At 63.0% G+C, this 113,418-nt stretch carries 104 protein-coding genes and 2 tRNA genes (2 of these 106 only partly in view); 66 read left to right on the top strand and 40 right to left on the bottom strand.

The genetic code is table 11. From position 1 onward, the window contains the following. Positions 1-72: the 3' portion of an acyl-CoA dehydrogenase FadE gene (fadE, locus tag AB5Y53_RS18080; protein ID WP_323943529.1), read on the top strand. Its footprint begins 2,385 nt before the window's first position; 72 of the gene's 2,457 nt are visible here — the last part of the coding sequence; its start codon lies off the left edge, out of view; the stop codon is at positions 70-72. 174 nt (positions 73-246) lie between these two features. Further along, on the top strand, positions 247-1,764 hold the full coding sequence (locus tag AB5Y53_RS18075; protein ID WP_039038835.1) for an HD domain-containing phosphohydrolase: 1,518 nt from the start codon (positions 247-249) through the stop codon (positions 1,762-1,764). Positions 1,765-1,839: 75 nt separating this feature from the next. On the opposite strand, the gene AB5Y53_RS18070 is transcribed toward AB5Y53_RS18075, so the two are convergent. Both AB5Y53_RS18070 and dnaQ read right to left on the bottom strand, forming a co-directional pair. Next, the gene (locus tag AB5Y53_RS18070) at positions 1,840-3,090 is read right to left on the bottom strand and encodes a TIGR03503 family protein (RefSeq protein ID WP_368182900.1); all 1,251 of its coding nucleotides are present in this window, start codon (positions 3,088-3,090) and stop codon (positions 1,840-1,842) included. After that, positions 3,087-3,821 (bottom strand): DNA polymerase III subunit epsilon, encoded by a 735-nt coding sequence (gene dnaQ, locus AB5Y53_RS18065; RefSeq protein WP_041212726.1) that lies wholly within the window; start codon positions 3,819-3,821, stop codon positions 3,087-3,089. The genes AB5Y53_RS18070 and dnaQ overlap by 4 nt, the downstream gene beginning before the upstream one ends. A 75-nt stretch (positions 3,822-3,896) precedes the next feature. Between dnaQ and rnhA the strand changes: the two genes are divergently transcribed. Next, positions 3,897-4,361, top strand: a complete 465-nt coding sequence (rnhA, locus tag AB5Y53_RS18060) for a ribonuclease HI (RefSeq protein WP_010674138.1) — start codon at positions 3,897-3,899, stop codon at positions 4,359-4,361. A 6-nt stretch (positions 4,362-4,367) separates the two neighbouring features. On the opposite strand, the gene AB5Y53_RS18055 is transcribed toward rnhA, so the two are convergent. Continuing rightward, a complete protein-coding gene (locus tag AB5Y53_RS18055; protein WP_368182765.1) occupies positions 4,368-5,090 on the bottom strand; it encodes a class I SAM-dependent methyltransferase in 723 nt (240 codons plus the stop codon). A gap of 79 nt (positions 5,091-5,169) precedes the next feature. Between AB5Y53_RS18055 and gloB the strand changes: the two genes are divergently transcribed. Then, positions 5,170-5,934: a hydroxyacylglutathione hydrolase gene (gene gloB / locus AB5Y53_RS18050; RefSeq protein WP_368182763.1), complete on the top strand. Its 765-nt coding sequence runs from the start codon at positions 5,170-5,172 to the stop codon at positions 5,932-5,934. Between the two features lie 87 nt (positions 5,935-6,021). On the opposite strand, the gene AB5Y53_RS18045 is transcribed toward gloB, so the two are convergent. Further along, positions 6,022-6,294 carry a hypothetical protein gene (locus tag AB5Y53_RS18045; RefSeq protein WP_010674135.1) on the bottom strand — a complete coding sequence of 91 codons (273 nt, stop codon included), beginning with the start codon at positions 6,292-6,294 and terminating at the stop codon, positions 6,022-6,024. Between AB5Y53_RS18045 and AB5Y53_RS18040 the strand changes: the two genes are divergently transcribed. Further along, positions 6,223-7,545, top strand: a complete 1,323-nt coding sequence (locus AB5Y53_RS18040; RefSeq protein ID WP_223302529.1) for a LysM peptidoglycan-binding domain-containing protein — start codon at positions 6,223-6,225, stop codon at positions 7,543-7,545. The genes AB5Y53_RS18045 and AB5Y53_RS18040 overlap by 72 nt on opposite strands. 95 nt (positions 7,546-7,640) lie before the next feature. Here the strand turns inward: AB5Y53_RS18040 and AB5Y53_RS18035 are convergent, their stop codons facing one another. Next, positions 7,641-8,486: an endonuclease/exonuclease/phosphatase family protein gene (locus AB5Y53_RS18035; protein WP_368182762.1), complete on the bottom strand. Its 846-nt coding sequence runs from the start codon at positions 8,484-8,486 to the stop codon at positions 7,641-7,643. A 111-nt stretch (positions 8,487-8,597) separates the two neighbouring features. Here AB5Y53_RS18035 and AB5Y53_RS18030 point away from each other — a divergent pair, with 111 nt between their 5' ends. Beyond that, on the top strand, positions 8,598-8,822 hold the full coding sequence (locus tag AB5Y53_RS18030) for a hypothetical protein (RefSeq protein WP_368182761.1): 225 nt from the start codon (positions 8,598-8,600) through the stop codon (positions 8,820-8,822). Between the two features lie 6 nt (positions 8,823-8,828). On the opposite strand, the gene yciA is transcribed toward AB5Y53_RS18030, so the two are convergent. The 5 genes from yciA to AB5Y53_RS18005 form a co-directional block, all read right to left on the bottom strand. After that, positions 8,829-9,227 (bottom strand): acyl-CoA thioester hydrolase YciA, encoded by a 399-nt coding sequence (gene yciA / locus AB5Y53_RS18025; RefSeq protein WP_029314261.1) that lies wholly within the window; start codon positions 9,225-9,227, stop codon positions 8,829-8,831. Positions 9,228-9,366: 139 nt separating this feature from the next. Beyond that, on the bottom strand, positions 9,367-10,179 hold the full coding sequence (locus AB5Y53_RS18020; RefSeq protein ID WP_368182759.1) for an NAD-dependent epimerase/dehydratase family protein: 813 nt from the start codon (positions 10,177-10,179) through the stop codon (positions 9,367-9,369). Between the two features lie 247 nt (positions 10,180-10,426). Then, positions 10,427-11,425 (bottom strand): LacI family DNA-binding transcriptional regulator, encoded by a 999-nt coding sequence (locus AB5Y53_RS18015; protein WP_029314259.1) that lies wholly within the window; start codon positions 11,423-11,425, stop codon positions 10,427-10,429. 177 nt (positions 11,426-11,602) lie between these two features. Then, positions 11,603-13,519, bottom strand: coding sequence for a transglycosylase SLT domain-containing protein (locus tag AB5Y53_RS18010; protein ID WP_219597001.1), 1,917 nt, complete (start codon positions 13,517-13,519; stop codon positions 11,603-11,605). Positions 13,520-13,602: 83 nt separating this feature from the next. Further along, entirely contained in the window at positions 13,603-16,122 is a 2,520-nt protein-coding gene (locus tag AB5Y53_RS18005) for a putative bifunctional diguanylate cyclase/phosphodiesterase (protein ID WP_368182757.1), read from the bottom strand. Positions 16,123-16,514: 392 nt separating this feature from the next. Here AB5Y53_RS18005 and raiA point away from each other — a divergent pair, with 392 nt between their 5' ends. Then, a complete protein-coding gene (gene raiA / locus AB5Y53_RS18000) occupies positions 16,515-16,847 on the top strand; it encodes a ribosome-associated translation inhibitor RaiA (protein WP_010674126.1) in 333 nt (110 codons plus the stop codon). A gap of 63 nt (positions 16,848-16,910) precedes the next feature. Here raiA and AB5Y53_RS17995 read toward each other — a convergent pair whose 3' ends face one another. Then, on the bottom strand, positions 16,911-17,423 hold the full coding sequence (locus AB5Y53_RS17995) for a VC2046/SO_2500 family protein (RefSeq protein ID WP_039038826.1): 513 nt from the start codon (positions 17,421-17,423) through the stop codon (positions 16,911-16,913). A gap of 126 nt (positions 17,424-17,549) precedes the next feature. Here AB5Y53_RS17995 and AB5Y53_RS17990 point away from each other — a divergent pair. Both AB5Y53_RS17990 and AB5Y53_RS17985 read left to right on the top strand, forming a co-directional pair. Further along, positions 17,550-17,634 (top strand) — tRNA-Tyr (locus AB5Y53_RS17990). A gap of 31 nt (positions 17,635-17,665) precedes the next feature. After that, positions 17,666-17,750 (top strand) — tRNA-Tyr (locus tag AB5Y53_RS17985). A gap of 206 nt (positions 17,751-17,956) precedes the next feature. Here the strand turns inward: AB5Y53_RS17985 and AB5Y53_RS17980 are convergent. Further along, a complete protein-coding gene (locus AB5Y53_RS17980) occupies positions 17,957-21,730 on the bottom strand; it encodes a translocation/assembly module TamB domain-containing protein (RefSeq protein ID WP_368182755.1) in 3,774 nt (1,257 codons plus the stop codon). Between the two features lie 76 nt (positions 21,731-21,806). Continuing rightward, positions 21,807-23,582, bottom strand: a complete 1,776-nt coding sequence (locus AB5Y53_RS17975) for an autotransporter assembly complex family protein (RefSeq protein ID WP_368182754.1) — start codon at positions 23,580-23,582, stop codon at positions 21,807-21,809. Positions 23,583-24,118: 536 nt separating this feature from the next. Here AB5Y53_RS17975 and AB5Y53_RS17970 point away from each other — a divergent pair. The 10 genes from AB5Y53_RS17970 (at position 24,119) to mltB (ending at position 33,695) form a co-directional block, all read left to right on the top strand. Further along, positions 24,119-24,514 carry a hypothetical protein gene (locus AB5Y53_RS17970; RefSeq protein WP_368182753.1) on the top strand — a complete coding sequence of 132 codons (396 nt, stop codon included), beginning with the start codon at positions 24,119-24,121 and terminating at the stop codon, positions 24,512-24,514. 59 nt (positions 24,515-24,573) lie between these two features. Then, the gene (locus tag AB5Y53_RS17965; protein ID WP_039039827.1) at positions 24,574-24,852 is read left to right on the top strand and encodes a peptidylprolyl isomerase; all 279 of its coding nucleotides are present in this window, start codon (positions 24,574-24,576) and stop codon (positions 24,850-24,852) included. A 127-nt stretch (positions 24,853-24,979) separates the two neighbouring features. Next, positions 24,980-25,690 carry a DUF1499 domain-containing protein gene (locus tag AB5Y53_RS17960; protein ID WP_368182751.1) on the top strand — a complete coding sequence of 237 codons (711 nt, stop codon included), beginning with the start codon at positions 24,980-24,982 and terminating at the stop codon, positions 25,688-25,690. Then, the gene (locus AB5Y53_RS17955) at positions 25,680-26,255 is read left to right on the top strand and encodes a carboxymuconolactone decarboxylase family protein (protein WP_039039829.1); all 576 of its coding nucleotides are present in this window, start codon (positions 25,680-25,682) and stop codon (positions 26,253-26,255) included. Before AB5Y53_RS17960 ends, AB5Y53_RS17955 begins: the two co-directional genes overlap by 11 nt. Continuing rightward, the gene (locus tag AB5Y53_RS17950; protein ID WP_368182749.1) at positions 26,252-28,408 is read left to right on the top strand and encodes an FAD-dependent oxidoreductase; all 2,157 of its coding nucleotides are present in this window, start codon (positions 26,252-26,254) and stop codon (positions 28,406-28,408) included. The genes AB5Y53_RS17955 and AB5Y53_RS17950 overlap by 4 nt, the downstream gene beginning before the upstream one ends. Before the next feature lie 58 nt (positions 28,409-28,466). After that, positions 28,467-29,597: an ABC transporter substrate-binding protein gene (locus AB5Y53_RS17945; protein ID WP_368182897.1), complete on the top strand. Its 1,131-nt coding sequence runs from the start codon at positions 28,467-28,469 to the stop codon at positions 29,595-29,597. A 6-nt stretch (positions 29,598-29,603) separates the two neighbouring features. Beyond that, a complete protein-coding gene (locus tag AB5Y53_RS17940; RefSeq protein ID WP_368182747.1) occupies positions 29,604-31,241 on the top strand; it encodes an ABC transporter permease in 1,638 nt (545 codons plus the stop codon). 4 nt (positions 31,242-31,245) lie between these two features. Then, positions 31,246-31,908: an ATP-binding cassette domain-containing protein gene (locus tag AB5Y53_RS17935; RefSeq protein WP_368182745.1), complete on the top strand. Its 663-nt coding sequence runs from the start codon at positions 31,246-31,248 to the stop codon at positions 31,906-31,908. After that, on the top strand, positions 31,901-32,503 hold the full coding sequence (locus AB5Y53_RS17930; protein WP_368182744.1) for a CDP-alcohol phosphatidyltransferase family protein: 603 nt from the start codon (positions 31,901-31,903) through the stop codon (positions 32,501-32,503). Before AB5Y53_RS17935 ends, AB5Y53_RS17930 begins: the two co-directional genes overlap by 8 nt. A 94-nt stretch (positions 32,504-32,597) precedes the next feature. Continuing rightward, a complete protein-coding gene (mltB, locus tag AB5Y53_RS17925; protein WP_041212714.1) occupies positions 32,598-33,695 on the top strand; it encodes a lytic murein transglycosylase B in 1,098 nt (365 codons plus the stop codon). 45 nt (positions 33,696-33,740) lie between these two features. Here the strand turns inward: mltB and AB5Y53_RS17920 are convergent, their stop codons facing one another. Beyond that, complete coding sequence (locus AB5Y53_RS17920; protein WP_201968756.1) at positions 33,741-34,223, bottom strand: MarR family winged helix-turn-helix transcriptional regulator; 483 nt, start codon at positions 34,221-34,223, stop codon at positions 33,741-33,743. Positions 34,224-34,317: 94 nt separating this feature from the next. Between AB5Y53_RS17920 and AB5Y53_RS17915 the strand changes: the two genes are divergently transcribed. After that, positions 34,318-35,199, top strand: a complete 882-nt coding sequence (locus AB5Y53_RS17915) for a DMT family transporter (protein WP_109112014.1) — start codon at positions 34,318-34,320, stop codon at positions 35,197-35,199. A 74-nt stretch (positions 35,200-35,273) separates the two neighbouring features. Here the strand turns inward: AB5Y53_RS17915 and pgm are convergent, their stop codons facing one another. Together pgm and seqA are read right to left on the bottom strand one after the other, a co-directional pair. Next, the gene (gene pgm / locus AB5Y53_RS17910) at positions 35,274-36,923 is read right to left on the bottom strand and encodes a phosphoglucomutase (alpha-D-glucose-1,6-bisphosphate-dependent) (RefSeq protein ID WP_010674109.1); all 1,650 of its coding nucleotides are present in this window, start codon (positions 36,921-36,923) and stop codon (positions 35,274-35,276) included. A gap of 53 nt (positions 36,924-36,976) precedes the next feature. Further along, on the bottom strand, positions 36,977-37,486 hold the full coding sequence (seqA, locus tag AB5Y53_RS17905) for a replication initiation negative regulator SeqA (protein ID WP_042017344.1): 510 nt from the start codon (positions 37,484-37,486) through the stop codon (positions 36,977-36,979). 290 nt (positions 37,487-37,776) lie between these two features. Between seqA and AB5Y53_RS17900 the strand changes: the two genes are divergently transcribed. The 4 genes from AB5Y53_RS17900 to fldA are packed head-to-tail and all read left to right on the top strand — an operon-like array spanning position 37,777 to position 39,700. Next, on the top strand, positions 37,777-38,541 hold the full coding sequence (locus tag AB5Y53_RS17900) for an alpha/beta fold hydrolase (protein WP_368182894.1): 765 nt from the start codon (positions 37,777-37,779) through the stop codon (positions 38,539-38,541). A 55-nt stretch (positions 38,542-38,596) separates the two neighbouring features. Continuing rightward, a complete protein-coding gene (locus AB5Y53_RS17895; RefSeq protein WP_010674106.1) occupies positions 38,597-38,818 on the top strand; it encodes a DUF2788 domain-containing protein in 222 nt (73 codons plus the stop codon). 20 nt (positions 38,819-38,838) lie between these two features. Further along, complete coding sequence (gene ybfE, locus AB5Y53_RS17890; protein WP_005325670.1) at positions 38,839-39,135, top strand: LexA regulated protein; 297 nt, start codon at positions 38,839-38,841, stop codon at positions 39,133-39,135. A gap of 40 nt (positions 39,136-39,175) precedes the next feature. Beyond that, entirely contained in the window at positions 39,176-39,700 is a 525-nt protein-coding gene (gene fldA / locus AB5Y53_RS17885) for a flavodoxin FldA (RefSeq protein ID WP_010674104.1), read from the top strand. A 68-nt stretch (positions 39,701-39,768) separates the two neighbouring features. Here the strand turns inward: fldA and AB5Y53_RS17880 are convergent, their stop codons facing one another. Beyond that, positions 39,769-40,242 carry a DUF4442 domain-containing protein gene (locus tag AB5Y53_RS17880; protein WP_010674103.1) on the bottom strand — a complete coding sequence of 158 codons (474 nt, stop codon included), beginning with the start codon at positions 40,240-40,242 and terminating at the stop codon, positions 39,769-39,771. 231 nt (positions 40,243-40,473) lie between these two features. Here AB5Y53_RS17880 and fur point away from each other — a divergent pair, with 231 nt between their 5' ends. Beyond that, positions 40,474-40,902, top strand: a complete 429-nt coding sequence (gene fur, locus AB5Y53_RS17875; RefSeq protein ID WP_010674102.1) for a ferric iron uptake transcriptional regulator — start codon at positions 40,474-40,476, stop codon at positions 40,900-40,902. A 99-nt stretch (positions 40,903-41,001) separates the two neighbouring features. On the opposite strand, the gene glnS is transcribed toward fur, so the two are convergent. The 3 genes from glnS to nagE all read right to left on the bottom strand — a co-directional run bounded on the left by glnS (position 41,002) and on the right by nagE (position 47,242). Next, positions 41,002-42,663: a glutamine--tRNA ligase gene (glnS, locus tag AB5Y53_RS17870; RefSeq protein WP_201968755.1), complete on the bottom strand. Its 1,662-nt coding sequence runs from the start codon at positions 42,661-42,663 to the stop codon at positions 41,002-41,004. Positions 42,664-43,001: 338 nt separating this feature from the next. Continuing rightward, positions 43,002-45,665, bottom strand: coding sequence for a beta-N-acetylhexosaminidase (locus tag AB5Y53_RS17865; protein ID WP_039039840.1), 2,664 nt, complete (start codon positions 45,663-45,665; stop codon positions 43,002-43,004). Positions 45,666-45,787: 122 nt separating this feature from the next. Beyond that, on the bottom strand, positions 45,788-47,242 hold the full coding sequence (nagE, locus tag AB5Y53_RS17860) for an N-acetylglucosamine-specific PTS transporter subunit IIBC (protein WP_039039841.1): 1,455 nt from the start codon (positions 47,240-47,242) through the stop codon (positions 45,788-45,790). 272 nt (positions 47,243-47,514) lie between these two features. Between nagE and nagB the strand changes: the two genes are divergently transcribed. Genes nagB through AB5Y53_RS17845 form a run of 3 tightly spaced genes read left to right on the top strand, consistent with a single transcriptional unit; the run spans position 47,515 to position 50,689 of the window. Next, complete coding sequence (gene nagB, locus AB5Y53_RS17855) at positions 47,515-48,315, top strand: glucosamine-6-phosphate deaminase (RefSeq protein WP_010674098.1); 801 nt, start codon at positions 47,515-47,517, stop codon at positions 48,313-48,315. Positions 48,316-48,324: 9 nt separating this feature from the next. Then, positions 48,325-49,470: an N-acetylglucosamine-6-phosphate deacetylase gene (nagA, locus tag AB5Y53_RS17850; RefSeq protein WP_368182743.1), complete on the top strand. Its 1,146-nt coding sequence runs from the start codon at positions 48,325-48,327 to the stop codon at positions 49,468-49,470. 4 nt (positions 49,471-49,474) lie between these two features. Further along, positions 49,475-50,689, top strand: coding sequence for an ROK family protein (locus AB5Y53_RS17845; protein WP_010674096.1), 1,215 nt, complete (start codon positions 49,475-49,477; stop codon positions 50,687-50,689). 193 nt (positions 50,690-50,882) lie between these two features. On the opposite strand, the gene AB5Y53_RS17840 is transcribed toward AB5Y53_RS17845, so the two are convergent. The 3 genes from AB5Y53_RS17840 to aspS all read right to left on the bottom strand — a co-directional run bounded on the left by AB5Y53_RS17840 (position 50,883) and on the right by aspS (position 55,463). Continuing rightward, complete coding sequence (locus tag AB5Y53_RS17840; RefSeq protein ID WP_041212708.1) at positions 50,883-52,508, bottom strand: phosphoethanolamine transferase; 1,626 nt, start codon at positions 52,506-52,508, stop codon at positions 50,883-50,885. A 347-nt stretch (positions 52,509-52,855) separates the two neighbouring features. After that, positions 52,856-53,596 (bottom strand): YebC/PmpR family DNA-binding transcriptional regulator, encoded by a 741-nt coding sequence (locus AB5Y53_RS17835; protein WP_010674094.1) that lies wholly within the window; start codon positions 53,594-53,596, stop codon positions 52,856-52,858. Between the two features lie 100 nt (positions 53,597-53,696). Continuing rightward, on the bottom strand, positions 53,697-55,463 hold the full coding sequence (aspS, locus tag AB5Y53_RS17830; RefSeq protein WP_010674093.1) for an aspartate--tRNA ligase: 1,767 nt from the start codon (positions 55,461-55,463) through the stop codon (positions 53,697-53,699). 428 nt (positions 55,464-55,891) lie between these two features. Here aspS and AB5Y53_RS17825 point away from each other — a divergent pair, with 428 nt between their 5' ends. The 8 genes from AB5Y53_RS17825 (at position 55,892) to AB5Y53_RS17790 (ending at position 63,912) form a co-directional block, all read left to right on the top strand. Continuing rightward, complete coding sequence (locus tag AB5Y53_RS17825; RefSeq protein ID WP_368182742.1) at positions 55,892-56,740, top strand: DUF72 domain-containing protein; 849 nt, start codon at positions 55,892-55,894, stop codon at positions 56,738-56,740. A 333-nt stretch (positions 56,741-57,073) separates the two neighbouring features. Next, positions 57,074-57,811, top strand: a complete 738-nt coding sequence (gene cmoA / locus AB5Y53_RS17820) for a carboxy-S-adenosyl-L-methionine synthase CmoA (protein WP_128345594.1) — start codon at positions 57,074-57,076, stop codon at positions 57,809-57,811. A gap of 3 nt (positions 57,812-57,814) precedes the next feature. Further along, positions 57,815-58,792: a tRNA 5-methoxyuridine(34)/uridine 5-oxyacetic acid(34) synthase CmoB gene (gene cmoB / locus AB5Y53_RS17815; RefSeq protein ID WP_368182741.1), complete on the top strand. Its 978-nt coding sequence runs from the start codon at positions 57,815-57,817 to the stop codon at positions 58,790-58,792. Positions 58,793-58,874: 82 nt separating this feature from the next. Then, on the top strand, positions 58,875-59,633 hold the full coding sequence (locus AB5Y53_RS17810; RefSeq protein WP_368182892.1) for an ATP-dependent zinc protease: 759 nt from the start codon (positions 58,875-58,877) through the stop codon (positions 59,631-59,633). 3 nt (positions 59,634-59,636) lie between these two features. Beyond that, entirely contained in the window at positions 59,637-61,175 is a 1,539-nt protein-coding gene (locus AB5Y53_RS17805; protein ID WP_010674088.1) for an inactive transglutaminase family protein, read from the top strand. A gap of 3 nt (positions 61,176-61,178) precedes the next feature. After that, positions 61,179-62,144, top strand: coding sequence for an alpha-L-glutamate ligase-like protein (locus AB5Y53_RS17800; RefSeq protein ID WP_039039849.1), 966 nt, complete (start codon positions 61,179-61,181; stop codon positions 62,142-62,144). Positions 62,145-62,441: 297 nt separating this feature from the next. Then, complete coding sequence (locus tag AB5Y53_RS17795; protein ID WP_010674086.1) at positions 62,442-63,356, top strand: hydrogen peroxide-inducible genes activator; 915 nt, start codon at positions 62,442-62,444, stop codon at positions 63,354-63,356. 106 nt (positions 63,357-63,462) lie between these two features. After that, positions 63,463-63,912 (top strand): C40 family peptidase, encoded by a 450-nt coding sequence (locus AB5Y53_RS17790; RefSeq protein ID WP_029314241.1) that lies wholly within the window; start codon positions 63,463-63,465, stop codon positions 63,910-63,912. A 54-nt stretch (positions 63,913-63,966) separates the two neighbouring features. Here AB5Y53_RS17790 and AB5Y53_RS17785 read toward each other — a convergent pair whose 3' ends face one another. Next, entirely contained in the window at positions 63,967-64,260 is a 294-nt protein-coding gene (locus tag AB5Y53_RS17785) for a hypothetical protein (RefSeq protein ID WP_041212706.1), read from the bottom strand. A 212-nt stretch (positions 64,261-64,472) separates the two neighbouring features. Here AB5Y53_RS17785 and AB5Y53_RS17780 point away from each other — a divergent pair, with 212 nt between their 5' ends. From AB5Y53_RS17780 to AB5Y53_RS17765, 4 genes are read left to right on the top strand one after another with little or no spacing between them, the layout of a single operon-like run. Then, complete coding sequence (locus tag AB5Y53_RS17780; protein ID WP_368182739.1) at positions 64,473-65,903, top strand: coniferyl aldehyde dehydrogenase; 1,431 nt, start codon at positions 64,473-64,475, stop codon at positions 65,901-65,903. A gap of 8 nt (positions 65,904-65,911) precedes the next feature. Beyond that, the gene (locus AB5Y53_RS17775; protein WP_368182737.1) at positions 65,912-66,502 is read left to right on the top strand and encodes a TetR/AcrR family transcriptional regulator; all 591 of its coding nucleotides are present in this window, start codon (positions 65,912-65,914) and stop codon (positions 66,500-66,502) included. After that, positions 66,492-67,019 carry a hypothetical protein gene (locus AB5Y53_RS17770; protein WP_041212703.1) on the top strand — a complete coding sequence of 176 codons (528 nt, stop codon included), beginning with the start codon at positions 66,492-66,494 and terminating at the stop codon, positions 67,017-67,019. The genes AB5Y53_RS17775 and AB5Y53_RS17770 overlap by 11 nt, the downstream gene beginning before the upstream one ends. Positions 67,020-67,035: 16 nt before the next feature. After that, complete coding sequence (locus AB5Y53_RS17765; RefSeq protein ID WP_368182736.1) at positions 67,036-68,220, top strand: iron-containing alcohol dehydrogenase; 1,185 nt, start codon at positions 67,036-67,038, stop codon at positions 68,218-68,220. Positions 68,221-68,234: 14 nt separating this feature from the next. On the opposite strand, the gene cysM is transcribed toward AB5Y53_RS17765, so the two are convergent. Beyond that, the gene (cysM, locus tag AB5Y53_RS17760) at positions 68,235-69,125 is read right to left on the bottom strand and encodes a cysteine synthase CysM (protein ID WP_104452665.1); all 891 of its coding nucleotides are present in this window, start codon (positions 69,123-69,125) and stop codon (positions 68,235-68,237) included. Between the two features lie 154 nt (positions 69,126-69,279). Here cysM and AB5Y53_RS17755 point away from each other — a divergent pair, with 154 nt between their 5' ends. From AB5Y53_RS17755 to AB5Y53_RS17730, 6 genes are all read left to right on the top strand, one after another. Continuing rightward, positions 69,280-69,537 (top strand): GNAT family N-acetyltransferase, encoded by a 258-nt coding sequence (locus tag AB5Y53_RS17755; protein ID WP_041212700.1) that lies wholly within the window; start codon positions 69,280-69,282, stop codon positions 69,535-69,537. Next, positions 69,527-70,111, top strand: a complete 585-nt coding sequence (locus AB5Y53_RS17750) for a nucleotidyltransferase family protein (RefSeq protein ID WP_253584578.1) — start codon at positions 69,527-69,529, stop codon at positions 70,109-70,111. The genes AB5Y53_RS17755 and AB5Y53_RS17750 overlap by 11 nt, the downstream gene beginning before the upstream one ends. Before the next feature lie 70 nt (positions 70,112-70,181). Continuing rightward, positions 70,182-72,005, top strand: a complete 1,824-nt coding sequence (locus AB5Y53_RS17745; protein WP_368182734.1) for a SulP family inorganic anion transporter — start codon at positions 70,182-70,184, stop codon at positions 72,003-72,005. Between the two features lie 122 nt (positions 72,006-72,127). Continuing rightward, a complete protein-coding gene (locus tag AB5Y53_RS17740; RefSeq protein ID WP_042882024.1) occupies positions 72,128-73,474 on the top strand; it encodes an MATE family efflux transporter in 1,347 nt (448 codons plus the stop codon). Positions 73,475-73,485: 11 nt separating this feature from the next. Continuing rightward, on the top strand, positions 73,486-74,076 hold the full coding sequence (locus AB5Y53_RS17735; RefSeq protein ID WP_039039859.1) for a hypothetical protein: 591 nt from the start codon (positions 73,486-73,488) through the stop codon (positions 74,074-74,076). A gap of 276 nt (positions 74,077-74,352) precedes the next feature. Beyond that, positions 74,353-74,568 carry a YdcH family protein gene (locus tag AB5Y53_RS17730; RefSeq protein WP_005313020.1) on the top strand — a complete coding sequence of 72 codons (216 nt, stop codon included), beginning with the start codon at positions 74,353-74,355 and terminating at the stop codon, positions 74,566-74,568. Between the two features lie 149 nt (positions 74,569-74,717). On the opposite strand, the gene AB5Y53_RS17725 is transcribed toward AB5Y53_RS17730, so the two are convergent. The 3 genes from AB5Y53_RS17725 to AB5Y53_RS17715 all read right to left on the bottom strand — a co-directional run bounded on the left by AB5Y53_RS17725 (position 74,718) and on the right by AB5Y53_RS17715 (position 81,062). Next, positions 74,718-75,581: a DUF2971 domain-containing protein gene (locus tag AB5Y53_RS17725; RefSeq protein ID WP_368182733.1), complete on the bottom strand. Its 864-nt coding sequence runs from the start codon at positions 75,579-75,581 to the stop codon at positions 74,718-74,720. 247 nt (positions 75,582-75,828) lie between these two features. Next, positions 75,829-79,404, bottom strand: a complete 3,576-nt coding sequence (gene nifJ / locus AB5Y53_RS17720) for a pyruvate:ferredoxin (flavodoxin) oxidoreductase (protein WP_368182732.1) — start codon at positions 79,402-79,404, stop codon at positions 75,829-75,831. Further along, the gene (locus AB5Y53_RS17715; RefSeq protein WP_368182731.1) at positions 79,401-81,062 is read right to left on the bottom strand and encodes an NAD(P)-binding protein; all 1,662 of its coding nucleotides are present in this window, start codon (positions 81,060-81,062) and stop codon (positions 79,401-79,403) included. The genes nifJ and AB5Y53_RS17715 overlap by 4 nt, the downstream gene beginning before the upstream one ends. Before the next feature lie 350 nt (positions 81,063-81,412). Between AB5Y53_RS17715 and AB5Y53_RS17710 the strand changes: the two genes are divergently transcribed. Continuing rightward, on the top strand, positions 81,413-83,215 hold the full coding sequence (locus tag AB5Y53_RS17710; RefSeq protein WP_368182730.1) for an MOSC N-terminal beta barrel domain-containing protein: 1,803 nt from the start codon (positions 81,413-81,415) through the stop codon (positions 83,213-83,215). 80 nt (positions 83,216-83,295) lie between these two features. On the opposite strand, the gene htpX is transcribed toward AB5Y53_RS17710, so the two are convergent. The 5 genes from htpX to bioB all read right to left on the bottom strand — a co-directional run bounded on the left by htpX (position 83,296) and on the right by bioB (position 88,145). After that, positions 83,296-84,168 (bottom strand): protease HtpX, encoded by an 873-nt coding sequence (gene htpX / locus AB5Y53_RS17705; protein ID WP_010674070.1) that lies wholly within the window; start codon positions 84,166-84,168, stop codon positions 83,296-83,298. A 113-nt stretch (positions 84,169-84,281) separates the two neighbouring features. Then, complete coding sequence (gene bioD, locus AB5Y53_RS17700) at positions 84,282-84,962, bottom strand: dethiobiotin synthase (protein ID WP_041212695.1); 681 nt, start codon at positions 84,960-84,962, stop codon at positions 84,282-84,284. A 108-nt stretch (positions 84,963-85,070) separates the two neighbouring features. After that, on the bottom strand, positions 85,071-85,874 hold the full coding sequence (bioC, locus tag AB5Y53_RS17695; protein WP_368182729.1) for a malonyl-ACP O-methyltransferase BioC: 804 nt from the start codon (positions 85,872-85,874) through the stop codon (positions 85,071-85,073). Then, on the bottom strand, positions 85,864-87,060 hold the full coding sequence (gene bioF, locus AB5Y53_RS17690) for an 8-amino-7-oxononanoate synthase (RefSeq protein ID WP_368182728.1): 1,197 nt from the start codon (positions 87,058-87,060) through the stop codon (positions 85,864-85,866). The genes bioC and bioF overlap by 11 nt, the downstream gene beginning before the upstream one ends. Then, positions 87,057-88,145: a biotin synthase BioB gene (gene bioB, locus AB5Y53_RS17685; RefSeq protein WP_043155235.1), complete on the bottom strand. Its 1,089-nt coding sequence runs from the start codon at positions 88,143-88,145 to the stop codon at positions 87,057-87,059. The genes bioF and bioB overlap by 4 nt, the downstream gene beginning before the upstream one ends. Before the next feature lie 193 nt (positions 88,146-88,338). On the opposite strand from bioB, the gene bioA reads away from it, so the two are divergent. Together bioA and AB5Y53_RS17675 are read left to right on the top strand one after the other, a co-directional pair. Beyond that, positions 88,339-89,613: an adenosylmethionine--8-amino-7-oxononanoate transaminase gene (gene bioA / locus AB5Y53_RS17680; RefSeq protein WP_368182726.1), complete on the top strand. Its 1,275-nt coding sequence runs from the start codon at positions 88,339-88,341 to the stop codon at positions 89,611-89,613. 135 nt (positions 89,614-89,748) lie between these two features. Beyond that, on the top strand, positions 89,749-90,570 hold the full coding sequence (locus tag AB5Y53_RS17675) for a HAMP domain-containing protein (protein ID WP_368182724.1): 822 nt from the start codon (positions 89,749-89,751) through the stop codon (positions 90,568-90,570). On the opposite strand, the gene AB5Y53_RS17670 is transcribed toward AB5Y53_RS17675, so the two are convergent. Beyond that, complete coding sequence (locus AB5Y53_RS17670) at positions 90,558-90,926, bottom strand: hypothetical protein (protein WP_368182891.1); 369 nt, start codon at positions 90,924-90,926, stop codon at positions 90,558-90,560. The two genes, AB5Y53_RS17675 and AB5Y53_RS17670, sit on opposite strands and share 13 nt — an antisense overlap. A 175-nt stretch (positions 90,927-91,101) precedes the next feature. Between AB5Y53_RS17670 and asnS the strand changes: the two genes are divergently transcribed. From asnS to AB5Y53_RS17655, 3 genes are all read left to right on the top strand, one after another. Then, a complete protein-coding gene (asnS, locus tag AB5Y53_RS17665; protein WP_039039869.1) occupies positions 91,102-92,502 on the top strand; it encodes an asparagine--tRNA ligase in 1,401 nt (466 codons plus the stop codon). Positions 92,503-92,854: 352 nt separating this feature from the next. Further along, positions 92,855-94,198, top strand: coding sequence for an anaerobic C4-dicarboxylate transporter (locus AB5Y53_RS17660; protein ID WP_368182721.1), 1,344 nt, complete (start codon positions 92,855-92,857; stop codon positions 94,196-94,198). A gap of 127 nt (positions 94,199-94,325) precedes the next feature. Further along, positions 94,326-94,982: a hypothetical protein gene (locus tag AB5Y53_RS17655; protein WP_368182719.1), complete on the top strand. Its 657-nt coding sequence runs from the start codon at positions 94,326-94,328 to the stop codon at positions 94,980-94,982. A 70-nt stretch (positions 94,983-95,052) separates the two neighbouring features. Here the strand turns inward: AB5Y53_RS17655 and AB5Y53_RS17650 are convergent, their stop codons facing one another. Further along, positions 95,053-96,192, bottom strand: coding sequence for a M20 family metallopeptidase (locus AB5Y53_RS17650; RefSeq protein ID WP_368182718.1), 1,140 nt, complete (start codon positions 96,190-96,192; stop codon positions 95,053-95,055). A 137-nt stretch (positions 96,193-96,329) separates the two neighbouring features. After that, complete coding sequence (dcuC, locus tag AB5Y53_RS17645) at positions 96,330-97,706, bottom strand: C4-dicarboxylate transporter DcuC (RefSeq protein WP_368182717.1); 1,377 nt, start codon at positions 97,704-97,706, stop codon at positions 96,330-96,332. Between the two features lie 285 nt (positions 97,707-97,991). Between dcuC and AB5Y53_RS17640 the strand changes: the two genes are divergently transcribed. The 7 genes from AB5Y53_RS17640 to AB5Y53_RS17610 all read left to right on the top strand — a co-directional run bounded on the left by AB5Y53_RS17640 (position 97,992) and on the right by AB5Y53_RS17610 (position 104,139). Continuing rightward, positions 97,992-98,306, top strand: coding sequence for a hypothetical protein (locus tag AB5Y53_RS17640; protein ID WP_010674057.1), 315 nt, complete (start codon positions 97,992-97,994; stop codon positions 98,304-98,306). A gap of 325 nt (positions 98,307-98,631) precedes the next feature. Further along, positions 98,632-98,982 carry an ArsC family reductase gene (locus AB5Y53_RS17635; protein ID WP_039039874.1) on the top strand — a complete coding sequence of 117 codons (351 nt, stop codon included), beginning with the start codon at positions 98,632-98,634 and terminating at the stop codon, positions 98,980-98,982. Between the two features lie 22 nt (positions 98,983-99,004). Next, positions 99,005-100,132 carry a succinyl-diaminopimelate desuccinylase gene (gene dapE, locus AB5Y53_RS17630; protein ID WP_010674050.1) on the top strand — a complete coding sequence of 376 codons (1,128 nt, stop codon included), beginning with the start codon at positions 99,005-99,007 and terminating at the stop codon, positions 100,130-100,132. 29 nt (positions 100,133-100,161) lie between these two features. Next, positions 100,162-100,848: a M15 family metallopeptidase gene (locus AB5Y53_RS17625; protein ID WP_368182716.1), complete on the top strand. Its 687-nt coding sequence runs from the start codon at positions 100,162-100,164 to the stop codon at positions 100,846-100,848. Continuing rightward, positions 100,848-100,994, top strand: a complete 147-nt coding sequence (locus AB5Y53_RS17620) for a hypothetical protein (protein WP_010674048.1) — start codon at positions 100,848-100,850, stop codon at positions 100,992-100,994. Before AB5Y53_RS17625 ends, AB5Y53_RS17620 begins: the two co-directional genes overlap by 1 nt. A 268-nt stretch (positions 100,995-101,262) precedes the next feature. Continuing rightward, positions 101,263-102,990 (top strand): potassium/proton antiporter, encoded by a 1,728-nt coding sequence (locus AB5Y53_RS17615; protein WP_041215565.1) that lies wholly within the window; start codon positions 101,263-101,265, stop codon positions 102,988-102,990. Between the two features lie 45 nt (positions 102,991-103,035). Next, positions 103,036-104,139, top strand: a complete 1,104-nt coding sequence (locus AB5Y53_RS17610) for a beta-N-acetylglucosaminidase domain-containing protein (RefSeq protein ID WP_128314248.1) — start codon at positions 103,036-103,038, stop codon at positions 104,137-104,139. A 142-nt stretch (positions 104,140-104,281) separates the two neighbouring features. Here AB5Y53_RS17610 and AB5Y53_RS17605 read toward each other — a convergent pair whose 3' ends face one another. Continuing rightward, on the bottom strand, positions 104,282-104,914 hold the full coding sequence (locus tag AB5Y53_RS17605) for a LysE family translocator (protein ID WP_039039878.1): 633 nt from the start codon (positions 104,912-104,914) through the stop codon (positions 104,282-104,284). Between the two features lie 164 nt (positions 104,915-105,078). Here AB5Y53_RS17605 and AB5Y53_RS17600 point away from each other — a divergent pair, with 164 nt between their 5' ends. The 4 genes from AB5Y53_RS17600 to AB5Y53_RS17585 all read left to right on the top strand — a co-directional run bounded on the left by AB5Y53_RS17600 (position 105,079) and on the right by AB5Y53_RS17585 (position 108,215). Beyond that, a complete protein-coding gene (locus AB5Y53_RS17600) occupies positions 105,079-106,701 on the top strand; it encodes a methyl-accepting chemotaxis protein (RefSeq protein WP_323932228.1) in 1,623 nt (540 codons plus the stop codon). Between the two features lie 178 nt (positions 106,702-106,879). After that, entirely contained in the window at positions 106,880-107,410 is a 531-nt protein-coding gene (locus tag AB5Y53_RS17595; protein WP_039039880.1) for a DUF1523 family protein, read from the top strand. Beyond that, positions 107,407-107,703 carry a winged helix-turn-helix domain-containing protein gene (locus tag AB5Y53_RS17590; RefSeq protein ID WP_266141523.1) on the top strand — a complete coding sequence of 99 codons (297 nt, stop codon included), beginning with the start codon at positions 107,407-107,409 and terminating at the stop codon, positions 107,701-107,703. Before AB5Y53_RS17595 ends, AB5Y53_RS17590 begins: the two co-directional genes overlap by 4 nt. Positions 107,704-107,768: 65 nt before the next feature. Then, positions 107,769-108,215, top strand: coding sequence for a hypothetical protein (locus tag AB5Y53_RS17585; protein ID WP_368182715.1), 447 nt, complete (start codon positions 107,769-107,771; stop codon positions 108,213-108,215). A 113-nt stretch (positions 108,216-108,328) separates the two neighbouring features. Here the strand turns inward: AB5Y53_RS17585 and AB5Y53_RS17580 are convergent, their stop codons facing one another. Beyond that, positions 108,329-108,799 (bottom strand): hypothetical protein, encoded by a 471-nt coding sequence (locus tag AB5Y53_RS17580; protein WP_223955627.1) that lies wholly within the window; start codon positions 108,797-108,799, stop codon positions 108,329-108,331. Between the two features lie 29 nt (positions 108,800-108,828). Next, positions 108,829-109,764: a pyrimidine-specific ribonucleoside hydrolase RihA gene (rihA, locus tag AB5Y53_RS17575; protein ID WP_171864844.1), complete on the bottom strand. Its 936-nt coding sequence runs from the start codon at positions 109,762-109,764 to the stop codon at positions 108,829-108,831. 195 nt (positions 109,765-109,959) lie between these two features. On the opposite strand from rihA, the gene AB5Y53_RS17570 reads away from it, so the two are divergent. Further along, on the top strand, positions 109,960-110,691 hold the full coding sequence (locus AB5Y53_RS17570) for an RluA family pseudouridine synthase (RefSeq protein ID WP_368182712.1): 732 nt from the start codon (positions 109,960-109,962) through the stop codon (positions 110,689-110,691). Positions 110,692-110,798: 107 nt separating this feature from the next. Here the strand turns inward: AB5Y53_RS17570 and udp are convergent, their stop codons facing one another. Then, positions 110,799-111,554, bottom strand: a complete 756-nt coding sequence (gene udp / locus AB5Y53_RS17565; RefSeq protein WP_010674037.1) for a uridine phosphorylase — start codon at positions 111,552-111,554, stop codon at positions 110,799-110,801. A 392-nt stretch (positions 111,555-111,946) separates the two neighbouring features. Between udp and yiaY the strand changes: the two genes are divergently transcribed. Beyond that, positions 111,947-113,098, top strand: coding sequence for an L-threonine dehydrogenase (gene yiaY / locus AB5Y53_RS17560; protein ID WP_368182709.1), 1,152 nt, complete (start codon positions 111,947-111,949; stop codon positions 113,096-113,098). A 133-nt stretch (positions 113,099-113,231) separates the two neighbouring features. Beyond that, positions 113,232-113,418: the 5' portion of an outer membrane protein assembly factor BamE gene (locus AB5Y53_RS17555; protein WP_029314185.1), read on the top strand. 152 nt of this gene lie beyond the right edge of the window; only the first 187 of its 339 coding nucleotides appear in the window; the start codon lies at positions 113,232-113,234; its stop codon lies beyond the right edge, outside the window.

Genomic DNA, 113,418 nt, shown 5'->3' with positions numbered 1-113,418 from the left:
GACTTCGATCCCGTCGACCTGGTGGCCAACAAGGCACTGTTTGAAGCCTCCGCCTATCACAGGGCAGCTTGATGCCTCTGATGCCAGAACGCCTCCCTTGTGGAGGCGTTTTTCATGAAAGGGCTGGTGGATGGCATCCGATACGAAGAAAGAGAAACCGACTGGATCATATTTTGGATATCAATCCGTTTCCTATATTGAATGAAGCGGTTAAGGTAAGCACAGGATCACACACAGGATTGCATAATGGATGATCAAATCCTGATTATTGATGATGAAGATCTTCCCCAATCAGCACCGCGTCCCGCCGGCTGGAAGGTGATGATAGTGGACGATGAACCCGAAGTGCATCGCATCACCAAAATCACCCTGAACAAGTTTGAATTCGACGGCAAGCCGATCGATTTTCTGCACGCCTACTCTGCGGCTGAAGCCAAAGCCTTGCTCGCCCTCACCCCGGATGTCGCCCTGCTGCTGCTCGACGTCGTCATGGAGGTCGATCATGCCGGTCTCGAGGTGGTCAAGTTCGTGCGCGACGAGCTGCAAAACAAGATGGTGCGCATCGTACTGCGAACCGGTCAGCCCGGCCAGGCCCCGGAAGATGACGTGGTGACCAACTACGACATCAACGACTACAAAGACAAGACCGAACTTACCTCCCAGAAACTGCGCACCCTGTTGCGCGCCAGCCTGCGTTCTTACCGGGACATCCGAACCCTTGAGAGCAATCGACAGGGGCTGGAGAAGGTCATCGAGGCGTCCAAGGGGATCTTCGAGCAGCGTGCCCTGCGCCAGTTCGTCGAAGGAGCCCAGACCCAGCTCAGCGCCCTGCTCAATCTGGAAGAGTCCCAGATTTACGATGTGAAGCACCTGGCGTATGAGGTGCGGGATCAGGTGCTCGAGCCTCTGCTCAGCGATGGTCCCATGCTGCGCCTCGTCGATGCGCCGGAAATCCTGCGCTGTGCCATGGCCAAGGGAGCCAATGTCTACGATGGCAACCAGATGGTGCTCTATTGCCAGAATGCCCGTCATCACCTGCTGTTCCACATCGAGACCACTCGCCCGCTCAGCCAGATGGATACCGGGCTGCTCAGCCTGTTCACCGAAAACATCATAGTGGCGCTGGAGAATATCCGGCTCAACGAGGTGATCGGTGACAACCAGCGAGAGATCATCTATCGCATCGGCGAACTGGTGGAGAGCCGCTCGAAAGAGTCCGGCTTGCACGTCAAGCGGGTGGCCCTCTACACCGAACTGTTCTGCAAGCTGCTCGGCATGAATGAGGACAGGTGCGAGCTCATCAAGCGTGCCTCTCCCCTGCACGACATCGGCAAGGTGGGGATCCCGGACGCCATCTTGCACAAACCGGGCAAACTCACTCCCGAGGAGTGGGAGATCATGAAAACCCACGCCCAGCTTGGTCAGGACATGCTCTCCGGCAGTGATCTGGCCCTGTTCCAGATAGGCGCCACCATCGCGGGCAACCATCACGAGAAGTGGAATGGCAGCGGCTATCCCCGCGGGTTGAAGGGAGAGGACATTCCGCTGGAAGGACGCATCGTCGCCCTGGCGGATGTGTTCGATGCCCTGGGCTCGGATCGTTGCTACAAGCAGGCCTGGCCGCTGGATCAGGTGCTGGCGCTGATCAAGGAGGAGAAAGGAGAGCACTTCGACCCCCTCCTGGTGGACCTGATGCTGGCCAATCTGGAGAAGTTCCTCGATATTCGCGAGCAGTACAAAGACATCTATATCGGCGCTCACTGATATCGGGTTCACCCCGTCCACTTGCCACCATGAAGAAGCCGCCCATTGGGCGGTTTCTTTGCAATGTGCGCGGAATTATTGCTCCGGCAGATTGAGATCCAGTTTGGGGGTTGCTGGCGTCTCTTCAAGTTGCGCCTTCTGCGCCGCCATCGCCTTGTGCAGGGTGCGGCGCTTTTGCAGCAGAATGAAACCACCGGCCCCCAGCAAGAGCAGCAACACGCCACCTCCCCCCAGCGCCCAGGGCAGCCAGACCGGACTCTCCCGCTCCTCGAACCGGTCGGAGGTGGCGGCGGATGCAGGCATGGCCGCAGAGGGTGCGGGAGGGGGGGGAGGCGGTGCTATGGTGAACGACTTGGCCGGCAATTGCAGTTGCACCTCGCGACCGAGCCGGGTTGTTCCAAAGAGGGTGGCCTCCACCTTGTACTGCCCTGCCGCCTTGAGGGCGGAGAGATCCACGCCAAAACGCGGCGCTGTCGCCACCTCGTTGAACGTCATGCTACTGCCGCCGCCGTCGATGGCCTTGCCCTGGATGACCACGGAGGCGGGATCCAGTTCATCCACATCGATGACCAGAGAGAGCTTGGCTCCCCCCTCCCCGGAGGGGGGATTCAGGGAATAGCTGACCGGCCAGGGGTAGAGCAGCACCTGCTGTGACTGGGCTCGTGAGAAGACCTCATTGCCGGTGCTGAAGAGGGCTCGGTATTTTCCCGCAGGGACGTCCAGTACCGCCTCCGCGGTCAAAATACCGTCCCCCGGCACTTCGTCCACCCCCTTGCCATCATCCATGTAGCGTCCCAGGGTCTCCTCGAACACGGGATCCCCGCTCTGGCTGGCATCGTTGAACTGCTGCAGCTTGACGGTCATGCCCAGATCGGTGAGGTAGTAACCCGCCCCAGGCGCCGCGCCATCGATCAGCAGACGGGATTGCAGTTTGACACGCTCACCCTGATAGAGGCGGGCCGGCAGCGGCTCGCTCTCGACCTGGATGTCGGTGAGCAGGCGCACCCGATTGTCGGGGTCCACCTCCCCGATCGCCTGCCAGGGGCCGGGCATGGGGTCGCGGATGGTGATGAGATCCTGATCCTTGAGGGGCAACCAGCCCACGTCGGGCGGCTTGACCTTGCCCACATAGAGCTTGCTGCCATCGGGTCGCACCAGGATCACCGAGGGCGTCCCCGGCTTGCGCTTGATGATGAAGGTGATCTCCTTCACGCCGTAATCGATGCGAAAGCGGTTGTCGAGCAGAGGAATGTCGGAAGGCGCAAACACCTCGTTGGCCGCGGCCGGGAGGGAGGCCAGCAGCAGCAGCCCCCAAAGCGATCTCATTGCCGCCACAGGCAGGCACCTCCTTTTTTCTGTACCAGATCCAGCCTCGCTTCATGGACAGCCGCCACCTCGTCGCTCGCGCGAACCACCCTGAGCGGCGGGCGATTGCTCTCCAGACGACGAATGCCGGTATCCTGGCTGGTCTCGCTCTCGCTGGTTTCGCTCGCCAGATTGAGTTTGGTCTGGCCACCCGTCATCAGGAGGTAGACGTCCGCCAGGATCTCCGCATCGAGCAAGGCGCCGTGCAGGGTACGGTGAGAGTTGTCGATGCCGTAGCGATCGCACAACACGTCCAGGTTGTTGCGCTTGCCCGGGAAGAGATCCCGCGCCATCGCCAGGGTATCCGTGATGCCGCAGATATCCGCCGTCTTGAAGTTCAGACCGAGCTTGCTGAACTCATAGTCCATGAAGCTCACGTCAAAGGGGGCATTGTGGGCGATGAGCTCGGCGCCGCGAATGAACTCGATGAAATCGTCCGCTATCTGGCTAAAAGAGGGCTTGTCCGCCAGGAAGGCATCCGTGATGCCGTGCACTGCGATGGCCTCGGGGTCCACCAGCCGATCCGGCTTGATGTAGACGTGAAAATGGTTGCCGGTGAGTTTGCGGTTGATCACCTCCACACAGCCGATCTCGATGATGCGGTGCCCAAGATAGACAGGGCCGCCCGCGGTGTTCATGCCGGTGGTTTCGGTATCCAGAATGATCTGGCGATTCAGTTGGGGTGTGCTCATGATCAAATCCATGTCAAACTTCGGTTTTACTCGCTAGTTTACCCCAAGCCTCTCGCTAAAACAGATTGATTGCTCATGTTGAAACAGATTGATTTATTCACGGATGGCTCCTGCTTAGGCAACCCGGGCCCCGGCGGCTATGGTGCCGTCATGGTCTATGGCAAGCATCGCAAGGAGATCTCCGCCGGTTTTCGATTGACCACCAATAACCGGATGGAGCTGATGGCTGCCATCATGGGGCTGCGGACCCTGAACGAACCCTGCCAGGTGCGGCTCACCACCGACAGCCAGTATGTGCGCCAGGGGATCACCCAATGGATCATCGGCTGGAAGAAGAAGGGCTGGATGACCGCCAACCGTCAGCCGGTCAAGAACGTCGATCTCTGGCAGGCCCTCGATGCGGAAGTGGCCCGTCACCAGATCGAATGGCTCTGGGTGAAAGGACACTCGGGCCACCCGGAAAACGAACGCTGTGACGAGCTGGCCCGTGAGGCCGCCAGCGGCAAGCAGCTTGCCGAAGACAGCGGCTACCAACCCTGATGCCCGCTAGCCGCCCTGGCGCGCCATTCCTGGCGCGGCCATCGACTCCGGCAGCCGCCAGCGGCGACGCACCGGTGTCACGGGGAAACGCCGCTTGCGGGCGGCAATCACGTAAACAGACGCCAGGGAGCGGCAATAGTCCCGCCCCAGACTCTCCCGCCACCAGCCGATCTTGCTCTGCCTGCCCATGAAGGAGAAACCGAACCGCTCGTCGAACATCACCTCGCAGCCGAGCAGTTGCAGCCAGTCGGTCACCCGTGCGGGCGTGAACATGCGGGCAGACCAGGGCAGATGCCGCCGCATGAAGGGCAGATAGTGACCCAGCCCCACCAGGCTGAGCGGGTTGTAACCGCTGACAATGAGCCAGCCATCGTCGGTCAGCACCCGTTCTGCCTCCCGCAGCACCTGATGAGGATCCGGCGAGAAATCGAGGCAGTGAGCCAGCAGGCAGGCATCCACGCTCCCCGATCGCACCGGCAAGGCGAGCGGATCCCCCTGGATGTCCAGCAGCCGTCCGCCGGGGGCGACACCGATTTGATGGCGAATGGTGGAACAACCGCAGGAGAGTTCGGCGCTCAGGGCTCCTATCTTGAGCAAGTGATAGCCAAAGAGGTGGGGGCACCAGTTGTCGAGGCGCTCCTGAAGCTCGGCGGCCACCCAGTCCCCCAGGGGCAGTGCGGACCAACTGGTCGGAAGCGCGATCTGTTGTTCGGTACGTGCCAGTTGCATAATGGGACCAACTCGGGGGCGAATGCCATCCAGTTATATAAGATCCCTTCCTTAAAGAGAACACAAGAGACCTCGACCCATGTATACCGTCATCACAGTTCCCGCCTTCAGCGACAACTACATCTGGTTGATCCGTCATGAAAATCACTGTCTGGTCGTCGATCCGGGCGAGGCCGCTCCCGTGCTGGAACGGCTGGCTGCGCTGGATCTGGTGCTGGATGCCATCCTCCTGACCCATCACCACCGCGATCACGTCGGGGGCGTATCCGAGCTGCTGCAACACTTCCCCCACGCTCGCCTCTATGGTCCCAAGCATGACCCCATGCCGGACCATCACGGCCAGTGGCTCGACGACGGGGATCAGATCAACTGGCATGGCCTGAGTCTGGATGTCCTCCATGTGCCCGGTCATACTCTGGGGCATATCGCCTATTACGGCCAGGGCATGCTGTTTTGTGGCGATACCCTCTTCAGCGCCGGTTGCGGCCGTCTGTTCGAAGGTACCCCGGCACAGATGCACACTTCCCTGCAACGGCTCGCGGCACTGCCCGATGAGACCCTCCTTTATTGTGCCCATGAATACACACTCTCCAACCTGCGTTTCGCCCATGCGGTCGAGCCCGACAACCTGACGATCCAGCGGCAGATCGGCGTGATCAGCAAACTGCGTCAGCAGGGCCTCCCGAGTCTCCCCTCCCGGCTGGGAGATGAGCGGAATTTCAATGTTTTTCTGCGATGCGAGCAGGACTCGGTAAAATTTTCTGCTGAGAAATACGCCCTTAAATGCTTGGAAAATCCAGAGGATACCTTCGCTGTTCTGCGGGCCTGGAAGGACGTTTTTTGAACAAACCTTGATCAGGGGGGCATTGCCCCTTATGATGCGAGCTGTTTTTCCACAGATGACCTGAGCGAGATGAAGCTACGAACGGCCTTATTGGCAGCGCTGTTTCTCAGCGGCTGTCAAAACCTGAGCCATCAGGATGACCGGGCGGTAACGGCAATCGAGCCGATCAAATCCCCCCAAGTCAGCAAGAAAACGTACAAAAAACACTCTTCGCGGATGCTGTTCGGCGACGAACAGATAGAAGAGCTGGATGACACTGATAACCTGTGGGTGCGTATCAGCGATGATATGCAGCTGGACTCGCACGATAATGCCCGGGTTCGCCAACAGCGTGATTGGTTGTTGCGCAATGATAAGCATATGGCGACCATTGCCAGCCGGGCTGAGCCCTACCTGTATCTGATGGTAGAGGAAATCGAACGGCGTGAGCTGCCAATGGAGCTTATTACCATCCCCATGATCGAGAGCATGTTCGATCCCAATGCCCGCTCCCGCAGCAATGCGGTCGGTCTTTGGCAGTTCGTTCCTGCAACCGGCAAGAATTTCGGCCTGCGCCACGACAACTGGTACGACGGTCGACGCGATGTCCTTGCATCCACCAATGCCGCACTGGATTACCTGGAGTACCTGAACCGGTTCTTCGACGGTGACTGGCTGCAGACCCTGGCCGCTTACAATGCCGGTGAAGGTCGGGTGCGCAACGCCATCACCCGCAACGAACGGGCTGGTCGTCCGACCGACTACTGGTCGCTGGACCTGCCCCGCGAAACCCGGATGTATGTGCCCAAGATCCTGGCCATGGCCGACATGATCCGCAATGCGGACAAATACAATGTCACCCTGCCGGTGCTGGCCAACAAGCCACAATTGCGAACCATCAATACCGGTGGCCAGATTGATTTGAACGTGGCCGCCCAGCTGGCTGGCGTTTCCGCCTCCCAGCTCAAGGCGCTCAATCCTGCGCTCAAGCGTGGCATGACCTCGCCGCAGGGCCCTTACAACCTGCTGGTCCCCGTCGAGTACGCCGACACCCTGGAGCTGGCCCTGGCCGATCTGCCCCAGCGTGAACGTACCCGTGGTGTGCGCTCCTATCAGGTCACCAGTGGTGATACGCTGTCACGGATCGCCCAGAATCACGGGGTGACCGTGCAACAGCTCAAGCTGGCCAACAACATGCGTGGCAACAACCTGCGCCGTGGCCAGAGCCTGATCATCCCCAATGGCGGGCGCGCAACCCAGGTTGCCCAGAGCAAGCCGCAGCAGCTCGCCAGCCGCAGTGGTGGCAAGGTGAACTATCAGGTGCGCTCCGGTGACAACCTGTGGAGCATCAGCCAGGCACACGGGGTCACCCACGCCGACCTGGCCAAGTGGAACGGCCTGAACGCCAAGTCGGCCCTCAAGCCTGGCATGAAGCTGGTGGTCTGGCCCAAGCAGGGCAAGAGCAGCAACAAGTCCATGGTCTATCAGGTGCGCCGCGGTGATTCCCTCTCCTCCATCGCAGCCCGCTTCCAGGTCGCCGTCAACGATGTGATGCGCTGGAACCAGCTCGGCAAGAGTGACTATCTCAAGCCGGGTCAGGAGTTGACCCTGTTCGTGAAGAACAACAGCTGATCGCTCGTCGCAATCCAAAAAATACCCCGCTTGATGCGGGGTATTTTTTTGTCTGCATGAACCAGCGGCGACGCCGCTCTCCCCTGAGGGATGACTCAGGGAGTGATGGCCTGGGCCGCAAAGCGCGCCAGAATGGGGTTGTGGTCAGAGGCATCGGTAGCCGGTGAACTCACCTCCAGCAGATCCAGATTGCGATAGTAGAGGTGATCCAGCGGGCGGCCAAAAGCGGTGCGACGCAGATCAGGCACAGGTATGGCCTCCTGCAGGCCAAGCTCGCCCACCAGCTTGTTCAACCAGAACGCGCGCTTGTCGCTCCAGGTGTTGAAATCGCCGCCCAGGATGACCGGCCCCTGGTGGCGATGGATCAACGCAGTCAGATCGTTGAGCTGCTCGCGGAAGGTCGCCATGCCCAGTTCGAAATTGACCGCATGGAGATTCACCACCAGCACGCCGTCAGGATCCCCCTGCAAGGGATAGAGACTGACCAGACCTGACTTGGGGATACGCAGCAGGGGTTCGGGGGAACGGACGCCACAAACAAACGCCTGCGGCGTTTTCGCCACTGTCATCACGCCAAAGGAGACACCTCCCTGGGTGAAGGCCTGCAACTGCTGCCACTGGAAATCGCCTCTCTTCAGCCAGTCCAGCATCTCGGGCCGGGTCGCCGACTCTTGCAGCAGCACCAGATCCTGGGACTTGGCATACTCATCCAGCCCTTCCCGCCAGTTCTTGCGTTGTCCCTTGTAGAGGTTCCAGACGGTGATGCCAAATTCCCTCGGCAAGGCCGTGGAGGCGAGCGCCACCAGAGGTGGTCTGTCACAGCTTGCGCCAGGTATGATACCTGCCGCAGTCACCAGATGATCTTGATCCGGTACCTCGAAGCAACCGACCAGCCCCAACGTCAGCAGGGACGTTCCCAGAATCCGATAACTATTTTTCATTGGCTAACAATCACCTGCCTCTGCAAGACGACATGGCCCTCACACAGGCCACGGTCGCCGACTAGTCTCATTATTCGTGTCCGGCCCGACTCATCCAGAAGGAATTCAACGATGGCGAGACAGCACCAGTACCGCGTGACATTTTACGATCAACAGGGAACCTGTCATCAAGTGGAGCTTTCCACCGTCTATCAAATCAGGCGGGATCCCCAATGTGATCTCTGTCTGTTCGACACCCGGCAGTGCGTGGGGTCGGAAGAGATGCTGGAGCGCATGATACGGCAAAAAACCGGGCTTGAGCAGGAAATATCCATCATCAATGCCCAGCTCATCTGAGCAGACTCAGACCGGCACGGGGCGGGATTTGCCCTGATCGTCGATGGCCACATAGGTGAAGACGCCCTCGGTCACGCAGTACCGCTGGGCTTCGTTCTCCCGCAATACCGGCTTGACCCAGACCTCCAGTTTGAGTCGCATGGAGCTGCGACCAATCTTGAGGCAGCGACCGTAACAGCACACCACGTCACCCACCTTGACCGGGCTGTGGAAGGTCATCCCCTCCACCGAGACGGTACAGATGCGCCCTTTTGCCAGCTCCTTGGCCATGATGCCCCCACCTATATCCATCTGGGACATGATCCACCCGCCGAAGATATCGCCATTGGGGTTGGTATCGGCTGGCATTGCCAGGGTTCTCAGCAACAGCTCCCCATCGGGGTGGCGCTTGGTCTCTTCCATCATTACCGCTCTCTTTATCATGGATGGCGGCATGATAGGGGGCGATCCCCCCCTTGGCAAACCTCAATTGTCCCGGAGCGCGCGCCGTATCTGGTTTGCACGCCAGATGACCGACTCCGGGGCCCGGATGGCGACGACCCGTTCAACCCTTCAAGGCCGCCCCGTCCGCAAACCAGTGGGCCGGATCCGGCCAGCGATAGACGAAACCAAGCTGCTGGCAGATGCGCTGACCTTCGATAGGAGCAAACTCCCCCGTCGGCTCAACGAACTGCGGCGGCACCAGCCCGAGCAGGCGGCTCGCGAAGGGGTAGAGCTGCTCCCGGCGCGGGTGAACGGGGGCACTCAGATTGTAGGCATCCCCATCCTGCCCCCGGACCAGCATCAGCTCACAGGCGGCCACCACGTCGTCCAGATGCACCAGGTTCACAGCCTGCCCTCCCCCGGCCAGCGTCTTGCCCGCCAGAAAACGGCCGGGGTGACGGTCAGGACCATAGAGTCCGGCCGGGCGCAAGATCATGGCGCAGTCAACATGCCCTTCCAGCACGGCAAGCTCGGCCGCCCGCATCCGCAAGCCTCTGTCATGGGCTGGAGCGGGCGTATCCTCCTCCCCCTGTCCGGCCCCCCAGACCGAAGTCGCGCTGATAAACAGAACCCTCTGAACACCCCCCTCCCTCGCCTGTCGACACAGGCTGGCCACGGACGCCGGGTAATCACCGGTCTTGCTGGGGGGCACGCAGATCACCAGGTCATGACAGCGAAAAGGCAGTGATCCCATGTCAGGGGTAAGCAACAGCGGCCAGGCGGCAATACCCTCCCCCCGCAGCCGTTCAGCCTTTTCGGCCGTACTGACCGTCACCGCGATAGATTGCCCCTGCTCTTGCAATGCCCTCGCCAGGGGCAACCCCAGCCAGCCGGCGCCCACGATACCCGTCTGATACTCAAATTCGTTCGTCATACCCGGATCCTGACAAAAAAAAAACGGCCATCCAATGATGACCGTCGAAAGTAACGAAGGAAATAGCCGGATTAACCGGTTACCTCCCACAGCGGGAAAATCGGGAGCGCACGCTCCTAATTCGTGGGCCTATCCTAGTGGCAGCGCGGTCAAAAAGCTTTGAAGCGGATCACAGTTGAAAAGGATTTCTGAAAGCGCTTTCAATGTTTTGCAAAAAAGTCGACCCGCACGGGGCCAACTTCATGACTCAGGCCACAGATTCCCGCCGTACCAGTTCGGCTTCGAATTTGAGCGCCAATCCCTCTACCGGCTTGTGATCCAGCAGCCTCAGGGCCAGCTCAGCAGCCCGCTCTCCCATCTCCTCGATGGGGTAACGTACCGTGGTGAGCTTGGGATAGATGTATCGGGCATAGGGGATGTCATCAAAACCGACCACAGAGACCTGCTGGGGTATTTTGTAACCCCGCTCCAGCAGACAGGAGATGGCCCCCGCCACCATGGCATCGTTGAAACCAAGCACAGCGCTGAACTCGACGCCGCGCGCCAGCAGCTCGCTCATGGCCACATAGCCACCTTTTTCGTCGGCATAGGCACGGCCTATGAGGGCAGGATCCAGCTCGATACCTGCCCGTTGCAGGGCGAAGCGATAGCCGGCCATCCGCTGCTGACCATCCACAAACTCCTCGTCATCGGAGGTGACGAAGGCAATCTTGCGATGTCCCGCGTCCAGCAGATGCTGGCAAGCCGTGGTGATGCCGGCCTGGTTGTCCAGCCAGACGCAGCGATCCTCGCAGCCTGGCACCTGACGGTTGATGAAGACGATGGGGGTCGTGCCCGACGCCAGCTCGCTGAGCTCTTCGTCAGGCAGCGCCTTGCTGTGCAGGATCAGGGCATCACACTGGCGCTGCAGCAGCGCCTGGATGGCGTGCCGCTCACGGGCCGCGTCGTGGTTGCCGGACACCACGATGGTGAACTTGTTCGCCTTGTCGACCATGCTTTCGATGCCGCGCATCATCTGAGCGAAGAAGGGGCCGCCACACAGATCCCCCACCAGCACACCGATACAGTTGGAGCGTTTGCTCACCAGGGCCTGGGCGAAGCTGTTTGGACGAAAGCTGAGCTCCTTCATGGCCGCGAGGACAGCCTCGCGCTTCTCGGGCGCCACCTGCGCCGTGTTGTTGATCACTCGAGACACTGTCGAAATGGAGACATTCGCCAGCTGAGACACATCTTTGATCGTTGCCACTCTCGATTCCTTTGTTGGAAAAGCCTGTCAGTGATGATCGGGCATTATATCGAACCTGACAGACCAAGACGCGGCGCCCGATCACCTGACAGGTTTCCTTTTGTAACAAAGCTTAAGGGATGATAACCATTCTGGGGCAAGAATGGGAGGCAGCCGCGACAACGACTGCCCCCGAACTCAATAGGCGTGATTCAGCTCGCGTTCCGACATGAAACGCAAGGGCTGCTGCAGCTTGTGTTGATAGATGAGATCGAAAGAGAGCACGTTCTGGACATAGTTGCGCGTCTCCCGATAGGGGATGCTCTCCACCCAGACATCCATCGGTTTGTTGTCGCTCTGCTCGCGCCAGCGCTTGACCCGGCCAGGACCCGCATTGTAAGCCGCCGCCGCCAGGATCCGGTTGCCGTCATACACATCCAGCAGGCGCTTGAGGTAGGCGCTGCCAAGACGAATGTTCATGGCCGGGTCGAACAGTTGCTGCTCGTTGCGATAGGGCACCCCAAGCTTGCCGGCCGTCTCTTTCGCGGTGGCAGGCATCAGCTGCATCAACCCCCTCGCCCCGACCGGTGACTGGGCCAGGGGATAGAGTGCGCTCTCCTGACGGGAGATGGCGTAGAGCAGACTGGTGTTCATGGTGCGCTCTTGTGCCATCTGGGAGAAGGTGCGCTTGAGGGGCAGCGGGAAGCGCAGGTCCAGCGCATCCCAGGCCTCGGCACGGATGCTGGAGAGGATCGCCAGCTCGTGCCAGCCCTGGTTGAGGGCGATGTGGCCAAACTCCAGGCGCTGGGCCACGCTGTTGCGATCCATGTTGTGGATCCACTCAGAGCGGGCCGCCGTGATCTCGTTCATCGCCAGCAGTTCACGCACCCGCAGCAGGAAGGGCCAGCGGCGGCTGGCACTTTGCCAGTCCGGCACCTTGTGCGCCACGCTCTGGTTCTTCATGCGATAGGGCACACCGGTGCGCTGGGCCGCCATGAAGCCGTAGAAGCCGCGCAGGTTTGCAGTCTCGAGATAGAGATCCCGCGCCGGTTTCTGCCGCCCCTGTTTCTCCAGCGAGCGCGCCATCCAGTAACGCCAGCGATCCTCTTTTTGCAGCCCCATGGGCATCCGCTTGACCCAGCCTTCGAGGCCGCGCCAATCCTGCTCCCAGATGGCAAGACGGGCCCGCAGCTCCACCAGCTCCGGATCCTTGAGCCGCACCAGAGCCGTATCCAGCCAGGCGCGCTGGTCAGAAGATCGGTCCAGCAACAGGCGGCGGGCGGCCGCCTTCTCCACCCGACTCACCTCGGCATGGTTCAGGCCGAAGCGACGGGTCATCTCCCCCAGCTGGCGCAGAACCGCGTCGGGCTCCTGGTTGGCATAGCGGGCCAGCCCCAGGGAGAGCAGATGCCGCGACGGGGGTGCCGCCGTGAAGTTGGCCGGATTCATCGCCCGCACGGGTTGGTCATACAGGGCGATCATCTGATCGCCATACCCCTTCATGCCGCTGCCGAGCTGGGCACCGAGATGGCGAATGAGGTTGGGGTTCTGGGCCTCGAAAGCCAGGTTCATGCGCTCCCAGATCTTCTCCTGGGTGCGCAGACCCGCTTGCTGCCAGAGCTGGAACAGGGGATCGCAGGCATCGGGCCTGGATTGGCCGCTCAACCAGAGCTTGCCTGCCTCCTGCAGGGCTTCACTTTTGTGCCCCGTGTAGTAGCGGGCCTGATAGTGCTGACAGAGCAGATCGGTGGAGCTTGGCTTGGCCGGATAGAAGCGCAGGAACTGGGACCACTGCTGGCTCTGGGCAAGATAGGTGAGATAGCTGCGCTCGAGCCGGTTGGACTGGGGGGTGTCCCCGTGCTGGCGGATGAAGCGGGTCACATCGTTGTAGTCTGCCGCCCCGGGACGGAACGCAAGCTGGTAGTAATCCAGATAGGGCAGCAGCGGATAGTGGATCAGGCGTGCCCGAAGCTGGCTGAATTTGACCTGATCATTGGCACGCACGGCCTCATGGGCCTGGCGATAGAGAGACTGCTCCATGGTCTGCGCGAAGGCAGGAGCCAACAGCCCCGGCATCCAGAGCGCAGACAAGATGATTCCCTGCACGACTTTCACGAATGGCATTCTCCCCTTGAAGGCATAACCACCGCCAAAGTGCGGTGGTGACATACCTTCATTCTACCCGCTAAGCACGGGGGCTACGCCACACTATTTTTATCGGTGCAGACGGGGCGATCACCGCGTACCTGGCGGCTGACATAGCGTTCAAGGTAGGGAACAGGGAGCGGCTTGGAGGCGAGGTATCCCTGGAAGAAATGGCAGCCCTGCGCCTGCAGAAACTCCAGCTGCTGGCGGGACTCCACCCCCTCCGCCGTCACGTTGAACCCCATGTGGCGGGCCATGGCGATCACGGCCTCGACGATGGCCATGTTGTCACCATCCTTCGGAATGTCCTGGATGAAAGAGCGGTCGATCTTGAGCTCGTCCGCCGGCAGCCGCTTGAGGTAGCTCAGGGAAGAGTACCCCGCCCCGAAGTCGTCGATGGCAAAGCTGATGCCCAGGGTCTTGAGTTCCGCCATCTTGCTGATGGTGTCTTCCGCATGACCCAGCACCACCGACTCGGTGATCTCCAGGTTGAGGCAGGCGGGATCCATGCCGGTGGCCGCCAGCACATCGTGAATGCGATCGACGAAGTCGGGAGCATGGAACTGTTTGGCGCTCACGTTGACCGAGAGCTGGGGGACGTGGATCCCGTTCTCCTCCCAGGAGACGTACTGGGTACAGGCTTCGTGCAATACCCAGTTGCCGATGTCGACAATGAGATCCGTCTCCTCGGCAATGGGGATGAACTCGGCAGGCGACACCAGGGCACGCCCGGGGGGTTGCCAGCGGATCAGCGCCTCGACACCGATGATCTCCCCCCCCGCCACCATGTGCTGGGGCTGGTAGTGGAGAGTCAGTTCCCCATTGTCGAGGGCACTGCGCAGCTCGTTGTGAATGTGCAGACGCCGGTCGGCCTGCAACTGCATGGAAGCATCGAAGAAGCGCCGGGTCTTGCGGCCCGCCGATTTCGCCTGATACATGGCGGTGTCAGCCTGCTTGAGCAGATCCCCCGCCTCCTGCTCCCGACCGGGAAAGAGGGTGATGCCGACACTGGCGCCGATGTGCAGCACCTGGCCTCTGAAATCATAGGGGGCAGCGATCTCACCGATGAGCCGCTCCGCGATGAGGTCGGCCTGCATCTCCGCCTGGGGCGGGCTGATGGAGAGCGCTGGCAGCAACAACACGAACTCGTCGCCGCCGAGACGGGCCAGACAATCCCCCTGGCGCACCAGCCGCTTGAGACGGCTGGCCACCTCCTTGAGCAGCCAGTCGCCGGTGGCGTGACCCAGGGAATCATTGATGGTCTTGAAATGGTCGAGATCGATGAACAGCAGGGCCCCGATGAGGTGACTGCGATTTGCATCGGTGAACGCCTGGGTCAGGGTTTCGTGCAGCTGACGGCGATTGGGCAGGCCGGTCAGCTCGTCATAGAAGGCGAGATCCTGAATGCGGCGCTCCGCCGCCTTGCGCTCGGAAATATCCTCGAAGAAGATGACATAGTGGCTGATCCCCCCCTTCTCATCCTGCACCGGCGTGACGATCTCCCACTGGGGATAGGCGTGACCGTCGGCGTGCAGGCGCAGGGTTTCCCCCTGCCAGCGATCCAGGGCGTTGAGCTCGTAACCCAGCCCTCCCAACCCCGACCAGAGATCATTGCCAAGATGCAAACCAATCACCCCCTGGTTGTCAAAGCCGGTGATCTGGCTGAAGGCGTAATTGACCCGCAGGATCTTGAACTCGGGATCCGTGATGATGATCCCTTCGTGAGTTTCAAAGGCCACCGCAGACAGCCGCATTAGGGCATCGCTTTGCAGACGCTCCAGCTCGGCCACCATGCGCACCGAGAAGATGGTCAGGACAGAGTCCAGATCCGTGGTCCGGGTCTGGCTCGGGAACAGCAGGGCGAGATGACCCAGGATCTGACCGTTGCGATCGAGCAGCGGCTGGGCGTAATAGTGCTGGCACGGGGGCAGGTCAGGATACCCGGTCAAGGGTTCACTCACGGGGACCGCGCAGGAGGACCCCTGGCGATAGAGCTGCTGGCAGGGCATGTCACAGAGGGCATACTCCTTGACGTCGATGCCGTGGCTCGCCAGCACTCTCAGCCTGTCGAGACCAACCCGCTCCGTCAGCCAGACGGCAGTGGCTCCCAGGATATGGGCCAGCTCGTTGACCAGGGTCTGGCAAAAATCGAGCCCCGTCTTGGCGGAGAGCGCCTGCGCCAGCTTGGCCAGCAAGGGGGCCTGCAACATGGGAAGCGGCGGTGTCACGCCTGCGGGGGAGTTGGCGCGATCCATCTCGCGATGCATCATTTCGAGGGGGGCAAGCCAGCCACAACAGAGCCCCTGTGCAGGCACATACTGACCGTACCAGAGCGCATGGTGTACCTTGCCGTCCTCATCGCGCAGGTGACCGATGAACTGGCCAGGCTGGCCGGAATCGTGGAGTCTTGCAAGAAAATCGGCGAAACCCGCTTCATCTTCCCGCTCAAGTTGGGTGGCCCAGGGGTGGGCTTCCTCCCCTGCCCAGGGTTCACAAGAGACATGATCAGACAGGCTCCATTGCCCATGCTGCCGATCATAAAACCACATCATCTGGGTGGCTTGCTGCTTCATCTACGACTCCAACCACTACAACCACGTTATCCACCCCGACTCCTGCAGAAAAGCATATCCGTTTGCGCGCATATCTCCACCGGCGCATGGCAATGATTTTGCGATGCGATGAGGCGATGTGGGTGGAGAAAATTCGAGACTATGCGGCAAAAACCAAACATCGGGTCGACACAAGGCGCTGCCGAGGGGGGACAGAAACGATCCTATTTGCTGATACTGCCTGCCTGTTTCACTGAGCTCAAGCGGTTTTTGGCATGAAACGGGAAAAGCTCACAATTTATGGACAGCGGGATTCCCAAGGGGACTTTTCGTGACGCAGATCACATTTTGATTTGGCAACATGGGTAATCTGGAGGTGAAGACACAAGCAAGACGACCCGAAGGGGGCCATTATGAAAATCGAAATGACCAGTAAAATCATCGACATCACCCCAGCCATCCGCGAGCGCATTGAATCCCGTTTTGAAAAGCTCGAGCGTCTTCAGGTGCCTCTTATCACACCCCATGTGATCATCTCCAAAGAGCGTTTGATGTATATCGTCGAAGCCACTATCGGCATTCCCAACGGCAAACTGTTTGCGCAGGCAGAGCACGAGGATCTCTATGCTGCCATCACGGACCTGGGCCAGAAGCTGGAACGCCAGCTCAACCGTCACACGGAAAAACCCATCGCCCGTCGTGCCGCCGGCAAGGAAGTGCCCCAACCGGACGAAGCAGACGCCTGACAAGGTTCACCACTCATAAAGCAAAAGGCGGGTTATCCCGCCTTTTTGCATTCTACCGTGCCGTCACCCCAGCCAGCGCAGCCTGGCATCCACCCCTTGCGCAAGCTCATCGAGCAGCGGCAGCATCATCAGCGGAGCCTCCTCCCTGGGGTCAGCGCCCATAGGGCGGGCCTGCCAGCGCTCGCGGCCCAGTGCCGAGAGGTTGTCATACACCGCGGGATCCAGCGCGGGCGTTCGGCTCACCAGTGGCGGGGAGCGCAGCGCCAGCCAGAGTCTCACATCCGTCATGCACCCGCCCTGTTGCAGACGTTCGTTGAGGCTGGTGGCATCGCTCTCTTCCACCCCGCCTTGCAGGGACGCCCGGGGCATCAGACCGAAACGAGAGCGCCAATCCATCTCACCCGACGCAGGCTTGGGCGGGGCATCAAACCAGGGCTGCTCTTCCACTGCATCAGTCAGCAGCGCCAGATGCAGCCTGAAGTCGGCACGGTCCCCCGCACGGAGATCCTGGTTGAGCCGTTGGCCCAACTGGGCCTCATCCACGAGCAAGCGGTCACGAATCGCACTGGGCAGCATGAGATAAATCTTGGAAATGAAGGTTTCATTGCTTATCGGCCATCAACCCGATCCTTTAAGCATTAAAAATCCCGGCAGAGGGGTTCACAAGCGCGACAGATCTGTTAGTATGCGCCTCGCACTTGGGGAGGGGTTCCCGAGCGGCCAAAGGGATCAGACTGTAAATCTGACGGCTCTGCCTTCGAAGGTTCGAATCCTTCTCCCTCCACCATTCAAGTGCGCACAATCAGGTCATGCCCCGTGGAGGGGTTCCCGAGCGGCCAAAGGGATCAGACTGTAAATCTGACGGCTCTGCCTTCGAAGGTTCGAATCCTTCTCCCTCCACCATCTTTCAGAAAGCCCGGCCTTGTGCCGGGTTTTCGCTTTTCTGCCTTCCACACATCCCCTTCTTCTCTACAAAAAAACGGGAGGCCAGGCCTCCCGTCAATATATGCACACTCTCACCCCGAACCTGCTGGCGACAGCTGTCATCAGCAGGTCGGGCAGGGGGGGATCAGCGTCCCCCCAGGCATCTGTCTTGTCATCCGCGCCCCTTACAGGGTGAAGCGATAGAAGATATCCACCGCCTGGGCCACCCCGCTCATGGCCTGCAGATAGAGCCTTGGCATCAGCTCGTAGCGCAGCTTGAATTCGGCGATGGGGCTGAACACCCCGACCCCGTACTGGAACTGCAAGCCGGGCAGCAGGTAGGCCGACAGGGTCACCTGGGTGTCATCGCCACTGCCTGCAGTATCGAGGGCCACGTCGCTCATGCCGAGGGACTCCCCGATGCTGGAGACCACGCCGCTCGCCTGGCTCACGGCCCCCGCCACCAGCAGGCCGTTGAAGCCGCCATCCTCGCCGCTGGTCTGCAATCCCTTGCCCCGCAACAGATAGGAGAGCTGTTCGGACTGCGCCATCTGCGGCTCGGAATAGACGGTGATCTTCGGCTTGGCGGCCGGCCCCGTCACCCGCACCCCGACGGTCACGTTGTCCTCGATGGTGTCCGGATCCCGATAGGTCTCGATGTTGAGATAGGGCTGATCGATGGGGCCGGAGAAGAGGATCCGCCCCTCCTTGATGATGAGGTTCTGGCCATAGGCCTTGAAGCGCCCGTCCCTGAGCTCCAGTTGCCCGTTGCCCGAGAGCGGCTTGGAGGGATCCTGGCGAATGTTGAGGGCCCCTCCCACCTTGGTCTTGAGTCCCATGGCTTCAAGGCGGACGTCGTCCCCGAGCCGGATGGCGAGCCTGATCTCCATGGGCAGCGGTGCCGCCTTGGGGACCGGCGGCAGATCGTCGTAGATGACGGTGACATCATCGGAGACCGCTACCGCGCTGTCTGGCAGGCTCTTGACCAGGATGCGCGACCAGGGGATGTCCACCTGCCCGGTCACCCTGGTCTCCTCCCCGAGAGAGATGGCGATGTCAGGTGTCACCCTGACCCGGCCCATGCCAGGGTACTGGGCTTCCAACTCCTTGCCCTGAATAGTGAGGCTGCCAGTCACCGGCTGCTGGGCCCAGCTCAGCCAGCCCCCCAGCACCAGGGGGCCCTTGCCCACCATCATGGAGCCGTCGAGTTCGGCCCGGTTGCCTTCTATCTTGAGGCGGGTCACCAGCTTGGAGAGGGTCACCATGTCGGAGTGGGTCTGAACCTCCCCCTCCTTCAGGTTCAGCTCGCCATACAGCAGGGGGGCAGCCAGGGTACCGTCGAAGCGGGCATCCGCCGAGATGACCCCTTGCAGGGAGCGCACTTCGGGAATGAGGGGCGCAAAGGTCGCAAGCTTCAGATCGTCAAACCTGAGTTGACCGCCGAGGTTGCCGCGTCCGGCGGGATCCCGGATCAGCAGATCGGTGTCGATGTTGCCGATCTGCTCGGAGGCGAAATCGACCCGGATGGCGGCCTGCTGGCGCTCGAAGTCGATCCCGAGCTCTAGGCGCTGGTAGTCGGTCTTGAGTTCGTCGGCGACGAAGGTCCCAGGCGTGGTGCGCACGGTGGCGTGCAGGGTCGGCTGGTTGCCGCGCCAGCTGGCGCGCCCGTCAGCCGACAGCACCGCCTGCCAGCGGAAATTGTCCGGCAACCAGGGGCGCAGCCGCTTGAGATCAAATTCGTTCAGTGCAAATTCCAGATTGCCCTGGGACTGGGCTATCCGGCTCCCCTTGACGCAGAGACTGGCCTTCTGGGACGCGAGGCAGAGATCCCCCATGGTCAACTGCTGCTTCGGCAGATCCAGGTCCAGAGACCAGGGGGCGGCCAGCGCCCAGCGCTTGAGGGGGGTCTTGAGCTTCAGCTCGGCAAGGGCGCCACGCCAGTGGTCACCGCGCAGGCTGCCATTCAGGCTGAGGTCTGCCGCCAGGGGATCCCCCTTCATGGTCAAGGTGAGCCCGTGGCGCTCGAGATCGCCGCTCAGGTTCAGGGCGATTTGCGAGAGCTTGGTCTCCCCCTGCGCCAGGCTCGCCACCGTCACCGCCACCTCACCGGCGGGCTTCTCCCCGACCAGGGCGTTGGCCTTGATGACGGTCTCCTTGAGGACGGTGCCCGCGTAGGCGAGTCGGCCCGACACCAGATCGGCATTCACGCGCGGCGCCTGCTGGTTGCCGGTGACGCGCACCTGGCCCTTGATGTCCCCTCCCAGACCCGGGTAGATACCCCCAAGCTTGGGCGCATCCAGATCCGCATCCAGCTTCCAGGCCTGGGTCGTGAGCGAGCCTTTGGCCTGCAGCCGGTTGGGGCCGCTTTGCAGCGCCAGGGCCGGGATGGTCCATTCCATCTTGTCGTTGCCGCTGAGCCTGCCCTGCAAGGCCAGAGGATACTGGTTGAGCTTGCCATCCACCTTGAGCTCGGGCAGGGCCAGCTGCCAGTGGCCCGCCTCATCCAGATCGAAGCGGCTGGTGATCTTGCCCGCCAGTGCCCCCTTGATCTCGGGCACCAGCTCCGCCGGGTTGATCCCCTTGAATTCGGTCGTCCCCTGCCACTGGACCCCCTTGCTCCAGGCCAGCTTGCCGTCGAGCTTGAGCTCCCCCTTGAGGGCCCCCAGCAGCAGCTCGATGCGGCTCAGCTGGTTGAGATCCCCCTTGCCCGAGAGCGCCACCTTGAAGGGGGGCACATCGGTCCCCTTGCCGGCGGTGTTGAGCGCAAACTGGTAACCAGAGAGCTTGCCCTTGGCGCTCAGGGTGCCCTTGTCCAGCCGATAGCTGGGCTCATCCTTGGCGGGCTTGTGCAGGGGCCAGGAGAGGCTCTTCCAGTCCAGCGCCAGATCGAAGGGCAGATCCGGGTCGAGGGCCGCGAGGGATCCTTTGAGATTGGCGCCCACCGGCCCCTTGGCCTTGAGTGCCAGCCCAAGCTTGCCCACAGAACCGTCCAGGACGAGATTGACCTGCTCCCCCTTGAGCTCCCCATCCAGCAGCCCTTGACGCGCCTTGGCATCCAGAGTCAGGGCGAGGGGGTAATCCTCGTGCAGGCGCACCTGACCACTCAAGGCCAGATCCGCCATGGCATGGCGCAAGGAGAGCTCCCGGATGTCGATGCGCTCCTCCTCGGCGGTGGCCGACAGCAACAGGTTGTCTAGCCCCTCCACCAGCTCACCTTGCTGATAACGGAACGCCGTGGCTTTCAGCCCCTCCAACTGGATGGGGAAAGGCAGGCGCACCGCCGGCAGCACCATGGGCTCGGGCTTGTTTGCGGCCTGCGTCTTGTCACCGGGGGCAGCCTTGCGCTCGCCGGCCGCCAGGGTGGCGCTTTTCTCATCCGCCGGTTTGGCGCCCTTGTCACTGGCCGCCTCCACCGGGGTCGGTGCCACCACCACGTTCAGGCCATCGAGCACGGGGCCGCGCACGATGAGCCCGGCGCGATCCAGGGCGGCGCCAATGTCCAGATCCTTGAGGGTGATCGTCACGCCGGGCACCGCCACATCGAGATCGGCAACCTTGAGGCTGTCGACCTGGATTTTGAGCGGCAACGGATGCCAGACGAAGGGCTCCGACGGCTCTTCCGGTACCGGCTCGGACTCCACCACCCGGACAACGGGGCGAGTCACCGCCAGAGACTTGATCCAGAGCTTGCCCTGCAGGAGCTTGCCCAGATCCCAGTCCAGCACGGCCCGCTCCACGGTGACATCCACCAGCTCGTCCTGCCAGCCAACCCCTTCGAAGGTCCAGCCATACCCGAGTTGCCCCGCCACCAGCTCCCCCTTGAGGGAGGGCAGCGCGGCTCTGGCCTGTTGCCACAGCCACTTGTTGCCCTGATGGGTGAAGCCCAGCAGGCTGACGCCGATGAGCAGCAGGAAGAAGAGGCCCATGAGCCACAAGAAAATGCGTTTTACCCAGATCACGATGCAGACCCCTGCAAGGAAAGCAGCCGCAGCGGCCAGAAAAGAGAAAGAAGAGGATATGCGCCTGGTTGCCGGGTCATAGTTCCGGCCCCAGCGCGAAGTGCAGCCGCAGCGGCTTGTCCTCCTCGGAGATGCCCACCGCCAGATCGAGCCTGACCTGACCGATGGGGGTGACCCAGCGCACCCCGACCCCGGTGCCTATCTTCCAGGCCTCGCTGTAGTCGACGGTGGCGGTCCCGGCGTCCACGAACAGGGCGCCGAGCCACTTCTCGCTGAAGCGGTAGTTGTACTCCAGGCTGCCGACGCTGGCGTAGCGTCCGCCGGTCAGCTTGCCATCGTCCCCCCGTGGCGAAATGGTCTCGTAACCGTAGCCCCGGACCGTCTGATCACCGCCGGTGAAGAAGCGCAGGGAGGGGGGGACCAGGGAGAAATCATCCCCGACGATGGCCCCCTGTTCGGCCCGCATCAGGAAACGGTGATCTTCGCCCAGGGTGCGCAGCCACTTGCTGCGCCCCCACACCCGCATGAAGCTGATGTCGGACCCCCAGTAGGGGCTCGAGAACTCCATCGTCAGTTGCTGGCGATCCCCCCAATCCGGCACCAGACCGCCGCGCACCCGCAGCCGTGACCAGGAGACGCCGGGGATCAGCAGCAGGCTGTTCCCCTCGTCCTGACCCTGGACGTAGCGCTCGTTCTCCAGGCGCACAAAGACGTCTCTGTCCCAGCTGTCCGGTCGGCGTGTCCAGCGGTGCACCCCGAAGGTGGCCAGATCGGAGCGGGTGTCGTTGTTGTCGGTGTATTGATAGCCCGCCTGCAGGGAGTAGTAATCCCGCAGCGGGTTGCCCACCGGGATCTGGTAGTCGAAGCTGAGCTCCGCTTCCGGCGCCGAGATCTTGGCGGTGCTGGAGAGGCGGTGACCATAGCGGTTCACCCAGGGTTTCTCCCAGGTGGCACTCAGGCGCGGCCCCACGTCCGTGGCATAACCGATACCGGTCTCAATCTCGTGATCGACCCGGTTGGAGAGGGTCACCTGCACCGGCACCCGGTTGCCCTCGGCCTGGCTGATCAGGGGTTTGATGTCCACCTGCTTGAACAGCTTGGTGGAGGAGACATCCTGGGACATCTCCGCCAGACGGATCGCCAGATAGGGGTCGCCGCTCTTGATATTGATGAGCGGGCGAATAAGGTGCAGCGCCTCCGGCGTCGCGTCATAGCGGATCTCGCCGAAATGGTAGCGCGGGCCAGAGCGAAACAGGATGTAGATCTCCGCCTTGCCCTGTTCCGGGAAAACCTTGACCTGGCTCTTGCTGATCTTGGCGTCAAAATAGCCGCGGGCCAGCCCCAGACTACCGAGATCCGCCTTGATGGATTCATATTTGCCGTGGTTGAGGGGATCTCCCTCCTTCAGGGGCAGCTTGTCCAGCAGCTCGCTGTACACCTCGTCGCTCCCCGCATCCCCTTCCAGCAGGATGTCGAGGCGCGAGATGATCACGGGTTCCCCCCGCTCAATCTCGATCACCACCTTGGCGGGCGTCTTCTTGTCGCGATTCAGGGTGATCTTGGGCTGGTAGTAGCCATAGACCTGCAGCGCCTTCTGTACGCTCTCGGTGATCTTGGCGCGGGCGGGGCGGTACTGGCGTTCCTGGTAGACGGGCAGGGCGTTGAGGTAGGCCTCGACGTTGTCTTTCTGCTCTCCCCTGACCCCCTTGATCTGGTAGGTCAACTTGGCCGCCATGGCGGGCATCGCCATCAGCCAGAGAGCGAGGGCGAACAGCAAGAGACCGGGCCCGGGGCGACGGGATCGCCCGGATGAAGTGCTCCCGGTGAGAAAAGTAGGATAGCATCCTGTCAAACGTCAGTTTCCCCGAATAACATGATTTAAAGATTGTGTTATTTAGTACGATACCGAGACTCATCCCGGGCGAGTGCCGCTCATCCTAGCATAATCGCGACGGCGAAATCCCACGCTCGGGGCCCCTTTGCGTGCCGCTCTGCCGCCCCCGGTGCGGGGATCGCTTCGGCCCAGCAAGGAGCCAGCCGGGTGTGAGGAGCCAAACTGCGCACAATCCGGGCAAGGGGCGAACAAAACGCCACCACCGACCCCGCCACGCCGGATCTCCCCTGGCGGCCTTGGGCTGGCAGCAGGGTCCGGCTCGTCGCGACAACCCTTGTCGGACAGCCCGCATCCGGCGGGTTTCGTCAACCCGTCCCCCTCGACTTGCTCCGTGCCCTCTTCCCCACCCTGCCTGCTATTGAACAGGAAAATAAGTTTAAATCAATCACTTGAATAGATGGCACTAAAGCTTCGTTCAATTCAATCGATTTATCCCGCTGCCCCTGCGCTCCTGCCTGTCCCACACTGATCCCAATCATCGCAGGAGAGACCCCATGCACCTACGTAGCGAACAACTGGCTGACTACATCGCCGACCGACTCGAGTTCATCACCTTCCTGGCCTGCTGCAGCGCCCTGCTGGCCCTGCTGACCGGCATGAACGGTCAGCAGACCCTCGCCTTCACCGCGCTCAATCTGCCCTTTGGCCTGGCCCTGCTGCTGGGCATGGCCCTGCTCGCCCCCCTGCCTGTCCACTGGCGCCTGCCCGGGATAGTCCTGCTGCTGGTGAGCGCAGCCCTGGCCACCCTGCAGATGGGGGGCAACTGGCTCAACCCCCTGGCCATCTGGAGCCTCTATGCCCTGCTGGGGCTTGAGATCCTCTGGCAATCCCGGGCCAGGGTCCCCCTGGCCACCGGCCCCCGGAGCCGGGTCTCGCGCCCGAGGGGCTGACGCGGAGGCGCAATTGCAGTAATCTTGCGCCCCCTTTCCCCTCGCCGAGGAGCATTCCGATGAAAAAAGCCTGTGCCCAGCACATCCTGGTCAAGACCGAGAAACAGTGTCTGGAGATCAAGGAGAAGCTCGCCAAGGGCGCCGACTTCAGCCAGATGGCCAAGCGTTTCTCAACCTGCCCTTCCGGCAAGCGTGGCGGCGATCTGGGGGAGTTCTCCAAGGGGGACATGGTCAAGTCCTTCGATGATGCCGTGTTCAAGGGGGAGCTGCTGACCGTGCTGGGGCCGGTGCGTACCAAGTTCGGCTTCCACCTCATCAAGGTGCTCTATCGCAACTGATCCAGGGCGACGAGGCCATCGGCTCTCCGAGGCGCAGGCCTGGGATTGATGATCATTTACTAACGTTATCAGGCAATTAAGTTTATCCTTCTGGGCATAGTTCCATCCTGACCCGTGGATCCCTCATATGCACAGCTCTTTGTGGTGGCCGCTGCTGACCTGGCTATTGCCCCTTTGCGGGGCCCTTGGCAGCCGCGCCCATCTCTGGCCCTGGTGGCTCGGCTTCATCCTCTGTCTCGCCAGCGCTCTCCTCAGCCTCGTGCTGCTGCTGCGCCTGCCCTGGCGTTATCGCCGCACCACCAACCTCTGGCCGGATATCTGGGGCATTGCTCCCCTGCTGTTGCCCCTGCTGTTTCTCGTCCAGGCGCTGCGCTCCCCCCTCACCAACGACGTCAGCACGGATCCCTACCATCCGCCACGGCTCCAGTGGGCCGAGCAGCTCAGAAGCCCGGAGGATCTCCCGATCTCCCCCCCGCCCCTGCAACTATTTCCCGGCAACCCCGGTCCTCTCTATACCCGGGCATCCCCGGTCGAAGTGCTCGCGGAAGCCGAGGAACTGATGACGGAGCTGGGCTGGCAGGTTCATCCGGGCAGCGAGGGTATCGATGCCGTCGTCACCACCGGCTGGTTCGGGTTTCAGGATGACGTGGCCCTGCGGGTCTTTACCGGGCCCAAAGAGACCCGTATCGACATGCGCTCCGCCTCGCGCCAGGGGCGCAGCGATCTGGGGGTCAACCGGGCACGGATCATCGATTTCCTGAATCGGTTGAACGAGCGCCTGGGCGGGGCCTACAAGCCCAAGATGGAGAAGCTCAAAGAGGAACAAGATGCGCATTGAGGTCAAACCGGACCGGGCCTACGCCTGGTTCATCCGCCCCTTCTTCTGGCTGCAGAAACGCAACTACGGTCAGGTGCTGATCCCGGGCAAGTGCTGGGGGCGCTCCCCCAGGCTGTTCGCCGCGGTCGCCACCCTCTACGGCGTCATCAACCGCAAGCGCTCCCCCATCGACCCCGTGCTGCGCTCCCTGGTGACGGTGCGGGTCTCCCAGCTCAACTGGTGTCGTTTCTGTGTCGACATCAACGCCATGACCCTCGTCAAGCGGGCAGGCTCCAGCGACAAGGTGGAGGCGCTGGCCCGGTGGCGCGACAGCCCCTTGTTCGACGAGCGGGAGCGGGCCGTGCTGGACTATGCCGAGGCCATGACCGGGCTGGATGGCGTGAGCGACGAGCAGGCCGCCCGCCTCAAGCCCTGGTTCGATGACGACGCCCTGGTGGAGCTCACCGGCCTCATCGCCTTCCAGAACATGTCCGCCAAGTTCAATGCCGCTCTCGACATCGCTCCCCAGGGGTTCTGCCAGTTGCCGGTGCAACCCGAGCGCCCCCTCGACAAGGGACAGGGATGAACCGGGCACGCCTGCTGCTGTTGCTGGCGATGGGGGCCCTGGTCGGCACCTTCTTTGCCCTCGACCTTGACCACTATCTGAGCCTCACCCAGTTGCAGGCACACCAGGCGCGCCTGACCCTTTGGGTCGACCGCCATGTTGTCGCAGCCAGCCTGCTGTTTCTGGTGATCTATGTGCTCACCACCGCCCTCTCCCTGCCGGGGGCTGCCCTGCTCACCCTGGCGGGCAGCGCCGTCTTCGGCATCCTGTGGGGGCTCTTGCTGGTCTCCTTTGCCAGCTCCATAGGCGCCACCCTGGCCTTTCTCAGCGCCCGCTTCCTGCTGCGGGACTGGGTCGAGACGCGCTTTGGCGACAAGCTGGCGAGCGTTCAGGCCGGCATGCAAAAAGAGGGGGCCTTCTATCTGCTGAGCCTGCGCCTCATCCCCCTCTTCCCCTTCTTTCTGGTCAACCTGGTGATGGGGCTCACCCCCATCAGAGTCAGTACCTACTACTGGGTCAGCCAGCTCGGCATGCTGCCGGGCACCCTCGTCTACGTGCTGGCGGGGAGCGAGCTGGCTACCCTCACCAGCACAGGCAACCTCTTCTCCCCCGGCCTGCTGGCCGCCCTGACCCTGCTCGGCCTGATGCCCTGGCTGATGCGTGCCTTGCAGCGCCGTCTCGCCCTCTACCGGTTGCACGCCCCCTACCGCAAGCCGGCGCGCTTTGACTACAACCTGCTGGTGATAGGCGCCGGCGCCGGAGGTCTGGTCACCAGCTACATCGCCGCCGCGGTGAAAGCCAGAGTGGCCCTCATCGAGCAGCACAGGATGGGGGGGGATTGCCTCCATACCGGCTGCGTCCCCTCCAAGGCGCTGATCCGAAGCGCCCGCTTCGCCATTGAACAGCGCAAGGCCACAGAGCTTGGTTTTACCCCGAGCCAGAGCTGCGCCGACTTCGCCGCCGTGATGGCGCGGGTCGCCCGGGTCATCGAGGAGGTCGAACCCCACGACTCGGTGGCGCGCTATGAAGGACTCGGGGTGGAGTGCATCCAGGGGCGGGCGCGGGTCACCTCCCCCTGGGAGGTGGAGGTCAACGGCAAGCGCCTGACCAGCCGTCATATCGTGATCGCCACCGGCGCCCGCCCCCGGGTGCCCGCACTGCCGGGGCTGGACAGGGTTCCCTACCTCACCTCCGACACCCTCTGGCAGCGACTGCGTGAGCCCCCCCGCCATCTGCTGGTGCTGGGAGGGGGCCCCATCGGCTGCGAGCTGGCCCAGAGCCTGGCCCTGCTCGGTATCCCCGTCACCCTGGTGGAGCAAGGCCCTCAGCTGCTGCCCCGGGAAGATAGGGACGTCGCCGGGGCCCTGGCCGCGCAGCTGGAGCACGACGGCATCACCCTGCACCTCGGCTGGCAGGCTACCTCGGCCGGGTATATGGACGGTAAAGGCACCAACCTGCCCATCCGGCTGCACCTGCGCCGGGGGGACGAGACGCTGGTGGTTGAGGGGGACCAGCTGCTGCTGGCCCTTGGCCGGGAGGCCAACGTGAGCGGTTTCGGGCTGGAGGCGCTGGGGGTTGAACTGGCCCCCGGCGGCACCCTGGCCATCGACGGCTTCCTCGCCACCAACTACCCCAGCATCCTGGCGGTGGGAGACGTTGCCGGCCCCTACCAGTTCACCCATTTTGCCGCCCATCAGGCCTGGTATGCCGCCATCAACGCCCTCTTTGGCCAGTTCAGGCGCTTTCGGGCAGACTACAGGGTCATGCCGGCGGCCACCTATACCAGTCCGGAGATAGCCCGGGTCGGCCTCAACCAGAAAGAGGCTCGGGCCCGAGGCATCCCCTTCGAGTCGACCCGCTTCGAGATGGCCGAGCTGGACAGAGCCATCGCCGACGGCGAGTCAGGGGGCTTTGTCGAGGTGCTGACGGTGCCGGGCCGTGACAGGATACTCGGGGCCACCATAGTGGGTGCTCACGCCGGCGAGCGGATCGCCGAGTTTGCCCTCGCCATGCGCCACCGCCTGGGACTTGGCAAGATCCTCGCCACCGTTCACCCCTACCCCACCCTGATGGAGGGGAACAAGTACGTGGCTGGCGCCTGGCGCCGTGCCCGCCAGCCCGGGCGCCTGCTGGCGCTGCTGGCCCGTTATCACCGCTGGCGCCGCGGCGCCTGACTCTGACGAGGCAACCATCATGTTCACGACCCGACTTCGCGCCCTGCTCCGTCCCCTGATGGCCGCTGTCCCCCTGCTGCTGGCCTCCCCGCTCCACGCCAATGACGCATCGTGGCAGCAGACCCTGCTGGCCGCCAGGGGGCAGACAGTCTACTTCAACGCCTGGGGGGGCAGCCCCGAGATCAACGCCTACCTGGTGTGGGCCAGGCAGGAGATCGCTCGCCAGTACCAGGTCGAGCTGGTGCAGGTGAAGGTGGATGACATCGCCCAGAGCGTGAGCCAGTTACTGGCCGGCAAGCAGGCTGGCAAGACGTCTAACGGCCCCATCGACCTGCTCTGGGTCAACGGCGAGAACTTCAAGGCGCTCAAGGAGCAGGGGCTGATGGGGGCCCCCTTTACCGACGAGCTGCCCAACATGGCCCTGGTGGACACCGCCCTGCCGGTGAGTGAAGACTTCACCGTGCCGGTCGAGGGGCTCGAGGCCCCCTGGGGCATAGGCCAGCTCAATCTGATGGTGGATGGCGACCAGGTAGACGCACCTCCCACCTCGGCGGCCGCCCTGCTTGCCTGGGCCAAGGCTCACCCCGGCCGCTTCACCTACCCCAAGCCTCCCCAGTTTCACGGCTCTAGCTTTCTCAAGCAGATCCTTCTGGAGCTGACACCGGATCCGGCGCCCCTCTATCGGGAGGCGACCGATGCCGACTTCCTTCGCATCACTGCCCCTCTCTGGGCCTGGCTCGACCAGCTTCACCCCGCGCTCTGGCGAAAGGGCAGGCTCTTCCCCACCGGCGCCGCCGAAACCAGGCAGTTGCTCGATGACGGCGAGCTGGCCATGGCCATCAGCTTCAACCCGGGGGAAGCCCAGAGTTCGGTGCAAAACGGCACCCTGCCCCCCACCGTCCAGGCCATCGCCATGGAAAAAGGGGCGCTCACCAACAGCCATTTCCTCGCCATCCCCTTCAATGCCTCCGCCCGGGCCGGGGCCAAGGTGGTGGTCAACTTCCTGCTGAGCCCCGCCGCCCAGGCGCGCAAGAGCGACCCAGCCTTCTGGGGGGATCCCAGCGTGCTGCGCCAGGAAGCGCTGCCAGGCCAGACCCGTCCGGCATTGCGCTTCAAGGGAGTGGCAGAGCCCCACCCCAGCTGGCAGACGCGGCTGGAAGCGGCCTGGGCCGAGCGCTACGGCCACTGATCCATCATGCAGGTGCGCGCCCCTCTTCTCCTCCTGCTGCCCTTTTTGATGCTGGGAATCCCGCTCGCCGGGGGCCTGCTGTTGCTGGTCATCGAGGGGCTCGCCCCCGCCAATCTATCCCTCTTGCTCCCCCAGCCCGGACTCTGGCACTCCGCAGGGTTGAGTCTCTGGGTGGCGGGGGCCTCCACCCTGGGGACCCTCGGCGCCACCGCCCTGCTGCTCGCCCAGGGGGACGGGCGTCCCTGGATGCGCTGGCTGCGCCGCCTGCTCTCCCCCCTGCTGGCGCTTCCCCACGTCGCCTTTGCCATCGGCATCGCCTTTCTGATCGCTCCCTCCGGCTGGCTGCTGCGCCTCGTCGCCCCCCTGCTTGACCTCACCCATCAACCCCCGGACTGGCAAACCCTCAAGGATCCCTGGGGGCTTGGCCTCATCGTGGTGCTCATCCTCAAGGAGACCCCCTTCCTGCTGCTGATGGCGCTGGCGGCACTGGATCCCGCCAAGGTGGCGCGCCAGCAGTGGCTGGGGGCCAGCCTCGGCTTCAGCGCCCCCCGGATCTGGTGGCGCCTGCTGCTGCCCGCCCTCTGGCCCGCCCTGCGACTACCCCTCTACGCGGTGGCCGCCTATGGTCTGGCGGTGGTGGATCTCGCCCTGCTGCTGGGGCCGGATGCCCCGCCGCCCCTGGCGGTGCGACTCTGGCTCTGGTATCAGGATGCCGACCCCGCCTGGCGCGGCGCCAGTGCCAGCGGCGCCCTCTTGCTGCTCGCCATCAACCTGCTGTTGCTTGGCGCCCTCAGGCTGCTGGAGCGGGCCCACCTCACCCTCGGCAAGGCACGCTGGCTGGATGGGCGACGCGCCCCCGCCTCGCCCTGGCCCGCACTCATTGCCCGCATCGGCGTGTGGGGGCTGCTCCTGACCAATCTGCTGGTGCTCGCCGCCCTGCTGCTCTGGTCCCTGACCCGGCGCTGGTCCTTTCCCGCCCTCTGGCCGAGCGAATGGAGCAGCCACCACTGGCTGGCCCTGCTGCCGAGCCTGGGCCCGCTGCTGTGGCAGAGTCTGTGGCTGGCCCTGCTCTGCGCCGCGCTCTCCCTGCTGCTGGCGGTGCTCTGCCTCGAGGCGTTGCCTGCGCGCCGCGCCACACGCACCCTCTGGCTTGTCTGCCTGCCTCTGCTGCTGCCCCAGGCCAGCCTGCTGTTTGGATTGCGCCTTCAGACCGACGGGCTGGGATTCACTGGCATAGGCCCAGGCTGGGTACTCTGGAGCCAGTTGATCTTCGTCTTTCCATACGTCTATCTCTGCCTGCACGGCCCCTATCGCCAGTTCGACGAGCGCCTCACCCGGGTGGCCCTCACGCTCGGGGCCAGCCCCTGGGGGGCCTGGTGGCGAGTCAAGGGCCCCCTGCTCGCCCGTCCCCTGTTGTTCGCCTTCGGTGTCGGGGCGGCGGTGAGCCTGGCCCAATACCTGCCGACCCTGCTGTTCGGGGGCGGGCGGGTCATCACCATCACCACGGAGGCGGTGGCCATCGGCAGCGGCCTCAACCGGCGGCTGGCGGGGCTCTACGGCCTGCTGCAACTCCTGCTGCCCCTTTTCATCTATGCCCTGGCGCTCTGGCTGCCGCGGCGCATCAACCCCGCCCTGAGGCCCTGACCCGATGCTGCATACCTCCGCACTCACCCTCTTCCTCGACGGCGCCCCCCTGCTGACGCTCCCCCCCCTCAGGGTGGCCCCGGGCGAGGTGCTCACCCTGATGGGACCGAGCGGCTGTGGCAAGAGCTCCCTGCTGGCGGCCCTGGCGGGAGTGCTGCCACCCGGGGGGCCCATCAGGCTGACCGGGGACATCCTGCTCGGCGCACGTCGCCTCACCCCGCTGCCCCCTCAGGAGAGGGGGGTCGGCATCCTGTTTCAGGATGACCTGCTGTTTGCCCACCTGACGGTGGCCGAAAATCTGATGTTCGGCATGCCGGCGCATCTCAAGGGGATGGCGGCAAGGCAGACCCGGGCCCGCGAAGCGCTGGCCGAGGTTGGGTTGGAGGCTCAGGTGGACAAGCTGCCCGGGGCGCTCTCAGGTGGCCAGAAAGCCCGCGTCAGCCTGCTGCGTGCCCTGCTGGCCGAGCCCAGGGTATTGTTGTTGGACGAGCCCTTCTCCCGCCTCGACAAGCCGCTGCGGGCCGCCTTTCGTGAACTGGTGTTCGCGCAGATCAAGGCACTGGCCATCCCCGCCATTCTGGTGACCCACGACGAAGATGACGCGCCGGGCACCATCTTGCAGCTGATCCCCCCAGCCATCCCAGAAGAGGAGCACCACCTTGTTTGATCGCCACCTGATCCCGGTTATCCGCCGCCCCCTCGCCGCGCTCGCCCTCCCACTGTGCCGGGCCGGGGTGAGCGCCAACCAGGTGAGCCTCGCCGGCTTTCTCATCGGCATGCTGGCGCTGCCGCTGCTGGCCTTTGGCTGCTATCAGTGGGCGTTGGCGGCGATTCTGCTCAACCGGCTGCTGGACGGGCTGGATGGCGCCGTGGCGCGGGAAACGGGCATCACCGACTGCGGTGGGTTTCTCGACATCACGCTGGATTTCATCTTCTACGCCGCCGTGGTGCTGGGCTTTGCCCTCGCCGACCCGGCCAACGCCCTGGCCGCCACCACCCTGCTGTTCGCCTTCATGGGCACGGGATCGAGCTTTCTGGCCTTTGCCATCATGGCGGGCAAACGGGGCATCGAGAGCCCCGTCTACCACCACAAATCCCTCTACTATCTGGGCGGGCTCACCGAGGGGAGCGAAACCATCGCCCTCTTCGTGCTCATGTGCCTCTGGCCCGCCGCCTTCGTGCCACTGGCCTACGGTTTCGCCCTGCTCTGTGCCATCACGACCCTGACCCGGCTCTGGAGCGGCTACCACTCCCTGCGCTGACGGGATCCCGGGGGGCGCGCCGGCACGGAGCACTTGCGCCTGCACGCCAATGTTTTACCATGACGGCACTCTTTTTCAGGCTCACGAGAACCCTATGCGTCGCCTTGTCTGTGTCCTCTCCCTGTTTCCCCTGATCTACGGCTGCAGCAGCACGCCGGCGCCCAAGCCCGTGGTCAAACCCCAACCCAACAGCGCCTTCATCAACCAGACGCCGCCGAGCAAACCCTTCTACGGACAGGTGAGCCAGCCCGGGGTCAGCAAGGGGGACTTCGCCAATCGTTCCAACGTGGACAACTTCGTGCAGCGGATGGTGCAAAAGCACGGCTTCGACAGCGCCGAGCTGCACCGGGTACTGGCCCAGGCCGAGCGTTATGACTGGATCATCAAGCTGATGGACGCCCAGGCCCCCACCACCAGACCGCCCACCGGTCCGACCGGCGCCTGGAACCGCTACCGCGCCAAGTTCATCACCCCGGACAACGTACAGAACGGCGTCAACTTCTGGCGTGAATACGAGAGTGAACTCAACCGGGCGCAGCAGATCTACGGGGTGCCACCCGAGATCATCGTCGGCATCATCGGGGTGGAAACCCGCTGGGGTCGGGTGATGGGCAAGACCCGCATTCTCGACGCCCTGGCGACCCTGGCATTTGACTACCCGCGCCGCGCCGACTTCTTCACCGGCGAGCTGGAAGCCTTCCTGGTGATGACCCGGGATGAAGGGATGGATCCCACCGAACCCAAGGGCTCCTATGCCGGGGCCATGGGCTACGGCCAGTTCATGCCGTCGAGTTTTCGCAACTACGCGGTGGACTTCAACGGCAACGGCCACACCAACCTGTGGGATCCGGTGGATGCCATCGGCAGCGTGGCCAACTACTTCAAGGCCCACGGCTGGGAGAAAGGGCAGCCGGTGGCAGTACGCGGTCAGGGACAGCTGCCGGGCTATGAGCACGGCTTCCAGACCCGCTACCCGGTAGCCACCCTGCGCGGTGCCGGGCTGGCTCCCACCGGCTCCCTTGGCAATCACAAGGAGGCGAGCCTGCTGCGTCTGGATGTCGGCACCGGTTACCAGTACTGGTACGGCTTGCCGAACTTCTACGCCATCACCCGCTACAACCACAGCACCCACTACGCCATGGCGGTATGGCAGCTTGGCCTTGCCGTCAGGGATGCCAGAGGCGGCTACTGAGTCAGCCTCAATGCCAACGAAAACGGGCCCGATGGGCCCGTTTTGCTATTCGTTCTCCAGCAACCAGCGCTTGAGCAGGGCTGCCAGCAGCTCCTGTTCGGCCAAGGTCAATGGGGCCAGCAGGCGGCGCTCGTTCGCCACGTGCTGTTCCACCGCATGGTCAACCAGCTCCCGCCCCGGCTCCGTCAGGCAGACCAGCAGGCTGCGCCTGTCATCGGGGGAGGCTTCACGTCTTATCAGGCCACGCTGCTCCAGTTTGTCGAGCCGGGCCGTCATGGCCCCTGAACTCAGCATGGCGGACTGGTAGAGCGCGGTCGGGGTCAGCGGCTCGCCGGCCCGACGCAGGGTCGCCAGGATATCGAAATCAGACCCCAGCAGACCGCACTCCTTGAGGGTCTCGCTCACTTCGCGCCCGGCGATCGCCGCCATGCGCGCCACCCTCCCCAGCACCCCCATGGGGGAGCAGTCGAGGTCCGGGCGCTGCCGGGCCCACTGGGCCAGCAGCTGATCTACATGATCACTCTCCATTCGGGCTCCATTATCTTTACATGAAGATACTTGATAATAAACCAACTCGCGGCTAATGTATCTTTACTTAAAGATACTTTATTGCGAGATAACCATGCCACTGCTGATCGCCCTGCTCGCCCCCCTGCTCTGGGGCAGCACCTATGCCGTCGTCAGTCTCTACCTGACCGACTACTCCCCCTACTGGGTGGCCGTGTGGCGCGCCCTCCCCGCCGGGGTGCTGCTGCTGTTGCTCCATCCCCGCAGGCCGCCTCTCGTCTGGAGCAGGCAGTTCCTGCTGGCGTTTTGCAACATCACCGCCTTCTTCGCCCTGCTGTTCGTGGCGGCGTTTCGCCTGCCCGGCGCCGTGGCGGGTACGTTGGGAGCGACGCTGCCCCTCATCCTGATGGGGCTGGCCTGGCTGCAAGACGGTGTCAGACCGACGCTCAAGTGGTTGTTGCTGGGGGTGATGGGGCTCGTCGGGGTGCTCTTGCTGCTCAATCCCTCTGCCAATCTGGATCCCGTCGGCGTGGCGTGCGCCCTGCTCGCCACCCTGCTCATCGGCCAGTCGAGCCGCTGGATGCAACGCTGGCCGGTGGACGATCTGCTGGCCCTGACCGCCTGGCAGCTGCTGCTGGGCGGCCTGATGCTGATCCCGCTGGCCTGGTGGCTGGCCGGCCCCATGCCCCTGCCCCGGGCTGACGCCACTCCCGGGCTTATCTGGCTGGTGATCCTCAATACGGCTCTGGCCTACTGGGCCTGGCTCTGGGGACTCAAACGCCATGGCCCGGAGGTGATGGGGATGCTGGCCCTCACCAACCCCATGGTGGCGGTCTCCTGCGGTGTGCTGATGGTGGGAGAAACCCTGGATGGCCGTCAGTGGCTCGGCATCGGCATCATCCTGCTCTCTCTCTTCCTGATGAAGCTGCCGGCCCGCTCCTTCCTCAAGCGCTGGCAGAACCGCAAGGCCGCCACCGGCAGCGTCGACAACGGCTGATCCGCAGTCAACCCGACACCAAAAGAAGAGGAGCCACCAGGGCTCCTCTTTCACATGGGTTGTTACCGTAAGGGTCAGACGCCGGCCTTGGCCAGGGCGGCGGAGACAATCTGCTGGGCTTCCTGCTGGATGAGGTCCAGGTGCGCCTCCCCCTTGAAACTCTCCATGTAGATCTTGTAGATGGACTCGGTACCGGAGGGGCGCGCCGCGAACCAGCCGTTCTCGGTCACCACTTTCAGGCCGCCGATGGCGGCATCGTTGCCCGGCGCCTTGGTCAGCTTGGCGAGGATGGGCTCGCCAGCCAGGGTGGAGGCTTCCACCAGGGCCGGATCCAGCTTGGAGAGCACCGCCTTCTGGGCGCTGTTGGCCGGGGCATCGATGCGGCGGTAGCTGGAGCGGCCGAATCTGGCTTCGAGCGCATCGTAGTGGGCCTGGGGATCCTTGCCGGTCACCGCCAGGATCTCGGCCGCCAGCAGCGCCAGGATAAAGCCATCCTTGTCGGTGGTCCAGACGGTACCGTCCTTGCGCAGGAAGGAGGCACCCGCGCTCTCCTCGCCGCCAAAGCCGAACTCGCCGCTGTAGAGACCGTCCACGAACCACTTGAAGCCGACCGGCACCTCTTTGAGGGTGCGACCGATCTCGCCGGCCACCCGGTCGATCATGGAAGAGGAGACCAGCGTCTTGCCGACGGCCGCCCCCTTGGGCCAGCCGGTTCTGTGGGTGAACAGATACTGGATCGCCACCGCCAGATAGTGGTTCGGATTCATCAGGCCCGCCTTGGTGACGATGCCGTGACGGTCGTAGTCAGGGTCATTGCCAAGGGCGATGTCGAACTTGTCTTTCAGAGCAATCAGGCTCGCCATGGCGAACGGGCTGGAACAGTCCATCCGGATCTTGCCGTCTTTGTCCAGGGTCATGAAGGAGAAGGTCGGGTCGACCTTGTAGTTCACCACCTCGATGTCCAGACCGTAGCGCCTGGCGATGACGTCCCAGTAGGCGACGCCGGAGCCACCCAGCGGATCCACGCCGATCTTGATGCCAGCCTGCTTGATGGCGGCCAGATCCAGCACGTTTTCGAGATCATCCACATAAGGGGTGACATAGTCGTGTTCCACCACGAACGGGCTCTTGAGGGCCTCGGCAAACGGCATCCGCTTCACGCCGGCCAGGCCCGCTTCCAGGATCGCGTTGGCGCGGTCTTCCACCCACTTGGTGATCTCGCCTTCGGCAGGACCGCCGTGGGGCGGGTTGTATTTGAAGCCACCGTCTTCCGGCGGGTTGTGGGACGGGGTGATCACCACGCCGTCCGCCTGGGCCACGGGTTTGCCTGCGTTGTGACGCAGGATGGCATGGGAGATGACCGGGGTCGGCGTGAAGCCGAGGCCGGCCTGAATGCGGGTCTCGACACCGTTGGCCGCCAGCACTTCCACCGCGCTGGCAAAGGCGGATTCAGACAGGGCATGGGTATCCATGCCGACGAACAGCGGCCCCGTGATACCGGCCTGCTGGCGGTACTCCACCAGCGCCTGGGTCACCGCCAGAATGTGGGATTCGGTGAAGGCGCTGTGCAGGGCGCTGCCGCGGTGACCGGAGGTGCCGAAGGCGACCCGCTGCTCAGGGCGGCTCATGTCCGGCTTGTTGAGGTAGTAGGCGCTGACCAGACGGGGAATGTTGGTCAGATCGCAAAGACGAGCCGGCTGACCGGCGTGGGAATGCTGTGCCATGGCGTTTTCCTTGAGCTGAGCCTTGCCCGGCAAGGCCTGAAGTCATTGATGGGTTAAACGGCGCCGCACACCCGAGCCGTCAGATCCTCGTCATAACCCATGCTGTTCATGAGCTGGGCCACCATGTTCTGCTTGCGGCTGGTATTGGTATTGGTGATCACCCAGAACGGGGTCTCCGGTACCGGCTTGGGCTTGGTGGTGCTGCCACTGGCACGCAGCGCTTCCGGGTCACGGGAGAAGTAGACGCGCTTGCGCCCTTTTATCTCGGTCGCCTGGGTGAAGCCTTCCGGGTTGTCCCGATAGAGGGTGCTCAATACCAGCATGAAGCGGTTGATGGACTTCTCTTCTTTCTGCAGCTCGCCGGAATCCAGCAACGCCTCCAGCCCCAGGGCATCGGCCACGGGTTGCGGTTGCATCGCAGGCGCGGCCGCCACGGTTGCCGTGCCAGCCTGGGCGGGTTGCTCCAGCAGGCGACGCAGAATATCGGACGCACTCTCGCCGATGTGCCGGGTCTGGCTCGCGATAAAGAAGTAGAGATCGTCATCAAGCTCGATGGTTTTCATAGGGATGCGCTGGACTCGTCGAAATTCGGATGCGGCGATTATACATAGGCAGACCCGGCAGCCCAAGCAAGGGGCGGACAGATGTGCATGAATCTCCTTGAGAATACGGCATAATGACGGGCCAAGTGTGTGATCCCCCGCACTGATAGCCGATCCCGGGGAGATATTTTTGAAAAAAAACCACAAAAAAATCCCCCATCAGGAATGAAATCCTTTTCTTTCAGTGTGTTAAAAATTATGGCGATAGAGCCCACGACCGATAAGGTGTCATTTTGCAACAATACCCACGATTGAACTTCAAGGATCAGGGCGAAGGCCCGACTGTCGTACTGATCCATGGCCTCTTTGGCAGCCTGGACAACCTCGGCCTGCTGGCGCGCCCCCTCAGTGAACAATACCGGGTCATCAGCGTCGATCTGCGCAATCACGGCGCCTCCTTTCACTCGGACGAGATGAGCTACCCGGCCCAGGCGGCGGACATCCTGGCCCTGCTGGACCATCTTGGACTTGAACAGGTGGCCCTGGTGGGTCACTCCATGGGGGGCAAGGTCGCCATGCAGGTCGCCAAGCAGGCCCCTCACAGGGTCAGCAAGCTGGTGGTGGCGGACATCGCCCCGGTGGCCTATCCCCACGCCCGCCACAAGAACGTGTTTGCCGGGCTCAATGCCACGCTGGCCACGCCCCCCCAGAGCCGCAGCGAGGCGGAAGCCATGCTGGCCGAGCACATCGAGATCGCCGGGGTGCGCCAGTTCCTGCTCAAATCCTTCGCCAAAGGGGAGTCTGGATGGGGGTGGCGTTTCAACGTGCCGGCCCTTGAGCGCAACTACGCCAACATCATGGGCTGGCCTGACGATGAACGCCTCTTCGAAGGCGCGACACTCTTCATCAAGGGGGGCGACTCCGACTATATGCTGCCCGAATACACCGGGGCCGCGATGGCCCAGTTCCCGGCCGCCAAGGCCCGCGTCATCGCCGGCACGGGTCACTGGCTGCACGCGGAAAAGCCGGTTTTGTTCAACAAACTGGTTGTGGATTTCCTGTCGACAGGCGGTTAACAGTTTCAAATCCTTTGTGATATAGTGCGCCCGTCTTAAGGAGTGCGCGCAATCCATGCTGAGTGAACACATCGATCTCATCGAGAGTCTGGGCCTGAAACTGTTCTTCGTGGCCATCTTCCTGCTGATTGGTCTGGCCATTCAGGACGTGCTCAAACGGGGCAATGTGCCCCGCTTCGGCCGCTTCATCGTCTGGCTGGTGCTGTTTCTGGGTTGCGCGGGTTTTGTCGCCAAGGGGCTGATCGAAATGGGCTGGGAAGGCTCAGGGATCGGCTAACTACTTTTCATCTGTGATGTATGGCCAAACAGCAAACTGATCGAACAACACTGGATCTGTTCGCAACTGAGAAGCGCCCCGGCAGGCCAAAGACCAATCCACTCCCCCGCGAGACCCAGCTCAAGATCAACAAGCGCAACCAGCTCAAGCGCGATCGTGAGAACGGGCTGAAACGGGTCGAGTTAAAGGTGGAAGCCGAGTTGCTGGAGCGCCTGAACCAACTTGCGCTGCAACAGAACGTCAGCCGAGCCGAGCTGATCCAATCTATCCTGAAGCAACAGATCGAGTCTGCTCATGCAGCAGGCATCGCAATCTGAACCGTCAAGCATCAACACCAGATACGGGTAACGAAACACTATGGCTAGTGTAGGTCTGTTTTTCGGCAGCGATACCGGTAATACCGAAGCTGTCGCCAAGATGATCCAGAAAGAACTGGGCAAACAACTGATTGAAGTCCGTGACATTGCCAAGAGCAGCAAGGCCGACATCGACAGCTTCGATCTGCTGATGTTCGGCATCCCGACTTGGTACTACGGCGAAGCCCAGGCCGATTGGGATGACTTCTTCCCCGAACTCGAAGAGATCGACTTCAACAACAAGCTGGTGGCCATCTTCGGATGCGGCGATCAGGAAGACTATGCCGAGTACTTCCTCGACGCCATGGGCACCCTGCGTGACATCGTCGAAGCCAAGGGCGCCATCATCATCGGCCACTGGCCGACCGCGAGCTACGAGTTCGAAGCCTCCAAGGCGCTGGTGGATGACAAGCACTTCGTGGGCCTGGGCATCGACGAAGATCGCCAGCCGGAGCTGACAGCCGAGCGCGTCAAGGGCTGGTGCAAACAGCTGCACGAAGAGATGTGCCTGGGCGAGCTGGAGTGATCTGATCTCCCTCCCTCTTCATGCAACAAGGGCCCCGACGGGGCCCTTGTTGCATCTGCAGCAGGCATTCAGCCCCCCCTGTGCTGGGGCTTGGATCTGACATAGAGGGTGCGCTTCACCTGGGCCACCAGCTCGCCCTGGCCATCCTGCACCTGCACCTCGAACTCGGGAAAGTGCTTCTCCCCCCCCTCGGTCGCCGCCACGATCGATGCCAGCTTGGCGTCGCTCAGGGTGAACTCCGCCACCAGTTTGCCCTTGCCCGGCTTGATGAAATTGATGCTGCCCGCCTTGTCCCACACGTAGTAGCGGTTCTTGAAATAGCCCATCAGCATCAACGGGTAGATGGGATCCGTCATGGCGAACATGCTGCCGCCGAACTGGGTCCGGTTGGCATTCTTGTTCCACCAGCGGGACTTGAGAGTGACCCGGCAGAAGCGAAAATCGGGGCTCAGGGTTTCTATCTTGATGCCTGCGCCCCAGAAGGGGGGCCAGGCGTTGAGGGCGCAGCGCACCCAGGCGGCATTGCCGAAAAGCCAATCCATGGATCTCATCCGACCAGACTATAGAGAAGTCACATAGTATCAACATTCTCTGGTCGAGCAAGCGGGCCTGAATATTCCCATGACGGGTTTGATGAGCTAAAGCCCTTGAATTGCTGGGTTTATTTTTAACTTGGCTACGACCTATAATGACAGGCCAAGCGAGTTCGTGGTTGCCATTACAGCGGCAGTCAATCAGAATAACCACACCTTCGAGAATGCGAATAAATAGAAATGGCAGACAACAACCAAGCGTTAAAAAAGGCCGGGCTCAAGATCACCTTGCCCCGTGTCAAGATCCTGGAAATCCTGCAACAGCCGGACTGCCAGCACACCAGTGCGGAAGATCTGTACAAACGGCTGATCGATCAGGGCGAGGAGATTGGTCTCGCTACCGTTTATCGCGTTCTCAACCAGTTTGATGATGCCGGTATCGTCACCCGTCACCATTTCGAAGGGGGCAAGTCGGTGTTCGAGCTGGCCACCCAGGAGCACCACGACCACCTGGTCTGCCTCGACTGCGGCAAGGTGATCGAGTTCTCCGACGAGGTGATAGAACAGCGCCAGCGCGACATCGCCAAGGCGCACAACATCCGCCTGACCAACCACAGCCTTTACCTGTATGGCCACTGCGCCAACGGTGACTGCAAGCACGACGATTGATTCGGCCGGGTCGGCGCAATAAAAAAGCCAGCATGATGCTGGCTTTTTTGTGTCCGCAATCCGGACCAGAAGCGGCAGGGTTTCCCCTGCCCTCTTCTATCAGACCTCGGCCTTGCCCCAGACGTCACGCAGGGCCACGGTGCGGTTGAACACCAGGCGCTCGGCGCTGGAGAGCTTGTTGTCGGCGCAGAAGTAACCTTCACGCTCGAACTGGTAGGCAAACTCCGGCTTGGCATCCTTCAGGGAAGCTTCCACCCGGGCCCCTTCGATGATCACCAGGGATTCCGGATTCAGAGCAGCTTCGAAGTCATCCTCGGCGCCCGGGTTCGGCACCTTGAACAGACGGTCGTAGAGACGCACTTCGGCCGGCAGGGAGTGAGTGGCGCTGACCCAGTGGATCACCCCTTTCACCTTGCGGCCGTCCGCCGGATCCTTGCCCAGGGTCTCGGGGTCGTAAGAGCAGTAGATGCAGGTGACCTTGCCGTCCGCATCCTTCTCGACCCGTTCGGCCTTGATGACGTAGGCGTTGCGCAGGCGCACTTCCTTGCCCAGCACCAGCCGCTTGAACTGCTTGTTGGCTTCCTCTTTGAAGTCCGCCTCGTCGATGAAGATTTCGCGGGTGAAGGGAAGCGTGCGGGTCCCCATCTCCGGCTTGTTCGGGTGCGCAGGGGCGGTCAGCACCTCGTCGGCCGCCAGGTTCTCGATCACCACCTTCACCGGGTGCAGCACGGCCATGGCGCGCGGGGCGTTCTCGTTGAGATCGTCGCGGATGCAGGCTTCCAGCATGCTCATCTCGACGATGTTGTCCTGCTTGGTCACACCGATGCGCTTGCAGAACTCGCGGATGGAGGCCGGGGTGTAACCACGGCGGCGCAGACCGGAGACAGTCAGCATGCGCGGATCATCCCAGCCGTTCACGTGCCCCTCGGTCACCAGCAGGTTCAGCTTGCGCTTGGACATGACGGTGTATTCGAGGTTCAGACGGGAAAACTCGTACTGACGGGGGTGACAGTCGATGCTGATGTTGTCCAGCACCCAGTCATAAAGGCGACGGTTGTCCTGGAACTCCAGGGTACACAGGGAGTGGGTGATCCCCTCCAGGGCGTCCGAGATGCAGTGGGTGAAGTCATACATCGGGTAGATGCACCACTCGTCACCGGTCTGGTGGTGGTGGGCAAACTTGATGCGATAGATGACGGGATCGCGCATCACCATGAAGGGGGATGCCATGTCGATCTTGGCGCGCAGGCAGGCGCTCCCTTCGGCCATCTCACCGTTCTTCATCTTGGCGAACAGGGCCAGGTTCTCTTCCACGCTGCGATCGCGGAACGGGCTGTTCTTGCCAGGGGCGGTCAGCGTGCCGCGGTATTCACGCATCTGCTCCGGGGAGAGCTCGTCCACATAGGCCAGTCCCTTCTCGATGAGCTCGATGGCGTAGCCGTGCAGCTTGTGGAAATAGTCGGAGGAGTAGCAGATCTCGCCGCTCCACTGGAAGCCCAGCCACTGGACGTCCTGCTTGATGGACTCCACGAACTCGATGTCTTCCTTCGCCGGGTTGGTGTCATCGAAACGCAGGTTGCACTGACCCTGATAGTCGCGGGCGATGCCGAAGTTCAGGCAGATGGATTTGGCGTGGCCGATATGGAGATAACCGTTCGGCTCCGGCGGGAAACGGGTATGCACGCTGCTGTGCTTACCGCTGGCCAGATCTTCATCAATGATCTGACGAATAAAGTTAGTTGGGCTGTTCGCCTGACTCATGGCTCACCTCAAAAATGCGTCACTGGCGGACGTTGTGCCGGCTGGCACCCTCATACCCCCGCCGTCAAGCCGGGTATGATCCCTCATTACGCGCCCTGCCTCAACCTGAATTTGGCCAATTCGGGTCATTGGCGCACCAAAAACGGCGAAACGGGAGAAATTGCAGAGATCCTGGTCAAAAAAAGCCCCGCACGGGGCGGGGTCTCAAGTGATGAAAAACAGACAAAACACACACAACAAAGGTTCACACGCAGAGTCAACCTTTCCCAAACCCGATGGCCATCGACCTTGGGAAAGGCGGGTCTTGCGACCCACCTTGCGTTATGGATTGAGAGCTATCAGTTCAGCTCGGTGACGCGGCTGGTACGCTTGCCATCGAAGCTGGTGGTACGCAGGTAGACCTTGCCATCCACGGTCGGCTTGGCGGCAGCGTCGTAGGCGCTCCAGCTCTTGCCATCCAGGCTGTACTGGATGGGCAGACCCGGCAGATCCACGTTCGCTTCCAGCACACCGTTCACCACCTTGGCACCCGGTACGGAGAGGCGATATTCCACCCCGGCCTGGTCCAGTTTCGGCAGCACTCGCTGACCCAGCACGTTGGCAAACTGGTTCCACTCCTTGTTCAGGGTGGCCTTGTTGACATGCTTGGTGGTGCCGGAGAACTCGCGACCCTTCACGTAATCGAGCTCGAAGCCGCCCTTGTGCCAGGCGCGCTCGGCCACGGAGAAGATGCGCGGATAGACCATGTATTCGTACTGGGCATCGGTGCGCACGGTTTCACTCCATTGCTGGCCGGAGATCCCCTTGAACTTGACCGGATCCTGGTCACCCTTGGCCACGAAGGCGTTGCCGTCGCGGTCAACCGAGGTCTCGGCGTTCTGCGGCAGGTTTTCCGGGGCGAAGGCGAACACCTTGCGGGTGTCGTTGAAGCGGGTTGCCCAGTAGTAGCCGCGCTCGGCAGGGTGTACCTCGTTCGGGAAGTCGAAGTAGAGGTAATCCGGGTTGGAGAGCACCACGTCATAGCCCTTGTGCGCCCACTTCATCGCCTCGTTGAAACCACCCCAGTAGAGGGTTTCCCAGAAGTTGACCCGGGTCTTGTCGGTGGCGAACACGCTGGCATCCGTGGCGTACTTCAGGCCATCTTCCCACGCCTGCAGGGTGGAGAAGCCGTGGCCCTTGACCATCTCGCTCACTTCCTTGGCAAAGTAGACCGGCAGCTCGGCCACGTCCTTGATCTTGCCATCGTCGATCATCTTCTGGCACATGGGGGACTTGCCGAACGGCTTGTCCTGCTTGCTGGAGTCGACGTTGCCCTTCCAGGCCACCAGATCTTCTTTCTTGGTGACGGCCGGATCCTGGTAACCACCGCCCTGCATGATGTTCTTCGCCTCGTCACCACCGTAGTGCCAGGCGGTCAGCGGCTGGCCGGCGGCCTGGTGCATCTGGGCCACTTCGTCCATCACCTTGGCAACGAAGGTGGCGGCACCCGGCTGGCAGGGGTTGATGAAGGACATCTTGTCGTAGAACTGCACCGAGGTGACGTTGGAGGTATCGGCCGGGTCAGTCAGACGGAACTGGTTGGCCTCGGCTTCTTTGCCCTCGCTCATCAGACGCTTGTAGCGTGCCTCCATGGAGACCACGGCGGCACGGGCGTGGGCCGGCATGTTGATCTCGGGGATCACGGTCACACCGCGGGCCTTGGCGTAACGCACCAGGTCGATGTAGTCCGCCTTGCTGTAGAAACCGGAGCCCTGGTTGTCGCTGGTGGGGCCGGAGCCAAGCTGCGGCATCAGGCACTTGGTTTCGGACTCGTCATGACAACGCTGGCTGCCGACGTCGGTCAGCTCCGGCAGGCCCGGGATCTCCAGACGCCAGCCTTCATCGTTGGTCAGCCCCAGGTGCAGCACGTTGAGCTTCATGGCGGACATCTGGTCAACCAGCTTCTTCATGGTCTCCGGGCTTCTGAAGTGACGGGCCACGTCGGTCTGCATGCCACGGTATTCAAAGCGCGGCGCATCCTCGACGCTCATCTGGCTCACCAGCTTGTCGTCAACCCCCAGCAGAGAGATCAGGGACTGGGCGCCCCAGAAGGCGCCGTCAACGTCGTGCCCCTGAATGACGGTGCCCTTCTTGCCGATGGTCATGTCGTAGCCTTCGGCCTGCTTGAGCTTGCTGCCGAGCTTGATGGTGACCGGGTAGCCGGTGTCGGAGAGGGTAACACCCAGCTTGGTCAGTTGCGCCTTCAGGGCCTCGGCGCGATCGCTCGGCAGGTCAAGGGCATTGAGCTTGATGGTGGAGAAGTCGATTTGCGGGCCGGCCTTGACCACCTGCTTCATCGGGCTTGGCAGGATGCGGTCGTCAATCTTGCCGGCAGGCAGCAGGGTGCTGGTCTGGTTGGCGGCGAAACGGGTCTCGCTGTTCATCAGGATGTTGTTGTCATCCTTGGTGCGCTTCCAGCCATCGGCCGGCATCGGCTTCTCGTAGGTGCTGGCATCATCGATGTTGCTCATGCTGGCCAGCACTTTCGGCTCGGCCCCTTCACTGGCGACATACCAGTTCGGCATGATGTCAGATTCGAACAATACCCAGTATTCCACCACCAGGGGCACCTCGACCGTGGCGTCCTTGGCAAAGCCCTGGAACTTCTCGGTCGGCGTCAAACGATAGAGGTCGCCGGTCAGGTGGGTGATGGTGAACTGATCGTTGTCCACCCGCTGGATGCGGCGGATGGAGGAGACATAGATGCTCCAGTCCTTGGAGGTGACGTCGGCACCGGTATTGGTCAGGTGCAGCTTGGCAACGCCGCAGCTCGCCCACTCGGAGCCCAGCGCCTGGCAGTCGAGACCGGCGCCGGCACCGTCATTGGTGACGACTTCGTACTTGACGACGAGGTTGCTGGCGAGGGCGTCGACCACCGCTTGCCTGGCAGCATCGGCTGCAAGTGCGGGACCGGCGAAAACGGTAGACATGGCAATGGCTAACAGAGAATGTTTCAAGTTCATAACTGCTGCTCTCATTTGAAGTAAAGGTTGGATTTTCTTGGCTTTTTTTATATGGGGCCCCGAGGCGGGGCCCTTAGTTATGTCAACAATGGACTTAGACTTGAGGTGAGCGAGTCGCTCGATTAACGCAGGGCTTTCATCTCACCGGCGATGATCTCGGCCAATGGGCCCAGAATCACCTGCAGGTTCTGCTCACCGAGCTTGACCACACCGGCCGCGCCCAGGGCTTTGAGCTTGCGCTCGTCAACGATGCTGCGGTCTTTCAGGGTCAGACGCAGACGGGTGATGCAGGCATCGATGGTCACCAGGTTCTCCTGACCACCCAGCACTTCCAGATACTGCTTGGCCAGCTCGGTGCGGTCGGTGGTTTGAGCCTGTACCGGCACGGCTTCGTCATCTTCACGACCCGGGGTTTTCAGGTTGAACTTGGCGATCACGGCGCGGAAGACCACGTAGTAGAGGCCGAAGAAGACCAGACCCTGTACCAGCAGCATGTACCACTGGGTCGCCAGCGGGTTGCGGCTGGAGAGCACCATATCCACCAGACCGGCGCTGAAGCCGAAACCGGCGATCCAGTGCATGGAGGCTGCGATGAACACGGAGATACCGGTCAGCAGGGCGTGGATGACGTACAGTACCGGCGCCACGAACATGAAGGAGAACTCGAGCGGCTCGGTCACCCCGGTGAAGAAGGCGGCAAAGGCGGCAGCGATCATGATGGACGCAACCTTCTCTTTGTTCTCTTTCTTCGCGCTGTGGTAGATGGCCAGTGCGGCACCCGGCAGACCGAACATCATGATGGGGAAGAAGCCGGCCTGGTACATGCCGGTCACGCCCACGACAGCCTTGCCGGCGTCGATGGAGGACTGGCCACCCAGGAAGTTCGGGATGTCGTTGATGCCGGCCACGTCGAACCAGAACACGGAGTTCAGGGCGTGGTGCAGACCGACCGGGATCAGCAGACGGTTGAAGAAGGCGTAGATGCCGGCACCGGTGGAGCCCATGCTGACGATGGATTCACCGAAGCTCACCAGGCCACCGTAGATGACCGGCCAGACGGCCATCAGGATGAAGGAGACGACGATCATCACCACGGAGGTCACGATCGGCACCAGACGACGACCGGAGAAGAAGGCCAGCGCCTTGTGCAGCTCCACGCTGCTGAAGCGGTTGTACAGCTCAGCGGCGATGACACCACACAGGATGCCGACGAACTGGTTGCTGATCTTGGCAAAGGCTGCCGGCACCTGGTCGGCCGGGATACCCTTGATCTGGGCCACGGCGCCCGGGCTCAGCAGAGTGGTGACCACCAGGAAGCCGACCAGACCGGCCAGCGCGGCGGAACCGTCTTTATCCTTGGACATGCCGTAAGCGACGCCGACGGCGAACAGAATGGGCATACTGTCGATGATGGCGGCGCCCGCCTTGATCAGAAACGCAGCCAGAGGGCTTCCGCCACCCCAACCGTTCGGGTCAATCCAGTAGCCAATCCCCATCAGGATCGCGGCGGCAGGCAATACCGCTACCGGCACCATCAGGGCACGGCCGATCTTTTGCAAATAACCGAGAATGTTCACGGTTCCTCTCCTTAGTTGGTGTTTTTCTAGAAATTAAGTGCTTATCACGTTCGACGCATAAGCCATCAAGGCTTGATTGGCAGTCTATGTGTTTTATTTCGCTGCGCAAATTAATAAACCAGCTTTCGTGATCATTATCACTCAACAGAGATAAAGGTAGCCGATAGATGTGGCTTAGTTCGCAATCTTTATTTACGCTATAAAACAACTTGAATCCGTGTCTGGTCCCTTGCCGTCACTCCCTGTGTGGCAACCGTACTGAGGTATATAAAATGCGCCTGATCCCGTTGAAGTCTGCCAGCCAGGTGGGTCTCTGGTCTGCCCGTTACATCGTTGACCGCATCAATGCGTTCAAACCCACTGCCGAGCGCCCCTTCGTGCTGGGTCTGCCCACTGGCGGCACCCCGCTCAACACCTACAAGCGTCTGATTGAGCTGCATAAAGCCGGCGAGGTGAGCTTCCAGAACGTGGTCACCTTCAACATGGACGAGTACGTGGGGCTGCCCAAGGAACACCCGGAGAGCTACCACAGCTTCATGCACAACAACTTCTTCAATCACGTGGACATTCGCCCGGAAAACATCAACATCCTCAATGGCAACGCCGAGGATCTGGTGGCCGAGTGCCAGCGCTACGAAGACAAGATCAAGTCCTACGGCAAGATCCACCTGTTCATGGGCGGTGTGGGCAATGACGGCCACATCGCCTTCAACGAACCGGCCTCTTCCCTGGCTTCCCGTACCCGGGTCAAGACCCTGACCGAAGACACCCGCATCGCCAACTCCCGCTTCTTTGGCGGCGACATGGAGCAGGTGCCCAAGCTGGCCCTGACCGTGGGTGTCGGCACCCTGATGGACGCCGAAGAGATCCTGATCCTGGTGGTCGGTCACGCCAAGGCCCAGGCCCTGCAGGCCACCGTGGAGGGCAGCGTCAACCACATGTGGACCATCTCCACCCTGCAACTGCATCCGAAAGGGATTGTGGTGTGCGACGAACCTTCCACCATGGAGTTGAAGGTCAAGACGGTGCGCTACTTCCAGCAACTGGAAGCCGACAACATCAAGCACCTCTGAGGAGCTCCCATGTACGCTCTGACTAATTGCACTCTCTACACCGGCAGCTGCGTGCTGACCGGTTATGGCGTGGTCATCGATGGCGACAAGATTGTCGCCATCTCCCGCCAGGCAGAACTGCCCGCCGGCATCGAGCAGATTGACCTCCAGGGCGCCAACCTCAGCGCCGGCTTCATCGACGTCCAGCTCAACGGCTGCGGTGGCGTCATGTTCAACGGTCACATCACCACGGACACCCTGGCCACCATGCAGGCGGCCAACCTGAAATCCGGGACCACCAGCTTCCTGCCGACCCTGATCACCAGCCCGGATGCGGACATGAAGCAGGCCGTCGCCGTCACCCGCGACTACATGGCCGCCCACCCCAACGAGGTGCTTGGCGTCCATCTGGAAGGGCCCTACACCAACCTCAAGCGCAAGGGGATCCACCCGGCCGAACAGATCCGCCAGCCTGCCGACGAGATGATCGACTTCTTCTGCGACAACGCGGACGCCATCGCCAAGATCACCCTGGCGCCGGAGCGCAACAAGCCCGAGCACATCCGCCGTCTGGTGGAGGCCGGCATCCTGGTCTCCGCCGGCCACACCGCCGCCAACTACGACCAGGCCATGGCGGGCTTTGACAACGGCATGCGCTTTGCCACCCACCTCTACAACGCCATGACCCCGACCCTGAACGGTCGCGAGCCCGGCGTGGTCGGTGCCATCTACGATCACAAGGATGTCTATGCGGGCATCATCGTCGACGGCCACCACGTACACTGGGCCAACGTGCGCCTGGCGCACAGGATGCTGGGGGAGCGGCTGGTGCTGGTCACCGATGCAACCGCGGCGGCAGGTGCACCGGAAGGCTTTGAGAAATTTGATTTTTGCGGCGCAACCGTCTATTTCCGCGATGGTCAGTGCGTCGATGAGAATGGTACACTCGGCGGCTCCGCCCTCACCATGATCGAAGGGGTGGAAAATCTGGTCAAACAGGTCGGATTGCCGCTCGACGAAGCACTGAGAATGGCCACCCTTTACCCCGCTCGCGCCATTGGATGGGACTCGCGTCTCGGTAGTATCCAGGTCGGAAAAATTGCCAACCTCACCGTCTTTGATCAGGCCTTCGCGGTCTGCGGGACCGTGGTTAACGGACACTACACAACACAGTGACACTATGACTGGCGGACAAATAGCAAACGTAGATCTTATCAAGCAGGTAAACAGTGCGGTCGTCTATCGCCTCATTGACCTGCAGGGGCCCATCTCGCGGGTCAAAATTGCCGAGTTGAGTCAGCTGGCCCCGGCCAGCGTGACCAAGATAACCCGGCAACTGATCGAGCACGGTCTCATCAGGGAAACCTCGCCGCAAGCCTCCACCGGCGGGCGCCGCGCCATCTCCCTGACCACCATCAAGCATCGCTTCCAGTTTGTGTCCGCCAAGCTGGGTCGCGGCTACCTGCAGCTCTCCCTGTATGACCTCGACGGCAAGGAGCTCGATCAGCACATCACCCAGGTGACCGAGATCGAGCAGCAACCGGTGGTGGACATGCTGCTGCGGGAGATTGGCGCCTTCATCGACGCCAATCAGGATCGCAGCCGCAACCTCATCAGCATCGCGCTGACCATGCCGGGTCTGGTCAACCCGGAATCCGGCATGGTCATCTACACCCCCACCTACCAGATCCGCAACCTGGGGCTCGCCAAGCTCCTGGAGCACCACTTCAACCTCCCCTGCTACGTGGGCAACGACACCCGTTCGCTGGCGCTGGCCGAACACTTCTTCGGCGAGTCCCGCGACTGCATGGACTCCATCCTGGTGAGTGTCCACCAGGGGACGGGCTCGGGCATCATCACCAAGGGCAAGGTGTTTCTCGGCCAGAACCGCAACGTCGGTGAAATAGGCCACATCCAGGTCGAACCCCTTGGCAAGCGCTGCCACTGCGGCAACTTCGGCTGCCTCGAGACCATCGCCTCCAATGAGGCCATCGTCGACAAGGTGAAGGAGCTCATCAGCCGCGGTCACCTGAGTTCGCTGCAAGAGAAGCACATCACCATCCAGGAGGTGTGCAAGGCGGCGGTGGCCGGTGACGAGCTGGCCCGCAGCGTGATCGAGAACGTGGGGGAGCACCTGGGGCGCGCCATCGCCATCACGGTCAACCTGTTCAACCCCCAGAAGGTGCTCATCGCCGGTGAAATCACCGCCGCCGAAGAGATCCTGATCCCGGCCATCCGCCGCTGCGTCGAGCACCAGTCTCTGCCAAGTTTCCATCGCGGCCTGCCCATCGTGAAGGCGCGCTTCCAGAACCAGCCCACCATCGGCGGCTTCGCCCTGGTCAAGCGCTCCCTGCTGGAAGGGGATCTGCTGCAGATCATCATGGAGCAAAAGTAAGCTCCACCCCTTCGGATACGAAAACGGCAGCCAGTGGCTGCCGTTTTTTTATGGTCTGTTTTCTCAGGTTCACCCCGCCCGGCACGGTTTGAACAGATCCAGCTTGCCGTCATAGACCTGGGTCTGCACATCCATGATGCCGAGCATGGTGCGGGGCAACAGGTTGTCGTGCCGCTCAACCGTTCTGGCCCATTCACCCCGCCCGGCACGGTTTGAACAGATCCAGCTTGCCGTCATAGACCTGGGTCTGCACGTCCATGATGCCGAGCATGGAGTGGAACAGGTTGTCGTGGGAGAAGCGCTTGCTGGCTGCCTCCTGTTGCAGGCAATCCAGATTGAGCTGACGGTCTGCCTGCAACTGGGGAGAGAACCAGGTCAGGAGCGGCACCCGGGTCTGATCGTCCGGTGCGAACTTGTAGGGGGTGCCGTGCAGATAGAGCCCCATGGCGCCGAGGGATTCGCCGTGATCCGACAGATAGACCAGCCCCACGTTGTACTGGCTCTCCAGGCTCTTGAGCTTGTCGATGAGCTGGGCCAGCACCTTGTCGGTATAGCGGATGGTGTTGTCATAGGTGTTCACCAGCTCTTCGTTGCTGCAGTTCTCGATGTCGCTGCGCGGGCAGTCCGGCAGGAAGACGCGATCGGCGGCCGGGTAGCGGCGATAGTAGGTCGGACCGTGGCTGCCCATCAGGTGGAAGGCCACCAGCTTGCTGCCCTGCTTGCCCTGCATGTCGGCGATCTGCTGATCCAGCCCCTGCAACAGCACCTCGTCATGACAGGCATTGCCGGAGCAGTATGCGGGGAATGCCTTGGGCTCAATCTCGATGGTGGGAACGTTTTTGCACACCCCCTTGCAGCCGCCGTCGTTTTCCTTCCAGAGCACCGAGATCCCGGCATGTTGCAGCACGTCCAGCAAGCCATCCTGGGACTGGGCCCTGGCCTCGTCATAGCCGCGCCGGGTCATGTTCGAGAACATGCAGGGCACGGAGAGCGCAGTGGCGGTGCCGCAGGAGCGCACGTTCCTGAACGAGACGACATTGGCCTCCTTCTCGGTGAAGCCGTTGGTCTCCTTCTTGTAGCCGTTGAGGGAGTAGTTCTGGCTGCGGGCCGTCTCCCCCACCACCAGGAACATCAGGGTCGGCTTCTCATGCTGGCCGATCACCCTGGCATCGGTGCCGATCTGCTGGTAGGGAATGGGAGTGGCGAAGACCACATCCCTGGCGTACTTGTAGAGCCCGTGCACATAGTTGGCGGGCACTATCTCCTTGCCGAGGGACTTGTTGTTGCGCCCGACCGAGGCGTAATCCTGGTAATAGAGGGCGGCAGCCCCCATCAGAAACAGCAAGGAGAGGGCGATGGAACCGAGGCGCAGACCCAGCCCCTTGTACCAGGGACGGGGGTACTCAATCTTCACCCACAGCAGGACCAGCACCGGCAGCAGGCCGGTCAGCAGGAACCAGAGCACCACGGAGCCGTTGAGGTAGGAGCCCGCCTCCCCGCTGTTGGTCTCGATGATGTTCTGCATCATGCCCATGTCGAAGATCACCCCGTACTTGAGCATGGCGTAGCTGACCAGGGAGCCGGTCAGGATGAGCAAGGCGAAAAAGGGCTTGAGCAGATAACGGAAGGTAAAGGGCAGGAACACCGCGTTGAGGGCCGCCACCAGTACCAGGGGAATAGAGAGGACAAACCCCGCCTTGACGTGTTCAAGGGCGCTGAGAATGCGATAAAAGTGCAGGAAAATGGGCCAGTTGAAGACCAGTGCAAACAGCAGCACCAGCAACAGATTGACCTTCATCACTCCCAGAGTGAGACGCATAGAGAGACTCCGACAAACCAGTGGAACTAACAACCTGCCAGCAGGCTTCGTGGTGACCATCCCGACACTCGGCCCTGAAAAACAGGAAAAGAGCCAGGGAGGTCCAGATACGGGGTCATCCTAGGACGGCAAACTTAAGCGAACATTAAGAGAGGAAATCGAACCACAAGGGGAGGTGCGCGGTCTGGCACATAAAAAAACGGCAGCCCGGGCTGCCGTTTTTGCGAAGGTGAACAAGATGTCACACCTGTGTTTTCACGAACCTGAACAGGGTCGCGAGAGGCCGGCGATCTCGCCGGAGCCGGGGAAGAGGACCGTTGTGATCGCCCTCCCCTTGCCCTGGGGGATCACAGGGTCGCGGCAATCTCGTCGGAGATGGAGCCGTTGTGGTACACCTCCTGCACATCGTCCAGATCTTCCAGCATGTCGATGAGGCGCATCAGCTTGGGCGCGGTCTCGGCATCCAGTTCCGCCTCGGTGGAGGGGATCATGGTCACTTCGGCGCTCTCGGGCTTGAAGCCGGCGGCTTCCAGACCGTCCAGCACGGTGCCGAAGTCGTTCGGGGTGGTGTAGACCTCGATGGTGCCATCTTCTTCGGTTACCACGTCGTCGGCACCGGCTTCCAGCGCGGCGTCCATCAGGGCGTCTTCATCGGCGCCCACGAAGGTCAGCACCCCCTTCTTGGTGAACAGATAGGCCACGGAGCCGTCGGTCCCCAGGTTGCCGCCGCACTTGCTGAAGGCGTGACGCACTTCGGCCACGGTACGGTTGCGGTTGTCGGTCAGGCACTCCACCATGACGGCGGAACCGGCCGGGCCGTACCCTTCGTACACGATGGTCTCGAGCTGCTCACCGTCACCGCCGCCGGCCCCACGGGCGATGGCGCGGTTGATGGTGTCGCGGGTCATGTTGCTGGTCAGGGCTGCCGCCACCGCCGCACGCAGGCGGGGGTTGTTGGCAGGATCGGCATCACCCAGACGCGCGGAGGTGGTGATTTCGCGGATCAGCTTGGTGAAGATCTTGCCGCGCTTGGCGTCTTGCGCCGCCTTACGGTGTTTGATGTTGGCCCATTTACTGTGACCTGCCATAGGGACTCTCCGTTATAGTTGGAAATTTCAGTAACACTGGTTGCGCCCAGAGGGAAACGGGAAAGGCCGCATCGCTGCGGCCTTTGTTGCCGATAACGGCTTATTCGTCACCCTTGACGGTGGTCGCAATCGCCAGCTCGCCCAGTTGGGCCGGGTTGGCAAAGCTCGGGGCGTCCGTCATCAGACAGGCGGCCGCCGTGGTTTTCGGGAATGCGATGACATCCCGGATGTTGTCGGTGCCGGTCAGCAGCATGCTGAGGCGGTCCAGACCGAAGGCCAGGCCGGCGTGGGGCGGGGTGCCGTATTTCAGGGCATCCAGCAGGAAGCCGAACTTCAGGCGCTGCTCGTCCGGGGTGATCCCCAGGATGTCGAACACGGTGGACTGCATCTCGCTGTTGTGGATACGCACAGAGCCGCCACCCACTTCGTAGCCGTTGATTACCATGTCGTAGGCGTTGGCGTAAGCACCCACCGGGTTCGCTTTCAGCTCGGCCGGGCCCAGGTTGCTCGGGGCGGTGAAGGGGTGGTGCATGGCCGCCAGGCCGCCTTCGCCATCTTCCTCGAACATGGGGAAGTCGATGACCCAGAGCGGCTTCCAGACGTTCTCCACCAGGCCCAGATCGCGGCCCACCTTCAGGCGCAGGGCGCCCATGGCATCGCACACCACTTTCTTGGAGTCGGCGCCGAAGAAGATGATGTCGCCATCCATCGCGCCGGTGCGGGCCAGGATCTCGCGCACGATGGCGTCAGAGAGGAACTTGGCCACCGGGGACTGCACCCCTTCTAGGCCGCTCCCGGCGTCGTTGACCTTCATCCAGGCCAGGCCCTTGGCACCGTAGATGCCGACGAACTTGGTGTACTCGTCGATCTGCTTGCGAGACAGCTCCGCGCCGCCCGGTACCTTCAGGGCCGCCACACGGCCTTTCGGATCCTTGGCAGGACCGGCGAACACGGCGAATTCCACCTCGGTCAAGAGATCTGCCACGTCCACCAGCTCCATCGGCAGGCGCAGGTCCGGCTTGTCGGAGCCGAAGCGGCGCATGGCCTCGTCGAAGGTCATGATGGGGAAGTCACCCAGGTCCACGTTCAGGATGTGCAGCCAGAGCTTGCGGATCATCTCTTCCATGATTTCACGCACCTGGGGCGCGGTCATGAAGGAGGTCTCCACGTCGATCTGGGTGAATTCCGGCTGGCGGTCGGCACGCAGGTCTTCGTCGCGGAAGCACTTGACGATCTGGTAGTAGCGGTCGAAGCCGGACATCATCAGCAGCTGCTTGAACAGCTGGGGGGACTGCGGCAGGGCGTAGAACTTGCCCTTGTGCACGCGGCTCGGCACCAGGTAGTCACGGGCCCCTTCCGGGGTCGCCTTGGTCAGCATCGGGGTCTCGATGTCGAGGAAGCCGTGCTCGTCCATGAAGCGGCGCACGAAGGCACTGGCCTTGGCACGGGTCTTCAGGTACTTGGCCATCTCGGGACGACGCAGGTCCAGATAGCGGTACTTGAGGCTCACCTCTTCGCTGTTGACCTGGTTGAAGTCAAGGGGCAGCGGCTCGGCACGGTTGATGATGGTGAGCTCGTGGGCGAACACCTCGATGGCACCGGTGGCCATGTCGCTGTTGCGCTGGGAGTCGGGGCGGGTACGCACCACGCCGGTCACCTGGATGCAGAACTCGCCGCGCAGCTCGGAGGCCAGGGCAAAGGCGTCCGGCTTGTCCGGATCGAAGAACACCTGCACGATGCCCTCGCGGTCGCGCATGTCGATAAAGATGAGGCCGCCGAGATCACGACGACGATGGACCCAACCGCACAATGTAATGGTCTGCCCGGCATGGGCCTCATTGACCTGTCCGCAATAGATAGAGCGCATGGACTTCTTCCTTCGAAATGGTAGAGAGACGGTTCATCCTGGGTCGCCGGGCACGACTGGCAAGCACCGTCTGTCTCACAGCTGGCCAGATCCTGCTTCTTGCCCGGTTTGAAATCTGTCTCGGGTCATCCGGCTCCCCGAGCCGGATTCTTGCCGCCGTCCCAGGCATGCCCCCGCTCCCGACCGGGATGACGAGTGGGCGCCGGGGTATCGGCTGGCGTCGTTGTCTGGCCACTGCCGGGCCGCGATCATCGTCACCCGGGGGCTCGGTCGCGCGCATTACGACAATGTGGCAAACAAAAGGGTTGGCATTATAGAGGAAAACCTCCATTTGGGTAAAATGGCCCGCAGCCCCCTTTACCCTGTTTTTTGTTGTTCTGGCGCAAAAAGGAGGGCAAAAGTGCGCCAACCTGCCGACAGGAACCATCATGAGCCTCTATTTGGGCCTGCCCCAGTGGTCACACCCGGCCTGGCCCGGCCAGTTGCTGGGGATGAATGCCAGGCCCGCCGAGCACCTCGCCGACTATGCCCGGGTGTTCAACTCCGTGGAGGGCAACACCACCTTCTACGCCTCGCCGACCCCCGAGACGGTGCAGCGCTGGGCCGATGCGGTCCCCGACCACTTTCGCTTCAGCTTCAAGTTTCCCAAGGAGATCAGCCACCAGAGCGATCTGGTGAGCGCGGACAAACAGGTGACGGCCTTCATCCGCCTGCTGACCCCCCTGCATGACAAGCTGGGGCTGCTCAAGCTGCAACTGCCCGCCCGCTTCGGGCCAGAGGGGCTGGCCCGTCTGGCGGCCTTCTTCGCGCGGCTGCCCCAGGATTTCACCTATGCCCTCGAGGTGCGCCACCCCGATTTCTTCGCCAAGGGGGAGGCGGAACGGGCCCTCAACCGGATGCTGATGGCGCGGGACATCAATCGCATCATGCTCGACAGCCGCCCGCTCTTCTCGGTGCCCGCCACCACGGCCGCCATGATCGATGCCCAGGGCAAGAAACCCAGGTTGCCGGTCCATCTGCTGGCCACGGGGGGTGCCCCGGTGGTGCGCCTGATTGGTTTGCCTCAAATCGAGGACAATCATCCATTTTTGCCACCATGGTTGCCACATTGGAAACAATGGCTCCAGGAGGGCAAGGATCTCTACCTCTTTGTCCACACCGCCGACAATGCCCGGGCCCCCGAACTCGCACGGCAGATCAGCCGCCTGCTCGGCCAGGAGATGGCCCCCTGGCCGGGAGAAAACGATCGCGCCCGCCAGGGGGTGCTGCCCTTTTGAGCGGCCCCCTCCCCGCCCCTTCTCCGTCCCCAAAAAAAGCCGCTTTTTTTGTGGTCCCACCGGGGTTGGCGTCAAGACAAACGCCCGCCTTTCCTCTACACTAGCGCCCCAAGTAAGGTCCCGGGCCTGGGTGCATGGCAATGCGTTGCCCACCCCAGCCCGGCACCCTGAGGGCCCGGACCATGGCCCGTTGCGAACAGGGGCAGCCCGAAGGATCCCGGAGCAAGCCACCCCGTTCGTCAACCGGTGACGACGCCATTTCGATGCCCGTCCACCCAAGATTCAATTGAATAAAACAGCCGCCCACCACACCGGCTGTCAGGTTGCGTCAGCATGCACGATCAGATTTTTGCCGCCCCCATCGCCCGTCTGGGAGACTTCTGCTTTGACGAGCAGGTCGTCGATGTCTTCCCCGACATGATCCAGCGCTCGGTGCCCGGTTACAGCAACATCATCTCCGCCATCGGCATGATGGCCGCCCGCTACGCCCAGCCCCAGAGCCGCCTCTACGATCTCGGCTGCTCCCTCGGCGCCGCGACCCAGGCCATGCGCCGCCACGTCACCCAGCCCGGCTGCCAGATCACGGCGGTGGATCTCTCCCACCCCATGATCGAGCGGGCCCGCGCCCACCTCTCGGGCTTCAAGTCCGAGGTGCCGGTGGCGCTCATCGAGGCGGACATCTGCGACATCCCCATCGAGAACGCCTCCGTGGTGGTGCTCAACTTCACCCTGCAGTTCGTCGCCCCCGAGAAGCGGGCCGCCCTCATCGCGCGCATCTTTGACGGCCTGCGCCCCGGCGGCATCCTCATCCTGAGCGAGAAGTTCCGCTTCGATGACGAGCAGGTCAACGAGCTGCTCATCGACTTGCACCTCGACTTCAAGCGGGCCAACGGCTACAGCGAGCTGGAAATCAGCCAGAAGCGCACCGCCCTTGAGAACGTGATGCGCACCGACACCCTGGCGGTCCATCAGGCGCGCCTGCGGGACGCCGGCTTCACCCACCTGGACCTCTGGTTCCAGTGCTTCAACTTCGGCTCCATGATTGCCATCAAAGCCAGCGACACCAACTAAGCCATGATCGATTTCGCCCATTTTTATCAACTGATCGCCAAGAACCGGTTGAGCCACTGGCTGCACACCCTGCCCGCCCAGCTGCACGCCTGGCAGCACGACAACCTGCACGGGGATCTGCCGCGCTGGAACCGCGCCCTCGCCAAGCTGCCCGTCGTGGCCCCCGGTCGGATCGAGCTCAAAGAGCGGGTCGCCATCGGCGGCCCCGATAGCCTGGGAGAGGGTGAGCGCAAGAAGACCGAGAGCCTGCTGCGCCAGCTCATGCCCTGGCGCAAGGGCCCCTTCCATGTGCACGGCATCCACATCGACACCGAGTGGCGCTCCGACTGGAAGTGGGATCGGGTGCTGCCCCACATCAGCCCGCTCCAGGGCCGCTACGTGCTGGACGTGGGCTGCGGCAGCGGCTACCACCTCTGGCGCATGGTGGGGGAAGGGGCGAAACTGGCGGTCGGCATCGACCCGAGCCCGCTGTTCCTCTGCCAGTTCGAAGCCATTCGCCACTTCATGAACAACGACCAGCGCGCCCACCTGCTGCCGCTCGGTATCCAGGAGCTGCCGGCGCTGCGGGCCTTTGACACCGTCTTCTCCATGGGGGTGCTCTATCATCGCAAGTCCCCCATCGAGCACATCGAGCAGTTGCGCAACCAGCTCAAAGACGATGGGGAGCTGGTGCTCGAGACCCTGGTGGTGGACGGCGACGAAAACCAGGTGCTGATGCCCTCCGATCGCTACGGCAAGATGCGCAACGTCTGGTTCCTCCCCTCGAGCGCGGCCCTCACACGCTGGGTCGAGCGCTGCGGGTTCACCGATGTGCGCATCGTCGACGAGAATATGACCAGCACCGACGAACAGCGTCGTACCGACTGGATGATTAACGAGTCCCTGAGTGACTATCTGGATCCACACAATCCTGCACTCACGGTCGAAGGATACCCGGCACCCAAACGTGCCGTACTGATCGCCAGAAAGGCCAAAGACTAGCCGATGGCGGCTGTGGAAGTTACACTGACCCAATTCCAGGAAGCACAGTTAAATGAATGACATGAAAAGCAAATTAAAAGGAATGACCCTGCTCTCCCTGCTCAGTCTCGGCGGGTGTGTCACGATGGAAAAAGCGCCCCCGGTACCTACCCTGACGCTGGCCGAGCTTCGCAACGAGATCAATCTGAGCGAGCAGCGCCTGCAAACATCCATGGAACAGCAACAGAAGCAGTATGTGCAGCAACAGCACCTGCTGGTTCAGCTCAACACCGATGTCACCAACATGAAAGAGTCCGTGAAGAAAGTCGACAGCAAGCTGGCTACCCTGCCTCCCGAGCCGCCCAAGGCCATGCCCATTCCCACCGAGAAGTGCCCGGCGCCGAGCCAGGGCCACACCGTCGATGGCAAGCTGCTGGTGGGTGAAGCGGAGTGGATCTGGGTTGACGCCGCCAACGACGCCTTCCAGGCCCGGGTCGACACCGGCGCCACCACCTCCTCCATCAGCGCCCAGGAGATCACCATCTTCGAGCGCAACGGCAAGAACTGGGTGCGCTTCTTCCTGAGCCACCAGGAGATGGACGACAAGATCCAGATTGAAGCGCCCCTGGTGCGTCACGTGCGGGTCCGTCAGGCTTCCGCCGACGATCTCGACCGTCGCCCCGTGGTTCGCCTCGCCGTGCGCATCGGCGACATGACCGAGAAGGCCGAATTTACCCTGAAGGACCGCAGCGACATGACCTTCCCCGTGCTGCTGGGCCGTGAATTCCTCAAAGACATCGCCGTGGTCGACGTGGCCCGCGAATATATCCAACCCAAACCCAAGCTCAAGGATGTGAAATAATCCATGGTTTCCCGTAAGCCGTTCTATCTGCTGGTCGCCCTGCTCTACATCGTCGGCCTGGGGATGACCTTCTATCATCACATCGCGCTGGACGTCCCGCTCACGCCGGGTGAAAAGCGCCAGATCTGGTCCATCGAAGCCAAGCTCGAGTTCGAGGCCACCGGCGAGCCGGTGATCGCCTCCCTGGCCATTCCGGGCACCCAGCCCGGCTTCACCCTGATGAACGAGAACGCCGCGAGCCCGGGCTATGGCCTGTCGTTCGTGGAAAAAGACGGGGATGCCCGCGCCGAGTGGTCCATCCGCACCGCCTCCGGCCGTCAGGAGCTCTACTACCGGGTCGACATGATGGCCGATGCCCATGCCAAGCCCGCCGCCAACCCGCAGCCGCCCGCCATCGAGAAGCAGATCGAGAGCGAGCCCTACGCCACGGCCATGAAGCAGATCCTGGAGCGCGCCCAGGAGCGCTCCGCCGACGGCTACACCCTGACCCGCGAGATCATCAAGGAGATCGAGAAGCAGGAACAGAACGCCGAGCTGCTCAAGTCCCACAAGAGCCGCGCCAATCTGATTGCCGAGCTGCTCAACAACGCGGACGTCCCGGCCCGGGTGGTTCACGCCCTCAGCCTGGAAGATGGCCGTCGCCGTCAGGAGCTGGTGGATTACCTGCAGGTCTTCAACAGCCCGACCGACTACAAGCTGTTCAACCCGCAAAGCGGTGAACAGGGTCAACCGGCCAACCTGCTGCTGTGGGAGTACAACTCCGGCGCCCTCCTGGACGTCACCGGCGGTCACAACTCCCGCGTCACCTTCTCGATGATCGAGCAGGAGCAACCGGTCAACGTGGCCCTGGCCCAGAAGTTCGAAAAATCCGAGATGATGAACTTCTCCATCCACAGCCTGCCCCTGGAAGAGCAAGCCCTGTTCAAGGGTCTGCTGCTCATCCCCATCGGCGTGCTGATGGTGGTGTTCCTGCGGGTCATCGTGGGGATCAAGACCTCCGGCACCTTCATGCCGGTGCTGATCGCGGTCGCCTTCATCCAGACCTCGCTGGTCACCGGCCTCATTGGCTTCCTGCTGATCGTCGGCACCGGCCTGGTGATCCGCTCCTACCTCTCGAGGCTCAACCTGCTGCTGGTCGCCCGAATATCGGCGATCATCATCATGGTGATCTCGATGATCGGCATCTTCTCGGCGTTCGCCTTCAAGCTGGGGCTGACCGACGGCATGAAGATCACCTTCTTCCCGATGATCATCCTCTCCTGGACCATCGAGCGCATGTCCATCCTGTGGGAAGAAGAGGGTCCCAAAGAGGTGTTCCGCCAGGGCGGCGGCTCCCTGCTGGTGGCGGTCATCGCCTACCTGGCCATGGACAACGAGCTCATTCGTCACCTCACCTTCAACTTCCTCGGCCTGCAGCTGGTGCTGATGGCGACCGTGCTGTTGATGGGTAACTACACCGGCTACAAGCTGAGCGAACTCAAGCGCTTCAAGCCGCTGGTGGACGAGATGAAGTCTGGTGCCACCCCGGGTAAGGACAAGTAACAGATGTGGTTCTGGCAGAAATACACCAGTCCGTGGAGCCTGTCCCAGGCAGGCATCCTCGGCATGAACAAGCGCAACCACTCCTACATCAGCCGCTACAACCCGCGCCGCCTCTATCCGCTGGTGGATGACAAGCTCAAGACCAAGCGCATCGCGCTGGATGCGGGGGTGACGGTGCCTGAACTCATCGGCACCATCCGCGAGCAGCACGACGTGACTCGCATCACCGAGCTGGTGAAGGACTGGCCGGGCTTCTGCATCAAGCCGGCCCGCGGCTCCGGCGGCAAGGGGATCCTGGTGATCCTGCGCCAGGAGGACGGCCTCTTCTACAAGCCCAACGGCAGCGCCGCCAACGGCCAGGATCTGGAGCGCCATGTCTCCAACATCCTGGCGGGGCTCTATTCCCTCGGCGGCAAGCCCGACGTGGCGCTGGTGGAAGGGCTCATCAACTTCGACGACGTGTTCGACGGCTACTCCTTCGAAGGGGTCCCCGATGCCCGGGTGATCATCTTCAAGGGGTTCCCGGTGATGGCCATGATGCGCCTCTCGACCTCGGCTTCCGATGGCAAGGCGAACCTGCACCAGGGCGCCGTGGGGGTGGGCCTGTGCCTGCGCACCGGCCGCGCCCTGCGGGCGGTGCAGTTTGGCAACCCGCTGCGCCACCACCCGGACACCGGCCTGGATCTCTACGATCTGAAGGTGCCCCACTGGGACACCCTGCTCAACCTGGCGGCCTCCTGCTACGAGATGTCCGGTCTTGGCTACATCGGGACCGACATGGTGCTGGACAAGTTCCGCGGCCCCATGCTGCTGGAGCTCAACGCCCGTCCGGGCCTTGCCATCCAGATCGCCAACGGTCGCGGCCTGGTGCCCAACCTCAAGACCATCGAGAAGCTGGGTCAGGTCAAGATGAACGTGGAACAGCGGGTCAACTTCGCCAAGGATCACTTCGGTATCTTCGACGAATAGTCCGCCCCCCTTCTGCAAAAGCGCGCCCCCCGGCGCGTTTTTTTATGGCCGCTCCTGCGCGCAGGGCGCCCCGCCCGAAGGCCGATCCCCGTCACATCCCATGGCGGCGCCCCTTCAATGGCGCGGCACAAGGGGATAAGCTCCTGACCAATGAGGGGTGGCCAGCCCATCGGAGCAGGCCACCCCATGTGCGTGAGGCAGTGCGCCTGCCAGGGGGCACCGATTTGTCGGCGACAACGGGGCTTCTCGATGGTAGATTAATCAAATCAAATAGATAGCATCGATCGGGTTTCTCCTATGCAACGTTGGCCCAGCCTGAAGCAGCTCCAGTATCTGGTCGCTCTGGACGAGCACAAGAATTTCAACCGCGCCGCCAAGGCCTGCCATGTCAGCCAGTCGACCCTGAGTACCGGGATCCAGACCCTGGAGGACATGATGAACCTGCAACTGGTAGAGCGGGATCACAAGAGCTTCATCATGACGCCGGTCGGCATGGAAATCGTGGCGCGGGCGCGCAACCTGCTCTCCGATGCCCGGGACCTGATGGAGCTGGGACAGCAGCAGGGGGGCGTCATGCACGGCACAGTGCGCCTGGGCTGCATCCCCACCATCGCCCCCTTCCTGCTGAGCAAGCTGCTGCAGGTGTGCGGCAAGGCCTATCCGGATCTGGAGCTGCTGCTGCGGGAAGACACCACCACCAATCTGCTCAAGCAGCTGGAGCAAGGGCAGCTCGATCTGCTGATCCTGGCGCTGCCGGTAGAGATCGGCGGCTTCCACAGCAAGACCGTCGGCCAGGATCCCTTCCACATGGTGATGCCCTCCCACATGGCGGCGGGCCTGCACATGCCGTTCGACTACAAGGAGCTGCCCAACCAGAGCATCTTCCTGCTGGAGCGGGAGCACTGCCTGACGGAGCACGCGGTGAGCGCCTGCCGGCTGCGGGACAAGAGCAAGATCAACCCGTTCGCCGCCACCAGCCTGCACACCCTGGTGCAGATGGTGGGGGCCGGTCTTGGCACCACCTTCCTGCCCCAGATGGCCATAGATGCGGGCATCCTCGACAACACGGACCTGGTGGCCATTCCCCTGCCCGGGGAGAAACCCTATCGGGAGATAGGCCTGGTGTGGCGCCCCAGCACCACACGGGTGCAGACCTTCTACAAGATTGCCGAGCTGCTGACGCCGCTCATTACCCCCAAACCGGCGGGGTGATCCAGTGGCTGCCCCCACAGGCGGCCACTCGTCAATGCCGTTGTCATTCAGGTTCCAGGCAGGATCATCGTCTATGATGAACCCCGTGCCCTATCAAGGAGTTGAGATGTTTCGCACCTTGCTGCTGCCCCTGCTGGCCCTGCTTCTCGCCGCCTGCTCCAGCACGCCGGAGCCTCCCCCTCCCGTGCGCCAGAGCGGCGCATTCGACAACTTTTATCAGCAGTGGCGCGGCGTGCCCTATCGCATGGGCGGTACCAGCCGCGCCGGTCTCGACTGCTCCGCCTTCACCCAGCTCGCCTACAGCCAGGTGCTGGGTTTCACCCTGCCCCGCACCACGGAATCCCAGGCGAGCCTCGGCCGCCCGGTGGACAGATACCGTCTCCAGCACGGGGATCTGGTCTTCTTCAAGACCGGCTGGCAGCAGTACCACGTCGGGGTCTACACCGGGGCAGGTGAGTTCATCCACGCCTCCACCAGCAAGGGCGTGATCCGCTCGCGCCTCGACAACGTCTACTGGAACAGCCGCTACTGGCAGGCCCGCAGGCTGGTCCAGTAGGTGCGACCCCAAACATGAAAAGGCCCCGAGGGGCCTTTTCATGTTGTTGCCGGGTCAGTGCTTGCGGTGCCAGCGGGGCGAGGTGGCGCGCTCTCCCCAGGGGGTCATGCAGGGCAGCAGGGCCCCCTCGATGACGTCCTCATGGCTCGCCAGCGCCAGGGCAATCTTCTCGTGGAGCAGGCGCAGCAGGTTCTTCTCCTGGCCCGCCAGGGAGTGGCCCGCGGCGAAATACTCCTGCTGATGTTGCAGCGCCAGCTTCTGGGCAAACTCATAGGTATTGAAACTGTCCGGCATGCGCGCGATCACGTCATCCAGCCGGGCCAGCAGGCTATGCAATTCCCTGGTCATGTGCGGTTCTCCCTCCGAGTTGGTGACCCACAATTACCCCTTATTAGATAGAAGACCAATCCGGATGCCTCAAAAATGGGAGCCCGGACACAGTTCCGGACAACGCTGCCCACTGGCAGCCACCCTCTGCCCTCGCCCGGTTTACAAGTCGGCAACGAATCGCTAGATTTGGACCGACTAATCAGTCGGTCACTTTTCGTGCGGAGCATGCCATGGACACCACCGTCACCCCCGCCTCACCGGACAAGTTCTCCCTCCCCGAGCAGCTGCATCGGCTCAGGCAGGCCAGCCAGGCCACCCCCATGCCGGATCTGGCGTCCCGCCGCGCCAGACTTGATTCCCTCAAGCAGGGGCTGCTGCGCCACAAACAGGCACTGTGTCAGGCCCTGGCCCGGGACTACGGCCAGCGCAGCGACTACGATAGCCTGATCGCCGATGTGCTCCCCTGCGTCATGCAGATCAACTACACCCTGAAACGGCTCAAGGGGTGGATGAAACCGGAGCGCCGTCATTCCGGCCTGCTGCTGGCCCCCGCCAGGGTCGAGGTGCACTATCAGCCCCTCGGCGTGGTCGGCATCATGGTGCCCTGGAATTTCCCGGTGATGCTGAGCCTCGGGCCCCTCATCGGCGCCCTCGCCGCCGGCAACCGCGCCATGATCAAGCTCTCCGAGTTCACCCCTCACACCAACGCCGTGCTGCGCACCCTGCTCGATGAGGCCCTCGGCGGTGACGAGGTGGTGGTTATCGAGGGGGATGCGGGGATCGCGGCCGCCTTCAGCGCCCTCCCCTTCGACCATCTCATCTTCACCGGCTCCACGGCGGTGGGTCGGCTGGTGATGGCCGCGGCCGCCCCCCAGCTCACCCCCCTCACCCTGGAGCTCGGCGGCAAGAGCCCCTGTCTCATCGCCCCCGACATGCCCCTGGCCCTGGCGGTGGAGCGGATGATCTTCGGCAAGAGCCTCAACGCCGGCCAGATCTGCGTGGCCCCCGACTACGTGCTGCTGCCGAGGGGGCAGGAGCAGGCCTTCATCGAGGCCTATCAGGCCCATTTTCGCCGCCTCTACCCCAAAGGGCTCGAGAGCCCGGATTATGGCGCCATCATCAACGCCCCCCAGTACGAGCGGCTCATCGCCTGGCTGGAGGAGGCGAGGCAGGCCGGCGCCCAGATCCACCCCTGCGTCACACCCGCCCGGGATGACGCCACCCGCAAACTGGTGCCCCACCTGCTGACCGAGGTGCCCGGCCACTGCCAGGTGATGCAGCAGGAGATCTTCGGCCCCCTGCTGCCCCTGGTGCCCTATGACGACATCGAGGAAGCCCTGGCCTATGTGGCGGCCCGGCCCCGCCCCCTGGCGCTCTATCTGATGAGCCTGGACGAGACGCTGCAGCGCCGCCTCATCCGGGAGACCCACGCCGGGGGCATGGCCATCAACGAGAGTCTGTTCCAGGTGGCGGCGGACGATGCCCCCTTCGGCGGCATCGGTCCCTCCGGCATGGGCCACTATCACGGCCGCGAGGGGTTTCTCACCTTCTCCAAGGCGAAAACCGTGCTGCGTCGCGGACGCTTCAGCACAGGCTCCCTCATTCATCCCCCCTATCGGCGCTGGTACCAGCGGCTGATGATGGCCCTGTTCCTGCGCTAGGAGGCGAGATGCGAGAAACCATGACCGACAAACGCCGCCAGATCCTGGATGCCGCCCTGGCCCTGTGCGCGGAGGATGGCCTGCAGGGCGCCGCCACCGCTCGCATCGCCAAGGCGGCCGGGGTGGCCAATGGCACCCTGTTTCATCACTTTCCCAGCAAGGAGGTGCTGATCCAGAGCCTCTACCAGGACATCAAGCTGCGCCTTGGCGCCGCCATCACCGAGGCCGATGCCGCCCTGCCGCTCCAGGAGCAGGCCCGCCACTACTGGCACCAGGCCATGGGCTGGATGCAGGCCCACCCCCGTGAGCTCAGGGTCGTGCTGGGCTTTTTCCACTCCCCCCTGCTGGCCCGCCCCCTGCGCAGCCAGATCCTGGCTGAGACCCTGCATTTTCTGCCGAGCCTGCTCGCCCGGGGCCAGGCCAGAGGCGAGCTGATGTCGGCCCCGCCGGCCCTGATGCTGGAGGTGTGCCAGGGCCAGTTTCTGGCCTGCGCCTCCCTCTTTGTCGATCAGCCTGAACTGGGAGAAGACCCCCACTGGCAGGAGAGCGCCTTCACCCTCTTCTGGTCCGCCATCAGCGGAGGTTCCCATGCGCCCTGACGCCCTGCTTGCCACCGGCAGGCGCCTCTGGATTGGCAGCCTGCTCTGGATCATCGGCCGCACCCTGTGCCGCGCCGCCCGGGTCGACGAGGCGGTGCGCCGCGAGCTTGCCCCCCTGCCGGACGGTCTCACCATCAGGCTGGAGGTAAACGGCATGACCCGGGGGCTGAGTCTCTACAAGTTCGCGGGGCGCTGGCACTGCGGTGAGGAGGCTGGCAGGGCGCATTCGACCTGTGCCCATGACGGCCCCCACCCCCTGCGGGTGCGCTTCAAGCACCCCGCCGTCGCCTTTCGCGCCCTCAGTTTTCGCCTCGGCATCAACCAGGCCTTTTGCGAAAACCGGCTGCTGGTGGAGGGGGATCTCGACGCGGCCATGCACCTGGTGCGAGCGCTTGAGCAGTTGCAGAGCCTGATCCTGCCCGCCTTCATCGCGCGGCCCCTGCTTCGCCACTACCCGGACCCGCATCGCAAGCTAGCGCGGGCCTGCCACATCTATCTGGGTCTTCTGACCGGTTGAACACGAGGAGAACGGGATGAGCCGTTATTACGATTTTTTCTGTCCGGTCAAGCTGATGGCGGGGGAGCAGGCGCTGGAGCAGTTGCCGGATGCCTTGAGGGGATTGGGGGCTGGCCGCCCGCTGCTGCTCACCGACAAGGGGGTCAGCGGCAGCGGGCTCGCCACCCTGCTGGCCCATGTGATGGCCGAAGGGGCCTTGCCGGTCGCCGCCATCTGGGACGAGATCCCGGCGGACTCCTCCACCGCCGTGGTGGAGCGGATCGCCCGCCACTACCGGGAGCTGGGCTGTGACAGCCTGCTCGCCCTTGGCGGCGGCTCCGTCATCGACACCGCCAAGGCGGTGAACATACTGGCGACCCTGGGGGGCGAGCGGCTGCTCGACTATGCCGGAGCGGATTGCCTGACCCGTCCCCTCAACCCCCTGGCGGTGGTCCCCACCACGGCGGGGACCGGCTCCGAAGTGACCCTGGTGGCGGTGATCAAGGACGAAGGGAGCGGGCGCAAGGTGCCCTTCACCTCCCCCTTCCTGCTGCCCCGGCTGGCGGTGCTGGATCCCCGCCTCACCCTGGGGCTGCCGCTGCCCATCACCGCCGCCACCGCCATGGATGCCATGACCCACGCCATCGAGGCCTTCATCGGCAACGGCAAGAACCCGGTCAGTGACGCCCTGGCCCTGATGGCGGTGGAGAAGATTGCCACCGCCCTGCCCAGGGTGCTGGCCCACCCGACGGACAAGGGCCTGCGGCTGCAACTGGCGGAGGGCTCCACCCTGGCGGGCATGGCGTTTTCCAACTCAATGGTGGGGCTGGTGCACGCCCTCGGCCACAGTCTGGGGGCACGCTGCCACCTGCCCCATGGCCTCTGTATGAACCTCTTCCTGCCCACCGTGCTCGACTACAACCGGCCCGGCATCGACCCCGAGCTGGCCCGCCTGCTGCTGCCCCTGGTGGGGCCGGAGCGCTTTGCCGCGACCCCGGCCGAGGGGCGACCCCAGGCCACCATCGAGGCGTTGCAGGCACTGCGCGATACCCTGTGGCAGACGGTCAAGCTGCCCCGCACCCTGCGGGAGGCGGGCCTCACCGACAAGGCGCTGCTGCCCGGGATCCGGGATCTCGCCATCAACGATGGCGCCCTGCTCTACAACCGCAAGGATGCGAACAGGGACCAGTTGCTGGTCCTGCTGGAGCGGGCCTGGGAGTAGCGGGCCCTTGCCCGTCAGGCATCGGGGGTGAAGACCCCGGTGGAGAGGTAGCGATCCCCCCGATCGCAGATGATCGCCACCACCACCCCCTGCCCGATCTCTGCCGCCACCCGCAAGGCCCCGGCCACGGCGCCACCCGAGCTGACACCGCAGCAGATCCCCTCCTCCCGCGCCAGGCGGCGCATCATGACGAGGGACTCTTCCAGTGTCACATCCAGCACCCCATCGACCCGCGCAGGCTCGAAGATGGCGGGCCGGTAGGCCTCGGGCCAGCGGCGAATGCCGGGGATCTGGCTCCCCTCGGCCGGTTGCAGGCCGATCACCGCCACCGCCGGGTTCTGCTCCTTGAGGTAGCGGGAGACCCCCATGATGGTGCCCGTGGTGCCCATGGCCGAGACGAAGTGAGTGACCGCCCCGCCGCTCTGGCGCCAGATCTCGGGGCCGGTGGAGCGGTAGTGGGCATCCGGGTTGGCGGGGTTGTTGAACTGATCGAGCACCAGCCCCTCCCCCCGCGCCTGCATGGCCAGGGCGAGGTCTCGCGCCGCTTCCATGCCCTCTTCCACCAGCACCAGCTCGGCGCCGTAGGCCTGCATGGCGTCGCGCCGCTCCTGACTCATGTTGCTCGGCATGATGAGTCGCATCCGGTAACCCCGGGACGCCGCCACCATGGCCAGCGCGATGCCGGTATTGCCGGAGGTGGCCTCGATGAGCCGGGCCCCTGGCGCTAAGTGACCACTCGCCTCTGCCTGCCTGATGAGGTTCAGCGCCGCCCTGTCCTTGACGGAGCCGGCGGGGTTGTTGCCCTCCAGCTTCACCAGCAGGGTGACGCCGGGGTGCGGATTGATGCGGCGCAGCGCCAGCAGCGGGGTGTTGCCTATCAGCTCGTCCAGGGTGGCGAAGGCCATGACGGATCCATCCTCTCTCAATGTTCTATACCTTGCCTTGCGACCATTCGCAGGCCGGCCAGTGTAAGCGAGCCCGCCATGGGCGCAAAGAATGGCGTTGGCAAACCCTGTCCGCCATGTTCTGATCTTCCCATTCACCCAAAGAGGACCCCCGATGAGCGACATCCTTCACCAGGCCGATCAGCAGCAATTTGTCTGCACCGTGGACGGCAAGCTCTCCCGCCTTGCCTATCGCCGGCTGGACGCCACCACGGTGGACGCCTACAGCACCCAGGTTCCCCCCGAGCTGCGCGGACAGGGGATTGCCGACAAGCTGGCCCGCCGCTTCTACGACTGGACCCTCTCTGAGGGGCTCACCATAGTGCCGAGCTGCAGCTACATCGACGTCTGGTTGCGCCGCAATGCCGGTTGAAGCCGGGGCGCTGCGGGAGGCGCACCTGCGGGCCTGCACCGAGGCCCTGCTGCGGGCTGATCACCCGCGCATGGATTGCCTCCGGGCTGCGCGGGAGCTGGCCCTGCCCGACTGGGCCCTGGGGGCGGGGTTTGTGCGCAACCTCATCTGGGATCACCTCCATCACAAGGCCGAACCCACCCCGCTCAACGACATCGATCTTATCTATCTGGACAGCGCTGATCCGACTGGATTGAAGGAGGCCGATCACGAAGCCTGGCTCGCCGCCAGGATGCCGGGCCAGTTGTGGGAGGTGCGCAACCAGGCCCGCATGCATCTGCGCCAGCAGGTGCCTCCTTTTGCCAGCTCGCTCTCGGCCCTCAGCCACTGGGTGGAGATACCCACCTGCATCGGGGTCCGCCTGTTGGCAGATGATGCGTTCGAGTGGCTGGCCCCCTACGGCTTTGCCCCCAACTGGTCCCTGGTGGTGAGCCCCAATCCGCGCTGTCGCCAGGAGAGCCGTATCTTTAGCGAACGGGTCAGGGCCAAGGAGTGGCAACGCATCTGGCCTGACCTTGTGGTGAACTGGCCATGAGCGGATTGCAAAGGGTCGACAACCTTGGGCACACTAAGAAAAAGATGTTTGTAACTCAATGGGTTAAATAATGCGCGACTTCTTCTCTCTCGAGCGCTGGCTGCCGGGGCTCGCCGCCTTGCTGCAATACCAGCGGACCTGGTTGATGCCGGATCTTCGCGCTGGCCTCTCGGTTGCGGCCGTGGCCCTGCCCGTGGCCATCGCCTATTCGGAACTCGCCGGGGTGGGCGCCATCGTCGGCCTCTACTCCTGCATCCTGCCCATGGTGGTGTACGCCCTCTTTGGCACCTCCCGTCAGCTCATCGTCGGTCCGGATGCCGCCACCTGCGCGGTGATCGCCGCCGTGGTAACGCCGCTCGCCGCCGGGGATCCCACCCGTCACTGGCAACTGGTGATGACCATGACCGCCATGACCGGCTTCTGGTGCCTCATCGCCAGCCGCTTCAAACTGGGGGTGCTGGCAGACTTTCTCTCCCGCCCCATCCTGATGGGGCTGCTCAACGGGGTGGCCATCACCATCATGGTGGGCCAACTCTCCAAGATCTTCGGCTTCACCTTCAGCGAGCGCTATCTCATCGAGCGGATCCTGAACGGCACCAGCTACATTACCCAGACCCATCTGCCCACCCTGGCCATGAGCCTGACGGCCCTGCTCACCCTGTTGCTGGCCAAGCGCTACAGACCGGCCTGGCCCTCCTCCATGGTAGCCATGGTGGTGACGGCGGGCCTGGTGTGGTTGTTCAATCTCGGCCGCGTCGACATCGCCACCCTGGGGACCATCGGCTCGGGGCTGCCCGCCTTCCAGATGCCGGACTTTCCCCCCGGGCTTATCCGTGAGCTGGTGCTGCCCGCCCTCAACCTCGCCATGGTGAGCTTCGTCTCCATGATGCTCACCGCCCGCAGCTTCGCCGCCAAGAACGGCTACGAGATTGATGCGGACAAGGAGTTTAGGGCCCTCGGCATGGCCAACCTGGCCGCCGCCGCCTCCCAGGGGTTTGCCATCAGCGGGGCGGATTCGCGCACCGCGGTCAACGACGCCAACGGCGGCAAGAGCCAGCTGGTCTCCATCATCGCCGCCGCCGTCATCGCCCTGGTCACCTTCTACCTGACGGCGCCGCTGCAGTACATTCCCACCGCCGCCCTCGGCGTGGTGCTGGTGATGGCCTCCCTGTCGCTCACGGATTTTCGCGGCCTCTGGGCCCTGCGCGACTCGGACCGCGCCGCCTTCTGGCTCGCCCTGGTGACCTTTGTCAGCGTGCTCACCATGGGGGTCATTCCGGGCATCACCCTCGCAGTCCTGCTGGGGCTGTTCCAGTTCCTGCGCAACGTGATGCGCCCCACCGACCAGCTGCTCGGCATGGACGACGAGGGGGTGGTGCGCACCCTGGGGGACAACGAGCAGGCCAAGGCGATTCCCGGCATCCTGGTCTACCGCTTCAACTCCCCGCTCACCTACTTCAACGCCCCCTACTTCAAGCGGCGGGTGCTGGCGCTCCTGGTGCAGGATCCCCACAATCCCAGGTGCCTGGTGGTGGATGCGGTGGCCTGCTTCACCCATCAGGACATCAGCGTCATGAGCATGGTGGGAGAGCTGCACAAGGAGCTCAAGCGGCGCGGCATCCACATGGTGATGGCCGGTCGGCACGGCCAGATGAGCCAGTGGTTCAAACAGGCGGGGATCCGGGTCGGCGAGGATGGCATCATCCTCTGCCCCGACATGTACCAGGCCCTGCGCATGACCCGCTGCTACCGGGAGCCGGTGTTCCGGGACGACGAGGGGGTGGAGAGCACCACGGATGCCCTGATCACCCGCTGGCCGCACGATGACGACCTGCCCGACTCGGCGCGCCTCACCCGCCCCAGCGAGCAGGAGGCCGGCGCCACGCCGGTCTGAGAGACATCCCCTGGTCGCAGGCCCCCTCCTCCTGCGACCAGGATTGCACCCCGCCCCCGCTTGGTGTTAAATGCCCCTCCAGTTGGCCCTGACGAGGGCCATCGCCAGCACCTGGATATTCCATGCAGACTCAATCCCACGCGGGCCCGGGCTCCCTATTCGCCCTGACCTGGCCACTGTTCATCGATCTGGCCCTTCACTTTCTGACCGGGGCCCTCAACACCTTCATGGTGGGCCATGTCTCCTATCAGGGGGTGGCGGCCCTCGCGGTGGGCAACCAGGTCTTCGATCTCGCCATCACCCTGTTCAGCTTCGTCAGCATCGGCACCAGCGTGGTGATCACCCAGTATCTGGGGGCGGGAGACAAGGAAAAAGCCCGCATCGTCATCCACACCGCCATCGGCTTCAACCTGCTGGTGGGACTGGTGGCCGCGGTCGGCGTCATGGCGGGGGCCGGCACCATGCTGGCGCTGATGAACCTGCCTGCCCACCTGATGAGCGACGGCAGCCTCTACCTGCAGATCATCGGGCTTTGCCTGCTGCCGGAGGCGGCGGCCCTCTGTCTGGCCGCCACCCTGCGTGCCCACGGACACACCCGCCAGGCCATGTACGTGACCCTCATCGTCAACCTCATCACCTTCGTCGGCAACCTGCTGCTGCTCTATGGCTGGTTCGGCCTGCCCCAGCTCGGGGTCGCCGGGGTCGCCATCAGCACGGTGGCGGGGCGCATCGTCGGGGTGGTGCTGCTGGTGTGGCTGGTGGCGCGCAAGACCGGCATCCGGCTGCGTCTGCCCGAGATCGTCCGCCCAAGCCGCGCCATGCTGGACAAGGTGCTGCACATCGGGCTGCCGGCGGCGGGGGAGAACCTCTCCTGGATGCTGCAGTTCATGGTGGTGACCGCCTTCGTCGGCCTGCTCGGCGACAAGGCGCTGGCGACCCAGTCCTACTTCTTCCAGATCTGCCTGTTCATCCTGCTGTTCGGCCTCTCCATCGGCCTTGGCAACGAGATCATCATCGGCCACCTGGCGGGGGCCCGACGCTTCGATCAAGCCTATCGCCAACTGATGAAGAGCCTGAAACTCGGCCTCATCGTCACCGCCGCCATCGCCATCGCCGCCGCCCTCAACGGCCGCGCCATCATCAGCCTGTTCACCGACGACGCCGACATCATCACCCAGGTGGCGCAGCTCTTCCTCATCAGCCTCATCCTCGAACCCGGTCGCACCTTCAATCTGGTGGTGATCAACGCCCTGCGCGCCACCGGGGATGCCCGTTTCCCGCTCTACATGGCGCTCGTCTCCATGTGGGGCATTGCCGTTCCCCTGGCCTATTTCCTTGGTATCATGCAGGGCTATGGCCTGGTAGGCATCTGGCTGGCCCTCGCCTGCGACGAGTGGGTGCGCGGTCTGGCCATGTTCTGGCGCTGGCGCAGTCGTCGCTGGCAAAACAAAATTCTTGTCGAAACATAAGCGGAATCACCATGAAGAAAATCGGACTCTTGTTGACGGCCATCCTGCTCAGCCCGCTCGCCATGGCGCAAACCGCCCCGGCGACCCCCAAGGCGCAGGCTCCCCAGACCTGGTATGTGGCCCCCATCGTCATCGACGAGACCAGCGAAGCCCAGAAGGCCCTGACCAAGGAGTTCACGGCCCAGATGATCAAGACCATCAAGATCAACGAGTACCAGACCGGCAAGGCGGTGGGCAAGACCAAATCGCCCAAGTGGCTGATCCGCACCAAGCTGATGCCCGCAAGCCAAGAGCCCCTGGTCGGCAAGAAGCACCCGCAGGGCCTCACCTACGGCAAGGGCATCCCCACCCAGGAGATCGTCGGCGAGCTCATCATGAACGGCACCCTGGTGGCCCACATCGGTCAGGGCTGGCGCGAACCCATCGTGCCGGGCACACCGGTGGCGGAGAAGATCTCCATCGCCAACTACCAGTACGCCATCGGCAACGAGGCCAAGGCGCCGGATCTGGAAGAGCTGGCGGCGCAGATCGGTTTCGAGGCAGGCAAGGTGATTGCCAGAGACGGCAAGCCCCTGCCCGAGAAGAAAAAGAAAAAAGAGTAAACGGCTCACCCGTTTCCAGTCAGGGGCCTCGCGCCCCTTTCTGTTGCCCGCCCCGTTGCAGACCCCCTCTCCCGAATGTGAAGCGGATCCCGCTTCTTTCCTCTGCTGCCCCAGGGCCTGCAGGCAATCATCTTGTAATTCAAACAGTTAAAAATCGCCCTTCCCATGCAGCAAATCCGTGGCCCCGAATTGGATCGGGATCACGTTTCTCCCCGGCAGTAAGGGGTACTTTGGTCTTGCAGGCACAATCAAACGACAACAAGGAGGCTTCATTACATGTTTCCGGAGTACAGAGATCTCATCTCGAAACTGAAGAGCAGTGATGTCCATTTCCAGAAGAAGTTTGACTTGCACAACGACCTGGATGCGGAGATCAGAAAGCTGGAGAAACACCACGCCAGCGACTACAGCTCCGAGGTGAAGGATCTGAAAAAACAGAAACTTAAACTGAAAGAGGAGATATACGACATCCTCAAACAACATCCACACTAGACGCCTCGACGAATACCTGGATAAGCAACTTATCCTGCCAGCCCGGCCCGACGCCGGGCTTTTTATTGCCCGCCTCAAGACACGGCGACTGCCATATCCGGCCGCCAGTATCGGAACTTCTAGGGGGTCAGGCCTGTGTCAGGGGATAACTAGAGCTCTATGTTTTGAAGTTGTGCCATAGCCCCCAAGAAACTTTCATTACGTTCACGCTTAAGTGATGACATTTCTACTTCAATACCCAAGCCATACTCATTACATAGCTTCTGAATGCAATCTTTAAACCATGAATCTGAATTTGGAGAAACCACAACTCTATCTATTAGCTTAGGAAGGGAATGAATTCTTATGTTTACGCCAGCCTTTTCATTTTGTTCAACTCTTGCCAAATCAGTCTTCGAGTCGAAAGCTACAATACGCAGCTCTTTTTCAAAACTGAATGGCAAGGATTTTGACAGGAATGGATCAAGACAATTAGAGCCGAACTGAGCCTTTGCATGATCAATATAGTTGACATCTTCAAGCTTTAGATTATCAAGCAACTCATTATGAATGATTTGCTGTTCTAGTTTTTCAATCGAGGTAAAAATACAGACTGAGTTTTTCTCAGCACCATACAATTGCCACATAGCACTACATTCAAAATAAGAGCGATGCCAACAGCTTACATAGAGATACTCGCGACACTTTGGAAAAACAGTCTGAATGTCACTTTTCAGGTATTCACCAAATGGAGTCATGAATTTTGCATTATCTAGTTTCTGCTTAGAAAACTCATTGACATTTAATCTTTTTTCCCTTTGCTCTGCTGACTCAGCATATACTGGAAGAAAATTCATAGTAAGTTCAAGAATGCCTGGTTCATTAGACTTATTTAAATAGTCAGTTGCCGTCAACCCACCTTCAAGCTGGTCATCAAAAATAGACATTTTAGGCAAAAAAAAGGTGCTATTTTGCAAGAGATATAGGAATTTCGATAGATTCATATATCGTTGGATAACGTTTTTTGGTTCCATTAAGTTTCCACACCATGAAGATATAACAAAGGTTGATTATGCATGGAGCATCTGCATTAAAATATATTGTGATGTATATCCTGCCCGGATTTCCCTAGCATATCAACCCATCATTATGGTGCGGAAAATATTTCACCACTACAGTAATGGTACTTGATCTCAGAGATCAGAAATAGAATATCCATCACTATCCAATACAAAGAAGCGGGCCAATGGCCCGCTTCTCTATACAGAATTAACCCCATCATCAAACCGGCGGATGGAAATGGCTGGCCTCGCGGGTGGCCATTTCCTCGTAGGTGGCCCACTTCTGCCACGCCACTTGTTGTGCCACCTGCATCAGCCGCTCGGCTTCCTGTGGATGGCTCTGGGCCAGCACCCTATAACGGGTCTCCTCCTGCCGATATTCAGCGAGGGGGATGGAGGGGCGCAGGCTGTCGAGGCTGAAGGGGTTCTGCCCCGCACTGCGCAATACCGGGTTGTAGCGCATCAGCGGCCAGTGACCGGAGGCCACCGCACGTTTTTGCTGGGTCAGGCCAAACTCCATATCGATGCCGTGGGCGATGCAGTGGCTGTAGGCGATGATCAGCGACGGGCCCGGATAGGCCTCCGCCTCACGCAAGGCTTGCAGCGCCTGCTGCGGGTTGGCACCAAAGGCGATGCGGGCAACATAGACGTTGCCGTAGGAGATGGCCTGCAGCGCCACATCCTTCTTGGCCAGCGTCTTGCCTCCCGCCGCGAACTTGGCGACGGCACCGAGCGGGGTCGATTTCGACATCTGACCGCCGGTGTTGGAGTAGACCTCGGTATCCATCACCAGCACGTTCACATCGCGGCCGGAGGCGAGCACGTGATCGAGCCCCGATGAGCCGATGTCATAGGCCCAGCCATCGCCGCCGATAATCCAGACCGAGCGCCGCACCAGCTGATCAATCAAGGAGAGCAGCTCGCGAGCCTTGCCGGATTTCACCTCCTCCAACCGCTCCCGCACTTGCGCCACCCGGGTACGCTGGGCGCGGATCTCTGACTCCAGCCGCTGCGGGGCGCTGACAAGTGTCTCCACCAGCTCGACCCCGATCTCCCCCTTCATCGCCTGCAAGGCTGCCACCGCCTGACCGTGGTGCTGATCGGCGGTGAGGCGAAAACCAAAGCCAAACTCGGCGTTGTCCTCAAACAGGGAGTTGGACCAGGCGGGCCCCTTCCCTTCGCCGTTCTTGGCCCACGGGGTAGTCGGCAGGTTGCCGCCATAGATGGAGGAGCAGCCGGTGGCGTTGGCCACCAGCATGCGGTCACCAAACAGCTGGGTCAGCAGCTTGAGGTAAGGGGTCTCGCCACAGCCGGCGCAGGCACCGGAGAACTCGAACAGCGGCTCGAGGAACTGGGCACCGCGCACCGTGGAGAAGTCCACCCGCTCGCGGGCAGGCCAGGGCAGGCTCTCGAACCAGCGCAGCGCCTGTTTCTGGCCCGCCAGATGGGGCACCTTGTCCATCATGGTGATGGCCCGCTCGCCCTCGTGTTCCTCATCTGCTCCTGCCCGCACCGGACAGGCCTGCACGCACTGGCCGCAGCCGGTGCAATCTTCCGGGTAGAGCTGCAAGGTGTAGCGGCTGTCGGGGAAGCCCTTGGCGGTGACGGGCACCGACTGCGCTGCCTCGGGGGCGGTCGCCAGCCAGTCCTGATGGTAGAACTTGGCCCGCAGCGCCGCGTGGGGGCAGACAAAGACGCAGTTGCCGCACTGGATGCAGATGTCCGAATGCCAGATGGGGATCTCGCGGGCGATATCGCGCTTCTCGAAGCGGCTGGTGGCGGTGGGGTAAGTGCCATCCACCGGCAGCATGGAGACCGGGATGCGATCGCCGCGCCCCGCCAGCATCTCGCCGGTCACCCGCTGGACAAACTCGCTTCCACCCGGCGCCAGTGGCAGCGGATAGTCGCTGATCTGCTCCTCACCGGCCGGGATGACCACCTGATGGAGATGAGCCAGGGTGTCGTCCACCGCCGCAAAGTTGCGCTCGACCACCTCGGGCCCCTTGCGGGCATAGCTCTTCTCGATGCTCTCCTTGATAAGGGCGATCGCTTCGTCCCGCGGCAACACCCCTGCCAGCGCGAAGAAGCAGGTCTGCATAATGGTGTTGATGCGGTTGCCCATGCCGTTGCGCTCGGCCACCCGATCCCCATCGATGCAGTAGAGGCGGATATCGAGGGCTCGGATGCGGGCACGCAGCCGCTCGGGCAGCTCGGCCCAGACCCGGTCAGGCTCATAGGGAGCATTGAGCAGCAGGGTCGCCCCTTCGGCGGCATGCTCCAGCAGATCGACTGACTCGACAAAGCCCCACTGGTGGCAGCCGATAAAGCTCGCCTGCTCGATAAGCCAGGGGGCATCTATGGGCTCGGGGCCAAAGCGCAGGTGGGAGACGGTGCGCGAGCCCGACTTTTTGGAGTCGTAGACGAAGTAGCCCTGAGCGTGGAACCCCTCCAGCTCGCCGATGATCTTGATGCTGTTCTTGTTGGCGCCCACCGTGCCGTCGGCACCAAGGCCGAAGAAGAGCGCCCGCACCCGACTGGCGGGCTCCAGATCGCCGATGGGGTGCCAGGCCAGACTGAGGCCCGACACATCATCCACTATCCCCACGGTAAAGCGCGGGCGCGGCGCATCGGATGCCAGCTCCTCGAACACCGCCGCGCACATGGCAGGGGTGAACTCTTTGGAAGAGAGGCCATAGCGACCGCCGCTCAGCCACGGCAGCCGCTTGATAAGGCCGCGCTGCAAGCCGTCGATGAGGGCGCTCTGCACATCCAGCAGCAGCGGCTCGCCGCCCGCCCCCGGCTCCTTGGTGCGATCCAGCACCGCCATGCGCCGCACGCTCGCGGGCAGCGCATCAAGCAGCGACTGTACCGGGAAGGGGCGATAGAGGCGAATGACCAGCACGCCGGTCTTGCGATCCTGCCGGTTGAGCCAATCCACGGTAGTGCGGACGGTGGCCGCCCCCGAGCCCATCAGCACGATGACATCGGTGGCATCGAGCGCGCCGTGGTACTCCACCAGCCGGTAGTGGCGGCCGGTCAGCTCACCGAGGCTCTCCATGCACTGCTGCACCCGCGCCGGTACCGCCTCGTAGAAGGGGTTGACGCTCTCGCGGGACTGGAAATAGGTATCCGGATTCTGGGCGGTGCCGCGCATCACAGGGTGATCGGGGTTGAGGGCCCGGGCACGGTGGGCACGCACCCAGTCGTTGTCGATAAGCGCCCGAATTTCATCTTTGTGCAACGCAGTGATCTTGTTCACCTCGTGGGAGGTGCGAAAGCCGTCGAAGAAGTGGATGAAGGGCACCCGGCACTGCAGGGTGACGCTGTGGGCGACCAGGGCCAGGTCCTGCGCCTCCTGCACCGAGCCGGAGGCGAGCATGGCAAAGCCGGTGCTGCGCGCCGCCATCACGTCCTGATGGTCGCCAAAAATCGACAGCCCCTGCGCCGCCAAGGATCGGGCCGCCACATGGAACACCGCCGAGGTCAATTCACCGGCGATCTTGTACATGTTGGGCAGCATCAGCATCAGCCCCTGACTGGCGGTGAAGGTGGTGGCGAGCGCCCCCGCCTGCAGGGCGCCGTGCACCGTGCCGGCCGCCCCCCCTTCGCTCTGCATCTCCACGACTGTGGGGATGTTGCCCCACAGGTTGGTCTGCCCCTGTGCAGCCCAGGCGTCGGCCAGTTCGGCCATGGTCGAGCTCGGGGTGATGGGGTAGATGGCACACACTTCGCTCAGCTGATACGCCACCCGGGCCGCGGCTTCGTTGCCGTCAACCATGATCAGTTCATGTTTCATTGGGACTCCTCCGGTTGGCGCAACTCGATGGCGTGGCAGGGACACTGGTCATGGCAGGCACCGCAACCGGTGCAGCGCTCGGCATCCACCAGATACCCCAGACCCGGCCCCAGCTTGGCGATGGCCTGCTCGGGGCAGCTGCCATAGCAGCCGTCGCACTCGAAGCAGTTGCCGCAGGAGTAGCAGCGCGCCGCCTCGTAACGGGCGGCCACCTCATCCAGTCCGCCGATGATCTCGCCAAAGTCGTCCCGCGCCGAGGGCGGTTTGACCGGCTGACTGCTGGCCGGCGCATGGGTCTGGAACCAGAGTTGCAACTGCTCGGGCCCTACCAGCGGCTTCCCTGCCTGCAAATGGGAGAGCGGCTTGTGGTAGAGGCGACCACGCAGCCAGGCATCCATATGGCGCGCCGCCTTCTTGCCGTGGCCGGTGGCGATGGTGACGGTGCGCTCGGAGGGCACCATGTCGCCGCCGGCAAACAGACCCGGCACATCCGTCATCAGGTTTTCGCCAACCTGTACCACCCCCTCCTTGTTGACCCGCACGCCAGGGATGCTCTCCAGCACGCTCAAGTCCACCTCTTGACCCAGCGCCAGAATGAGGGAGTCCGCTTCGAGGGTTTCAAACTGGCCGGTGGGCACCGGCTTGCCCTCGGCATCCAGCGCCATCACCTCCACTTCGATATTGGTGCTGTCGAGCTGGCGGATGGTGCGCAGCCAGTTGATCTTGATCCCCTCCTCCTCTGCCTCGTCGGCTTCGAAGGCGTGGGCCGGCATATGATCGCGGTCGCGGCGGTAGATGATCATCGCCTCCTCGACACCGAGGCGGCGGGCAGTGCGGGCCGCGTCCATGGCGGTGTTGCCACCGCCGTAGATGGCCACCCGCCGCCCCAGTTTGGGTGGCGGCAACCCCTGCTCTTCGGCAAGACTGGCCTGCTCGAGGAAACTCACCGCATCGAGGATCTTGCCCGCCTCCCGGGCCGGAATGTCGACCCGCTTGGCCAGATGGGCGCCGATGGCCATGAAGACGGCGTCAAAGCCCCCCTCGTCGCGCTCGCACAGCACATCCTCCACCTTGTGGTTGAGGGTCAGGGTCACCCCGGCCGCCACGATGCGGGCCACATCCCGATCCAGCACATCGCGAGGCAGACGGTAAGCGGGAATACCGAAGCGCAGCATGCCGCCGGCGAGCGGGCCCGCTTCGCGGATCTCCACCTGATGGCCGAGCCGGTTGAGGTGCCAGGCGCAGGAGAGGCCGGAGGGACCGGCGCCAATGACCAGCACCTTCTTGCCGCTGGCGGGTGCGGGGGGCGCAGGCTGCCAACCTTTGGCCAGCGCTTCGTCGCCGAGGAAGCGCTCGATGGCGTGGATGGAGACGGCATCATCCACCTGGGCGCGGTTGCAGGCGCTTTCGCAGGGGTGATAACAGACCCGCCCGTGGACCGCAGGCAGGGGATTTTCTTCGATCAGTCGTTGCCAAGCCGCCTCAAAACGGCCCGCTTCGGCCAGGGCAAGCCAGGCCTGGATGTTCTCGCCAGCCGGGCAGGCGTGGTTGCAAGGTGGCAGGGCCGGCCGCCAGACGGGCAGCCGGGTACGGACCGGGCCTGTTCCCGTTTTCTGGGAGAGATCCGGCTGTGGGGTCATATCCAGTTGTTTGCTCATACATTGCTTTCTTCTTTTTGTGTGACAGGCCCCATCCGAATGCGCTTGATACCGTTTTGCCTGGGCAGACGGTGGCCGGAGAGGGAAGAAGCGAAAGCGTCAGAAACTGGAAACTGGCCCGATGATGGGCCGTTTTTTGTACGACATGGTGGATCAGGATCAATAAATGTTGCGCTTTATGGGTCGCCCCCTTCACAACCGGATCCCCGTCACACCCCGCAGCCATTCGGGCCTGTCGCCCGAGCCCCCTCGCCGTCCTCGACGTGGGCAGCAGGAGAAGATTGCCGCCCGGGGCAGGAATCGTTATCTTCCCCTCTTCACAGGAATCGCCACAGCACAAGGACCAGGACATGCCGACCCTCGCCAGCATACATCTCTACCCCATCAAATCGACGGCAGGCATGCCGCTGGAGCGCGCCCAGGTGACCCAGGAGGGACTTGCCGGGGATCGCCGCTACATGGTGGTCAAACCGGATGGCACCTTTATCACCGCCCGCACCCATCCCCAGTTGCAGCAGGTGGTGGCCACCCCCGTCGAGGGGGGGCTGCAACTGCGCTATCCGGGTCTGCCCCCCCTTGCCCTCATGGAGGCGGCATTCAGTCGCGCCCCTCAGCACACCGGTGTCTGGGGGGATCGCTTTACCGCCCTGCACACCGGGCCCGACGCCGATGAGTGGCTGAGCCGGGTGGCGAGGGAGCCGGTGCGCCTGCTCTGGCTCGGGGAGGCATCCGATCGTTTTCGGGAGAAGACCGGCACCCGGGTGAGCTTTGCGGACGGCTACCCCTTGCTGCTCATCAGCCAGGCTTCCCTTGAGGATCTCAACCTGAGATCCGATGCCTTGCACCAGATGAGCCAGTTTCGTACCAACCTGGTGGCGAGCGGCACCCGCCCCTTCGAAGAGGATGGCTGGAAGCGGATCCGCATCGGCGAGGTGGAGTTTCGGGTGGACAAGCCGTGCAGCCGCTGCATCATGACCACGGTGGAGGCAGGCACGGAGCGCTTCAATGCCCTGAAAGAGCCGCTGGCTACCCTCACCCGCTACCGCCGTGGCGAAGATGGTGAGGTCTATTTCGGCCAGAATCTGGTGGCCCTGAACGAGGGGTGGATTGAAGCGGGCAGCGAGATCGAGGTATTGGAGCGGGCCCGGGCGCCGGTCTACCCCAACGCGGCCCCGAAAAAACGGGAGCTGGTGTGCGTCGCCCGGGAACCCCTGGCCCGGGATCTGGAAACCTTCTGGTTCGAGGCCGCCGACGGCGAGCCCCTGCCCGACTACCAGCCTGGACAGCACCTGCCCATCAGCCTCGATATCAAAAACACACGGGTTCAGCGCCGCTACACCCTGAGCTCCACGCCGGAGCGGCCCGAGCGTTACAGCATCAGCGTCAAGAAGCTGGCCGATGGCCGCCTCTCCCCCTGGCTGCACCATGAGCTGAAAGTGGGCGACCGGTTGCTGGCCGCCCCCCCGGCCGGCGAGTTTCACTTAGGGTCCGAGCGCAGGCTGCTGCTGCTCTCGGCGGGATCCGGTGTCACCCCCATGCTTTCCATTGCCCGCACTCTGGCACTACGGGGGGAGCTCGGTGACGTCCACTTCATGCACCTGTGTCGCAGCGAGGCAGACATTCCTGCCGCCAGCGAGCTGCACGCCATGGCGCAGCAGGGAATGACCCTCACCCTGATCCTGAGCCAGCCTGACAAACACTGGCAGGGGCTCAGCGGCCGTCTGAATGACGATCACCTGGGCCGGATCCGGGGTTTGCAGGAGCGGGAGGTGTTCATCTGCGGCCCCCACGGCTTTATGGCCGATGCAGCCAACCGGCTGACCGCCCTCGGCGTACCGGCCGGGCGCATCCGCCAAGAGAGCTTTGGCGGGGCCCTGCTCTCGGTGGCCCGCCCCCATCAGGCGGTGCAACTGCGTATCGGCGAGCGGGAGTTTGCGGGCAACAACCAGGGCACAGTGCTGGATCAGGCCAACAAGCAGGGGGTAGAGCTGCCCTGGAGCTGCCGTGCCGGCATCTGCGGCAGTTGCAAGCAGACCCTGGTCTCGGGCGAGGTGGATCACCCCGATGCCCCCGCCATCAGCGCCGCCGAGCGTGCCGAGGGCAAGATCCTCACCTGCTGCGCCGTGCCCCTGACGGATCTGGTGATCAAATAGGGTGATCGGGGGACAAAACCCCGTCCCCGGAATGCAAAACGGCTGCCCGAGGGCAGCCGTTTTCTTTAGATGACTGGCTATCAGCCACGCAGGGCGGCGATGCGCTGCTCGATGGGCGGGTGGCTCATGAACAGCTCGCTCATGGAGCGCTTGCCGTTGATGCCGAACGCCATCATGGAACCCTCCATCTGCGGCTCGGCACCGCGGGCGAGACGCTGGAGCGCGGCAATCATCTTGTCGCGGCCGGCCAGCTTGGCGGCACCGGCGTCGGCACGGAACTCGCGCTGACGGCTGAACCACATGACGATGATGGAGGCGAGCACGCCGAACACCATCTCCAGCACGAACACGGTGATCATGTAGGCGAAACCGCCGGTGCTGCTGCTCTCTTCCTCGTTGTTGGAGCTGAAGAAGTTGCTGATGACGCCGGCCACGATGCGGGCGAAGAACATCACGAAGGTGTTCACCACCCCCTGGATCAGGGTCAGGGTCACCATGTCGCCGTTGGCCACGTGGCTCACCTCGTGGGCCAGCACGGCTTCCGCCTCGTCGCGGCTCATGCTGTAGAGCAGACCGGAGGAGACGGCGACGAGGGAGTCGTCACGGCGGGCGCCGGTGGCAAAGGCGTTCATCTCGGGGGAGTCGTAGATTCCCACTTCCGGCATCTTGATGCCAGCCTCACGGGCCTGACGGGCAACAGTGCTCACCAGCCAGTGCTCGGTCTCGTTGCGGGGCTGCTCGATGACCTGGACGCCATAGCTGCGCTTGGCCATCCACTTGGACATCAGCAAGGAGATAAAGGAACCCCCAAAACCGAACACGGCGCAGAACACCAACAGACCGGAAATGCTGGACTTGTTGATCCCCAGAACCGAGAACAGGATATTGAGTACCACCCCCAGCACCAGCATGACGGCCAGGTTGGTCACCAGGAATAGCATAATTCGCTTCATATTGACTCCTTGTGAGATATGGATGCATGGTTCGGGGCGCCCCAGGGGAGACCGATGCCACACTTGCCCCAGATAATAGACAGACTCGATGAATGTTTGCTGAATGTCTGGCCTCAGAGCAAGGGCGACACATCGAGACAGTGGTGCAAATCCACCTCATTCACCGCGTCCACGAAGGGGAGCTCCCCCAGAAATGGGGCCGGCAACATGGCTTTCAAGGTGTCCAGGTTCTCCTCGTAGCGGCTCATGTGTGGATCCACCCGGTTGATGACCCAGCCCGCCAGGGTCAACCCCTGCTGGCGAATGGCGCTGACGGTGAGCAGGGCATGGTTGAGGCAGCCCAGCCTGGCCCCCACCACCAGGATCACCGGCAGCCGCTCCTGGGCGACCCACTCCGAGAGCAGACGCTGATGATCCAGCGGCAGGAACCAGCCCCCCGCCCCTTCGACAATGACGAGATCGGCCCCAGCTCCCTCAATCTCCCGCAAGCCGGCGGACAGCCCCTCGAAGGGGATGCTCACCCCCCGCTCACGGGCGGCGATATGGGGGGCGATGGGCGGCTCGAAGGCATAGGGATTGACCTGCTCGTAGGGCAGCGCAACCGTGGCCGCCTGCTGCAACAGCAAGGCATCCAGATTGCGAAGCCCCTCCGGGGTGCGGGTGCAGCCCGCCGATACCGGTTTGTACCCGGCGCAACGAATGCCTCTGGCGGCAAGCGCCAGCAACAGGGTGCGGGCCACCAGGGTTTTGCCCACGTCGGTGTCCGTGCCCGTGATGAAATAGGATGTCCCCATGATGATTCCTCGATGCAGTGCAGGGGCGCAGAGGCGCCCCGATATCCATGGTGAAAGGCAGGCGCGCGTCCTGCCGCTGAAGGGGTGGGTGCGCCGGGTCTTTTTGTGTCAGCGCCGCACCAGGCGCCCGAGGCAGACCTCGTAGCTGGCGGCCAGCAGGCCGTCCGGTTGACGGTGGCGCTCGTAGGCCTCCTCCAGTCGCACCAGGCGCTGGCGATGACCCAGGCCCGCAGACCGCTCGTCGTTGACCTGGCTCGCACCTATCCCCTTGAGGTCGCGCAGCAGTCCGCTGAGCGCCGGGTAGGCGAGGGACCAGGTCAGCGGGCAGAGCGCCGGGGCCTCGAAGCCCCCGTCACGGGCCGCCTGCTGCAACTGGGGCAACGTCAGGAAGCGATTGACATGGTCACGACCATCCACGGCCCGCCAGGCCTCCCGCAGTTGCCATAGTGACCCCGAAAGCAGGGTCGAGAAGAAGACCTGTCCACCGGGTTTGAGCACCCGGTTGAGCTCGGCAAAGGCCTGGGCCGGCCGCTCGCACCACTGCAGGGCCAGGCTGGAGAAGACCCAGTCCAGGCTCTGGTCGGCAAAGGGCAGCCCCTCCGCATCGCCGCACACCAGGCGGGCTCCGCTGCCGCGAAGGGCCGCCTGGGCCAGCATGCCGGGAGCGAGATCCAGCCCGGTCAGCGTCTCGCAGCGCGGCGCCAGGGCAGGCAGGAAGAAACCGGTGCCGCAGCCCAGATCCAGCCCGGCCCCTGAGCGCACCTCTTTCACGCCCCCCTCGTCCATGCGCGCCAGCAGCATCTGCCCCACCTCCTGCTGGAAGCGGGCGTGGGCGTCGTAGTGGCGAGCCGCCGCCCCGAAGCGGCGGGCGAGCTGCGCCTTGTCCACCGACTGGAAACGCTCATGCACCATGGGCGCCCCCTCTCTCGTCGGTGGATGGGCGGGGCCCTAGGGCCTCGAGCAGGCGATCCACGTCATCTTCGCCATGGGCGGCGCACAGGGTGATGCGAAGGCGCGCCGTGCCGACCGGCACCGTGGGCGGGCGGATGGCGCCGGCCCAGACACCGCGCTCCCGCAGCCGCTCGGCCAGTTGCAGGGCAGCGATGCTCTCCCCCACCAGCAGCGGCTGGATGGGGGTATCGCTTGCCCCAAGCCGCCAGCCGAGCGCCTGCGCCCCCTGCCGGAACCGGGCGACAAGGCGAGCCAGGTGAGCACGGGCCTCGTCGGCTACGCGTACCAGCTCGATGCTCTGGCGCACGGCGCACGCCTGGGCGGGGGGCATATGGGTGCTGTAGACATAGTGGCGGGAAAAATTGACCAGGTACTCCACCAGCTCGCGACTGCCGCCCACAAAGGCGCCGGCCACCCCGAGCGCCTTGCCGAAGGTCCCCATCTGGATGTGCACGCTGGCCGGGTTCACCCCCTGGGCCGCCAGGGTGCCACGCCCCTCGGCACCCAGCACGCCGAGGCCGTGAGCATCGTCAATCATCAGCCAGTTGCCGCTTCGGGATGCGAGTGTGGCCAGCTCAGCCCAGGGGGCCTGATCCCCGTCCATGCTGAAGACCCCTTCCGAGACGATCAGGCCCCGGTTTGGCTCAAGCAGCCGCTCAAGGGCCGCCATGTCGTTGTGGCCGAAGCGCTTCATCTTGCAAGGTAGCTGGCTCCCCATCTCCTGCAGGGAGGCGTGGTTGAGCTTGTCCTGCCACAGCAGGTGATCCTTGCCGAGCAGGGCCTTGAGCACCGCCTGATTGGCGGAGAAGCCACAGTTGAACAGCAGCACCGCCTCCACGCCGAGCCAGTCGGCAAGCGTCTCTTCCAGCTGCTGGTGAGCGCGGCTATAGCCGGTCACCAGGGGCGAGGCGCCTGCCCCTGCGCCATATTGCGCCACCCCCGCCGTGAAGGCGGCCTTGATGGCGGGGTGACCCGCAAGGCCCAGGTAGTCGTTGCCAGAGACGTTGAGGTAATCACGCCCCCCGACCCGGATCCGCCCACCGCTCGCCACATCCACCGGGGTGCGTCGGCGCAGCAGGGTGGCCTGTTCACGCTCGGCCAGCGCCTCCCCCAGGGCAAAGGGGCCGGTAACAACGGGCGTCATCATGGACGGAGGACATCTGCGCGGGAACGGGTGGCATCGTAGAAGAGTTCGCTCGGCTCGCTCTGGCGGTTCACCTCGGCCAGCAGTTCCTCCTCTTGAACCTGATCCGGCTTCTGGGCCCGCTGGGCGGGGCGAATGCCAAGGCGCTTGAAGAGCTGCATGTCGCTGTTCTCGTCCGGATTGGGGGTGGTCAGCAGCTTGCAGCCGTAGAAGATGGAGTTGGCCCCGGCCATAAAGCACATGGCCTGCATCTGCTCGTTCATCTTCTCCCGCCCGGCGGAGAGGCGCACGTGGGAGGCCGGCATCATGATGCGCGCCACGGCGATGGTGCGGATAAATTCGAACGGGTCCAGGTTCTCCTGGTTCTCCAGCGGCGTCCCCTTCACCTTGACCAGCATGTTGATGGGCACGCTCTCGGGATGGCGCGGCAGGTTGGCCAGCGCCATCAGGAGTCCCGCCCGATCTTTCGCCTGCTCCCCCATGCCGACGATGCCGCCGGAGCAGACCTTCATGCCGGCGCCGCGCACATGCTCCAGGGTGTCGAGCCTGTCCTGATAGGTGCGGGTGGTGATGATGTCGCCGTAAAACTCTGGCGAGGTGTCGAGGTTGTGGTTGTAGTAATCGAGCCCCGCCGCCCCGAGACGCGCCGCCTGATCGGCGGTCAGCATCCCCAGCGTCATGCAGGTCTCCATGCCGAGCCCGCGCACCTCTTCAATCATGCGCAGGATGTAGGGCATGTCCTTCTCTTTCGGGTTGCGCCAGGCCGCCCCCATGCAGAAGCGGGACGAGCCGTTGGCCTTGGCCTCCCGGGCCCGCTCCAGCACTTTTTCCACCTCCATCAGCCGCTCGGTCTCGAGCCCGGTGTGGTAGCGAGCGCTCTGGGGACAATATTTGCAATCTTCCGGGCAGGCCCCGGTCTTGATGGAGAGCAGGGTGCTTACCTGCACCTCGTTCGGGTCGAAATGGGCGCGGTGCACCGTCTGGGCCTGGAACAGCAGATCGTTGAATGGCAGGGCAAAGAGATCCTGAACCTCGGACAGGGTCCAGTCGTGACGAAGGGCGTGGGCACCCGCGGTGAGAGCATTCATACATGGCTTCCGGTTGTTATTGGTGGGATCCTGCGCCGCGCTCAAGAGAGCGTTCGCCGCAAGACCCGCCAGCTGGACAGCGCGACGCCAGGGCGTGTGCGAAGCCAAGTGGCTGAAATTGTTGGCTAGTGTAGAGAGCACGCGTAGACTGTCAACACCGACCAGATCAAATCAATTGACAACAGAACACAAAATGACCAACCAAGAATTCGACCTGCACCACGTCTGGCACCCCTATACCTCCCTCACCCATCCCCTGCCCTGCTATGAAGTGGCCAGCGCCAAAGGGGTAACCCTCACCCTGACGGACGGGCGCGAGCTGGTGGATGGCATGAGCTCCTGGTGGGCCTGCGTTCACGGCTATCAGGTGCCGGAACTGGACGCGGCCGCCACCGCCCAGCTCGGCAAGATGTCCCACGTGATGTTTGGCGGCCTGACCCATGCCCCGGCGATCGAGCTCTGCCGCAAACTGGTGGAGATCACCCCGAAGGGGCTGGATCGGGTCTTTCTGGCGGATTCCGGCTCCGTGGCGGTGGAGGTGGCACTCAAGATGGCCCAGCAGTACTGGCATGCCAAAGGGACGCCCCGCGCCAAATTCGTTGCCCTTCGGGGCGGCTATCACGGCGACACCTTCGGCGCCATGAGCGTGTGCGACCCGGATGGCGGCATGCACGAGCTCTACCAGGGCTTCCTGCCCGAACACCATTTCGTCGAAGCGCCAAGCTGCCGCTTCCACGCCCAGTGGGACGAGCAGAGCGTGGTGGAGCTGGCCACCCTGGTGGCGGATCATCACGAGGAAATTGCCGCCATCGTGCTAGAACCCATCGTCCAGGGGGCGGGCGGTATGCGCTTCTACCACCCCCGCTACCTGCAGTGGGTGCGTGCCCTGTGCGACGAGTTCGGCCTGCTGCTCATAGCAGATGAAATCGCCACTGGCTTTGGCCGCACAGGCCAGCTCTTTGCCTGCGACTGGGCGGGGATCAGCCCCGACATCCTGTGTCTGGGCAAAGCGCTCACCGGCGGCTACCTGACGCTGTCGGCCACCCTCACCACCGAGCATGTCGCCCACACCATCTGTGACGGCAAGGCGGGCGTCTTCATGCACGGCCCCACCTTCATGGGCAACCCGCTTGCCTGCGCGGTAGCCAACGCCTCCATCGAGTTGCTGCTCGCCTCACCTTGGCAGGCGCGGGTGCAAGCCATCGAACACCAACTCAAAACCGAACTGGTGGAGCTGACCCTGCACCCGGCGGTGGCGGATGTGCGGGTGCTCGGCGCCATCGGGGTGGTGGAGATGAAGGAGCGGGTGGACGTGGCGCGCATCCAGCGCAAGTTCGTGGAGCTGGGCGCCTGGATCCGTCCCTTTGGCAAGCTCATCTACCTGATGCCCCCCTTCGTCATCACCCCTGACGAGCTGCGGGTATTGACCGGCGCCATCCACGAGGCCATCACCAGCGGCGAATATTGAGTCCGGATGAACGGGCCCTGCATGAGAACGCAGGGCCTTTTGGCGCTTTTTCATCAGAATGTGAGCAAGACACCAAAACCCGTCCGGCGAGGAGAGTAGACTGCGCGGGTTTTACCCAACAGATGTACCAGTCCCATGCGCCTCTCCATTGCTGCCAAGATCAACTTCTTCCTGCTCTTCATCTTCTCCATGGTGTTGGTGTTTTCCGCGGCCTATCAGGCGGTGCGCGAGCGTGACCTCATCCTGACCCTCATCAAGGAACAGAGCCGCGAGCAGACCGAGGCCTACTTCGACGGCCTCAACATGCTGATGCTGACCGGCAAGATGGACGCCCGCGACACCCTGCGAGCCAAGTTTCTCGATCACGCCCACGTGGAAGATGCCCGCATCGTGCGCGGGGCGGCGGTCAACAAGCAGTTCGGGCCGGGCCGTGACGACGAGGCCCCGAAGGACAGGTTTGATGCCCTGGCGCTGGCGGGCAAGGGGAGCCTGGAGGTAGAGCATGAAGGCATGCACAGCCGGCTGGTGGTGACCCGCCCGCTGCTGGCCAGAAAGGATTTTCGCGGTACCGACTGCACCAGCTGCCACCAGGTACCGGAAAACACCGTGCTGGGAGCGGTGCGTTTTGACTACTCCCTCGACACCCTGTTTACCCGGGTGGAGCAGAACATCCTCACCTCGGCCCTGAGCCTCACCCTCATCTTCGGGCTGGGACTCCTGCTCACCCTCTGGGTCATCCGCACCTGGATAGTCCGCCCTCTCAACCAGCTGACCCGCTCCATGGAGGAGGCCACCGATCGCAACGACTTCGGCCACAGGCTGGAGGGGGATGAAGGGGACGAGATTGGCCGGGTGGCGCTCGCCTACAACCAGATGCTCGACAGCGTGGAGCGCCAGATAGGCAAGCGCCCCGCCTCTCAGGGGCTGGATGACGGCGACGGCCCTCAGCCCCGGTAGTAAAGCAGCAGGCAGGCCACCAGGATCAGCAGCAGGATGAAGAGATTGACGTGGCGGGCATCTTCCTGCCGACGGCTGCGGCCACGGGCCAGCACCAGCACCACCAGGGTCAGCAGGCAGCAACCCCAGAGCCCACGCTCCAGCCAGGGGGTAAGCAGGGGGTCCCAGCTCTGGCGCACCTTGACGCCCCCATAGACCAGAAAGCCGTAAGCCACCTCTGGCCGGGCGAAGTGATAGAGGGAGAGCAGGGCGACAAAGCCGCCCCAGCAGAGGATCACCAGCCCCTGCAACACCCGTATCCAGCCATCCGGCCCCCGCCTGCGCTCCTTCACTTTCACCCCCCGTCCAGCCGCCATGATCCATGCACGATGCATGGGGAAATCCCCGCAAGGGTCCGACATTTTTGCTTGTTTATCAAACCTGCGCGGGTAAGATGAACGGCTTAGTCTGCCATGGTGGGCCAACTGCGCCCGGGCCAGACCCCTAGTGTTGCAAATAGCGCTGCAAGAACAAGCTGGAGACAATATTTCGATGACGCACGCATCCGTAGTTGATGTGCTGGCCGGTAAGTATTCGGTCGGCACCACCCTGACTGTGAAAGGGTGGATCCGGACCCGCCGCGATTCCAAGGCGGGGATCTCATTTTTGGCCGTTTCCGATGGCTCCTGCTTCCATCCGGTGCAGGCCGTCGCCCCCAATACCCTGGCCAATTACGAGAATGAAGTGCAACGTCTGACCACAGCTTGCTCCGTCGAAGTGACCGGCACCGTGGTCGAGTCCCAGGGCAGCGGCCAGGCGTTCGAACTGCAGGCCACCGAGGTCAAGGTGGTGGGCTGGGTCGAAGATCCGGACACCTACCCCATGTCTGCCAAGCGCCACAGCATCGAGTACCTGCGCGAGCAGGGCCACCTGCGTGCCCGCACCAACATCGTCGGTGCCGTGACCCGGGTGCGCAACTGCCTCTCCCAGGCCATTCACCGCTTCTTCCACGAACAGGGCTACCTCTGGATCGCGGCGCCCCTCATCACCGCCTCCGACACCGAAGGAGCCGGCGAGATGTTCCGCGTCTCCACCCTGGACATGGAAAACCTGCCGCGCACCCCCGAAGGCAAGGTGGACTACGACAAGGACTTCTTCGGCAAGGAGACCTTCCTGACCGTGTCCGGCCAGCTGAACGTCGAAACCTACGCCTGCGCCCTGTCCAAGGTCTACACCTTCGGCCCGACCTTCCGCGCCGAAAACTCCAACACCAGCCGCCACCTGGCCGAGTTCTGGATGGTGGAGCCGGAAGTGGCCTTCGCCGATCTGGAAGACAACGCCGCCCTGGCCGAAGCCATGCTGAAGTACGTCTTCAACGCCGTGCTGACCGAGCGCCGCGACGATCTGGAGTTCTTCGCCCAGCACGTGGACAAGGACGCCATCGGCCGTCTGGAGCGCTTCGTCGCCTCCGACTTCGCCCAGATTGACTACACCGACGCCATCGACGTGCTGCAAAACTGCGGCAAGAGCTTCGAGTTCCCGGTCTCCTGGGGCATCGACCTCTCCTCCGAGCACGAGCGCTACCTGGCCGAGGAGCACTTCAAGTCCCCGGTGGTGGTGAAGAACTACCCGAAGGACATCAAGGCCTTCTACATGCGCCTCAACGACGACGGCAAGACCGTTGCCGCCATGGACGTACTGGCCCCGGGGATCGGCGAGATCATCGGCGGCTCCCAGCGTGAGGAGCGTCTCGAGGTGCTGGATGCCCGTCTGGCCGAGATGGGTCTGAACAAGGAAGACTACTGGTGGTACCGCGATCTGCGTCGCTACGGCACCGTGCCCCACTCCGGCTTCGGTCTGGGCTTCGAACGCCTGGTGGTCTACGTGACCGGCATGGGCAACGTGCGCGACGTGATCCCCTTCCCCCGTACTCCCCGCACCGCCGAGTTCTAAGGCGACCCGCCCACTCGCACCGTGCAAAAGCCGACCCCCGGGGTCGGCTTTTTTTATGCCCGCCTCGCTCTTCCCGCACGTGTCATTCCCGCCTTTTGCATTCCAAACCCTGTGATCTCCCCCATCTTTCCCGTCATTTATCTGGTGTGCGCCAGGAAGCGGTCCCCTGTTCAAGGGCTGAACCGTAGTTTTTATGCACTTAAATCGGAAAAAAGCCGGTTGTTGAAGCAACGCAATTTTTTACCCCTTTAGGGGTGACAAAATATCCATTAACCCTTCAGGGGTAATTGATGACAGCGGATCCCGGGCAGCTGGCCGATGGGGACATGGATAAAACACACGAGGTAATGGAATGATCTTGATGGAATTTTTGGTGGTACTCGGCTGCTTGCTGCTGGGTACCCGCTTCGGGGGCATGGGGCTGGGTCTTATCAGCGGCATTGGTCTGTTCCTGCTGACCTTCGTCTTCGGCCTGGTACCGGGCGAGCCGCCGGTGCAGGTGATGCTGACCATACTGGCGGTCATTGGCTGCGCCGCCACCCTGCAGACCGCCGGCGGTCTCAACCTGATGATGCAGGTGGCCGAGCGTCTGCTGCGCCGCCACCCCCAGTACATCACCCTGCTGGCGCCGCTCACTACCTGGACCCTCACCTTCCTGTGCGGCACCGGCCACGTGGTCTACACCATGTTCCCCATCATCGCCGACATCGCGCTGCAGAAGAACATCCGTCCGGAGCGCCCCATGGCAGTGGCGTCCGTTGCCTCCCAGATGGCCATCTGCGCCTCGCCGGTCTCGGTGGCCGTGGTCTCCATGGTCTCCATCCTGGCGGCGGCTCACGGCGTGGGTCAGGCCTACGGTCTGCTCGACATCCTGATGGTCGCCATCCCCTCCTCTCTCACGGGTGTCATGATGGCGGCCCTGTGGAGCCTGCGCCGCGGCAAGGATCTGGACAAGGACGAGGAGTTCCAGGCCAAGATCAAGGACCCTGCCCAGCGGGACTTCATCTACGGCGGTGGTGAAACCCTGCTCAACACCAAGTTCCCGAAAGAGGCCTACTGGTCCACCTGGATCTTCTTCGCCGCCATCGCTGCCGTGGTGCTGCTGGGGGCCGATGAGGCGCTGCGCCCCATCTTCACCATCAAAGAGAAGACGGGTCCCCTCTCCATGAACCTGGTGATCCAGATGATGATGCTGATCGCCGGCGCCATCATCCTGATGCGCTGCAAGGTCAAGCCGGGGGAGATTGCCAACGGCGCCGTCTTCAAGGCGGGCATGGTCGCCATCTTCTCCGTGTTCGGGGTCGCCTGGATGAGCGAAACCTTCTTCCAGGCCCACATGCCGCTGCTCAAGGAGACCCTGGCCCACGTGGTACAGGCCCAGCCCTGGACCTACGCCCTGGTGCTCTTCCTCATCTCCAAGCTGGTGAACAGCCAGGCCGCGGCGCTCACCGCCATCGCCCCCATGGGGCTGGCGCTGGGGGTCGAACCCAAGCTGCTCATCGCCTTCCTGCCGGCGAGCTACGGCTACTTCGTGCTGCCGACCTACCCGAGCGATCTCGCCTGCATCGGCTTCGACCGCTCCGGCACCACCCGCATTGGCAAGTTCATCATCAACCACAGCTTCATCATTCCGGGCCTCATCGGGGTGGTGACCTCCTGTACCCTGGGCTTCATCCTGACCAGCATCCTGCCGTAACAGGCATCCAGTGCGAGCGGCTCCCCCGTGGGAGCCGCTTTTTTATCCCCGCATCTCCGACCCGCGCTTTGCCATCGCCCCCCACTCTGGGTAGCATGAGCCCTCTTTTATTCAGCGGAAATCCCCCATGTCTCGCGTCATCCTGCTCTGGAGCGGCGGCAAAGATGCCATGCAGGCCCTCTGCCACGCCCGGGAGGCGGGCCATCAGGTGGTGGCCCTGATCACCTTTGCCCCGCCAGCGCCCCGCTTTCTCGCCCATCCCCTGTCACAGGTTCGCCGTCAGGCGGCGGCCCTCGCGCTGCCCCATCGGCTGGTCACCATCGAGGCGCCCTTCGATCTCGGTTATGAGCGGGCCCTGGCGGCATTGAAAGAGGAGTGGCAACTCGATGGGGTCGTCACCGGCGACATCGACAGCGTGGGGGGCGCGCCGAACTGGATCCGCGAGCGCTGTCGCCCCCTGGGGCTCACCGTTCACACCCCGCTCTGGCAACAACCCCGCGAGGCGTTGCTGGCGGACATGCTGACCCGCGGCATCGTCGCCCACCTCTCCTGCGTCGATACCCGGGTGCTGGCCCCCGAGTGGGTGGGGCGCAGGCTCGATGCGGCCACCCTGGCCGAATTGCAGCAACTGGCGGCAACCCGGGGCTTCGATGCCTGCGGCGAGCAGGGGGAGTACCACACCATGGTGACCGACGGCCCCGGGTTTGCGGCGCCGCTGACGCTCGGCCACTGGCAGGTGGCGCGCCAGGAGCACCTCGCCTATCTGCAAGAGGAAGAGGAATGACCTCTCACGAGGGCGGCACATAAAAAACGGGAGGCACTGGCCTCCCGTTTTGCTTGTCCTTAACGTTGACCTATCTGACCAGCTTGCCCAGCACCCGCTTAAGCAGGCGGATGCGCGGCTCGATGCTCTCCAGCAGCAGGAATTCCGCCTCCGAGTGAAAGCCCCCACCCATGGGGCCGAAGCCATCGAGGGACGGCACCCCGGCCGCCGCGGTGAAGTTGGCATCCGAGCCGCCACCGGCCTCCAGCCAGGTGAAGGGGACTCCCTCCTCCCTGCCTGCCGCCTCCACCAGTGCCATCAGGGCCTCGGTGTCGCCGCTCGGGCGCATCGCGGGCTTGAAGCTCTGGCGCGCCACCTCGACCCGGCAACCGGCGAGGAAGGGGTTGTTGGCCATGAAGGTGAGCCGGTCGTGCACCGCCTGTGCCTCTTCGTTGCGCCAGAAGCGCAGATCCACGACCGCCTCGGCAAAGTCGGGCACCACGTTGACGCCGGTCCCCCCCTGCACCACCCCCACGTTCATGGTGGTGCCGGTCTCCATGTTGACCTGCTGGTTGATGGCGAGCACCCAGTGGGCCAGCTCCGTGATGGCGGAGATCCCTTGTGCCAGGGCCGAACCTGCATGGGAGGCTTTGCCGTGGAAGGTGATGCGGTACTTGGCATTGCCCTTGCGGGCGCTGATGAGATCCCCGCTCGGGCGGGCCGCCTCGGCCACCAGCACGCAGCCGCTCTGTTTGGCTTTCTTCACCAGCCATTCTTTGGACCAGGGGGAACCAATCTCCTCGTCGCAGTTGCAGCAAACCAGCACCTTGAGCCTGGCCAGCACGGCCGGGTCCAGCTCTTTCAAGGCATACCAGGTGGAGAGCAGGCCGCTCTTCATGTCCGAGACGCCGGGGCCAAAGGCCTGATTGCCTTCGATTTTCAGCGGTCGCTTGGCCGCCGTCCCCTCGGGGAAGACGGTGTCCATGTGGCCCACCAGCATGACGTCGTAGTGATCCGCCCCCGGGGCATTGGTTGCCTCGAGGCAGGGGCCGCACTCGGCGGCGAACTGGTGGCGGGTCACCTGCCAGCCGATGGCCTCATATTTCTCGGTCATGATGTCGGCGACCCGGGCCACCCCGGCCGGGGTGCGGGTGCCGCAGTCGAGGTTGATGAGCGGGGCGAGATCCGCCAGATAGGTATCGAGGGAAAATGGGCGCGTGAGGTCGTTCATTGTCTTCTCCATGGAACAATCTGCGTAAAACACAGACTGTTTTTGCAACGATAAGAGTGGGCGGGCACTCGACGCCGCCTCGTCAACGGCGGTCGGCCAGCGTGGATCAACTGGCCGCCACCTCTACACCAGAGCCTTTACATGAACAGCAGATAGTTGAGGAGCAGCGCCGTCACCAGGGCCCCCGCCATGGGCACGCTGGTGCGCTTGACCACCACGAAGGGAGAGACCTTGGCGATGCCCGCACAGGCGATGAGCACCGCCGCGATGGGGGAAACGGTGCGGCCGATACTGGAAGCGAGCTGCATCGGCAGCAGCATGGTCACCGCCGGCACGCCAAACTTGGCCGCCACGGCGGGGGCCAGGGAGGAGAAACTGAGGAAGGCCGCGTTGCCCGAGCCCATGATGACCGCCGCCACCATGATGAGCCCCACCATCACCAGGGTCATCAGGCCGCTGCCGATGCCGGCATTGCTGGCAGAGTGCAGCAGGGTGTCGATGGCGCCGATGGCCTTGAGGGATTCGGCGAAGAGCTCGGCACAGACGATCAGCGCCACCACGGGGCCGAACACCTTGCCCATGCCGTCGAGGAAGCTCGACAGCCCCGCGAAGGCGGTGCGCACCGAGCGGGTGCGCAGCAGCTCGCACAGCATGCCGATAAAGACCGACAGCAGCATGGCCACCTCCACGCTGACGCTGATGCTGGTCACCAGGAGCTTGGAGAAGGTCATCATCAGTACGAAGGGGATGATGGGCAGCAGGCCGTACCAGGTCGGCGCCGCCACCTCGTCCGCCCCTTTTTCGTCAAGCTCGGCGTGTTCGCCGCGATGCAGGGCCGGATCCCAGCCCTCCTGGCGGTCACAGTGCCGCTGCCAGAAGAAGTGCAGCACCATGGTCACCAGCAACATGGGAGCCACCAGCCAGATCTGGTAGTCGACGAAGTAGCTGGTGGGATCCATGCCGGATTGACCGGCGGAGAAGATGGCGTTGGTCTGGGTCGGGCCGATTTCAAACGCCTGGGAGGTGGCGATGACGCCGCAGGCGGAGGCCGGGCTGATGCCGAGGTTGCGCATCACCGGGTACATGGTGACCATCAACAGCAGGCCAAGGCCGGTGGCGGAGGTGACGAACAGAGAGACAAAGACCGCCACCAGGTAGCAGATGGCCAGCATCAGGTAGCTGGACTGGATGCCCGCCACCGGTTTGACCGCCACCCGCACCAGGGACTGGGAGGCGCCGATATGGGACATGTAGGTGGCAAAGCCCGCCACCGCCATGATGGTGAGGCCAAGGCCCGCCGCCCGGTAGGAGAAGATCCCCTTGAACACCTCGAACAGGTCGAACAGGGCGAAGCCGGTGCTCTTGTCGGCGGGCAGAATGGGGTGCAATCCCAGCCAGTAGGCCACCGCAAAGAGGGCCATGCCCGCCAGCGCCAGCACCGCCTGCGGGTTGTAATCCTTGATGATGCCGTAGACCACGGCGATCAGCACGAGCAAGACGAAGACGAGTTCCAAGGTGCACTCCTGACAAGATTATCGAGAAGCGCAATCTAGTGGTGGATCTCCCCTGTCCTCTTGATCACCATCAATAAAGATGGAAAAAGCAAACGGTTGTAGATTTTTACTCCAAAAATAAAACTAAAAACGACATTTAACATCAAGGAACTGGATCTAGAATGCTCCCCAGGGTATCCCTGACCGACAACCGCCACTTTGTTTGCGTTGGATCAACATCCCGCCGGGGTGAACTGGCCAAGATGCCCGTCGACACAGAGCGACCATTTCGCACCGGAGAGAGTTATGACAAACCAAGCCACCGCAGGCACCCCGACCTGCGACTGCAAGCTGTGGGACATCCTCGTCGAGTCTGCAAAGGAACGCACCACCATTCGTTACTCCAAACTGGCTAGGCAGGCCGGGCTGGAGCAGTGCCAGGATGAACTGCGCACCCTGCTGCAACGCATCCGCATGTATTGCACCGAAAATCACCTGCCCATTCTCTCCGCCATCGTGATGGATGACGTGGGCAAATACGCCGGCCTCTCCTCCAGCCTGCCGGATGCCCCCTGGGAGCGGGCACGGGTCTTCGATCACGAGTGGACCACCTTGCACTGAGTGCCGCCCCCTGAATCCGGAACGCGCCCAGACCAGCAGGCGCGTTCTGGTTTTTGGCCCCCGCCGTTTCTTCCCCGGCCCCAGCGGCCCCATCCGGCCAGGCGTGCAGCATAAGGGCCTCCTACCCCCGGTCTCCCCCTTTGATACCGCAGCGCATCCCGTCCCAGACCAGCGTGTGCTGGCGCGCGGCCCCTCCCTTCTCCACTCGGCCTGACTGGTAAAACCAGCCCATCCGGCCATGAGCGTTGCCATGGGGGGGCCACAATGCCAGAATCGGGCCCTTGCACGATTTCAGGGCCGCCGGCCCGCAGACAAAGGATCCCCCATGGCCACCACCCTCTATGGCATCAAGAACTGCGACACCATCAAGAAGGCCCGCAAGTGGCTGGAGGAGGCGGGTATCGATTACCGCTTTCATGATCACCGCGCCGACGGTCTGAGCCCGGAACAGCTCGATCTCTGGCTCGCCAAGCTGGGCTGGGAAGCTCTGCTCAACACCCGTGGCACCACCTTCCGCGCCCTGCCGGAAGCAGAAAAACAGGGGCTCGACACCGCCAAGGCCCGTGACCTGCTGCTGGCCCACCCGGCCATGATCAAGCGCCCGCTGCTGGACCAGGACGGCACCCTGACCCTGGGCTTCAAGGCAGACCTCTATCAATCCCTCTTCTCCCGTTAACTTTTTCTGTTAAGGAACACCGATGTCGGACGTCATCACACTGGCCAAGGATCTGATCAGCCGCCCCTCCGTGACCCCCCTGGATGAAGGGTGCCAGACCCTGATGGCGGAGCGCCTCGCGCGCCTGGGGTTCGTCATCGAACCCATGGTCTTTGAGGACACCACCAACCTCTGGGCACGCCGTGGCAGCGAGGGTCCCCTCTTCTGCTTCGCCGGCCACACCGACGTGGTACCCGCCGGCCCCCTGGAGAAGTGGGACACCCCGCCATTCGAGCCGACCATCAAGGACGGCATGCTCCATGGCCGGGGCGCCGCCGACATGAAGGGGTCTCTGGCCGCCATGGTGGTGGCGACCGAGCGCTTCGTGGCCGAGCACCCGGACCACAAGGGCTCCATCGCGTTTCTCATCACCTCGGATGAAGAGGGGCCCTTCATCAACGGCACGGTGCGCGTCATCGACACCCTGGAGGCACGCAACGAGAAGATCCGCTGGTGCATCGTCGGCGAGCCCTCCTCCACCGCCCAGGTCGGGGACGTGGTGAAGAACGGCCGTCGCGGCTCCATCACCGGCGATCTGCTGGTGCGCGGGGTGCAGGGCCACGTCGCCTACCCCCATCTGGCGGACAACCCCATCCACAAGGCGGCCCCGGCGCTGGCGGAGCTCGCCGCCATCGAGTGGGACAAGGGCAACGCCTACTTCCCCCCCACCAGCTTCCAGATCGCCAACATCCAGGGCGGCACCGGCGCCTCCAATGTCATTCCGGGGGAGTTGCAGGTCCAGTTCAACTTCCGCTTCAGCACCGAACTCACCGATGCGGCTATCCGCGAGCGGGTCGAGGCGCTGCTGACCCGTCACGGCCTGGACTTCGAGCTGAAGTGGACACTCTCCGGCCAGCCCTTCCTGACGGACACCGGCGCCCTGCTGGACGCCACCGTCGCCGCCGTGGCGGCAGTGAACGGCCAGCAGCCGGCCCTGCTCACCACGGGGGGCACGTCCGATGGGCGCTTCATCGCTCCCACCGGGGCGGAAGTCATCGAGCTCGGCCCGGTCAACGCCACCATCCACAAGGTGAACGAGTGCGTGAAGGCGGACGATCTGGATCTGCTGGCGGACATGTACCAAGGGGTGCTGGCACGACTGCTGGCATGAGCGGCGCTCCGGACAAGAGAGACCAGACCATGAATCAGGATCAACTGCTTGGGCTGGATGAGAGCCACCTCATCCTGGTGGGGCGCGGCCCCCATCGTCTGACCGCCGCCACCGCGGCGGCCTTCAACGACATTCAGGTGGCTGCCGCCCATGCCGGTTTCAACCTGCAGGCGGCCTCCAGCTGGCGCGGCTTCGAGCGCCAGCTCGCCATCTGGAACGGCAAGTGGCGCGGGGAGCGCCCTCTGTTGGATGCGCACAACCAGCCCCTCGATGCCCTGCAACTGGGCGAGACCGAACGACTGCACGCCATCCTGCACTGGAGCGCCCTGCCCGGCACCAGCCGCCATCACTGGGGCACGGATCTCGACATCTACGATCCGGACTGCCTCCCCGCCGGCACCCGGCTCGCGCTGGAACCCTGGGAGTACGAGGCGGGCGGCTGGTTTGCCGATTTGCGCGAATGGCTGGACGATCACATGAACGACTTCGGCTTCTTCCTGCCCTATGCAAAAGGGGAGCAACCGGATCAGGGGGTGGCCTACGAGCCCTGGCACCTGAGCTTCGCGCCCGAATCCGACGGGCTGGCACTGGATCCGGCGGCGCTGGCGCTTTGTCTGGAACGGGCGGATATTGAAGGCAAGGAGTGCATCCTGGCTCATCTCGACGAGATCCTGGCCCGCTATGTCACCCCGGCACACCACGAAAGGAGATTCTGATGAGCTTGTGGTTATGGATAGGCTTGCCGCTGCTGTTTCTGCTCGGCCTGTTTCTCAACGCCATCAAGGACATGAAGCAGCTCGAGAAACAGCTGCCCAAGTACAAGGACAAGATCCGGGAGGTCAAGGACGACGAGGACGACTGACCCCCTCGCAGGAGCCCGTCGGCGCTCCTGCACCCTTCCCGTCCACGGTATTTTTTCGCCCTCTGCCGCCCCCCTCGGCCTGCACTGAAAGCCCCATCCATTGCCCCCTTTCCCTGCGCTTTCCCGCGCGGGCACTCCGCCCTCACCCTGCTTGAAAACTGCGCAACAAACGTAAAAAACTGCAAAACAATGCACAATTAAGCCACACAAAGGGGGTCAATCTGCATATAATGTGCCTGTTTTGCAGCCCGCCATAAGGAGTTCGCCATTGGATGCCACCACCGTCAACAGTTTCTTCTTCATCGGTGCCCTGTTGGTGGGTGCCAGTGTCCTGTTGAGCGCACTCTCCTCCAGAGTCGGCATCCCCATTCTGGTCATCTTCCTCGCCGTCGGCATGCTGGCGGGTGAGGATGGTCCCGGCGGCATCCACTTCGCCGACTACTCGGTCGCCTACCTGGTGGGCAACCTGGCACTGGCCATCATTCTGCTGGACGGCGGCATGCGCACCCGGGTCTCCTCCTTTCGGGTCGCGCTCTGGCCCGCGCTCTCGCTGGCCACGGTCGGGGTGGCCATCACCACCGGCCTCACGGGCCTCGCCGCCGCCTGGCTGTTCGACCTCAACCTGATGCAGGGGATGCTCATCGGTGCCATCGTCGGCTCCACCGATGCGGCGGCGGTCTTCTCCCTGCTCGGCGGGCGCAGCCTCAACGAGCGGGTCAGCGCCACCCTGGAGATAGAATCGGGCAGCAACGATCCCATGGCGGTCTTTCTCACCGTCACCCTGATCGAGGTGCTGGCCACCGCCCAGCAGGGGCTGGATGCCGGCTTCCTGCTGCTGCAACTCGTCAAGCAGTTCGGGCTGGGCGCTGGCATCGGCCTTGCCGGGGGCTGGCTGCTGTGGAAACTCATCAACACCGCTCGCCTCGCCCCCGGTCTCTACCCCCTGCTCACGGTGAGCGGCGGCCTGCTCATCTTCGCCCTCACCACGGCGGTGGGGGGCAGCGGCATCCTCGCCATCTACCTCACCGGCCTGCTGCTCGGCAACCTCTCCCTGCGCAGCCGCAGCACCACCCTCTCCGTGCTGGACGGCCTGACCTGGCTCAGCCAGATCGGCATGTTTCTGGTGCTGGGGCTGCTCGCCTCTCCCCACAAGTTGCTGCCTATCGCCCTGCCGGCGCTGGCCCTGGCCATGTGGATGATCCTGTTTGCCCGTCCGGTGTCGGTCTGGATTGGACTGCTACCGTTCAAGAACTTCGCGCCGCGCGAGCGCTGGTTCATCTCCTGGGTGGGGCTGCGCGGCGCCGTGCCCATCATCCTGGCGGTCTTCCCCATGATGGCGGGGCTGCCCAATGCCCAGCTCTACTTCAATGTCGCCTTCTTCGTGGTGCTGGTTTCGCTCATCCTGCAGGGCAGCTCGCTGCCGCTGGCATCAAAGCTGGCGCGAGTGGAGGTGCCCGCACCGCCCTCTCCCATCAACCGCTCTGGGCTGGAAATCGATCTCGACAGCCAGTGGGAGACCTTCGTCTATCGCCTGAGCGCCGAGAAATGGTGCATCGGCTCCCCCTTGCGGGAGCTGCGCATGCCCCAGGGCACCCGCATCTGCGCCCTGTTCCGCGGCCAGGAGCTGCTCCACCCCTCGGGCAGTACCTGCCTGCAATCCGATGACATCCTGTGCGTCATCGGCCACGAGCACGACCTGCCCGCCCTCGGTCAGCTCTTCAGCCAGGCGCCGGAGCAGGATCTGGGCCCGCGCTTCTTCGGTGACTTCCTGCTGGAGGCCAACGCCAGGCTGGTGGATCTCGCCCCGCTCTACGGGCTGGATGTGAGCGAGGTGGCGGATCAGAGCCTCGGCGATTTTATTGCCCATCAGTTGGGCGATAATCTGGTGGTCGGTGACCATGTCGCCTGGCAGGGACTGCTCTGGACGGTGGCGGAAATGGAAGAGGGTGAACCCCGCAAGATAGGGGTGCGCTTCCTGGAAGAAGACCCCGTCTAGGCGCCGGCCATCGTAGCCCGCATTTGTGTGAGAAGGGAGTGAACCATGCCTTATCAAACCCTGTTGTCCGGTCTGTATCCTCCCTCGCCCAAGCTGGGCCTCATCGAGGGTTTCTTTGGCAAGGGCTGGAGCTGGGAAGCCCGTGCCCGCTACGCCCAGTGGCTGCCCCGCCACGGCTATGGCTTCTACCTCTACGCCCCCAAGGAAGACGGCTACCTGCGCAAGCACTGGGCCACCCCCTGGCCCGCCGAGCAGCTTGAAGCCCTGTGCCAGCTCGCCCGCCAGTGCCGGGAGAACGGTCTGGCCTTCGGGGTGGGCCTGAGCCCCATGGGAGCCCATCACGACTATGCCCGCCAGCGACCCGCCCTGCTGGAGAAGGTGAGGCTCATCGAGGAGGCGCTCAAGCCCGATATCCTGGCGATCCTGTTTGACGACATGAAGGGGGACACCCCGGATCTCGCCCACTGGCAGCTCACCATCGCCCACGACATCGCGGCCCACACCGACGCAGGCCGCCTGCTGTTCTGCCCCAGCTACTACAGCACGGATCCGGTGCTGGAGAAGGTGTTCGGTGCCATGCCCCCCCACTATCTGCAGGATCTGGGTCAGGGGCTCGACAGGCGCATCGATGTCTTCTGGACCGGCCCCAAAGTCTGCTCCACCGAGTATCCGGCTGCCCACCTCAAACAGGCCGCCGACTGGCTCCATCGCAAGCCCTTCCTGTGGGACAACTATCCGGTCAACGACGGCAGCAAGGCGAGCAGCTTCCTGCACCTGCGCGCCTTCGAAAACCGTCCGGCAGAGCTGGCGGATCTCGTGAGCGGCCATGCGGTCAATCCCATGAAGCAGGCGGCCCTCTCGGCCCTGCCGCTCGCCACCCTGCCCATGAGCTACAAGCTCGGCAAGCAGTACGATCCTGACAAGGCGCTGCACGCCTCCCTCAACGCCACCTGCGGGCCGCAGATCTCCGCCATGATCCAGGCAGACCTGCCGCTCTTCCAGGACATCGGTCTGGCCCAGCTCACCCCCGAGCAGGTCATCCATCTCAAGAGCCGCTACCTGCCGTTCCAGGATCAGGCCTGCGTGAACGAGATCCTGCGCTGGCTGGCCGGGGAATACGTGTTCGATCCGGACTGCCTGACCGACTGACCCCATGAGTCCATGAAAAGTGGGGTCATGAAAAAACGGGCCCATGTAAAAGGCCACCTCCCGGGCAGGGAGGTGGCCTTTTTGCATGATCTCTCTTCAGGTGCCCCATGGCGTCACATAGGGCGGCAGATTGAGCGGGTGTTTAACCGAAGGCCAGCCAGACCCCGACAAACAGCATGAGAGAGCCCGCGATCCGGTTCATCAGAGTGACATTGCCGCTCTTGGCGAGGAAATGGCGCAAGGTGCGGCCACCGCTGGCATAGAGCATCAGGCAGGAGAACTCGATGACTAGGATGAGCGCGACCAGGGCACCTATCTGGGGTGCCATCGGCTTGGCCGCATTGATGAAGGGGGGCAGCAGGGAGACCATGAAGGCCCACCCCTTGGGGTTGGCGATGGCGGTCACGAAACCCTGCACGGCCAGTCCCATGGGGCTGGTCTGCTGGCCCGCCGAGAGATCCGCCGGGATGGCCATCTTGCCCTTGGCCTGCCACATCTGGATGCCAAGCCAGACCAGGTAGGCGCCACCTACATATTTGAATGCAGAGAACAGGGCCGGGTAGTTGAGCATGACTGCCGCCACCCCGACTACCGACAACACGGAGACCAGGCCGACGCCGACAAGCTCCCCCCACATCATGTGCAGGGTACGGCGCACCCCCAGACTCATGCCCAGGGTCATCGCCAGGGTCATGCACATACCGGGGGTTACTGAGACAAAAAAGAACGTGGGAATAAAGAGCGCCAAGATGGCGGGATCAATCCAGTCGGACACACTACACCTCCAGGGTAACAAGCAGACGATCTTGCCTATCACACTCTTTTAACACAAGAAAAACCTTTTCATTCAGCAAGAATTCAGCATTAAAAACCCTGTGACAAGGATTGTCGCGCCTGTGTAAGATGCCGCCTCACTCCTCTTTCGGGTTAGGATCTTTCATGTCATTGAATAATCTGTCCATTCGTCTTCAAGTGCTTATCCCTCTCCTGCTCGCCAGCCTGTTGATGCTGCTGATGGCCGTGATCAGCAAACAGGAAATCGACGGTGCCATTCAGGACATGAATGAAACCACCGCCAGCGTCACCCGCCACAAGGACGACATCGCGGCCCTGATCCACGCCACCTACCGGCTGCGCACCAACGCCATCTACGGCCTGTACGATGAGGCCCTCTTCGCCCAGTTGCCGGCCCAGCTCTCCGCCGCCGAACAGGAGATTGGCGCCATCCTGACCAGACTGGTTGTCACCGGAGCCGAGCAGGACAACCGTCAGGTCGCGGCCGCCCTGCAGGCCTACCTCGGCCATACCCGCAGCAGCATGCTGCCCCTGCTGACCGCCAAGTACCAAGGCAGTGGCGATCCCGCCGCCTATGAGCAGGCCCGCCTGCACTTTCGCGATCTGGGGGAGACGCTCATCAAGCAGATCGATGCCATGTCCGTCCACATCAATCAGCTGACCCAGACTGAGATTGCCGAGGAGCAGGCCCACTACCGCGCGACCCTGCTGCGCACCCTGCTGCTGATGGGGGGCACCCTGATCGCGGCCCTGCTGGGTGGCTGGTGGATCTCCGGGCGCATCGTGCAGCCCATAGGCCAGTTGCAGGAGGTGATGCACGCCGTCGCCCTCGGCCGCTTCAACGTGCGTGCCAATGCCGAAGGCAACAACGAGCTGGGCCAGCTCGCCAGGGATATCAACCGGACCCTGAGCCAGCTTGCCAACACAATCCAGACCCTGACCGGCATCAGCGGCAATGTGGCCTCCGCCGCCACCGAGCTTGCCGCTGTGATGACCCAGGCAGAGGTCAACGCCCAGCAGCAGCGCGGTGAGACCGAACAGGTGGCCTCCGCCGTCACCGAGCTGGCCAGCACCGCCGACAACGTCAACCACAACGCCGCCCTGGCCGACGAGCTGGCCCGGGATGCCAACAGTCGGGTCGAGCAGGGGCTGGCCCTGTTTGCCGAAAGCATCGAGGCCAACGGCCGCATGGCGGGCAGTCTGGAGAACGCCGCGACTGTGGTGGCCAGGCTCAAGTCCCAGTCCGAGCAGATCGGCAAGGTGATCGAAGTCATTCAGAGCATTTCGGAGCAGACCAACCTGCTGGCCCTCAACGCCGCCATCGAGGCGGCCCGCGCCGGTGAAAGCGGCCGCGGCTTTGCGGTGGTGGCCGACGAAGTGCGCCTGCTGGCCGCCCGTACCCAGGACTCCACCAAGGAGATCCAGGCCATCATCGAACAGTTGCAGAGCCAGTCCCTCTCCGCCAACAGTGGCGTGCAGCAGACCCTGGAGATCCTCGGCCACAACCAGCAGCTCTCCGCCGAGGTACAGGCCTTGCTGGGGGGCATCACGGACGCGGTCAACCAGATCAACGGTGCCAACGCCCAGGTGGCGACCGCGGCAGAACAACAATCCTGCGTCACCGCCGACATCAGCCGCAACCTCACCAACATCCACGAGATCGTGAACCAGAACGCTGCCGGCATCAGCCAGAGTGCCGCCGCCAGTCACGAACTGTCACAGCTCGCCGAGCAGCAGCGCAGGCAGCTCGCCCAGTTCCAGCTCTGATCCCGAGAGGGTCTCTTCGATACCGCGGGGCCCGGCGCTGGCCCCGCACTTGCCCCTCCCCCTTCACGCCTCCTGTTTAAAACGGGTTTTTGCCATCAAGGTGTCATTGGGGGCTGGGCTGCCTTCGCAAATGTGGGTATGGTAGAGGCACGTCACTCCCCCTCATCGAGAGATCATCATGAGCCTGAAGTTCAAGAAACCCGCTTTTATCACGCTCGGCCTCATCGCCCTGCTCTCCGCACTCTGGCTCGATTTCTATCTGCCGGAGCACACCATCGCCACCATCACCGGGGTGGAGGTGAAGCGCACCGACAAGGATGGCCCCATCAGCCAGAAGAACCCGGCTGACGGCCCCACCACCGACGTCTATTACATCTACACCGAGCGCCCCGGCGAGAAGATCCGGGTGTTTCGCAATGAAGACACCGAATGGGGCTGGCCCTTCTACTTCAAATTCAACGCCGCCGACGTCCAGGCCAAGGCCAAGTCCATGGAGTTCGAAAAACGCCTGGCCATCATTACCTCCTACGGCTGGCGCGTGAACATGTTCTCCATGTTCCCCAACGTCACCAAGATCGCGAGCACCGAGCCCGATGCCTCCACCTGGAGCTTCTTCCGCTGGTTCTGGTTCGGTGTCTGGGCCCTGGTGATGGGCAAGGCGGCCATCGCCACCTGGCGCTACTTCGATCGCCTCGAGGACGAGATATGAGCGAGCCGAGCAAGACCCGCACCAGCTTCTATCGCCGGCTCTACGTGGCTCACCTCATCAGTCAGGGCACGGACACCGTGCCCGCCATCATGGAGGCGACCGGCATGCCGCGCCGCACCGCCCAGGACACCCTCAGCGCCCTGGCTGAGCTCGACATCCAGTGCGCCTTCGAGCAGACCGAGGGGGCTCGCCATCTGCAGGGGCACTACCGCATCAACGACTGGGGCCCCATCAATCCGGCGTGGATCAAGGCCCAGCTGCCTCTTATCAAGGAGACGCTGAGCTACCCCTGATCCTTCATGAGAGCGGCTATGCATAGACAAACAAGGCCCCTTCCGGCCCACATCAGGTGGCACTAATGAAGGCTATACGCATCATTTTGCAACTCGTGATTCTTGCCACCGGGAGTGTCATGCTTGCTGCTCTCTTTGCTGGGCCAGCACCAGACTTCACGGCCATTGTCGTTTTACTTGGCTTTGTGGCACTTCTCCTTGCTCTGACGCTGGTACTAAAAGAGCACACGGAAAACCGCTTAAGCCCTGACCATAGGCTAAGTGTCAAACCAATGGGAATGGTTCTGATCTTGTCTGGTGTGTTTGCCATGATCTACGGCACGAGCATTCTCAGCGGACATCAACCTCTACCTAATGGCAGCGATACATGTCGTGCTATGTGCGGGATCATCTTGTTAGCATCCGAAGCATTTGGCCAAGCAGTTGCCAAACTGTTTGCCTTCGGCCTGTGGTCAGGAGTGGGACTATTTCTTTGCTTTATTGGTTACCACCTAGTCAAGGGAAGGAAATAACCTTACGAGAAGCAACCATGTAGGCTTTGTTGACTGATTGCCTTCATAAAAATAGAGGGGCCAGCCGGCAAGGCTGGCCCCTCTATTTCAGGCCGATAGCGTGACAGGCAGCCCTACTCGGGCATGGCCGAATCCTCAAGCTCCCCGTCAGACTCGCCGCGGGTGCAGTCGATGATGGAGCGCTTGGGATTGTTGGGGTCGCGCAGCAGCAGAGGGGCCATCCCCTCGTCATGCAGCCTCTCGTCGGAAAATTCGCTGCCATAGGCGTTGTGTGTCAGCCTGCGGGCATTGGCGATGGGGGTATCCACGAAGAGGGCATGTACCTCGAAGGTGGAGGCCGGCACCAGGAAACCGACGATGGGCAGGCCGTGCAACTCCTGATGGACCTTGTACCAGGCAAAGCCCTCGCTCACCTTGTCAGGGGTATACATGGCGAGCTGCGGATTGGCCGGGCGCCCGGTCTCGATGTCGAGATGAAGGGTGTCCAGCTCGCAGGTCGCCAGCCCCTGCCACATCTTCTCGAACGGGGTCGCGCAACCCGTCAGTTGCATGCATGTCAGCAGCGCCAACGTCCCTTTCCACATTCCCAACCCCTTATCCGATGTCCAGGATGTCAACCAAATGAGCGCAGTCGCTGCACCAGCAACTCGATGAAACCGACCCTGTCGAGCCCCAGCAGCACCAGGGCATTGGCCGGTTTGCCGGTCAGGTCGTAGCGATCCACCACCGTCATGCCCAGGGTATGGGTTCCGCCGGTTTCGATATCGACCCGGCACTCCACCCCGTGAAACAGGGAGGGCGCCAGCAGCCAGGCGATGGTACAGGGGTCATGGAGCGGCGCGCCAGCAAATCCCCACTTGGGATCCCGATGATAGATCATGAAAAAGTCGAGCAGCTGTGCCACGCACTGCGCCACCGGGTTGGGAATGGCGCGTACCCGCTCGATATCTTCGTCCATCACCTGGGCCTCGTGAGTTACGTCCAGCCCGCACATGGTGATGGGCAGCCCCGACTTGAAGACCATATCGGCCGCTTCGGGATCCACATAAATATTGAATTCCGCCGCGGGGGTCCAGTTGCCCGCACCGGCGGCGCCCCCCATCAGCACGATGCGGGCGATCTTTTGCTTGAGATCGGGGTGGGCCGCCAGCAAGAGGGCAATGTTGGTGAGCGGCCCGGTCGGCACCAGGGTGACCGGCTCCGGGCTCTCGCGCAGACACCTTGCCATCAGTTCAAGGGCGCTCATAGCCCGGGGAGCAAAGGCGGGATCCGGCAGCTCTGGGCCGTCCAGCCCCGATTCGCCGTGGACGTTGTCGGCAATGATAAGCTCACGGGCCAGGGGCTTGGCAGCCCCCGCCGCCACCGGGATGTCGTCGCGGCCGAGCAGGGTCAGGATGCGCAGGGCATTGTTGAGGGTCTTGTCCGGGGTCTGGTTGCCCGCGCTGGTGGTGACCGCCAGCACCTTCAGCTCGGGGCTCGCCAGCGCCAGAATGAGGGCGATGGCATCATCGTGGCCAGGATCGCAATCGAGAATAACGGGCAACGCCATGGACAGACTCCTTACAACATGACAGGGAGCCATACCTTAGCAAGAGATGGCCAGATGAACTCAGGAGGGAGTCACAAAACGCCTCAACCAACGAGATCAAGTACTTGGCGACAGGCCTTGGGAGCGGACATCCAGATTCGCCGCGCCGCCATCGTTCGGGTATGATCCCTCCCCCCTTCATCGTCCGGCTGCCCCATGTCCGTCATCGTCGACACCTTCATCGCCCCGCCCTGCGCCGCCGCCATCGAGATCCTGTTTGAGGATGCGCATCTGCTGCTCATCAACAAGCCGAGCGGCCTGCTGAGCCTCTCGGGCAAGAACCCGCAGAACCTCGATTCGGTCCATTACCGGCTGGTACAGAATTACCCCGGCTGCACCCTGGTGCACCGCCTCGACTTTGGCACCTCGGGCGTCATGGTGGTGGCCAGAAACAAGAGCATCAACGCCCTGCTCTGCCACCAGTTCAGCCAGCGCACCGTGAGCAAGGCTTACGAGGCACTGCTCTGCGGCCATCTGGCGGCGGATGAGGGCGTTATCGACGCATCCATCGCCAAGGATCCGGCGCTGTTCCCGCTGATGAGCATCTGCGCCGCCAGCGGCAAACCCGCCCGCTCACGCTATCGGGTGATGGAGCGGCTCACCCTGGAGGGGGCAGGCCAGCCGGTGCCATTGACCCGGGTCAGGCTGGTACCGGAAACCGGGCGCACCCACCAGCTGCGCATCCACAGCCAGTGGCTGGGCCACCCCATCCTGGGATGCGATCTCTATGGCGGCCAGCTCCCGCCCGGCTGCGAACGAGCCCCCAGACTGATGCTGCACGCCAGTGAACTCGGTTTTGTGCACCCGGTGAGCGGCGAAGCGGTACAGATCCGCTGTGAGGCACCCTTTGCGCAGGCACTGGCGGCCATGACGGGGCAACAGGGGTAACGAAGAAGGGGGAAAGCAGGGCCAGGAAGGCAAAAGAGGCAAACGGCGGATAAAGATAGGGGCCGCGCTTTCGCAACGGCCCCCACCCCCCACTCGGTGTGGTGCTATCAGATCAGCTTGCGGGCGGCGCCCAGCACGATCTTGATGGCATCAGATTCGGTTTTCGCCATGGTTTCGGCGTTCGGGATTTCCTGCTGGGTACGGTTCACGATGACACCGGCCACCATGCCCGCACGCAGGCCCTGGCTGGTACACATGGTCAGCAGGGTCGCGGACTCCATCTCGTAGTTCAGCACGCCCATGGCTTGCCACTCTTTCATGGAACCCTGGAAACGTTGTACCACGCGACCGGATACGGTGTCGTAACGCTCCTGACCCGGGTAGAAGGTGTCAGAAGAAGCAGTGACGCCCACATGCAGCTTGGAGCCCAGCTCCTTGGCGGTGTTCACCAGGGCGGTGGTGCAGTCAAAGTCGGCCACTGCCGGGAACTCCATCGGCGCGAAGTGCAGGCTGGCACCGTCGAGGCGCACGGAGCCGGTGGTGACGATCACGTCGCCCACGTTCAGGTGCGGCTGGATGGCGCCGGTGGTGCCGATGCGCAGGAAGGTACGGATACCCAGCTGGGCCAGCTCTTCCACCGCGATGGAGGTGGACGGGCCACCAATACCGGTGGAGCAGATGATCACGGCCTTGCCGTCCATCTCGCCGCGCCAGGTGGTGAATTCACGATGGCTGGCCAGGTGCACCGGGTTGTCCAACAGCTCTGCGATGCGCTTCACGCGCTCGGGGTCACCGGGGACGATCGCCAGGGTGGCGCCTTGCAGATCCGCTTTTTTCAAACCCAAGTGAAATACATCAGACATAGTGGACTCCTGGTTGCGCCCCGCCGCATGGCAGCCGAGTGCAGTTAAGGTGATTCTTTACGGTACTTTCAAGCCGGTGTCCCCTCATCCGGGGAGGCGCCAACTATGGTCGAAAGCGCTTTCCAATTCCTTGATGCGCCTCACACTTCTGCGCTTCAAAGCTGACAAAAATAGCGCGAAACGTTTGCTAAGATGATGAATTTCTTGAAAAACGTTTTTACGTTCCTTTTGCACTACCATCCCTTGTCAAGCCTTGAGCGACCGTCCATTTAAAGAGCGCGATCGAGTCCACAAAGTTGCAAACGAGATACCATTGACCCCTTCTCATCCCCTCCGACGCTGTTATGTTGGCGCCCGCATACCACTTAATGGCTAATCATACGGAGTCCATCATGGCGACATTCAAGTTCTACATTCCCGCAATCAACCTGATGGGGGCGGGCTGCCTGCAGGAAGCGGCAACGGATATCCAGGGACATGGCTATCGCAAGGCGCTCATCGTCACCGACAAGATCCTGGGCCAAATTGGCGTGGTGGGCCGGCTTGCCGCCCTCCTGGCCGAGCACGGCATCGATGCCGTGGTGTTCGATGAGACCAGACCCAATCCCACCGTGGCCAATGTCGAGGCGGGTCTTGCGATAATCCGGGCCCACGGCTGCGACTGCGTCATTTCGCTCGGCGGCGGCTCACCCCACGACTGCGCCAAGGGCATCGCCCTGGTAGCCGCCAATGGGGGCAGCATCAAGGATTACGAGGGGGTGGATCGCTCCGCCAAGCCGCAGTTGCCGCTCATCGCCATCAATACCACCGCCGGCACCGCCTCCGAGATGACCCGTTTTTGCATCATTACCGACGAATCCCGTCAGGTGAAAATGGCCATCATCGACAAGCACGTCACGCCGCTGATGTCGGTCAACGACCCGGAACTGATGCTGGCCAAGCCCGCCGGCCTCACCGCCGCCACCGGCATGGATGCCCTGACCCACGCCATCGAGGCCTATGTCTCCACCGCCGCCACCCCGGTCACCGATGCCAGCGCCGTGATGGCCATCGCACTGATTGCCGAACACCTTCGCACCGCCGTGCATCAGGGGGAGGATCTCCATGCCCGCGAGCAGATGGCCTATGCCCAGTTCCTGGCCGGCATGGCCTTCAACAACGCAAGCCTGGGCTATGTGCACGCCATGGCTCACCAGCTCGGGGGCTTCTACGACCTGCCCCACGGGGTGTGCAATGCGGTGCTGCTGCCCCATGTCCAGGCCTACAACGCCCGGGTGTGCGCCGGTCGGCTCAAGGATGTGGCCCGTCATATGGGGGTGGATGTAAGCGCCATGAGCGATGAGCAGGGTGCGGCGGCAGCCATTGACGCCATCCGGCAACTGGCTCGCGACGTCAAGATCCCCGCCGGTCTGGAGCAGCTCGGGGTCAGGGCCGACGACCTCGACGTGCTGGCCAACAATGCGCTCAAGGATGCCTGCGGTCTCACCAACCCCAGGCAGGCGACTCACGCGGAGATCGTCGCCATCTTCCGCGCAGCCATGTAAGGGGGGCAAGATCTGCCAGGGCCGCCACGCGGCCCTTTTTATTGGCTGATGGATCAATGGCTTTTTACTTCCGCACGGGGAGTGGGTATGATTTGCCGAGCTAAAAAGACTGTATGGATGATCTGAACCCGATATGCGGATGAAACACCTGATTGCCGCGGCCCTGACCGCCCTCACCCTGTCCGGTTGCAGCCTGGTCTATCGCATCGATATTCCCCAGGGCAACTATGTGGAACAAAAGCAGGTCGACAAGCTGCGCCAGGGCATGACCCGCGAACAGGTCGAGTTCGTGCTGGGTTCTCCCATGTTGCGCGACAGCT

It is taken from the genome of Aeromonas sp. R7-5 (assembly GCF_040908015.1).
GTDB lineage: Bacteria > Pseudomonadota > Gammaproteobacteria > Enterobacterales > Aeromonadaceae > Aeromonas > Aeromonas caviae.
Note: the sequence above shows the minus strand (reverse complement) of the source record. Positions and strands in the feature narration are given on the sequence as shown.

Excerpts from the sequence above, each read along its gene's own strand:
- nifJ (WP_368182732.1), bottom strand. The coding sequence starts at position 79,404 with ATGAAACATGAACTGATCATGGTTGACGGCAACGAAGCCGCGGCCCGG.
- asnS (WP_039039869.1), top strand. The coding sequence starts at position 91,102 with ATGACGCACGCATCCGTAGTTGATGTGCTGGCCGGTAAGTATTCGGTC.
- AB5Y53_RS17795 (WP_010674086.1), top strand. The coding sequence starts at position 62,442 with ATGCAACGTTGGCCCAGCCTGAAGCAGCTCCAGTATCTGGTCGCTCTG.
- AB5Y53_RS17640 (WP_010674057.1), top strand. The coding sequence starts at position 97,992 with ATGACAAACCAAGCCACCGCAGGCACCCCGACCTGCGACTGCAAGCTG.
- AB5Y53_RS18075 (WP_039038835.1), top strand. The coding sequence starts at position 247 with ATGGATGATCAAATCCTGATTATTGATGATGAAGATCTTCCCCAATCA.
- pgm (WP_010674109.1), bottom strand. The coding sequence starts at position 36,923 with ATGGCACAGCATTCCCACGCCGGTCAGCCGGCTCGTCTTTGCGATCTG.
- AB5Y53_RS17845 (WP_010674096.1), top strand. The coding sequence starts at position 49,475 with ATGACTGGCGGACAAATAGCAAACGTAGATCTTATCAAGCAGGTAAAC.
- AB5Y53_RS17825 (WP_368182742.1), top strand. The coding sequence starts at position 55,892 with ATGAGCCTCTATTTGGGCCTGCCCCAGTGGTCACACCCGGCCTGGCCC.
- AB5Y53_RS17585 (WP_368182715.1), top strand. The coding sequence starts at position 107,769 with ATGAAGGCTATACGCATCATTTTGCAACTCGTGATTCTTGCCACCGGG.
- AB5Y53_RS17580 (WP_223955627.1), bottom strand. The coding sequence starts at position 108,799 with ATGTGGAAAGGGACGTTGGCGCTGCTGACATGCATGCAACTGACGGGT.
- AB5Y53_RS17945 (WP_368182897.1), top strand. The coding sequence starts at position 28,467 with ATGGCCGCTGTCCCCCTGCTGCTGGCCTCCCCGCTCCACGCCAATGAC.
- bioB (WP_043155235.1), bottom strand. The coding sequence starts at position 88,145 with ATGAATGCTCTCACCGCGGGTGCCCACGCCCTTCGTCACGACTGGACC.
- nagA (WP_368182743.1), top strand. The coding sequence starts at position 48,325 with ATGTACGCTCTGACTAATTGCACTCTCTACACCGGCAGCTGCGTGCTG.
- AB5Y53_RS18005 (WP_368182757.1), bottom strand. The coding sequence starts at position 16,122 with ATGAAGCAGCAAGCCACCCAGATGATGTGGTTTTATGATCGGCAGCAT.
- AB5Y53_RS17750 (WP_253584578.1), top strand. The coding sequence starts at position 69,527 with ATGCCGGTTGAAGCCGGGGCGCTGCGGGAGGCGCACCTGCGGGCCTGC.
- AB5Y53_RS17920 (WP_201968756.1), bottom strand. The coding sequence starts at position 34,223 with ATGGAGAGTGATCATGTAGATCAGCTGCTGGCCCAGTGGGCCCGGCAG.
- AB5Y53_RS17620 (WP_010674048.1), top strand. The coding sequence starts at position 100,848 with ATGAGCTTGTGGTTATGGATAGGCTTGCCGCTGCTGTTTCTGCTCGGC.
- AB5Y53_RS17745 (WP_368182734.1), top strand. The coding sequence starts at position 70,182 with ATGCGCGACTTCTTCTCTCTCGAGCGCTGGCTGCCGGGGCTCGCCGCC.
- seqA (WP_042017344.1), bottom strand. The coding sequence starts at position 37,486 with ATGAAAACCATCGAGCTTGATGACGATCTCTACTTCTTTATCGCGAGC.
- AB5Y53_RS17710 (WP_368182730.1), top strand. The coding sequence starts at position 81,413 with ATGCCGACCCTCGCCAGCATACATCTCTACCCCATCAAATCGACGGCA.
- AB5Y53_RS17595 (WP_039039880.1), top strand. The coding sequence starts at position 106,880 with ATGAGCCTGAAGTTCAAGAAACCCGCTTTTATCACGCTCGGCCTCATC.
- AB5Y53_RS18045 (WP_010674135.1), bottom strand. The coding sequence starts at position 6,294 with ATGCTTATCATTGCGCAACAACCAATCACGCTGTTGGCGAACCCGGGC.
- AB5Y53_RS17960 (WP_368182751.1), top strand. The coding sequence starts at position 24,980 with ATGCACAGCTCTTTGTGGTGGCCGCTGCTGACCTGGCTATTGCCCCTT.
- bioC (WP_368182729.1), bottom strand. The coding sequence starts at position 85,874 with ATGGTGCATGAGCGTTTCCAGTCGGTGGACAAGGCGCAGCTCGCCCGC.
- AB5Y53_RS17810 (WP_368182892.1), top strand. The coding sequence starts at position 58,875 with ATGACCCTGCTCTCCCTGCTCAGTCTCGGCGGGTGTGTCACGATGGAA.
- AB5Y53_RS17865 (WP_039039840.1), bottom strand. The coding sequence starts at position 45,665 with ATGAACTTGAAACATTCTCTGTTAGCCATTGCCATGTCTACCGTTTTC.
- AB5Y53_RS17775 (WP_368182737.1), top strand. The coding sequence starts at position 65,912 with ATGCGAGAAACCATGACCGACAAACGCCGCCAGATCCTGGATGCCGCC.
- AB5Y53_RS17725 (WP_368182733.1), bottom strand. The coding sequence starts at position 75,581 with ATGGAACCAAAAAACGTTATCCAACGATATATGAATCTATCGAAATTC.
- aspS (WP_010674093.1), bottom strand. The coding sequence starts at position 55,463 with ATGCGCTCTATCTATTGCGGACAGGTCAATGAGGCCCATGCCGGGCAG.
- AB5Y53_RS17675 (WP_368182724.1), top strand. The coding sequence starts at position 89,749 with ATGCGCCTCTCCATTGCTGCCAAGATCAACTTCTTCCTGCTCTTCATC.
- AB5Y53_RS17790 (WP_029314241.1), top strand. The coding sequence starts at position 63,463 with ATGTTTCGCACCTTGCTGCTGCCCCTGCTGGCCCTGCTTCTCGCCGCC.
- AB5Y53_RS18030 (WP_368182761.1), top strand. The coding sequence starts at position 8,598 with ATGGCGAGACAGCACCAGTACCGCGTGACATTTTACGATCAACAGGGA.
- AB5Y53_RS17715 (WP_368182731.1), bottom strand. The coding sequence starts at position 81,062 with ATGAGCAAACAACTGGATATGACCCCACAGCCGGATCTCTCCCAGAAA.
- ybfE (WP_005325670.1), top strand. The coding sequence starts at position 38,839 with ATGGCCAAACAGCAAACTGATCGAACAACACTGGATCTGTTCGCAACT.
- AB5Y53_RS17835 (WP_010674094.1), bottom strand. The coding sequence starts at position 53,596 with ATGGCAGGTCACAGTAAATGGGCCAACATCAAACACCGTAAGGCGGCG.
- AB5Y53_RS17800 (WP_039039849.1), top strand. The coding sequence starts at position 61,179 with ATGTGGTTCTGGCAGAAATACACCAGTCCGTGGAGCCTGTCCCAGGCA.
- udp (WP_010674037.1), bottom strand. The coding sequence starts at position 111,554 with ATGTCTGATGTATTTCACTTGGGTTTGAAAAAAGCGGATCTGCAAGGC.
- AB5Y53_RS17570 (WP_368182712.1), top strand. The coding sequence starts at position 109,960 with ATGTCCGTCATCGTCGACACCTTCATCGCCCCGCCCTGCGCCGCCGCC.
- AB5Y53_RS17780 (WP_368182739.1), top strand. The coding sequence starts at position 64,473 with ATGGACACCACCGTCACCCCCGCCTCACCGGACAAGTTCTCCCTCCCC.
- AB5Y53_RS18070 (WP_368182900.1), bottom strand. The coding sequence starts at position 3,090 with ATGAGATCGCTTTGGGGGCTGCTGCTGCTGGCCTCCCTCCCGGCCGCG.
- AB5Y53_RS17955 (WP_039039829.1), top strand. The coding sequence starts at position 25,680 with ATGCGCATTGAGGTCAAACCGGACCGGGCCTACGCCTGGTTCATCCGC.
- AB5Y53_RS17995 (WP_039038826.1), bottom strand. The coding sequence starts at position 17,423 with ATGCTGCCCAGTGCGATTCGTGACCGCTTGCTCGTGGATGAGGCCCAG.
- AB5Y53_RS17915 (WP_109112014.1), top strand. The coding sequence starts at position 34,318 with ATGCCACTGCTGATCGCCCTGCTCGCCCCCCTGCTCTGGGGCAGCACC.
- AB5Y53_RS17880 (WP_010674103.1), bottom strand. The coding sequence starts at position 40,242 with ATGGATTGGCTTTTCGGCAATGCCGCCTGGGTGCGCTGCGCCCTCAAC.
- rihA (WP_171864844.1), bottom strand. The coding sequence starts at position 109,764 with ATGGCGTTGCCCGTTATTCTCGATTGCGATCCTGGCCACGATGATGCC.
- yiaY (WP_368182709.1), top strand. The coding sequence starts at position 111,947 with ATGGCGACATTCAAGTTCTACATTCCCGCAATCAACCTGATGGGGGCG.
- nagB (WP_010674098.1), top strand. The coding sequence starts at position 47,515 with ATGCGCCTGATCCCGTTGAAGTCTGCCAGCCAGGTGGGTCTCTGGTCT.
- AB5Y53_RS18055 (WP_368182765.1), bottom strand. The coding sequence starts at position 5,090 with ATGCAACTGGCACGTACCGAACAACAGATCGCGCTTCCGACCAGTTGG.
- fur (WP_010674102.1), top strand. The coding sequence starts at position 40,474 with ATGGCAGACAACAACCAAGCGTTAAAAAAGGCCGGGCTCAAGATCACC.
- bioA (WP_368182726.1), top strand. The coding sequence starts at position 88,339 with ATGACCAACCAAGAATTCGACCTGCACCACGTCTGGCACCCCTATACC.
- AB5Y53_RS17940 (WP_368182747.1), top strand. The coding sequence starts at position 29,604 with ATGCAGGTGCGCGCCCCTCTTCTCCTCCTGCTGCCCTTTTTGATGCTG.
- AB5Y53_RS17600 (WP_323932228.1), top strand. The coding sequence starts at position 105,079 with ATGTCATTGAATAATCTGTCCATTCGTCTTCAAGTGCTTATCCCTCTC.
- dnaQ (WP_041212726.1), bottom strand. The coding sequence starts at position 3,821 with ATGAGCACACCCCAACTGAATCGCCAGATCATTCTGGATACCGAAACC.
- AB5Y53_RS18035 (WP_368182762.1), bottom strand. The coding sequence starts at position 8,486 with ATGAAAAATAGTTATCGGATTCTGGGAACGTCCCTGCTGACGTTGGGG.
- yciA (WP_029314261.1), bottom strand. The coding sequence starts at position 9,227 with ATGATGGAAGAGACCAAGCGCCACCCCGATGGGGAGCTGTTGCTGAGA.
- AB5Y53_RS17895 (WP_010674106.1), top strand. The coding sequence starts at position 38,597 with ATGCTGAGTGAACACATCGATCTCATCGAGAGTCTGGGCCTGAAACTG.
- rnhA (WP_010674138.1), top strand. The coding sequence starts at position 3,897 with ATGTTGAAACAGATTGATTTATTCACGGATGGCTCCTGCTTAGGCAAC.
- dapE (WP_010674050.1), top strand. The coding sequence starts at position 99,005 with ATGTCGGACGTCATCACACTGGCCAAGGATCTGATCAGCCGCCCCTCC.
- AB5Y53_RS17590 (WP_266141523.1), top strand. The coding sequence starts at position 107,407 with ATGAGCGAGCCGAGCAAGACCCGCACCAGCTTCTATCGCCGGCTCTAC.
- AB5Y53_RS18040 (WP_223302529.1), top strand. The coding sequence starts at position 6,223 with ATGCAGCTGGACTCGCACGATAATGCCCGGGTTCGCCAACAGCGTGAT.
- AB5Y53_RS17950 (WP_368182749.1), top strand. The coding sequence starts at position 26,252 with ATGAACCGGGCACGCCTGCTGCTGTTGCTGGCGATGGGGGCCCTGGTC.
- AB5Y53_RS17840 (WP_041212708.1), bottom strand. The coding sequence starts at position 52,508 with ATGCGTCTCACTCTGGGAGTGATGAAGGTCAATCTGTTGCTGGTGCTG.
- AB5Y53_RS17765 (WP_368182736.1), top strand. The coding sequence starts at position 67,036 with ATGAGCCGTTATTACGATTTTTTCTGTCCGGTCAAGCTGATGGCGGGG.
- AB5Y53_RS17650 (WP_368182718.1), bottom strand. The coding sequence starts at position 96,192 with ATGAACGACCTCACGCGCCCATTTTCCCTCGATACCTATCTGGCGGAT.
- AB5Y53_RS17655 (WP_368182719.1), top strand. The coding sequence starts at position 94,326 with ATGTCTCGCGTCATCCTGCTCTGGAGCGGCGGCAAAGATGCCATGCAG.
- htpX (WP_010674070.1), bottom strand. The coding sequence starts at position 84,168 with ATGAAGCGAATTATGCTATTCCTGGTGACCAACCTGGCCGTCATGCTG.
- AB5Y53_RS17670 (WP_368182891.1), bottom strand. The coding sequence starts at position 90,926 with ATGGCGGCTGGACGGGGGGTGAAAGTGAAGGAGCGCAGGCGGGGGCCG.
- cmoB (WP_368182741.1), top strand. The coding sequence starts at position 57,815 with ATGATCGATTTCGCCCATTTTTATCAACTGATCGCCAAGAACCGGTTG.
- AB5Y53_RS17730 (WP_005313020.1), top strand. The coding sequence starts at position 74,353 with ATGTTTCCGGAGTACAGAGATCTCATCTCGAAACTGAAGAGCAGTGAT.
- AB5Y53_RS17625 (WP_368182716.1), top strand. The coding sequence starts at position 100,162 with ATGAATCAGGATCAACTGCTTGGGCTGGATGAGAGCCACCTCATCCTG.
- AB5Y53_RS17770 (WP_041212703.1), top strand. The coding sequence starts at position 66,492 with ATGCGCCCTGACGCCCTGCTTGCCACCGGCAGGCGCCTCTGGATTGGC.
- AB5Y53_RS17660 (WP_368182721.1), top strand. The coding sequence starts at position 92,855 with ATGATCTTGATGGAATTTTTGGTGGTACTCGGCTGCTTGCTGCTGGGT.
- AB5Y53_RS18020 (WP_368182759.1), bottom strand. The coding sequence starts at position 10,179 with ATGACGAACGAATTTGAGTATCAGACGGGTATCGTGGGCGCCGGCTGG.
- fldA (WP_010674104.1), top strand. The coding sequence starts at position 39,176 with ATGGCTAGTGTAGGTCTGTTTTTCGGCAGCGATACCGGTAATACCGAA.
- AB5Y53_RS17805 (WP_010674088.1), top strand. The coding sequence starts at position 59,637 with ATGGTTTCCCGTAAGCCGTTCTATCTGCTGGTCGCCCTGCTCTACATC.
- AB5Y53_RS17935 (WP_368182745.1), top strand. The coding sequence starts at position 31,246 with ATGCTGCATACCTCCGCACTCACCCTCTTCCTCGACGGCGCCCCCCTG.
- AB5Y53_RS17965 (WP_039039827.1), top strand. The coding sequence starts at position 24,574 with ATGAAAAAAGCCTGTGCCCAGCACATCCTGGTCAAGACCGAGAAACAG.
- cysM (WP_104452665.1), bottom strand. The coding sequence starts at position 69,125 with ATGGCCTTCGCCACCCTGGACGAGCTGATAGGCAACACCCCGCTGCTG.
- AB5Y53_RS17635 (WP_039039874.1), top strand. The coding sequence starts at position 98,632 with ATGGCCACCACCCTCTATGGCATCAAGAACTGCGACACCATCAAGAAG.
- AB5Y53_RS17755 (WP_041212700.1), top strand. The coding sequence starts at position 69,280 with ATGAGCGACATCCTTCACCAGGCCGATCAGCAGCAATTTGTCTGCACC.
- AB5Y53_RS17740 (WP_042882024.1), top strand. The coding sequence starts at position 72,128 with ATGCAGACTCAATCCCACGCGGGCCCGGGCTCCCTATTCGCCCTGACC.
- gloB (WP_368182763.1), top strand. The coding sequence starts at position 5,170 with ATGTATACCGTCATCACAGTTCCCGCCTTCAGCGACAACTACATCTGG.
- AB5Y53_RS17970 (WP_368182753.1), top strand. The coding sequence starts at position 24,119 with ATGCACCTACGTAGCGAACAACTGGCTGACTACATCGCCGACCGACTC.
- bioD (WP_041212695.1), bottom strand. The coding sequence starts at position 84,962 with ATGGGGACATCCTATTTCATCACGGGCACGGACACCGACGTGGGCAAA.
- AB5Y53_RS17610 (WP_128314248.1), top strand. The coding sequence starts at position 103,036 with ATGCCTTATCAAACCCTGTTGTCCGGTCTGTATCCTCCCTCGCCCAAG.
- AB5Y53_RS17735 (WP_039039859.1), top strand. The coding sequence starts at position 73,486 with ATGAAGAAAATCGGACTCTTGTTGACGGCCATCCTGCTCAGCCCGCTC.
- AB5Y53_RS17785 (WP_041212706.1), bottom strand. The coding sequence starts at position 64,260 with ATGACCAGGGAATTGCATAGCCTGCTGGCCCGGCTGGATGACGTGATC.
- mltB (WP_041212714.1), top strand. The coding sequence starts at position 32,598 with ATGCGTCGCCTTGTCTGTGTCCTCTCCCTGTTTCCCCTGATCTACGGC.
- bioF (WP_368182728.1), bottom strand. The coding sequence starts at position 87,060 with ATGATGACGCCCGTTGTTACCGGCCCCTTTGCCCTGGGGGAGGCGCTG.
- glnS (WP_201968755.1), bottom strand. The coding sequence starts at position 42,663 with ATGAGTCAGGCGAACAGCCCAACTAACTTTATTCGTCAGATCATTGAT.
- raiA (WP_010674126.1), top strand. The coding sequence starts at position 16,515 with ATGAAAATCGAAATGACCAGTAAAATCATCGACATCACCCCAGCCATC.
- cmoA (WP_128345594.1), top strand. The coding sequence starts at position 57,074 with ATGCACGATCAGATTTTTGCCGCCCCCATCGCCCGTCTGGGAGACTTC.